Origin of the sequence: Enterocloster sp. OA13, assembly GCF_022440595.1 — a bacterium.
GTDB classification, from domain to species: Bacteria; Bacillota; Clostridia; order Lachnospirales; family Lachnospiraceae; genus Enterocloster; species Enterocloster hominis.
In genome coordinates, this window is the sequence record NZ_JAKNTF010000001.1 from 2,537,548 (window position 1) to 2,652,890 (window position 115,343).

Consider the following 115,343-nt stretch of genomic DNA (forward strand, 5'->3'; position numbering starts at 1 on the left):
TGGGCCTCCCAGTCAAAATTACCGCTGTCCACGATGCAGCCGCCAACGGTCATGGCATGGCCGTCCATGTACTTGGTGGTGCTGTGGATTACAATATCAGCCCCCCACTCAATGGGACGGCAGTTAATGGGAGTTGCAAAGGTATTATCCACCACCAGCGGAACGCCGTGGCTGTGGGCCAGACGGGCAAACTTCTCAATATCCAGCACGGTCAGGGCAGGATTGGCGATTGTCTCAGCAAATACCACCTTTGTATTGGGGCGGAATGCCTTTTTCAGTTCCTCCTCGTCCGCATCCGGGTTCACCAGGGTGCACTCCACTCCCATCTTGGGGAATGTTACCGTGAACAGGTTGCTGGTGCCGCCATATATGGTGGAGGAGCTTACAATATGGTCCCCTGCCTGGCATATGTTCAGGATGGCATAGAAAGATGCCGCCTGCCCTGAGGAGGTCAGCATGGCGCCTGCCCCTCCCTCCAGTTCACAGATTTTGGCTGCAACCGCATCATTGGTGGGGTTGGCAAGACGGGTATAGAAATATCCGTTCTCCTCCAGGTCAAACAGACGCCCCATCTGCTCGCTGGTTGTGTACTTGAATGTGGTACTTTGATAAATAGGCAGCTGTCTTGGCCCGCCGTTTTCCGGCTGCCAGCCTCCCTGGATACAGATTGTGTCTAATGAACGTTTCCTGCTCATGCCCTTTATGTCCTCCTTAAGTTAAATCGTGATTAGATTATATTCCTTATTGCCCAGCCCCAGCTTCACGGCATGGTCGATGCAGCTCTTCCAGTTCGTATCCGGATGGGTGTCCGTAAAATGGTCGTGATGGCAATGCTCCTTCTCGGAAAGCAGGCTTCCCGGCAGCACCGGCTGACGGTTCACGGCATCCGCACAGGCCACATCCAGGGCAACCGGGTCAAAGGAAGCAAACATTCCCACATTCGGCACGATGGGGGCGTCATTTTCCGCATGACAGTCACAGTATGGTGACACGTCCACAACCAGGCTTACATGGAAGTTCGGTCTGTCCTTGAGGACAGCCAGGCTGTACTCTGCTATCTTACAGTTCAGGATGTCGTTGGCCTCATCACCAAGGGTATCCACGGCATCCACTGGACATGCGCCGATACAGCGTCCGCAGCCCACGCACTTCTTCACATCAATGGAAGCCTTGCGGTCCGTGATGGTAATGGCGCTGTGGGCACAGTTCTTCTGACAGGAACCGCAGCCCACGCACATATCCGTATGTACATATGGCTTTCCGGCATTGTGCATCTCCATCTTTCCTGCGCGGGAACCGCAGCCCATTCCCAGGTTCTTTAAGGCACCGCCAAAACCGGTTGCCTCATGCCCCTTAAAATGGCTCAGGGAAATGACAATATCCGCATCCATGATGGCCCGCCCGATTTTGGCTTCCTTAACATATTCCCCGTCAATGGGTACCAGCACGTCATCGGTTCCCTTAAGCCCGTCCGCAATGATCATGTGGCAGCCCGTGGTAAAAGGATTATACCCATTCTCATATGCAGCATCCAGATGGTCCAGGGCATTCTTCCTGCGGCCCACATACAGGGTGTTGCAGTCCGTAAGGAATACCCTGCCGTTTTGTGCCTTAATCAGGTCCACCAGCACCTTGGAATAATTAGGCCGAAGATAAGCCAGGTTGCCCGGCTCGCCAAAATGAATCTTTATGGCCGTATACTTGTTGTTGAAATCAATATCCATCATACCGGCCTTCTTAACCAGTCTCTCCAGCTTCTGCAGGAGATTTTCCTGTAACGTGGTTCTCATATTGGTGTAATATACATTTGAAACTGCCATGATGTCCTCCTTTGGAATCGTTATTTTGTTATTATACTTCAAAGATTCCATATATTCAATCCTGAAACAGCAAAAAAAGCCCCGCGATACCGCAAGGGCTTAAACATCATGAACCGCTGTTTTTCTTTCTGTATAGCAGATAGGAATACACCGAAGGAATCAGGACCATTGTCAGAAATATGGTAAAATACAATTTGGACAGGTTGAAGAAGCCAAGTATCATCATCAGGAAGCCCCCTGCCATCCACACATATCCGGCCAGCCTGTGCGTCCTGTTCCAATTGTCCTCATCTGCCAGTGTCCAGGGAAGCTTAATGCCCAGGGAATAATTCTGTCTGCATTTGGGCAGGTAATTGCCCAGGGCCACAAAAAGGAATGCAATGGGTACGCTGATTACCGTCCCCACATTAAAAGATAGGCCAATGCCTGAGAGGATGGTAATAACCTGCACCAGTACGGCAAGGATTACCACAAACCAGCGTGTTATCTGCTTTAACTCCTTAGAACGGCTGATATTCTCCCGTTTGGGGTCAATCCTGTAGAGGACATTGACCAGAACCGCCATGAAAAACATGAAGGCGGGAATACCGAAGGCGGCCATGTTCCTGCTGGAATATCCGTTCACCACATTGTCTGCTCCCCAATGGGTGGGGACCTGGTCCGGCAGCCTGCGGTAAAAGATAAGTGATATGAGGAATGGCACAACAGCCAGTATCCAGTATAAAATGTCCCAGAATGTCAGTTTTTTATTTGTCTTCTTCATGATTGTCAGCCTCCATTAATGTCTGTATCCAGGAGAGCACTTCCTGAAACACAGTGGTATTCAGTTCATAATAGATATATTTGCCTGATTTGCGGTCCTCTATCAGTCCGGCCTGCCTGAGTATGGTCAGATGATGGGAAACCGTTGCACCGCTTGTGTCAAAATGTCCGCCAATCTCCCCGGCTGTCATGCTCCCCTGCTTTAACAGGGCTAGGATTTCACGGCGTGTAGGGTCTGAAAGGGCTTTAAACGTGTCGCCAAAAGACATAAGACAGGCCTCCTTCCATTATATGTGGTACGCTATAGGCGGTATGTGGTACGCTATAGGCAGTATGTGGTACGCATGGTAACCATGTCAAGGTTATCCGCGGTTATCATTTAGATATTTATCTAAACGTCTAAATGTATTTTAGCAAAAAATATCCCCTATGTCAATAAGAAACATGCTTTTTCCCAGATATTTGCAAAAAGAGGCGGTTTCAGATATGAATGATCCGAAACCGCCTCTTTCACTATGAATTTTATATTCAGGCATCAGCCGCGCCGCCGTCATCAGCCGCACTTACGCGTCCCTTCTTCGCCTCATACATGGCTTCATCCGCCTTGCGCAGCAGGACTGCTGACTCTGTCCCATCCTCAGGATAGAGGGAATATCCGGCCGAAAAACGCACCGGGATAAGGACATGGCTGTCCAGCTCCACCCGGCTTTCCTTCATGGACCCAAGCATCCGGTCCACACATCCAACCAGGCTTTCCCGGGAACTGCCTCCATAGAGGAACAGGGCGAACTCATCGCCGCTGAGCCTGGCCGCAATACCTTTATCCCAGCTGCATGACTTTAATATATCTGCAATGGATGCCAGGTACCGGTCTCCGTTCTCATGTCCGTACCGGTCATTTACCTGCTTCAGGTTGTCCGCATCCGCCATGAGCATCATGGCGTGTTCCAGTCCGTGTGGATCAGCAAACAGCCCCTCAAGCTTACTGTAGAATGCACGCCTGCTGTATAATCCGGTGAGAAGGTCGACATCCCTCTCCTGTTTGATTTTCCTCTTCTCCAGGATGTCGTTCGTCACATCCACAATCATTCCCAGCGTGCTATGTCCCCTCTCGAAAGCTTCAATCCTGATGAACCGTGTTTCCTTCCCCTGCAGTTCATAAACCCCGCCCTCCTGTTCCAGCGGATGCCTGCGGATCTGCTCCAGCTTCTCTTCAAACAGGATATAGTCGGAAAATAGCATTCCGGCCTCTTTTTCTCCCAGCATGAGGATTTCCGCCAGCCTGCTGGTAGCCATGACGCGCTTCATATCACGGTTATATTCATAAACACCCATGGGGATTTTTGTCATTTCCAGGATATGGGATATCTTATTGGTTGTATCGAGCAGGCTTTCCACCATCTGGTTAATCTGGCTGCTCAGCTGCTTAAATTCCGGTGTACTGTCCACCGCCACCCTTGTATCCAGATTTCCCTTGGTAATCCTGGCCAGTTTATCATGGATGGAGGAAATACCGTCCACAACATAACGGTCAATATAATTGGAGATAAAGGCTATCATGATAAGGGATATCCCGGTAAGATACAGGGCCACCAGGAATGTACTGCGGTTCACCTTCTGGTACAGGGCCGCTTCCGACATGGTAATCCCCAGTATGACCGACTGCCTCCGGGCAAAGACCCCGTAGCTTTCCTCCTGGTTCACCGTCATCCGCGCCACCTTATCCGTAATGCCCAGCTGCTCCGGCCGGATACCTATGTCCTGTATCTGCTTTCCCACCAGTGAGTCATCCGTTGACCCCAGTATAAGATGGCTCTCCGGGTCAATGGCATAGATGGTGGAATCCTTTTCCGATGTCACCAGGGAAAAAACATAGGATAACTCCGTTTTTTTCATGGATTCCAGCACGGTGGTGGGTTCCAGCCCCACCTGGACAATCCCCTTATGGTCCTCCCTCCAGACAGCCGCATACTGCATCAGCTTCCCCTCCGCCGTGTTAGGGGTAATATCCTGGCACATCTGAAGGCTGTAATCCTCCAGCATGGGCAGGAAGAACTGCATCTGCTCACCCGAACTGAAATTCAGTCCAAAATACCTGGGTTCCGAACCGGCGTAAAGATTTCCCTCCGGATCAAACAGATGGAATTCATCGACCTGGAGCAGTTTTGTTATCTTTGCGATTTCCTCCTGATTCCCCACAACCTCCGGACGGTCCTGGATGATATAGGCAATGGCCTTGGCCCGTATAAAACACCGTTCCTTCAGGTTTTCCTTTTCTTTTTCCGCCTCTCTCCCGTTCTGGTCAAGGATCTGCCCCACCTGCCAGAACTTGTCCTGGGCATCCCGGTACATATCATTCCTGGCATTCAGCGTCTGGACATAATAATTTATGAAAAGGGAGAACAGCATGGCAGTCAGGATTACAATACATAGACGTTTACGGATCATTTTCTTCATAGCCAGCTATTCCCCCTTTGATTACTCTGTACTATAGAGTATCATATTTTAAGTGGGGGGACAAGAAAATTCTCAGGATTCCTTCATGTTCAAAAGCCCTTTCCCCGGATGGAAATCCCATTACCCGCAGATCTTATCCGCAGGCCAGTACAGTACTCAGGTCAGCCATATATGGGAAACATACGCAGCTTAGGTCAGAAAGGGGCAGCACCTCCTCCGGAAGCTGTATCCCAAGTTCCCGGATGATAAAATCCCTTCTTTTCTGAATCCGTTCCCAGCAGCCCGCAGACAGGGCAGCCACTTCCTTCCTGAGTCCTTCCCCTGCGACTATCAGGCCGTCCTCCACATGGGCGCTCATGAATGGGTCGTGGCACGTAACCGTATAGTCACACTGGAATGCCATACCGGATGCCACCTTAACCTGTCCTCCTCTGACAAAAGGCGAGTTGGTCCATTCATCTGTGTGGGTAAGATGGCCTGGATTCAGTGTACAGCCAAACTTCTCAAGACCTAACTCCCTATCCGTCATCTCATATATATCCCCGCAGGATGTGCCTATCTTCATCATCTCATGCCAGGAAGCCACATTGTCAAAATAGGGGATTAGGAACCCATCTATATATCCGGACCTCTCCACCGGCAGGTCATTTCTGTCCCTTAGATACATTCCACATTTATGTACCAGGCTTCCCCTAAGCCCATAACCGACTCCGACCGGCATCCCGTACTCAAGCTGTTCCCACTCCGTGGGGCTGTTAAGTCCAAGGGCCACATTCCTTTCCCCAAAATTAATGTTGGGATGCATATTGGCCGGACTTCCATCAAACTGGCAGAAGGAGGAGGCCTCCAGTTCCCTCATCCCTGGCTTCAGATGCCTGAGGCAGTTCAGCACACCTCTGGAAATCCTGGTTCCTGCCGCTTCAAAAATCACGATTTCCTTTGCTGATACACAGTGCTTCAGGCCATACCTGCAGTCCGCCATCAGAAGTGTGGCATTTTCCAGGCTATCCCTTGGCACTACCTGACAAAGTGTCTCAATCATATAATGGGGCACATCGGTAATGAATCCCCCTACCGTATGGTTGGATGCATCGTACGCCTTAAAACCAATCACCCCGATCTTACCGCCATCATATACCACCCTTCTCTCCAATATTTCCTTCAGGCGCGGACTTCTGTCACTTGGCTGCCCCATAAGGCTGAAGGTCTGGAAGAACTCAACTTCAATATCCACGGCCACCTTTTTTACATATCCGATTCCTTCATTGCCCACTAATATGCTGGGACGCCCATGGCGCGGCAGGATCAGCAGGGTTTCTTCCCACCTGGCATCATACCCGGTAAAATAATCCACATTGGAAAAATGCTCCCTGTCCCCATATATCACGATTGTGTCATATCCCTCTGCCTGGGGCATTGCCCAGAGCCTGGCCATCCTGCCCTCATAATCTTCTTTTCCGAGAACGGGTATCTCATCCGGATTTACCGGTACCGGGTTGGTCCACAGCTCCGGCTCTACTTTTTTTTCAATTATATCATGTCTCATATTTATCTCCTGATTTTTCTTGATTTTAAATCATGGTATCCTGCCTGCCGGCAATTTTAAAAGCGCATCCCCTGTTTAACAGGTAAGGCCTCATATAACCTGCGATATCCGACATGGGAAGGGCCTCTGGTCCTAATGCAATCCCCAATTCCCTCTCCATGTAGCGCCGCCTTCTCTCAAACCGTTTCCATGTTTCCGGGTAGTCTGCCTGTATTTTCTCCCTCAGGGCCTCATCCGCCAGTACAATGCCGTCCTCTGCGCCAGCTCCTCCATAGCCCGCTTTTCCGGGAATGATATCCATCTGAAGCATCATACCACTCCTAAACTGTATGTCTGACCCAGAATAGATAGGGGAGGACATCCATTCCTCGTCCGCGGTCAGATGACCGGGATTCAGGCTCCAGGCAAATTCATCTCTTGGAAGCACGGAATCAATCCGCTCATACATTTCCCCTCCGGTCATTCCGATTTTTATATTCCCATACCAGCATGCGGCTGCCCTGTAATACGGTTTAGCCATTACATCCACATAATCCTTTACCCCGTCCTCCATGTCCTCCTCTCCAGCCGCCACATAAGCCGCCCTGGATGACAGGCCGCCGCGAAGCCCCATGGTCAGGGAGAATTTATCCCCGACCCTTATCTTCTTATTTCTTGGAAATACCACTGCCCCCTGAAACCGTTCCCCGGTTGCACAGATCGTGGTGACACTGACGGGTTGGCCAAGGCTGCACATATATCCGGCCACCTCCATCTCGGTCATGCCGGGAGCCAGCCTGTCCATAGCCTGGTACACACAGTCTGACGCAAGGGCTGAGCCGAATTCATAATGCGCTGCCTCATTGGCATTCACCGTTGTCCTGGCCCCGTGTCCCGGGTGGATGAACAGATGGGAAGCCGCCTTTAAGGTTCCATGGCCTGCCGCTGTCTTAATCCCATCCACAATAAAACAGGGCACATCAAACAGCTGGCTGTTGTCCTCCAACTGGCTGGTAAACATTTTCCAACCAGCCAATCCCACGGCCATCCCTGCTTCTATGCCGGCATCCGCAAAAAGACCGGCCATGTCCTTATCATTCCCCATGGGCTGGTTAGGCAGGGAAAAATACGGCACATGGACCAGATCCGCCCTGATGGCACTGTGTGCGCGCATCTTCCTGTTTTCATTGCCCAGCATCAGCACTGCCTGTCCATCCTGTTTCAGGACCAGGACCGCCTCCTCAAACCTTGGTTCAAATCCAGTCAGGTATGCGAAGTTCCCTCCATGCTCCCTGTCCCCATAAACCGCCAGTGCATCCAGCCCCTCTTCTTTCATGCGGGAACATATCTTATGGAGCCGTTCGTTCCAGGTATCCGCTGTCAGGTCAACCGGAACCAGACCAACACTGGTTTCTGGCGGGGCCACTGTCCCATATACTACTTCAATATCCTTAGGATCCATCCGCATCTCCTTTATCCTGTCACTTCCGGCGTAATGTGCAGGGGATAGACAGGGGGTATGATTTTGTGGTATTCCATATTCTCAATTATCTGATGGGTGGCTCCCGGTGTGAGGGCCAGGATTGCCAGTTTTGCCAGCTTCCTAAGTTCTGCAAACAGATATCCCTGCTTCACCACAACCACCTGATATTCATCCAGGTCAAGTCCGGCCCCCTCCGTAAAATGCCCCACCGAAATAAAGGAACCTGGACGGTCAATCATCACGAAGTCCATATGTTCTGTGGAAATGGTCACTGCATTTCCCACCGCATCGTGCTCACAGCCCATATATCCAAACAGCCTGCCAATCTTTTTAATGGTACCTGTCACTTCCACGGCTTTTGTATTTTCATCATAATCATGTCCCACTGAAAGGGTGATCCTGTCCCCCTCCTTGTGCTCCAGACACTTTGCCACCGCATTCTCATCCCATATGGAAGTCACCAGAACCTTCCTTCCATTATAATCCTTAAGTTTCAGGAATTCCCTGAGCAGGATGGTATGGTCCCCTACGGCGCCGCCTGTTGTATTATCACCGGAATCAGATATATATACAGGGCTTTCCGGATACTTGACGGAGAATTTCACGCCCTCATGGGGGTCCATCGGAACCTGTTCAAATTCAAACAGTTCCCTGTAGCTGTATACATAGTCTGCCAGTTCCCGGGCTATCTTTGCACATGCCTCGGTATAACGTTCCTCCGATGGGGTGACTATAATATTGGAGGCCATTGTTTCACAGTCGCACCACACCATGCCGATTCCAAGTGTTGCAACAGACACCTCTTCCATTTTTTCTATTTCCCACAGCTTATCATAAATCTCGCACAGGGGCCAGGTTGCCGCTGTGGCCTTCTCCGGATGGATGGCATAAGGCATCCTTACGTACTGGGGAACCGTCTTCTTGTGATGTTTAATGCAGTCCACCATATGCCGCGCCACGGTTTTCTCGGTCACATCCTGGTCCGTATGGGGAACCGTCCGATAGTTGCGGATTACATTGACCAGGGATGCCAGCTTGGGATGGTTGTTGGCATGGGCGTCCAGGGCCAGGCCGATAATCACGTCATCTCCCAGGAGACTGCGGATCCTCTTCACAAGGTCGTATTCGCCGGACCCCAGTCCCTCTACTTCCAGACTGCCATGCAGATGAAGCATGACCCCGTCCACATCCTTGTCCTGACCCAGAAGTTCTATGATCCTGGCTGAATAAAAGTCATATGCTTCCCTGGAGCAGATTCCGTTCGGCAGCGTATTCACATACACCAGAGGAACAATCTCGGCACCCTCCTCCTCAAATACCTGCGTGGCAAACATCCTGTCTATCACATTCTGCCCTTCTTCATATACAAAATCATCCTTATGTACCATTTGCGGATTAAAGGAATTGGCTTCATGATAGAACATACCCTCTGCAATCTTCATAATCATCTACCTCTTTTACATTATTTTTTTAATTTGAATTTAAATTTAGCTTTATTGGTATATAAATCCAGACATACTGCAAACAGAAGGATAATTCCCTTAATGACCATCTGCAGATAAGAAGAAATATTCATAAGGCTCATTACATTGTCTATGGCTGTCAGTATAAGTACGCCACAGATACATCCCACGATACTTCCTGCGCCGCCGCTCATGCTGACGCCGCCTATACAGGCCGCTGCCACCGCATCCAGTTCCAGAAGGTTTCCTCCTGTGGAAGCAGCGCCCCCAAGCCGGGCCGTCAGTACAATCCCCCCTATGCCATACATCAGACCCTCATATAAATATGATTTAAATACAATATCCTCTATATTGATGCCTGCCAGCCGTGAGGCCTCCTTATTGCCGCCGATAAGGAATATCTTCCTTCCGAAGGTGGTCTTTGTGGTTATGATATAGGACATGAATGCAATAAGCCCTGCGATGACCGCTGCCATGGGAATCCCTTTATATCCATAAAATACCCAGATGGCAACCGCTGCAACCATTGCACCAAGCAGCAGGTTCTCCGCCAGATGTCCTTTGGTGCCATACCATTTTCCCATCCTGCGGTAATTGCGAAGATTGATAAATGCAAATGCTGCAAAGATGACAACCACGACCATGACCGATATGACCGGGGGGATGAAGTTCTCACTGATTGCCGTAAACTGTTTCGGCATGGGTCCTATGGTAGCACAGTCGGTCAGGACATAACCCGTCCCACGGAATATCTGCTGTGCTGCCAGGGTTACGATAAAAGCAGGGAGGCCAATCCGGCCAATAAAGAAACCGTTGACAGCCCCCATCAGGATACCCACTGCAATGGTAACTGCAATAGCCGGAAATATGGACCAGCCGCATCTGACCACAAGGAGCGCACAGGTAACGCCGGACAGATACACACCCGCGCCGCCGCTTAAGTCAATGTTTGTCTCAATGAGCAGAAGCATCAGGCTTGAGGTAAGTATCATAAGTACAGAGGCCTGCTTTAACAGCATGGTCAGGTTACGCTGTGAGAAAAAAGCCTGGTTCGTCAGCCGGTTGAACAGGTAAAACATCAGCACCACTGCCACACAGGTCCCTGCCCGCTTTAATATATGTTTTTTTGTCTTATCCATCTTACTCCTCCTTGTTTCCTACCGTGGCCTCCCACAGTATCTGGTCCTTATCCGCCTTTTTACCGTCCGTTATATTGACCACCCTCCCATGTCGCATGGTCAGTATACGGTCCGATATCCCCATAACCTCCGACAGGTCGGAAGAAATAAACAAAATCGACTTTCCCTTCTTTGCAAGTTCATCCATGATATGATAAATCTGCGTCTTGGCCTCCACATCAATGCCCTGGGTTGCCTCATCCAGGATCAGGATCTCCGATTCCGCGGCAATCCATCTTCCCAGCACACATTTCTGTGCATTCCCTCCGCTCATGTTGCGGATTAATGTTTCTGATGAAGGCGTCTTTATGGAAAGCCTGTCAATGACATCACGGATCACATCCCTCTCCCTGTCCTTATTAAGGATTCCATAACAGGCCAGATGGTCCAGGGATGACATGGTGATATTACGTCCGACACTGGCTATATCCACCACTCCCTGCTTTTTCCTGTCCTCAGGCAGATAACCAATCTTGTACCGGTTGGCCTTTCCGGGCGATGTTATGTACACTGTTTTTCCTTTTATTTCCTGTTCACATGTGACTTCCCCATTAAATCCCCCGATAATGGCAAGCGCTGTCTCACTTCTGCCCGCCCCCACCAGACCATACAGGGAAAGGATCTCGCCCCTTCGCAGATCAAAGGACACATGGTCCACAATCTTCTTATCCGGTACCTTCTGGTCCATGATGGTCACATTCTTTACAGACAGGACCACCTCCCCCGGCGTCCTGTCATGGGCAGGGTAGACTTCATCCACCTTGCGCCCCACCATAAGGGAGACAATCCTCTTTTCATCCATATCCACATTCTCGGCCGTCCCCACGATATGGCCGTCCCTCATGACTGTTATGATATCGGATATCTCCTTAACCTCCTCCAGTCTGTGGGAAATATAGATACAGGCAATCCCCCTGTTTTTCAGTTCTTTAATTTTCCCAAAGAGGATTTTACATTCCTTGTCAGACAGCGTGGCCGTAGGCTCATCTAACAGAAGAACCTTCACGTCGTTGTACATTGCCCTTGCTATGACAAGAAGCTGCTTCTGCGCAATCCCGATTTCCTTTACCTTTGTCTGAGGTTCTAAGTCCAGTCCAAAATCATCGATGATTTTCTGGGATTCCCCATACATTTTGTGATAATCAATAAAACCAGCATGTACTGGATATTTATTCATAAAGAGATTTTCCGCCACACTCAGTTCTTCCAGCATATTAAGGTCCTGCGGAATCATGACGATTCCTTTGTTCTGGGCATCCAGTATGGTCTTAAACTCACAGTCTTCCCCGCCAAGTTCAATTGTGCCGGTAAATGTATGATGGGGATATACGCCCGCCAGCATTTTCATAAGAGTTGATTTTCCAGCTCCGTTGCCTCCCACGATGGAATGCACCTCGCCTCCGAACAGTTCCAGGTCAGCTTCCGATACTGCTTTCACACCTGGAAATTCTTTTGTCAGGCAATGTATCTTAAGTATTGGTTCCCGTTTTTCCATATCCCTTACGCTCCTTTTGTAGTAGCCGTTCAGCGGAATGGACTTCCCACCTGGAAGCCCATCCACTTATTAAACCGCGTTTTTACGCCTGCTGTCGTGTTCGCTAAACTGCATTTCAATGCCTGCTGTTATTACTCACTAAGCTGCGTTTTTACACCCGCTGTTACTACCCGATAAACCGCGTCTCAACGCCTGCCCTTACTGTCCGCTCTCAATCTGCTCCATTGTAATCCAACCCTCCGGCGCAATCTGTGTTGCCCATTCCTCAATATTGTCTTTTGTCACACCTACGATAGGAACGTATTTTTTCGGGACCTTGTAATCGCCATTATCAATCATCTCATCGTAATCCACTTCCTCACCCTTAACCAGCGCTATGGCTGCCTTTGCAGCCTCGGATGCACATACATCGATCTGGGTCCAGATATCCACCCCGATGTAGCCCTTATTGACTGCCTGCATGGCTGCCACTTCACAGTCCATGCCGGTAAGGTATACCTGCCCGGCCAGGCCGGCTGATTCCAGTGCCGGCAGGATGCCAAGTGTCAGCACATCTGCCGTACATACAATTGCCTGAATATCGTCGTTGTTGGCGGAAAGCGCATTTTCTGCATATTTAAGGGCCTTTTCCGCACTGTATCCCTCACAGTACTGTTCCAGCACCACTTCCACGTCCGGATAGGAAGCAAGGACCTCATCATATCCCTTCTTCATGCCCAGAACCACACTGGAGGTAGGTTCGCCGTGGATGATGGCAATCTTGCCTTTTCCGCCCATGGACTCCATGGCTGCCTTCATCTGGATGCGGCCGGCTTCCACGTTATCCCTGTCCAGATATGCATCCAGGGGTGCATTCTCAACAAAATTGTCATAGCAGACAACCGGGATTCCCTCTTCCTTTACCTTCTCCACGGTCGCGGACATATTGGAGGAAACAGCAATCAGTATCAGCGCATCAATCCCCTGGGTAATCAGGTTGTCCACCTGGTTTTCCTGCTTTGTCTGGTCATAATTGGCCCACTGTACCAATGCCTTGCCTCCGGCCGCCTCAATGGTCTCCACCATGAACTTCTCATCATAGTGCCATCTGGCACCATTTTCATTGGCAAAGGCAATTCCTATGGTAAACCCTTCATCCTTGCCGCTGGCCTCCTTGGCCGCCTCTGTGGCCTGGGCGGCTGCTTCTGTGGCCTGGGTATCACCAGCCGGTGAGGCGGCGGTTGTACCGGACGTTCCCCCCGTGGAACAGGCGGTAAGGGATACTACCATGGACATGGTTAATAATAAAGCTGTTAATTTCTTCATACTTTTTCCTCCTGGATTTTATATTCTTTATTTTATTTATTACTCCAATGGTGTAATAAATATGTTTGATTGAAAGCATATCTGTTTCTGTCAATCCGCAGATTCAGATATGCTGTTAAACATGTCAGGTTGTAAGCAACCTGTCTATATACTGTTCCTGGGCAACAAATGCAGCGCCCATAGCCTCATTATTCTTAAACTCCCTCTTTTTAATTATAATATCCAGATTAAAATCCTCATTAATCAGATCTAAAAACTTAATCCTTGCCATCTCATACAGTTCAGGGAAATCCACTACCATGTTGCCTCCTACCAGCAGATACTGGGGATTATAGGTATAAATCATATTGCAGAAAGCCATGGCCATATCCTTTGTCAGATTATCAATGATGGATGCTGTCCACTCCTCCCCCCCATGGTAGGCGTCCATCAGCTCCTTCAGCTCACCTATGGGGTGTCCCTGATTGCTGCATTCCCTTACCACGCCCTGTTCCGATATATAGGCGGACAGACATCCATGCTTGCCGCATGCGCAGAGCCTGCCGTTGAGGGAGAACATGGTATGCCCGATTTCTCCTGCCGCATTATTGATTCCGCGGATCATCTTCCCGCCATACATGACGGCCACGCCCACGCCGGATCCGATGGACAGGTATGTAACATCCGCATGGTTCATCTCCGTGGACTGGAAGGTAGCGCCCACCAAAGCCATCTTAATGTCATTATCAACGCATACCGGCATGCCGAATATCTCCTCTGCCTTCTGCCTGATGTCCAGGTTCTTCCATCCCAGCTGGGGCGAGAAACATGACACCCCATTTTTATGATCCACCAGTCCGCAGCAGGAAATCCCCATACATTTAACCAGCGACGGATTAATCCCTTCTCTTTTACAAAGCTGCCAGAACATGTGCTTTCCCTGGCTCATCAGCTTATCAATATCATAGTCCTCTGTCTCCAGACGTAATATATCTTCCGCTGCCACACAGCGTTCGCAGTCAATGAGACTGATTTTAAGATAATCACAGTCAATGGCAAATCCCAGGCTCAAAAATGCGTCCTTATTGATACAGATATTAATTCCATTTCTTCCAACACCTTTTGAGAAGGCTTCCTCCTGTTTAATCAGGTTAAGCTCCATCAGCGAGGTGATGATCCTTGTGATGGAAGTCGGACTCATCTGGAGCACCTTGGCAATGTCCGCCCTTGATATAGGATTGAACTTATTCGTTTGTATCACCCTGATAACAGCCTTACTATTATTGTACCTGAGTACATTTTGGTGTTGTGCTGCTAAATCCTTCATTTAATTTCTCCTGTGGTGTTATTAATAGTAGTATAATTAGTTGCGTTTTATTTGTCAACTACTTTTTGTGCTATTTGTATATTTTTTTAATTTTCTTTCTTTGTCATCATAAATAATGCACAGTTCAATCCCCCCTCTCTTAATATGATACAACTATTTCCAAATTTAGTCATTACATAATTCATTTTTATACAATGCTGCACTACTCCATCTGTCCGGCAATCATGCATCAGGGAGTCACACGCATCATATAACACAAAGAGGACGGCCAAAGCCGTCCTCCTTGAATCTAAACACTTACATCATCCCAATTACTTCATCAGTTTCTTAAACTCATCTGCAACAAACTGTACCTGCGTGCCCACAATGACCTGCACACTGGTCTTGCTGGGACGGATGACACCGGCGATACCGGCAGATTTAATCTTCTTCTCATCCACCTGGGTGTAATCCTTGATTTCCAGTCTCAGTCTGGTAATACAGTTATCAACACTCGTTACATTCTCTTTGCCGCCAAGACCTTCCATGATGATTTTTGCTGCCTGTGTATAGTCATTATTGGCAAGTTTTACAACTGTCTCATCAAGTTCATCATCATCCTCACGTCCCGGGGTCTTTAAGTTAAACTTCGTAATCATGACGCGGAATACCACATAGAATACGATGAACGCCGCGATTCCCAGCGGGATGATCATCCAGGTTTTCGCAGCAGCCGGAAGGGATGCTGAGAACAGGAGATCCGTTGCGCCTGCCGAGAAGGAGAAACCGGCGCGGAAACCAACCAGCACGGTGATGTAGGTGAAGATGCCGTACAGTACGGCATATACCAGATACAGTACAGGTGCAAGGAACATGAAACCGAATTCAAAAGGTTCTGTAACGCCGCAGATAAAGGCACAGAGGGCTGCGGAAGCAACAAGGCCGATAGCAACCTTCTTCTTATTATCCTTTGCACAGTGGATCATGGCTAATGCGGCGCCTGGTACACCGAACATCATACATGGGAAGAATCCTGACATATACATGCCCAGGCTCCAACTTACGTTGGCGGATGTATCTCCGGCCCAGAAGTGGGACAGGTCGCCAAGGCCAATGGTGTCAAACCAGAAAACGTTATTCAATGCATGGTGTAAGCCGAACGGAATCAGCAGACGGTTTAGGAACGCATAGATACCGGCGCCGATTGCTCCCATTTTGGCAATTGACTCACCTAAAGCAGTCAGACCGCCAAATACGATTGGCCATACAAACAACAGGATTGCAGCCGCAACAACGGAAAACAGGGCCGTGACAATTGCAACGCACCGCTTGCCTGAAAAGAATGCCAGCCAGTCAGGAAGCCTTGTGTTCTTGAACTTATTATAGCAGGTTGAACCGATTACACCGGCGATGATACCAATCAGGGCGTTCTGAATCTTAGCGAAAGCCATACCCTGGATGCTGTCCGGTGCAATACCTGCCAGCGTCTGCACAACGCCTGGTGAGAGCAGATGGGTAATCATCAGCCAGGATACCAGACCGGCCAGACCGGCTGTACCATCGTGGTCATCTGACATACCAACGCCAACGCCAACTGCAAACAGGAGTGCGATAATCGTGCCGTCAATCAAGGCAAGGGCTGCCTGTGTCAGGAAATAACCAATCATCGGGATTGCACCCGTGATATCGCCGCCCTGCATGACAGCCGGGCAGAGCCAATAACCAATACCAGACAGGATACCTGCAACCGGTAAAACGGCAACTGGCAGCATTAAAGATTTACCTAGTTTCTGTAGCCACTTCATCATAACATAAATCCCCTTTCTTAATTTGAGCATTCTTATGGTATTATTCCCATAGGAAAACTCTGATTTACTTGTTCATGATTACTTTATCTAAACCTGGACCCAGGCTTAAATCATTCTTACCACTGTCCCGGCCTTTATCCGGCCAGGACAGATTCCACTGCTTTCATGGCCTCTTCTTCATCCGGTCCGTCAATGTAGAAGACAACCTCATCCCCTGCCACCGTGTTCATGGCCATGATGCTCATCACGTCTTTTGCATCCGCTGTGTTCCCATTACAGGAAATCATCACATCGGATCGGACCTTGAGCATCTTCATCATCAGTAAGGCCGCCGGCCTTGCGTGAAGTCCCATCTCATCCTTCAGGATAAAGCTGCGCTCTATCAACCCATCCCCACCTCTGATCATAATTTAATGATTGCTGTCTCCCCGGCCTTTACATCCATTCCGCTGATGCACTCAATCTTCGGGAACTGTGGTGTGTTGCACACAATGACAGGTGTAATCACATCATATCCGGCTGCTTTTATCTTATCCATGTCAAAGTCCAGAAGCAGGTCACCCTTTTTGACCTTATCCCCTGCCTGCACATGGGCTTCAAAATACTGTCCCTTTAACTGTACGGTATCCAGTCCGATATGGATTATCAGCTCCGCACCATTATCCGTCTGAATGCTGAGGGCATGCTTTGTGTCGAACACCATGGTAACCTGGCCGTCTGCCGGTGCGACAATCCTTCCCTCAGAAGGAATGATGGCCGTGCCCTTGCCAAGGATCTCCTGGCTGAATGTAGGGTCATTGACCTGGCTCATGGGAACGGCTTTGCCGCTCACCGGAGCTGCGATGACCTTCCCGTCCTTTTCTTCTCCCCCAAACAGTTTCTTTAATGAACCAAACATCCTTATTACTCCTTTCTCTGTCCCCCTGCCGGGGCCCCTTAACCATAATGCTTTTAATACTACTTTGTTCTGATACGCTTGATGTGCAGGGCCAGGTAAGCCACTTCCTCTTCCGTTACCTGATGCCCGTACTGCAGTTTAATCAGCGCCTGTACTTTCTGGCTGCAGGCATATTCTTCCGGATATAACCTGTCGATGACCTTTTGGAACTCCAGGTTATCCAGTTCCATATGCTCCCCTGTAAATACCCGCTGGGCCAGAAAACGCAGATGTGTGATGAACCGTTCGTAACTCAGGGACTGTTCATCCAGTTTTATATTAAAATACTCCTCTACCACCTCTGATACCTGCTGGATCAGGTTGGTGATTTTTATTGTATCCCCCATGGGCGCATCATATTCCGCGTTGACGATGTGGAGGGCAATGGAGGCGGCCTCATCCACAGGAAGCTTAATCCCCAGGTCCCTGTCAATCATGGCAATGGCATATTCTCCAATCAGGTATTCCGCATGGTAAAAGCTTCGTACCTCCCTGATTAACGGGTTGCTGAACATCATTCTCTGGTTAAAACGCTCCAGCGCAAAATTTATATGATCCGTAAGGGTGATATACACATTCGGGTTAATGGGACGGTTCAGCACTTCTTTTGCATAGCTGATGATCTCAGCGGATATCTGTACATGCTCCATCGGAAGGTTCACAAGCAGTTCCTTGAACTTATCCATGGTGTTCTGGCTGTCCAGGCGGAATACCTTCTCTATCTTCTCCTCATCAATGGTACTGCCTTCCCTGGCCTTGAAGCCAACGCCTCTTCCCATTACAATGACTTCCCTGCCTTCTTCATCGCAGGTGCTTACAACATTATTATTAATTATTTTCGATATTTTCATAATTGCTCCTGATAAAAACAAAAAAACCAACTTTGTTAAAGAGACATACGCCTTTTATGCGAATATCATCCAATCCCCTTAACAAACCTGGTTTTGCCTGCCGAACAGTAACAATCCTTATTAATTATTTAATTATACTTCCAAAGATTTACTTCACTAACTGAATAATAACAAATCTTAAGATAAAAGTCAATAATATTTTAGATATTTTTTATAATTATAATTTTCAGGACTTCACAAATATATAGATTATGCCTGTAACCACCAGATAAAACCAGGTTGCTGGGTTGGAAAACCAGGTTGTGAAAAAGGACAGCATCATGTACATGGCAATCTGTGCGTAAATCACATGGCCTGCCGGACATGTAAGCTTCTTCCTCCCCCGGACCAGGTAATAACAGGCAGCGCCCAGAAGCGCCCCGAAAAGCACCATCCCAATCATCCCAAAGTCATAATAGGCATCATAGAACAGGGTAACCGTGGTCAGCTCCTTCTTTGTCACAAACAAAGGGAAGTCCACCAGTGAGGGCACCAGGAATTTAAGCCCTGTAAATGCCCACAGCGGAAAGAGCATCCTAAGCCCCAATGTATGGGATGGAAGCTGCTCCACCAGACAATTGAAATTATCATAATTGTTGGCAATATACATATAAGGCTGGGTGATGAAAATAGGCATGTTGGCATTCTTCATCTCAAATATGCCGTTCAGGTATTCCACGCTGTGGCTGCGCATCACGGTAAGCAGCAGATAGGCCGGCACCATACAGGCAAACAGGATTCCCACATAAACAGGCTTAATGTTCCCTGCCATGGAAATATAGGTAAAGACCGCCATTCCCACTGCCAGTATTAACTGGAACCTGGATACGCACAGCACAGGGATGGCCAGGGCCAGCACATTAAAGCCCATTGCCAGCCAGAACCCGCCGGACCTTGTCACTCCCCTGCCCCGCCTCATGACCATAAGGCTGTAGACCACGGAAAGGCTGGGCACCAGCACACAGGCAACCGTAAAATAATGGACACCGCTCACATGGAAATAAGAATACGCATGGGGCACACCATAGGAAAAAAGCGGTATGAACCCAAGCTTCCAGGCCTCAAAGGCAAATGCCAGCCAGGAAACCGCCACCAGCCCTGCCATGGCCTGCAAAATACGCCTGACCTGGTATGGTGATTCTGCCGATGCATAGAACCGGTACACGGATTCCATATCATCCTCGCTCCAGCCGTCAAAAAGCCTTGAAAGCACCTCAAACACACCCCAGAAGGCCAATACGGCCAGTCCCAGGCACAGCCAGGTCATATTGTCCCAATCCCCCTGCAGGCGGCTCAGCTTAAAACAGGATATCCCCTGACCGCCCACGAAAAAGAGGCAGAACAGCCCCCTCAGATGGATGATGTTCCCGCTGTCCGCATAATCCCTGTAATACAGCCACAGGGCGGCTATAATTAAAACCAGCCCAGACAGCATATAAAAATGCTGCCGGGCCAATATGAAACTGATAATATAACTAACAAGATAAACTGGCATTATACTGTTCCATTCTCCACAAATTCTTTCATATACTGTTCTGTTTCCGCTGCTGTTGCAAAACCCATGGCCTTGTCAGCAACCGCCTGAAGTTCCCTGGTGCTGTAGGACATGACCATCTTCCTGGCCTTTAGCATGGCAGACGCGCTCATGCTGAATTCATTCAGGCCGAATGCAAGAAGTAACGGGATCATCATCGGGTCGCTGGCAGCTTCGCCGCACATGCCCACCATGATGCCTGCTTCCCGTGCACAGGCAATGATGTGCCTGATGCTCCTTAACACGGCAGGATTAAAGGTGGAATACAGGTAGGACACCTTCTTATTGCCCCTGTCCACCGACATGGTATACTGTGTCAGGTCATTGGTACCGATGCTGAAGAAATCAGCCTCCTTTGCAAAGATATCCGCAATCAGGGATGCGGCGGCCGTCTCCACCATGATACCCACCTGGATGTCCTTGTTATAGGCAATTCCCTTGCTGTCTAACTCCTTCTTAAGTTCCTCCACCAGTGCCTTTGCCTCACGGTATTCCTCAATACAGGTAACAAGGGGAACCATGATGCGGATGTTTCCAAAGGCGCTGGCGCGCAGCAGGGCGCGCAGCTGCGGCTTATAGACATCCTCCCTGCGGTCCAGGCAAAAACGGATTGCACGGTAGCCAAGGAACGGGTTCTCATCCTTCTCCAGGCCCATGTACGGGATTTCCTTGTCGCCGCCGATGTCCAGGGTACGGATGATGACCGGCTTGCCGTTCATGGCCGCCGCGACCTTCTTATATGCCTCAAACTGCTCTTCCTCCGTAGGCATGACAGTCCTGTCCATAAACAGGAACTCCGTGCGGAACAGGCCGATTCCCTCCCCGTCATACTCAAGCACCTTATCCACATCCTCAGGCTTGCCGATATTGGCCACAATCTCAACCCTTACCCCGTCCTTTGTGACCGAAGCCTTGCCGATAAACTGCTCCAGCTCCTTCTTCTCTTCCTGGAACCGGACCTTCTTAGCCTCATAATCAGCCTTAACAGCTGCTTCCGGGTTCACATGTACTTCGCCGGTGCTGCCGTCCAGGACAACGTCATCCCCGTCCTTAACGCCTTCAATAAAACCGTTCACAGCCACCACGGCCGGAATCTCAAGGGCCCTTGCAAGGATTGCGCTGTGGCTTGTCCTGCCGCCCAGCTCCGTCACGATACCCGTTACATTGGCAGGATTGATTCCCGCTGTCATGGACGGTGTAAGGTCCTTTGCAACAAGGATGCTTCCCGCCGGAAGGGAGGAAATATCCACGGACTGGATGCCCATCAGCACACGCTGCATCCGTGTCTTGATATCACGCATGTCCGTGGCCCTCTGCTGCATCAGTTCATCTCCCATGGAGGCGAACATATCCGCATACATATTGCATACATTCTCAATGGCAAATTCACTGTTGACCCCATCATTTTTAATGGAATTCTCAATCTCCCCTGTCAGCATGGGGTCAGACAGCAGCATCATATGCCCCTGCATGATTTCCGCTTCTTTTTCCCCTACCCTGGTAGCCAGGTCCTCTGCCAGACGCTCCGTGTCCTTGATGGTCTGCTCCAGCGCTCCCTTAAAACGCTGTACTTCCGCCTCCCCATCACCCACTGCCTGTCTGGTGATTACCAGCTCTGCTTCTTCCACAATTACTGCTTTTCCAATCCCAATCCCTGCAGAAGCGCTAGTTCCCTTGTACATACTCTTGTACCTCCTTATTGCTTTCATTTATACTCACAACCTTTGGTTGCCGTCACTCTCCAGTTAACCCGCCATCCTGGCGGCCGTTACTCCCCTAAACCATCCTCCACAATCTTTACCATGGCGGCTAATGCTGCTTCCTCATCCGGTCCCTCGCAGACAAATGTAATTTCATCCCCAGACTTCACACAGGCGCCAAGAACACTGAGGACACTTTTGGCATTGGCCGTGGTGGTCCGTATCTTGAAGGATATCTTGGATTTATAGAGCAAGGCCTCCTTGCAGAGGATTCCTGCCGGCCTCAGATGAAGGCCGGACGGGTTCTTAATAACGGTTGTTGCACTTACCATGTTACCTCTCTCCTTTGCGCTGCACCTCTTTGTACAGTGCTGCTATATTCTGATGCATCCGTGGCCAGCTGCCCGGATAAACGGCAGCCAGGACCTAGAGCGTGTTTGAAAATTGCTTTCCGTCAGCTGTGCGTCACACTTTGTGGGAGATTTGGTCCCGATGAGGGAGGCGTAGCGGGCTACGTTGACCGAATTGGGACCAAATATGCCGCGAAGTGGGGCGTGCAGATGGCGGGAATGAATTTTCAAACACGCTCTAGAGCCTGCGGATGGAGGGAATGAATTCCCGGACACTATGCCCCGGTTGTTTCCTTCACAGGATCCCCGGATTCATCGGCCACGGAATGGCTTTCGCCTTCTTCTGTTGTCTCATCTGCCGCAGACGGCCCTTTCTCAGTGACTGTTACCAGAACGCTGTTGCCGCTTACAAGCTCATAGGCATCGCCCAGCAGAAGCGTTACCGTCCCCATGTTATCCCCTGGTTCCATGCTGCTTACATCCAGCTCAGCCTGGATTGCTGCAGCTGTCAGCTGGTCCAGGTCTTCCTTCAGTCCCTTTACTACTATATTGAGTGATTTCCTGTCATATTCATAATCATACTGGCCGGATGCGCCAACCTGCTTAATCTGGCTCACAGGCATCTCATACGTCCTGCTCTCCAGGGCCTCCACCTTGATGACCACCTTAATCTCATTGGCAGCCGGGTCCGCCAGCTCAACCCCCTCCGGCAGGTACTTGTTCAGGTCAATGGTGACTTCCTTATCCCCTGTTGCACCGTCCATGTTCAGCTCAGACTTTGGGACCGTGACCGAATTCGCCCTGGCCAGGTCGGACTTGAGTCCTTTGACCTCCACGTAATTCCTGCTGCTCTCAATGCCCGTAAACCGGTAACCGTCTGCCACTGTCCCTTCTGTCTCAAAGGTCAGGTTCAGGTTCTTCTCCTTCAGTATGGGGAGGGTATAATCAATCTCAGAGCGGCTGAAGGTCACCCTGTCGCCAATCTGATCCGTAAGGTCATTGTTATTGGCGTCAAAGCACCTCACAGGCAATGTGCCTGACAGGTCGCTGTTGGCTCCCTCAACATTAATCACAATCCCCACGGAACTGATCCGTCCAACCACGGACACGGGTCCGCTTACATATATATACGTGGGTGAAACAGTGGCCACGCCGGGATTATATCCATCCTCGGGCACGCCTTCCGTCTTTGTCTCAAGATTAAAGGGCTTGCGCTGTAAATCCTCTGTCTCAATCCGGATGACGCTGGGCTTTGATACCACGGATTCCAGCTTGTTGCTGTTATTCTTCACTTCCAGTTTAACCGGCACCGCGCCTGTGGGTTCATACACATCCGCCAAATCAATATAGGCCCTGAAATCAGACGCCTTTATATTGGCGGAATCCGATGTGGTTACCTTATAGTACACGCTGACCGTGTCCCTGTCGCCTATGACTTCATATGTCTTTCCGCTGGATTCAAGGATACTCTCATTGAGTATTTCCAGGGGCACCTCCTGGCTGCGCGTAACTTTTGGATTCGCAATGTTCATCACCGCCAGCCATACAAAGAATGCCAGGAAGACGGAAAGTACTTTAAGCCCAAGGTTATTAGACAGCTTTTTTTCCATTCTTCAGCCTTCCCTTCCATATTTTAAAACGGTTTAAAGAAACAGATTCCTCCTTAACGGTGGAAAGGATCTTCTTTAAGCCTTCTGCGTCTGCAATTTTAGTCAGCATCCCTTCCTCTGCCACGGAAACCCTTCCTGTTTCCTCAGAAACCACGATTGTCACACTGTCCGTCACCTCGCTGACGCCTACTGCTGCCCTGTGGCGGGTACCCAGGTCCTTGCTGATGGTCATGTTGTCGGACAGCGGCAGATAACAGGTCGCCGCGGTAATGCGGTTTCCACGTATGACAACCGCGCCGTCATGAAGCGGGGTGTTGTGTTCGAATATGTTAATCAGCAGCTGGCTGGTCACCAGGCCGTTAATCTCTATCCCCGTCCTCTCGATTTCCTTCAGGGAGGACCCTCTCTCGATTACCATCAGGGCCCCTGTCTTTACTTTGGCCATCTCAAAGGTGGCCCTGACAAGCTCGTTGATGGTCCTGTCACTGAACGCCTGGCTGTCCTTTCCGTCATCAAAGGAAAGGATGTTGGATATTATGTTGCGGCTTCCCAGCTGTTCCAGGGCTTTGCGCAGTTCAGGCTGGAATATTACCAGCAGGGCTGTCACTGCAATGGTCGTGGTATTTTCCAATATCCATAATATAACGGTCAGGTGGAACACGGCAGCAAATACCACAAACAGCAGGATGACCAGCAGGCCCTTTAACAGGTTCCATGCCCTGGTGTTCTTAATCCATACAAGGATTTCATACACCAGGAAGGAGATGATAACCATCTCCAGAATATTCCCAAGTGATATCCTTGGCAGCAGAGTCAGCCATGATGACATCTGTCCTAACATTTCTGCCATGTCGTCACCTCCTTGCATTTAATCTTTTTCATTAATACACGTTTCTCTCCCTTGTGCTGCGTTTTCTGGAACTTATTTTCTGTACTTTTACATCCGGGGTGCTCACGTTCATCTTGGGCACTGCCTTGACGTAATAATAATAATCGTCATCTTCAAACTGGACATATTCCGTCCTGGTATAATCCACTGTGATGATAAAGAAATTATATACCACCGCAATGAGGGTTGACAATAGTATGCCCAGAATCAGCTGGCCCACTGCCACGGATACGCCAAAAACAAAATCCCCCACAAAGATAACCAGCAGTTCTGCCACGGAACCGGCTACGATGGCAATGATCCATGAATAATCCATGGACAGCCTGCGTATCAGATACACGATGATGATGCCCACAGCACAGGTTGCAATCATGACCATCATGGTCTGGTTGAATATGACGGACTTAAGGATCTGGCTGTACTTCTGCACAATGTCAACAGAGCCTTCATTGGTGAGGACACCTGCATTCTGCTTTACATACATCACAAGATAATACAGGAAAACCCCGCAACCCACCGGAATCACGGATGCAAGGCTGCCTCCCAGTCCCACCAAAAGAGGGATTGCGTAGGGAATCTTAAATAGGAATGCCAGGGGTGTAAGTACAATCAGGTAGCTGTCCCCGGGCTTGAAACCATAGTAAAGGATTGCAACGGTCAATATAAGCACCAGCGTAATCAGAGCCATCTCCAGCGACACCGCATAAACATGGGCCACAAGAAGGCAGGCTGCCAGGAATACGATGGCGCCGTAGGGTAAAAGGGAACTTACCAGGCATACCAGGATGATTACCAGCGGGTTCTTAAGCTTGTTCATATAGCCGATATTGGCGTTCAGGCTCAGGAACGTACACAGTGCAAACAGGAAACGGATGACCGGCTGTACGCCATAACTGTACTTATTATAAAATTGCTTTAATTGCTCTTTCCATAGCAGAAGACTTGTCATCTGGCCCTTCCTCCTCTGTTATCCCTCATTCTGTCAGTCCTGTCCTTATCGTAGCGCTTCAGCAGATGCTTAAGCTTGGAAGCGTACATGGTCTGGGAGCGGGACGCGTAATCATAGCGCTTGGCATACACAATCCAGGTAATGAACAGGTAAACCACCAGGCCTGCCACATAGATGATCCCCCACTGCTTTGCAGAGTGAAGGATTTCGTCAATACTCATATCATTCAGCAGCTCGTCCAGTTTATAGAGAACCCACATCAGAAGCAGCAGACAATAACAGAAGGTATACCCAAAAAATGAGCGGAACATCTGTCCGCCTACATAATCCTTTTTAAAATAGCGGTTGATAGGGAATATCTTCTTGCCTTCATTCTTTTCAAATATGGCCAATTCCGTCATATATTTGACCTTTTCCTCGTTCAGCATAGGCACTCCTTAGGAATCTCATAACATATCAATTTAGTATACCACAAGTTTTTATGTTTTGCGACACCTTAAATTAATTTTTATGTTTTTGTAAGGAACTGGAAGAATTGTTTCCCCAAAAAGAACAGGTGCCGGGAATTCATTCCGGCGCCCGTCCTATTTTCCGCTTTCACCATTCAGGTATCTGGAAAGCAGCGATTCCAATGCATCCAGGTCAATGGGTTTTGAAAAATGTGCATTCATGCCGGCCCTTATGGCCGCCCTCACATCCTCCTCAAAGGCATTGGCAGTCATTGCAATGATCGGCATACAGCTTACATCCCTCCGTTCCAGGCCCCGGATTGCCCTGGCAGCCTGATATCCATCCATGACCGGCATCTGGATATCCATGAATATCAAATCATAATATCCTTCCTCCGACCTCATCACCTTATCCACGGCCTCTCCGCCATCCACGGCCTCCTCAACCATGATTCCCATCTCCCGGATCAGGGTCCCGGCAATCTCCCGGTTGATTTCATTGTCTTCTACCAGCAGGATCCGTTTCCCTTTATAATCCAGCCTCTTTTCCGTCCTTTTATCCTCTCCCGCGCTTCCGTCCAATCCCCTGAGCAGGTAACACATTTTAGAGCGGTAGAAAGGTTTGGAGATAAAGGCAGTAACCCCTGCCTCCCTGGCCTCACACTCTATCTCCGACCAGTCATAAGCGGTCAGGATGATGACCGGCACCGCCTCCCCCACATTTTCCCTGATACGGCGCGCTGTTTCAACCCCGTCCATGCCAGGCATCTTCCAATCAATGATTATGAGTTCATATGGGTCTTTTGTGTCCTTTGCATCCGCCACATATCTTACACCTGTTTCTCCGTCCGTGACAAAGCGGGCCCTGAGTCCCATATCCCGAAGCAGTTCCACTGCATTGAGGCATGTCTGCCTGTCGTCATCCACAATCAGGCTGTTTATCCCAAGCCAGGCCTCCGGCACCTGCTCCTTAGGCGCATCCTGCAGCTTAAGCGGAATGGATATGGTGAAGACGGAACCCTTGCCGGGACTGCTTTCCACATGTATATCCCCATTCATCAGGTCTATGATGTTTTTTGTTATGGCCATTCCAAGACCGGTACCGGCAACCCTCATGCCGGCATGGTCCCGGGCGCGCTCAAAGGGCTGGAAGATATGTTCCAGGAATGACGGTTCCATTCCCACCCCTGTGTCCGTGCAGCGGAACACATAGTTTGCATAACCCAGGACCGGGCTTTCCTCCTGCCATGCCTCAATCCTGACAAATCCTCCTGGCGGGGTATATTTTACCGCATTGCTCAGGATATTGATACATACCTGGCGCATCCGGAGGGGGTCCCCAACAACATTTTCATGCTTCATGGGTGAAAGACAGACATCCATGGCAAGCCGGCCTGCGTTTGCCTGCGAACGTATAAGCTCGGCCGCATCAGCAACCAGTTCAGGGAAATTAAAAGGTTCGTCCCTCATTGAGAGTTTTCCGTTCTCTATCTTTGACATATCCAGGACATCGTTAATCAGGCTTAAGAGATGTTTTCCTGAAAGATTAATCTTTTTCAGGCATTCCAGAACCCTGTCCCGGTCGTCAATGTGTGCGGCTGCTATTGCCGTCATCCCTATGATGGCATTCATAGGGGTACGTATATCATGGCTCATGTTGGAAAGGAAGCGGCTCTTTGCATTGCTTGCCGCCTTGGCGCTGTCCAGGGCGCTCTCAAGAGCCAGGCGCTGCTGTTCCTCTTCATGGCGCTGTTCGTCAATACGGCGTGAAATAAGGATGGCCAGCATATCATCTGAATAAGGATTATCCACATAGATGATCTGGGTGGATATCCAGTGATACTCCCCGTCCGCCAGCAGATGCTTTGATTCCAGGAATACCTCATTCTTATTATGTACCAGGCTTTCACGCAGGGATTCCAGTGAAAAACGGCTTGCGTATTCCTTCCGGTTATCCGGGTGCACGCCGGATGAAAAATCCTCATAAAGCCGGCTGTATGTTTCCTGGCTTCCCAGGTCCGTCATGAGACCCTGTCTGACATAGATGAAATTCAGGGTATCCCTGGTCAGGTTCAGGCGTATGATTACCGGATAGGCATTGGAGATGGCCCCTACCAATGTGATGCGTTCCTGGAGCTTGTCGCGTTCCGCTGCTTCCTCTTCCAGTTTCTCGGCTGTTATGTCATGAAAGGTTGCAATCAGCACAGGGGTTCCATTTTCATCCATCGTCTTCTCCAGAATACCTGCTCCCCAGAAAACTTCCCCGCTGTTTTTCAGCATGCGCTTTTCAAATCCGGCCTTGCCTCCTTCCCTTGATGCATGGTCAAGGAGCCGGTCCATATCCTCATGGTCATCCGGGAGTATGACTTCCCTGATGCTCCTTCCGGATATGGCCTCATTGGAGGTGCCTTCCGGATATCCAAGCAGTTCCATCCCTTCCCTGTTAAGCTGGATGAACCGGTTGGGTTCTTCCACAGTTATCAGGGCAATGCCTTCCGGCACAGCGTTATACAGATGTCCGATGTAGGCGGCCTGGTCCATGAGCCGCTTATTGGTCCTTCTCACATAGCGGATATAAAAGGCGGCCAGGACAGATATCCCCAATATGATGCTGGCCATCAGGGACAGGGCCCGCATGAGGATTTCATTGGTCTGCTCATTCACGGTATGCTGCGGGATGATTGATACCAGATACCAGTCAGACTGCAGCTTTAGCGGTATGAAGCAGAATACGGTCTTTTCCCCCTGGTATGTGAACACAGCCCAGCCATTTCCCGCGTTTTCCAGGGCCTGGCTGAACTCTTCCAGCTGTTCTGGCGCATTCTGCGGCACATCCAGCATATCAAAAAGGTTCCTCACGGTTTTATTGCTGCCCGGATGGGGGGAACGGATCAGTATATCCCCCTTTGTGTTCACAACATAAGAAAAGCCTGCATTATCATAAAAGGAAAGACTGAAGCTGTCCACAATGGTGTCCACTTCATACTCCTTAACCAGATAAGCCTTTGTACCGTCAGCCAGGACAACCTGATTGTAGAGGTTGAACACATTCACCCCTGTCACGCTGCTTATATGCGGGTTGATGATGCCGCTTTCCCCCTGCTGTCCGAATATCTGTTTCCCGGCCTCTTCATCCCATCCCCCATGTCCGGGCAGGCAGGTGCCGTCGGGAAGGTAAAGGCTTACCCCATGGCGTGAGCGGGCGGAGTGCTCCAGTATTTCCCCAATCTCCTGCTTCTGCAGCAAAGAATATCCGCCCAGCTCCACTGCCGCGTCCTCCATATCCTCATACGCTTCCTGAAGCTGTATGCGCAGTGTGGTACAGCCCTGCTTCGTGCTTTCCATGATTGTATGGATGGACTGTTCCCAAAGCTGCGTGCTCACATCCTGCACGAAAAGGAAGGTAAGGAAACTAAGGGCCGCGCCAATCAGGACCGCTGCCAGGATGATTTTTGATTTAATGTTTACACCATTGTGGTCCGTCATGGTGTCCCTCCTTCTGTAATGCCCTGTTTATCCATCCAGTCCATGACAGCTTCAAGCGGCTCCCCTGAAAGAAGCTTCCGGGAAACCTCCGCCGTCAGGTTCCATATTGGAAGTTCGAGAAATCCGTCCGTACCGATCACGGTCCTGCCTTCCTGGTAGCAGGATATCAAAGGTTCAATTTCCTTGACAGATGAAGGCGCCCCGTTTTTCAGCGGGCTTAAGGAAGACTGCTGGTCCGCGAATTTCTGAATATTCTCCGGCCTGGTAAAGTATTCCACAAACCGCGCCGCCGCCTCGGGATATTCACTGTCAGCATTGATGCTCAGACGCGTATCCGCATTAATGACCACAAGATTCCCCTCATCCAGGACCGGGTAAGGGACCACCTGGAACTTAAAATCCGGTTCCATGCCTTTTACCCGACCGGCCGCCCATGCGCCGGTCAGCATGAAGGGGGACTCACCCCTGACAAATTCCTCCAGGTCATCTGAGGTTTTCATTGTTGTAAGGGATTTCCCTGCATCCACATAACCTCTGGTTATCAGTTCCTCTGCCAGGGAAAAGCCAGGCCCCAGATACCTGCTGATGGGTTCCTGTCCTCTGTTCAGGCGTTCAAACACCTCCATCTGACGTTTTTCCTGGTATACGTCATAAAATCCCCTGCCGATTGCCAGTGTTTTTAAGGAAATGTCATTATTGGCAATGACCGGCGTCATGCCCTGTGAAAGAAAATATCCACATGTATCCTCCCACTCCCCAAGGTTTTCCGGTATCTTCTGCTTATGTTCCTTTAACAGGTCCATATTGCAGTAAAGGCCAAACACGGACACGGTTGTAGGCAGCCAGTATATCTTCCCGTCATCCCCCATCTGGCTGAGCATGATATCCGTATAATTAGAAAGCGTACTGACACCGGAAAGGTCCGCCAGCTGTCCCTTATCCCGCAGCTCCAGCACCGTGTCATGGTTCACCATGAAGATATCATCCCCTTTACCAGCCGCCATGCGCCTGCAGAGGGCGTCATAATATTCCGTTCCCTTCAGGCTCTCATAGGATACCCGTACGTCCGGGTTTTCCTTCATGAAACCAGTAATGATTTCCTCAATCACGATCACGTTTTCCGTCTCATATTTATTTCCAAAAAAAGTAATCATCACAGGCTCTTCCTGGGCCTTGCCGTAATTCACCACCCGGTTTCCGGCGCCGCAGCCCGATATCAGGGCCGCAGATAAGGCTACCGTTATGAAAAGTCCTGATTTTATTCCCTTTTTCATTGATATTCCCCTTTAATCTACTTCTCTTAAGACAAACATATATATTATACCACGTTACGGTCAAAGCAAAAAGGACATTTCTAAAATCCCTCTTAGAAATGTCCTCTTACTGCTAATCAGAAATAAATTCCCTGTTCAGGAATGAATCATCAAACAACCTCTTAGTACAGCTTTGCACCAGCCGGGATATGGTCGTCCACCACCAGAAGATGGAGCCCTTCTGCCCCGTCCTCCTCATGTACCGCAGATATCAGCATACCGCAGGAATCAATGCCCATCATCTTGCGCGGAGGCAGGTTTACAATGGCAATGGCCGTCTTCCCAATCAGCTCTTCCGGCTCATAATACTCATGGATCCCGCTTAAGATCGTGCGGTCCGTGCCTGAACCGTCATCTAAGGTAAACTGTAGAAGTTTCTTACTTTTCGGTACTGCGGCACAGTCTTTGATCTTCACAGCACGGTAATCAGATTTTGCAAATGTTTCAAAATCAACCATTTCTTCAAACAATGGCTCAATCTTCACGTTAGAAAAATCAATTTCCACTTCTGCTTTTTCTTCAGCATCCACGGATTTCCCTACTGGCTTTTCAGCCTTCTTAGGCGCGTCAGAACCGCCCAGTGTCTTCATGGTCGGGAACAGCAGCACATCCCTGATTGCCGCTGAATCCGTCAGCAGCATGCACATACGGTCGATTCCAAACCCAATGCCGCCTGTGGGAGGCATACCCACTTCCAGGGCATTGATGAAGTCCTCATCCGTGTGGTTTGCTTCCTCATCCCCCTGGGCCAGCAGTTCCTCCTGGGCCTTGAAACGCTCCCTCTGGTCAATGGGGTCATTGAGTTCAGAATAGGCATTGGCCATCTCCCAGCCGTTCATGAAGAACTCGAAACGTTCCACATACTCCGGATCCTCCGGTTTCTTCTTGGTCAGCGGTGAGATTTCAATGGGATGGTCCATGACAAAGGTCGGCTGGACCAGATGCTCTTCCACAAACTCCTCAAAGAAAAGGTTCAGGATATCGCCCTTCTTATGGCGCTCCTCAAACTCCACATGCTTTTCCCTGGCAGCTGCCCTGGCTTCTTCCAGGGTGTGGATCTGTGAGAAGTCCACGCCGGAATACTTCTTCACCGCATCCACCATGGTAATACGTTCAAATGGCCTGCCTAAATCCATCTGGATCCCGTTATAGGTAATGGTGGTGGTCCCCAGCACCTCCTGTGCCACAAAACGGTACAGGTTCTCTGTCAGGTCCATCATGCCATGGTAATCCGTATATGCCTGGTACAGTTCCATCAGGGTGAACTCCGGGTTATGCCTGGTGTCCAGTCCCTCGTTGCGGAATACGCGTCCAATCTCATAAACCCTTTCAAGGCCGCCTACAATCAGCCTCTTTAAGTAAAGCTCCAGTGAAATACGAAGTTTTAAATCCTCATCCAGTGCATTGAAGTGGGTTTCAAAAGGTCTTGCTGCAGCTCCGCCCGCATTGGCAACCAGCATGGGGGTCTCCACCTCCATGAAGCCTTCCCCGCCCAGATACTTACGGATGGCGGCAAGAATCCTGGAACGCTTGATGAAGGTATCCTTCACCTCCGCGTTCATGATCAAATCCACGTAACGCTGGCGGTAACGCATATCCGTGTCTGTCAGTCCATGGAACTTCTCAGGAAGCACCTGAAGGCTCTTGGAGAGAAGGGTCACCTCTGTGGCATGGATGGAAATCTCGCCTGTCTTGGTGGTGAACACAGTTCCCCTGATGCCAACCACATCGCCGATGTCCATTTTCTTAAAATCCTTATACGGCTCTTCCCCTACGCTGTCGCGGGCAACATAGACCTGGATATTGCCTTTTAAATCCTGGATATTGCAGAAAGAAGCCTTACCCATGACGCGCTTGAACATCATACGGCCTGCTATGGCTGCTTCCTTCCCTTCCCACTGCCCGTAATTGTCTTTCACATCCATGCTGTGGGCAGTCACATCATATTTTGTAATCTGGAAAGGGTCCTTTCCAGCTGCCTGAAGTTCTGCCAGCTTATCCCGCCTGGCCTTCAGCACATGATTCAAATCCTGTTCTGCCTGGTTAACCTTCTGCTGATCTCCCACGTTTCGCACTCCTCCTGCGTTCATCTATTCTATCAATCGGTTTCCTTATGAAACCCTCTGGATTTCCAGCACCTTGTACTGGATATCCCCGGCCTGTGTCTCCACTTCAACACAGTCACCCACAACCTTGCCGATCAGGGCGCGGCCTACCGGCGACTCATTGCTTATCTTATTCTGCAGGCTGTTGGCCTCGGTGGAACCTACGATATAGAATTCCATCTCTTCATCATATTCAACATCCAGAAGCTTAACCTTACATCCAATGTTAATCTTGTCAAGGTCAATCTCATCCTCCACAACAACCTCTGCGTTCTTAAGCAGCTTCTCCAGCTCCTCGATACGCAGCTCGATGTCCCTCTGCTCATCCTTGGCAGCGTCATACTCCGCGTTCTCGGACAGGTCCCCCTGCTCCCTGGCTTCCTTGATTTTCTGTGCTACTTCTTTTCTTTTGACAACCTTCAGATTCTGCAGTTCATCCTCATACTGTTTGAGTCCGGCATATGTCAATATGTGTTTCTTATCCGCCATTTTACCTGCTTCCTTCCTTTTGATTCTTTGATTTATGTTTGTTTTCACTTAAGTATCTGTCTTACTACCTACACATTCAGTGTATTATATAAGAAAATATGGCTATTGTCAAGAATGGTTTCCATCTTTTCACCGTGGATCTGACGGCGGGATTGACGGTGCGGTCCGATTCAGAAGTCCTGCCAGTCCTTTCAGGGTTTCCACCTGGTTGATTTCGTTTCTGAGGGCAGCTGAATGGGGCATCCCCTTGGTGTACCAGGCCACATGCCCCCGCATCTCACGCATGGCGGTCTGTTCGCCCTTGTACTCCGCCAGCATATGCCCATGGCGGAGGATCATTGCCTGTATCTCTTCTATAGAAGGTCCTGGAAGGATTTCCCCTGTGTCCAGGTAATGGCTGATCCGCCTGAAGATCCACGGATTTCCCTTGGCGCCCCTGGCCACCATGATTCCATCGCAGCCGGTCTCCTCCATCATACGCCCGGCATCCTGGGGCGTGAAAATGTCCCCGTTCCCAATCACAGGAATCTTCACTGCCTCCTTCACCTGCCGGATGATATCCCAGTCAGCCTTTCCTGAATAGTACTGTTCCCTTGTCCTGCCATGGACAGCCACTGCCGCCACGCCGCTGGCCTCAGCCATTTTTGCAAACTCCACCGCATTGACGCAGGTGTCATTGAATCCCTTGCGGAACTTGACCGTAACCGGCTTCTTCACCGCCTTCACCATGGCTGAAAGGATTTTTTCAGCCAGTTCAGGATTTTTCATAAGGGCGGAGCCTTCTCCGTTATTCACGATCTTAGGCACTGGACACCCCATGTTCACATCAATGAAATCATATGGACCGTCCTCAATCCTGGCAGCAATCTGAGCCATGATATCCGGGTCCGAGCCAAAGAGCTGGATGGCTGCCGGGCGCTCCTGCGGGTGTATCTGCATCAGCTCCTTTGTGTTCCTGTTATTGTACAGGATGGCCTTTGCACTGACCATCTCCGTCACCACACATCCGGCCCCCTGTTCGCGGCAGAGCAGACGAAATGGCAGGTCCGTCACTCCTGCCATGGGTGCCAGTATCACATTATTGTCAAGAATGGTGTTTCCTATCCGCAGTTCCATCTATTCTTCACCGTCCAGGTCCAGGTCTTCCCCCAGGAAAAATGTCCTATAGTACAGTTCCAGGGATTCAAGCATCTCCCTCTTTTCTTCCTGGTACTGCTTAATCTTAAGGACACTGCCAATCTCATCAAACAGGTAATCCTCCTCAGGAGCCGTGACCTTGAATTCCAGGGCTCCGCTGTCATCAAACTCCAGGGTCAGGATTCCCCCCACATCCTCAGTATAAAGAACGCACATGATGTGCAGCTCATCCTTAATGGACTGGGGCAGTGAACTGAACTCCTGGTTAAAATAATACTTCTGTTCATAGGAATTGGCTCCGCAGAGCACCTTTGTATCCATCATCTCATCTCTCCACAAAAGTCCGCTGCCCCGGAGGAGATAACCTACCGCAGGCGCGGACTTTCCATTCATTCTATATTCGGATGCGGCCAGGGCCTTACATTATTGATACACTGCCGCAGCGCCCCTTACCTTATGAGCAGCTTTGCAACCTCATACTGCTCTTCCGGAATATCCTTTTTCATGTTCAGGGCTTCCTGGATATCATAATCCACGAATTCGCCGTGCTTATAGGCCACCAGACGGTTGCTCTTGCCTTCAGCCAGAAGTTCTGCCGCCTTGGCGCCCATGATGGAAGCGTAAACCCTGTCCTTACAGGTCGGCGTGCCGCCTCTCTGCATGTGTCCCAGGATGGTTGCCCTTGTCTCGATTCCGGTGGCTGCCTCAATACGCTTTGCCATGGAGCCGGAATGTCCGATTCCCTCGGCGTTAATGATGATATTGTGCTTCTTGCCCCGTCTGCGGTTATCGATGATCCGGTTGATCAGCGCCTGCTCATCCCCGTCATACCGCTCCGGGAGAAGGATATCCTCTGCCCCGTTGGCAATGCCGCACCACAGCGCAAGATAGCCCGCGTTCCTTCCCATTACCTCCACGATGCTGCAGCGCTCATGGGAGGTGGAGGTGTCACGGATTTTGTCAATGGCTTCCATGGCGGTGTTGACAGCTGTGTCAAAACCAATGGTATAATCCGTACATGCAATATCCAGGTCAATGGTTCCCGGAAGTCCGATTGTATTGATTCCAAGGGCGGAAAGCTTTCCCGCGCCCCGGAAGGAACCGTCGCCGCCAATGACCACCATTCCGTCGATTCCATGCTTGCGGCAGATTTCAGCGCCCTGCTGCTGGCCTTCCGGTGTGGTAAACTCCTTGCATCTGGCTGTGTAAAGTATGGTACCGCCCTTGTTGATGGTGTCCGATACGCTGGTGGACTCCATATCCACAATCTCTTCTTCCAGAAGTCCTGCGTAGCCACGCATGATTCCCTTCACCTTAAGTCCCTTGTTAATTGCTGCACGAACCACTGCGCGGATTGCCGCGTTCATTCCCGGCGCATCGCCGCCGCTTGTAAGTACTCCAATGGTCTTCACTGCCTTTGCCATAGCAATTTACCTCCTTGTATTAAGCGCCTGCGTCCGCCGCCTGCGCAATGTCACTCTTATTCATTCTCTCATTTTATGCCCAACGCTATTCTAATGCATTTTTCCCAGCTTTTCAAGACCTTTTTCTACCACTTTGACATTTTTTTCACCAAGTTCATGCTGCAGCCCTTGTAAAAGCTGGTCCGTGACATGTACATTCCAGGAGGGGGGGAGCATCTTTTTGGCCCGCTCCTTCTGGAGATAGATGACCACCCGGTCCTTCCCTTCGCTGGACTTCAGCAGGGAAAGCAGCTTCTGTTCCCTTTCCTGGTAGGCCTCCTTATCCGCAAACTGGACCCACAGCTCCTTGGGTGTGTCCTCAAAAGGCACCACCTGTTCACATACCAGCTTCCCCACTGGGTCATCACCTATGGAAACCCTGCCGCGGATAAAGAGCTTGGCGTCCTCGGTAAACAGTTCACGGTTGCCTTCATAGTCCTTGGGGAACACAATCACTTCAACCGAACCCATCAGGTCTTCCAGGGTAATGAACGCCATCAGCTGGTTGGTCCTGGTGGTCTTCACCGTCTTTCCGGCAACCATGCCCCCGATGACGACCCTGCTCCCGTCCTGGACACCTGCTTTTTCCGTTTCCTCATCTACCATGAAATCAGCAGATGTTGCGGTTATGTTCCTGCGCCAGGCCTCCTCATAGTCATCCAGGGGATGGCCGCTGATGTATACGCCCAGGATTTCTTTTTCAAAAGCAAGCAGTTCTTCTTTGGAGTATTCCCCCACATCTGGAAACGTAATCTGAAACTCGTTCCTGGCCTCCTCGCCGGCAATGTCAAACAGGCTCAGCTGGCCTTCAAACATGGATTTGCGTTCCCTGGCCTTCTCCTCCAGCATGGTGGGCGCCACCGCCATCTTCTGCCGCCTGGTTCCGGGCAGCGTGTCCAGGGCGCCGGATTTGATAAAGTTTTCCAGCGTCCTCTTGTTGACCTCCTTCATGGACATGCGGCCCACAAAGTCCTCCATGGAACGGAACGGCCCGCCCTTCCCGCGCTCTGCCAGTATCACATCCACAACCGGCTTGCCCACGCTCTTGATGGCGGAAAGCCCGTAGCGGATGGCCTCCCCTGACACGGAAAAACCGCTCTCCCCCTCATTGATATCCGGGGGCAGCACAGGAATCCCCATCATCCGGCGGCAGGTAAGGATATATTCAGAAAACTTGCCCACATTATCCATGACCGACGTCATAAGGGCAGCCATGAACTCGCGGGGATAGTAATATTTAAGGTAGGCGGTCTGATAGGATACCACGGCGTACGCAGCTGCATGGGACTTGTTGAACGCATACTTTGCAAAGTCAATCATCTCATCGTAGATGTGGTTGGCCGTCTTCTCATCAATCCCGTTCTTCACGCAGCCCTTAACGCCCTCTTCCTCATTGCCGTACACGAAATTATGGCGTTCCTTTTCCATGACAGAGGTCTTCTTCTTACTCATGGCCCTGCGCACCAGGTCGCTGCGGCCCATGGTGTATCCGGCCAGGTCCCGCACGATCTGCATGACCTGCTCCTGGTATACGATACAGCCATAGGTGGGGCTCAGTATGTGTTCCAGCTGGGGGCACTCGTAGGTAATGGATTCCTTGTCATTCTTGCCTTTCAGGTACCTTGGTATGAAATCCATGGGACCCGGGCGGTACAGGGAGATACCTGCGATGATATCCTCCAGGTTCTCTGCCTTCAGCTCCTTCATGAAGCTTTTCATCCCCGCGCTTTCCAGCTGGAACACGCCTTCCGTCCTTCCGGTCCCAATGGACTCCAGCACCTGCTTATCGTCAAAATCAATATGGTCTATGTCAATGCTTATCCCATAATCCTTCTCAGCAAGCCGCACCGCGTTCTGGATGACGGTAAGGGTACGAAGGCCCAGGAAATCCATTTTCAGGAGTCCCAGCTCCTCTATGGTGGTCATGGTGAACTGGGTGGTGATGGTACCGTCGCTTGCCCTGGAAAGTGGTACGAATTCATCAATGGACCGGCTGCCGATCACCACGCCCGCGGCATGCATGGACGTATGCCTTGGCAGGCCTTCCAGACGCTTCGACATGTCAATCAGGTTACGCACCTGCTGGTCTTCATTATACGCCTTTTTTAAATCCGGATTCATCACCAATGCCTTATCAAGGGTCATTCCCAGGTCATTGGGTATCATCTTGGCAATGGTGTCGCACATGGAATAGGGCAGGCCCAGCACCCTTCCCACATCCCTGACCACGCCCTTAGCTGCCAGGGTACCGAAGGTTACGATCTGGACCACCTGGTCCTTGCCGTACTTGCGTACCACATAGTCTATGACCTCCTGGCGCCGTTCATAACAGAAATCAATATCAATATCAGGCATGGACACCCGCTCCGGGTTTAAGAAACGCTCAAACAGGAGGTTATAGCGGACCGGGTCAATATTGGTGATTCCCAGGGTATAGGACACCACGCTTCCGGCCGCGGAGCCGCGCCCCGGTCCCACCATGATGCCCTGGGAACGGGCATAATTGATGAAGTCCCAGACAATCAGGAAATAGTCCACATATCCCATGGTACGGATGGTATCCAGTTCATAATCCAGGCGGCTGCTTAAGGTGCCGTCATCCTCCGGGTATCTTGTCTTAAACCCCTCCCGGCAGAGATGGTTCAGATAGCTCCAGGAATCAAAGCCTTCCGGCACTTCGTATCTGGGAAGCTTGGTAACGCCGAATTCAATCTCCACATTGCAGCGTCCGGCTATCTTGTGGGTGTTCTCCAGGGCCTGGGGCGCATAGGGGAACAGGGCCTTCATCTCCTCCTCGGACTTGCAGTAATACTGCCCGCCCTCATAGCGCATGCGGTCCTCATCCTCCACCTTCTTGCCGGTCTGGATGCACAGCAGGATATCATGGGCCTTCTCATCCTCCGCGAATGTATAGTGGATATCATTGGTTGCCACCAGTTCAAGCCCGGTCTCCCTGCTCATGCGCATCAGGCCCTGGTTGACCAGCTTCTGGTCAGGCAGCCCGTGGTCCTGCAGCTCCAGGAAAAAGTTGTCCTTTCCAAATATGTCCACATAACGTCCGGCTGCCCGCACAGCCTCCTCGTACATGCCCCTGGTAAGATACCTCTGTACCTCGCCGGCCAGGCAGGCGCTCAGGGCAATCACCCCCTGGTGGTACTTTGCAAGCACCTCATAATCCACCCTGGGTTTATAATAAAAGCCGTCCACAAATCCCTTGGACACAATCTTCATCAGATTCTCATACCCCTGGTTGTTCTCTGCCAGAAGCACCAGATGGTAGTACCTGTCCTCGCCGCTGACAGTCTCCCTGTCAAACCGGGAGTTGGGCGCCACATAGACCTCGCAGCCAAGGATGGGCTTAATGCCTGCTTCCTTTGCAGCTTTATAAAAATCAATCACACCATACATCACACCGTGGTCCGTAACAGCCATGCTGTCCATCCCAAGCTCTTTGGCCCTGGCTGTCAGCTCTTTAATCTTGCAGGAGCCGTCTAACAGACTGTATTCTGTATGGACATGTAAGTGGGTAAATGCCATTGGTTCTCTTCTCCTTCCATATGAGTTATAGTTTAGCATAGATCCGGTCAAAAGAAAAGAACCAGGTTAAAGAGCTCCCGGTTCTTAAATCTATGATCATACTCTGTATAAGGCGGTTGTTATTCCTGGTTCTTCAGATACTTCTCAATCTCAGAAACTGCCTGTTCCTCATCATCACCTTCAGCCACCACTGTAATGGCTTCACCGGCAGTGAGGCACAGGGTCATCATTCCCATGATGCTCTTGGCATTCACGCGCTTCGCCTCAGCTTCCAGATAAATCTTGCTTTCGTACTGGCTTGCCACCTGTACAAGCATAGCTGCCGGCCTGGCTTCCAGCCCTGATGACAATTCAACTGTGATCAATTTCTTTACCATAATTATCCTCCTCATTCCTTTGAATGGTACGCAGCCATGTCCGCTGCCCAAGCAGCCCTGTCACGGCTTCCATTCCGGTGCCCATACTGAATTGTACTTAATGAAACAATACTAACTGTCCGGCAACTGCTGCCGCAGGTCATCCGCCATCTGGCCCAGTTTCCTCAGACGGTGGTTTACACCTGATTTGCCCACTGGCGGTTCTAAGGCCTCTCCAAGCTCCTTTAAGGTTGCTTCAGGCCGTTCCAGCCGTATGCGGGCCATGTCCTGAAGACTTTCCGGAAGCCCGTCAAGTCCTATGGTCTCCTGGATAAAACGGATATCCTCCATCTGTTTTACCGCCGCAGACACGGTCTTGTTGATATTGGCTGTTTCACAGTTCACCTGACGGTTCACATTGCCGCGCATCCCTCTGAGTATCCGGATGTTCTCCAGTTCCATAAGGGCCACGGGCGCCTCCATCACGTTAAGGATGTCCACAATCTGGTCCCCTTCTTTGATATAGACCACATAGTACTTTTTCCTCAATACTATCTTGGGTTCCATATCAAACGCGGCTATGATGCCTTTAAGCTGCTCAGCCTTTGCCATGGAAGGGCAGACAATCTCAAAATGGTAGAATTTCTCCGGGTCACTGATTGAACCCGCAGCGAGAAACGCCCCTCTGATAAAAGCCCTTCTGCAACAGGCATTCTGAACCACCACATTGCGTACCAGCGACAGATCCTCCCGGATCTCACCCTGGGCGTCAATGAGCTTGGCCGCCTGAAGTACCTTAAGTGCATCATCATGTTCCCTGACTGCTACAATATATGTCCGGTTCCGCGAAACATTCCCGCCTCTGCGAATTGAAACATCAGTACTTATATTAAATGTTTTTTTCAATAATGTAAAGTACTTTCTTGCAACTGCCACATTTTCTGTATGCATTTCAATGGAAAAATGGTCGGACGCCGATATTTTCACCCGGCCGCAAAGGCTTAATATGGCAGACATCTCCGCTATCCGGCAATGTCTTGCAGCGCTTGCCTGCCTGGAAAGTTCATCTTTTACTCTGGAAGAAAATGACATTTTTATGCTACTTCCTTTTATTATCTTTGTCAATATCCCTGTGTTCAATCTTAATGCCGTAGGTCTTGTGGCCGGACAGGTGCCCGTAAAGCGCATTGGCCATGGCAACCGAACGGTGCTTTCCCCCGGTGCACCCCACCGCAACAACCAGCTGGTTCTTGCCCTCACGGATGTAATTGGGGAGAAGGAAATCAATCAGGTCATACAGTTTATCCAGGAATGCCTGTCCGGTCCCGCCCTGCATCACAAAATCCCGGATGACCTGGTCTTCCCCGGTCAGCGGGCGCAGGTCCTCCACATAATATGGATTGGGCAGGAAACGCACATCAAAGACCAGGTCCGCGTCCTCGGGAATCCCATATTTGAAGCCGAAGGAAAGGATGGTGATGAACATGTTATTGAAATCCTGGTCCTTAAGGAAAATCTTCTCCAGCTCCTGTCTCAGTTCCCTGGTAAGCAGCTGGCTCGTATCAATGATGAAATCGGCATCCTTCTTAAGGAATGCCAGCTTCAGGCGCTCCTTCTCAATCCCCTTGTCCAGACGGCCGGCCCCGGCAAGAGGATGGCTGCGCCGTGTTTCCTTATACCGCTTGATGAGGGTCCCGTCATTGGCATCCAGGAACAGGACCTGGTAATCCAGGCCCGTGTCCTTCCATCCCTTAAGGATGGCCTCCAGCTGGTTCAGTTCCTCGCCGCTTCTAATATCAATCCCAAGGGCTGCCTGCTTAATCTCACCGCCGACCGCCGCCAGCTGTGAGAATTTATCCACCAGTGAAATGGGGAGGTTATCCACACAGTAAAAGCCCAAATCCTCCAGCATCTTGAGCGCTATCGTCTTGCCTGCCCCGGACATTCCGGTTACAATCACAAGCTTCATCCATCCACCTCTGTCCCGTCTGATAATATGCCAGTACTGCGGCCTGTCAGAACCGGCCCCAGCGTTTCACTTCCATCTCCAGTTCCACACCGGAGGTTTCCATGACCTTTTTCCTGACATGGCCGCAAAGCGCCATCACGTCGGATGCCGTTGCGCTGCCGCTGTTGATTACAAACCCACAGTGCTTTTCAGACACCTGGGCTCCCCCCACCTGATATCCCCGAAGGCCCGCGTCCTCAATCAGCTTGCCAGCAAAATACCCCTGGGGGCGTTTGAAGGTGCTGCCTGCGCTGGGATATTCCAGGGGCTGCTTCTCCCGGCGCCGGTCTGACAGTTCCTTCATCCTGGCTTCGATTGCAGCCCTGTCGCCGGGTTCCAGGCCAAATACGGCTTCCAGTACGATATACCCCTTGGATGGGATACAGCTGGTGCGGTACCCCAGGTCCAGCCGGTCCGCATCCAGCACAAGGACCTCGCCTTCCGGGGTCATGACCCTGGCTTCCCTGAGGATATCCTTCATCTCAAAACCATAGGCGCCTGCGTTCATGACCAGTGCGCCGCCTGCGCTGCCCGGGATCCCTGCGGCAAATTCCATGCCTGTCAGGGAATGCTTAAGGGCCAGATGGGCCGCCCGGCTTAACAGCTGGCCGCCTCCCACGCGAAGGAATCTGCCGCATGCCTCCATATGGCAGATTCCCTCCATGGCAATCACCGCTCCCTCGCAGCCGCTGTCGCTGACCAGAAGGTTGCTGCCATTCCCAAGAATCCTCCAGGGCACATGGTAGGTCCTTAACACACGCAGCACGGCCGCCAGTTCCTCCTCGCCGGAAGGACTTATAAAGACCTCTGCCGGTCCTCCGATCCGAAAGGACGTATGTCTGCTCATGGGTTCCATGAACCTGCATCCTGGCAGTTCTGATTCAAGGATATCTTTTAATGTGTGTTCCAAATTCAACTTGCAATCCTCACTCAATATTCATTTTCTTAATCATCGCTGGCTTTCCCAAGGTTGGCCTGCACTCTGTTGTACAGCTCCTGGGCAGCATTATAGCCCATCTTCTTCTGGCGGTAATTGACTGCGGCGGATTCCACGATGATGGCCAGGTTACGGCCGGGACGGATGGGTATTGTATGGCATACCACCTGGTTGCCCAGGAATTCCGTGTAGCTGTCTTCCAGTCCAAGCCTGTCGTATTCCTTATCCCTGCTCCAGTCCTCCAGCTTTATGACCATGTCGATGTTCTGGGTATCCTTCACGCTCTCCACGCCGTACAGGGTCTTGACATCAATGATGCCGATTCCCCGCAGCTCAATAAAGTGCTTGGTGATATCCGGCGCACTGCCCACCAGGGTGTCATGACTGACCTTGCGGATTTCCACCACATCATCGGTGATAAGACGGTGTCCCCTCTTAATCAGTTCAAGGGCAGCCTCACTTTTGCCAATCCCGCTCTCTCCCATGATCAGCACGCCTTCACCAAATACATCGATGAGCACTCCATGAATGCTTATGCAGGGGGCCAGCTTGACATTCAGCCAGCGGATCACTTCCGCCATAAGGGCAGACGTGGTCTTATCGGACACAAGGCAGGGCACGCCGTAATAATTACAGAACTCCAGCAGGTCCTCATCCGGTTCCTGGCTGCGGCTGAATACAAGGCAGGGAATCTGGCTGGATGTAAGTTTATCATACATCAGGCGCTTGCGCTCCTGGTCCATGGTATTAATATATGCCTGCTCAACGTATCCGATGATCTGAACCCGTTCCCTGTCAAAATGGTCGAAAAATCCGGTGAGCTGCAGGGCAGGACGGTTCACGTCCGGGTGTGTCAGCACGATCTTGTCCGTGTCAATATCCGGAGTGGTGTTGCGAAGCTTCATTTTCTCAATTAATTCCGATATGGTTACTCCATGCATGGTAATACCCCCTTAAGCTGCTTATGCTTCTATTTTAACTCTTATCATACTATCATACTTTAAACTTCTTGTCATGTGTTTTCTCCCAAGTCAGCTTCCAGAATCTGGAACCCAATCACTGGCTTTCCTGTGCGCTGCCGCCCATGTCATCCTGCGTCTTAACCTGCGGGCCATCCTGGACGCCCTCCGGCCTGTCTTCATGGAAAAACCCATAAACCGCAAGGGCCGCCCGCTTATTCATCTGGGGCGCCTGCTCCAGTTCCTCCACCGAAGCGGCCCGCACTGACTCGATATCCTTAAAGTGGCGCATCAATGCCTTCCTCCTGGCCGGTCCGATTCCCGGTATATCGTCCAGGATGGATTTCACCTGTCCTTTCCCCCTGAGGCTTCTGTGGTACTCGATGGCAAAACGGTGCGCCTCGTCCTGTATCCTTGTAATCAGGCGGAACCCCTCGCTGTGCCTGTCAATGGGCACTTCTATATTATTGTAATACAGCCCCCTGGTCCTGTGGCTGTCATCCTTGACCATGCCGCACACGGGAATAGAAAGTCCCAGCTTATCAAGGACCTCCAGGGCGATGTTCACCTGTCCCCTTCCGCCGTCCATCATGATCAGGTCAGGGAACCGTGTAAAGCTTCCAAGATTTAAATCCCCGCCCTTTTCCTCCAGCTCCCTTACCTCGCGCATGCCATGGGAAAAGCGTCTTGTGAGCACTTCCTCCATGGACGCATAGTCATTGGGACCCTGGACTGTTTTTATCTTGAATTTCCTGTAATCACTGCGCTTGGGCTTGCCGTCCTCGTACACCACCATGGAGCCAACGGACTCAATACCGCTGGTATTGGATATATCAAATGCCTCCATCCGCCGGATACCGCCGATACCGATCAGCTCCCCAATCTGGTTCATGGCCCCGATGGTACGCAGCTCCTCCTTCTTAATCCGTTCCTTGTCCTGGGACAGCACAAGGGCGGCGTTCCTGGCAGCCAGTTCCACCAGACGTTCCTTCTCCCCCTTTTTCGGCACAACGATGCGCACCTTCTGGCCCCGTTTCGCGCTCAGCCACTGGCTGATGACCTCCTCGTCCGCCAGTGGATGCTGAAGCCACAGTTCCCTGGGGATAAAGGGCGTCCCTGCATAAAACTGCTTCACGAAGCTGTCCAGGATTTCACCTTCGTTCTCCGCCATTGCAGCCGACACATGGAAATGGTCCCTGCCGATGAGCTTGCCTTCACGGATAAAGAACACCTGTACCACCGCGTCCTTCTCATCCCTTGCCATGGCCACGATGTCCCTGTCCTCCATACTGCTGCTGGTAATCTTCTGCTTCTGTGCAACCTGCTTCACACTGTTTAACAGTTCCCTGTACTCAATGGCCCGTTCAAAATCCAGGTTTTCCGAAGCATTCTCCATCTTTTCCTGCAGTGTCTTCAGAAGCGGGTCATATCTGCCATTGAGGAAATCCAGGGCCTGGCTGAAATTGGCCTGGTACTCCTGGGCCGTGATGTATCCCTGGCAGGGGGCGTCACACTGCTTGATATGATAGTTAAGGCAGGGCCTGTCCCTGCCGATATCCTTTGGAAGGCTTCTGCTGCAGGTCCGGATACGGTACAGCTTATGGATCAGGTCCAGCGTGTCCTTGACCGCGCCCGCACTTGTATAAGGCCCGAAGTATTTGCTCCTCCCGTCCTTTTTCATATCCCGGGCAAACAGCAGCCTTGGGAACTCCTCGCCCATGGTCGCTTTAATGTAAGGATAGCTTTTATCATCCTTTAACATGGTATTATAGCGGGGCCTGTGCTCCTTGATCAGGTTGCACTCCAGCACAAGGGCTTCCAGCTCCGAATCCGTAAGTATATATTCAAACCATGCGATATGGGAAACCATCTGTTCAATCTTGGCCGTCTTGTTGCGGCTGCTCTGAAAATATTGGCGCACCCTGTTCTTCAAACTGATGGCCTTGCCGATATAGATGATCTCATCCCTGTTGTTATGCATAAGATAAACTCCCGGGCTGGCCGGGAGTTTCTTCAGTTCTTCCTCTAAATCAAACAATGCTGTCATTCCTCCATGTCAATCTGTTCAAACCGCCAGCGCTGTTCCACATCCGGATACTTCCCATGGTCCACCTCGCCCATAAACATACTGAGGGGCCGCACATACGTCTTATAGTCCCCGTAAAGCGCCTGGTAGACCACCATCTTCTCGCCTGTCTCAGAATGTATGGCCACTGTCACTATCTGATACAGCTTATTTTTAAAGTGCCTGTAAAATTCACCAGGCTTTGGTATTCTGTCCATATCTGTCCCTGCCTCCTGTGCGGCAGTGCCCCTGCTCAAGGCACAGCCCCTATTCACGGCCCAGTCCCAGTCCCCGCCGGGGCCTCTGTCTCCGATGGCGGCGCAGCCTCTGTTTCCGGCGGCAATGCAGCCCTGGACTCAGCAATCTCCTGTTCCTCTGCAGCAGCCTCCTCCGGCGTCAGAAGACCGCCATAATGGTAGGATACCCCTGCATCCCACAATATCCACTCATCATATCCCGAATCATAGACAGCCTGGATCTGCTGGCGCACCTGCTCATCCCCATAATCAATATAATCCTTGAGATAAGAAGCTGTAAAATCCTGCAGCCACGGACGCACGACCGCCTGTCCCGCATCTTCCTTCCTGGAAGCCTTCAGCAATGTCGCGGAATCCTTCAAGGCATGCCTGATAGTATCATACGGCTGCGCGTCCGGATTTGCAATACCAAAATTACCCGGGCCGTAATGGGAAGGATAAATCATGGGACAGATATAGTCAAGATGCTCAGCCATATCCCCATATTCCTGGCCCACGGCCGCCGCATCCTCTTCGCTTCTCATGATGGTCCCAAACACATCCGCGGACACCAAAAGCCCTTCCTCTGCCAGTTCATCATATGCATAGCTGACGAATTCCGTAATGGCCTGGGTCTTGTCACGCCCCCCGGTATCAGCCTCATCAAACACCACGTCCTTCATGGTCTTATCCACGGCAAACCGGATATAATCGAACTGGATTTCCTTAAAGCCCATCTCCCCGGCCTTCTTAGACACCTCTACCAGATAATCCCATACTTCCTTCTTATATGGGTTTACCCAGGCCAGTCCCTTATTATCCCGGTAAATGCTGCCATCCGCCACATGCAGGCTCCACTCCGGCTTCTGCTCCGCCAGATACGGATCCCTGAATGCCACCACCCTGGCAATGGGATAAATCCCATGCTCCTCCAGCTTGCGGATCAGCCCCGGCAGATCCCCGATAAATGCCTGGCAGGCCCCAATCTCATTCACAGTAGGTGAATCCATATCAAACGTAATACGGCCCTGGTCATCCTTCACGTCGATAACCACCGCATTCAGTTCCGTCCGGTCAATCTCCTCAATGATCTTATCCATCATATCACCGGTTCCCGCCACATAAGCAGACACATAGATGCCCTTCACCTTCACCCGGTCCCTGGGGGGATACTTGGAAATAGTGATGGCCTCTGCAGGCTCCGCCGCCTCCTGAGCCTGCCCTGTCTCCGGTTCCGTCCGGCTTTCCTCTGCCATCGTCATCTCCTCAGACGGCTCATACCGGGTACATCCGGTTAAAATCAATGCAATGATACCTGCTGCTATCCACCTTTTCATACGTAACCTCTGTCTTCCTCATTCTTATGCTATCTATCCTCAAAAGGCAAATGCCTGTAAGTCCGGTGAATCCGGTAATTTCTTCCATTCGTTCCCACTATAATAGCATAATCCTGTGGATTTGTACATAAAATATGACATTTTTGTTACGATTTCATTAATTTCTCCCACTTTCTGTAAAATACTAAATAGTTCCCCAGGTTCTGGCAGCATAAAAGACGGGGTGGATTCTGCCGTCAAAACCAGAAACCTCCCCGTCTTTTATATTGTCAGGCCTTAGAAGCTATCCCTGCAAAGCCCAGGGTCCCGGCCCCGCCGTCCGTCCTGGCCCGCTTCGCAGACGCGGCCCCGCGCAGTCTGCCCTCACGCTTCCTGCAGATGTTTCCTAAGCGCCTTCCTGACAGCGCCCTTCCCCGCAATCAGTTCAGCAAAGATATCCTCAGTATATCCGCCCAGCCCTGCTTCATACAGATCCACGCCAAATATGGCGGCGTTGCTCAAAATCGGCTGGAGAACGGCATGGACATCGCAGGGCTCCCCTACTTTGACGCCCTTCAGTTTTTCTGCCAGCTCCCCGTACATCGGGTCAGGGCTGACTGTAAATGAATTGCCTTCATCATCCACGCCCAGAAGATAACGGCACCATCCAGCCTGCACCATGGGAATGAACTTAAGGGACCTGACATCCAGTTCCGGTCTTGCAAGATACTCCTTAATGGTTTCCCCGAAGCGGATGGACAGCTTCTGGGACGTATCGCATGCAATCCTCTGCGGCGTATCCGGCATGAATGGATTGGGGACACGGATTTTAAGCACCTCGTCAATGAATTTCCTGGGTGACAGGATGCCCGGGTCGGTCACTACCGGCAGACCTTCCTTATAGCCAATCAGCTCCACCAGTTTAACCAGGTCCCCGTCCTTCATCTCTTCGCTGATCTTCGTGTATCCCAACAGGCATCCATACACTGCCAGCGTTGTGTGAAGGGGGTTCAGGCAGGTGCAGACCTTCATGCGCTCCACTTTCTCCACCGTATCCCTGGTCGTGAACATGACGCCTGCCTGTTCCAGGGCCGGGCGTCCATTGGGGAACGCGTCCTCAATCACCAGGTACTCCGCCTCTTCCGCGTTGACAAAGGGCGCCACGTAAGTGTTCCTGCTTGTGACAATGCTTTCTGTGTCGGTAAAACCTGCAGCTTCCAGCATTTCCTTAACACTGTCATCCGGGCGTGGGGTGATTTTATCTATCATGCTCCATGGGAAGGACACACGGGCAGGATCCTCAATGTACTCCAGGAATCCCCGGGCCGCCTTTCCGTTTTCCGTCCAGGCTTTTGCATAGGCATCCACTGCCGCAAACAGCTTATCGCCGTTGTGTGAGCAGTTATCCATGCTTACCAGGGCCAGAGGCGCTGCACCATGGGTATATCTCCAGTGGCACAGGGATACCAGTTTTCCGATATAGCTGTCCGCCATATCCGGGCCAGCCTCAAAATCCCCAGCTACATCCTGACGGTAAGAGCCGTCGGGGGATGTGATGCCGTATCCCTTTTCCGTGATGGTGAAGCTGGCCATCTGAAGGGTGCTGCTTGCGAAAATATCCTTCAGGCGGTTCCAGTCAGCCTCATCCTGACGGTCCACGGCCAGCGACTCCGCAAGGCTGCCGATTACTGTTTTCTCAATGGTCCCGTTGGCTTTCAGGGTTACAAGCAGGCTTAAATCATCCTGGGGTCTGTATGCCTTCTTAATGATTTCATAATCATAGCCCTCTGCCACGATGATCCCGGTTTTCTCCACGCCCTCATCTAAAAGCTTCTGCTGAAGCGCCGCCGGAAATGCGCGGAAGATATTGCCCGCACCGAAATGTACCCACCGGGGGCATTCCTTCGTGGCTTCCTTCATGGCATCCCTGTCAAATCCAGGCAGCCTGATTCCTGCCTTTTCCCACTGCTCCCTGTCCTTCAGTTCACTGTCTAATAAATGCATAGCCTTTCCCTCCTGAATGAATGATACTGACCAATATTGTTATTTGCGCGTTCCTGAAACTCATGGTTTTATCTTATCACCCTGAAAAGGAATAAGCCATGTCCCTTTTTGCCGACTATATTGCAAAACTTACGGTACCATTCCCGCCGGGAAATATAGGGTGGGACCCAGGAGCATATCATGGAAGGAGGTAACAAAAAAAGACCTGGCCGCCTGGTCTTTTCCTGTTATATTGCCTTGCCTTACTTTTACTGAATCATCGAAGTTGATACATTGGTATTTTCTTTCTGGTTAAACATACCGTCCGAACTGGCTGCTGTGGCATTAACCATAATCAGCAGCGCTGCAAGCAGGACCCATGCAAAACTGCCCAGTACCTTCCTGATTTTCATCTTACTCCGCCTCCTGGATTCGATTCATAAGCATATACTTCACCTTTTTGCTGCTTAGTCTAAGTCCGTTATCTTATTATACAAACTTTTTCAAAAAAAGCAAGTCCTATTCCTCTTACGCTGTCTTACTTTTTCCTTAAAACACTGGAAAATACATATATTTTTTTAATATAAAGGGGAATAGGAATCAATCCTTCGTTCTTTAAATAGATGTTTGACCTGCAAGATCAGGCCATGGCCTGAAAACGCTGTTTTTATCCCCTCAAGGAAATATCCCTGTGAAAATTTTCACCATTTTGAACGGTAAATTCTGCGTTATTTCAATACGGGAGCCTGGTTTTAAGTTAAACTTTAAATACTTATATCACAAGAAAAGAGGAAACACCGTGATTACATACGAACCTTTTTGGAACACCCTAAAACAGTCTGAGGAATCTACCTATACTCTGATTTATAATCATAACCTGTCAAGTTCCACCATTGACCGCCTGCGCAAGAATAAACCTCTGAGCACCACCACCATCAATGACCTCTGCCGGATACTGAACTGTGATATTGATGACATCATCACCTACAGACGTTCCGAAACAGATCAGGCGCTGTAATCCCGCGCCCACTTCAGTATTCCATGGGGAATCACGTCCAAAACAGCCCATTGACAGGAAAAAGGCGGGCTGCCTTGTTTGGGATGCTACCCGTCAGACAACTCCGCCTTTTAATCTGTATACTATCCTATCTGCTTCTCCCTGCTATCTCAACAGCCAGTTTTGCCACCGAATCCACTGCAGACACCGCGTCATCTTCCCACAGCGCAAACAGCGTCCCATTGTACCCCCATGTGGCAAGCACACCGGGTATATCGGAATTTTCTATTGTAACCTCCACCGTGATGATAATTTCAGTCCCATCCTCCGACTTGGCTGTCCATGTCCCTTTCCTGCTGTCATCAAACATATAGTAGAATACGGACGGGTCCCCGTCCTCTTCCCTGGATGCGCGTAGTATGGCGTCTGAATCCGTTATCCCGTCATGGAACATGACCTGCTCCACAGTTCCTTCCTCCGTACTGTAGACCGGGTCCATGCACCAGTTTTCATTTTGCGGAAGTCCTATTATTATCCCGTCCTCTTTCCCTGCCTCAGATTCCTCTAAATCCTCATGGGATTCTGCCGTTCCATCCGTCCCGTCCGTTCCATCCTCCCCGTCATCAGCCGCCGCGCCGTGATACCCATCCGTACTTTCTGCTTCTGTCCGGGCAGATGTCACAGCCGTACTGTCCTTTGCCGCACCGCTGCCTGGTCCGCAGGCCGTAACCAGCATGGCAGCTGACAGTGCCACCGGCAGCACCGCCGGCGCCAGGGCTGACCTTATCCAAGATTTCATCCGTTCTCCTCCTTCCGTATGATGCACCGCAGCCATATGTTTTTTGTAAATGCAGTCCATACAGTACCAGTTTAATGCCTGTACTTTCCGGTGTCAAATAAAAGCGGATGACTGATTGAATTCTTTCATGGGTGTCTGTCATTCATATCTTCCGATATATTCTACTGATATATAAAACCCGACAGGTCATATAGTACCGCCGTCCCTGTACATTCCCCCTCCAGCCGGATCTTGCCCTCAAGGCCGTATACCCTGGTGGTAAAGACTTCCCTGCCTTGATTTACAAATATCTCCAGCGAAGACGTATCAGAGAATATCTGCAGTTCCCGCAGTTCCTCAAGACGGACACAACGTTTTGTCCTGCCGGAGCCTGCATTTCCCATATCCAGGGTCAGAAGGCCGTCCTCATACGTCAGGGTAACCCCCTGGCGGAGTGTCAGGCGCATGTGTCCGCAGGATTCAAAACGGAAGCAGCCCTCGAACACAATCCCATCCTCCCCGGCCGCATTCAACTGTCCCAGGGCAAATGTCCTCTCATTGCAGCGCATCTGCTGCAGTTCCCGGACCGGCTCCTGGACAAGGCGTCCTTCTTTCCAATGCAGGACACGCGGAATGGTCAATGCATGCTGCCATCCGGCCTGCGTGGTCGGGTTTGTATAATCCGCATCCGGGATTCCCATCCAGCCAATGAGTATACGTCTGCCGCTTTCATCCAAAAAGCTTTGGGGCGCATAGAAATCGAATCCCCGGTCAACCATGGCAGCGGCATCCAGAGGGATATTCCGGCATATATCATCATCCAGGCCATGGTCCAGGCCCATGACCGTGCACTGATGTACATTCCAGTAATCCACGCCGCTGGGTTCAACCCCCTGGGGACAGCAGATGAGGCACAGCTGGCCGTCCAGCTCGAACAGGTCCGGGCACTCCCACATATATCCAAATGTTTCCTTGGTGGTAATCCTGCCATGATATTTCCAGGACCTTAAATCCGGGGACTCATATAACAGCACCAGACCCTTACCATGTGCATCCCTGGCTCCCAGCGCCATATAATACATCCGTCCCCTCTTAAATATCTTCGGGTCCCGTATATGGCAGCTCATATCCCCGGGATAATCCTCATTGCCCAGCAATAATTTCTTTTCAGTGAACCGGAAGCCGTCCCTGCTGTCAAAGCTGATTGTATTGCTTTCCCTGCCATCCATAATATAGTCATAATCATCCCGGTCAAACCGTTTCACATTGCCTGTATAGAAATAGTGGATGGTACCGTCCTCCACAAAAGCAGAGCCTGAATACACGCCATGGGCGTCCAAATCCGTATCCGGGAACAGGACAGGTTCCTCATTGGTATAACGGACAAAATCCGTTGTGGTATAATGCCCCCACAGTTTAATCCCGCCCGTAGGCTCAAAGGGCGTATATTGATAATAGATATGGTACAGTCCGTCCATCTGGCACAGGCCGTTGGGGTCATTAAGCCAGCCCGTTTCCGGCATCAGATGGAATCTCAGCCGTCTTGGGTCGGACGCCACCCGTTCCCTGTATTCCTGATTCTCCTGATACCATTTCTCATAATCTTTCCTGAATACCTTACGATACTTTTCCACCTGCGTCCTCCTGATGTCTTATTTTATCTGCGCACCGCCATTGCCCTGGTCCCTGCATCCGCCCCGGCCAAAGGATATACCTCTGTCTTCAGTCCCCCGCCCTCCGGCAGGATCATCATGGTCTGGGGATTCAGGCCCTTTTCTTTTATCAGCTTTAAATCAGCCAGAATCAGCTTATCCCCGCGCTTTACTTTATCTCCCTGGGCCACATATGCCTCAAATCCGGCTCCGTCCAGCTGCACGGTATTGATACCGATATGGATCAGCACCTCAACTCCCGTATCGGATGTAATCCCCACCGCGTGTTTTGTGGGGAACAGAAGGCTTATGGTCCCATCGCAGGGCGCATGAACCATACCGTCCTCAGGATTCAGTGCGATTCCATCGCCCAATGCCCTGGAAGCAAATACCTCATCCATGGACTGGTCCACGGGAAGGATTTCGCCCTTCATGGGAGAATACAGGATAGTGGTGGTTTCTGCATCTCCCGTATGTTCCGCACCTCCCGCGCTTTCCACATCTTCCGCTGTTTCTATGCCCTCTGCTCTGTTTACTTCTGCCTTCACCGCTGTTTCTGCCTTCACTGCTTTTTTTCCCTCTGGTTTCTCCAGCCCGAACCTCTTCCAGAACACAATGGTCAGTATAAAGGATACGCCCATGGAAAGCAGGATGCCGATTGCAAAGTTCAGGTAATGGTCAGGTTTCATGGAAATGAATCCCGGAAGCCCCGCTGCCCCCAATGCCTGGGCCAGGGTCCTGGTTCCCGCCAGGTATGCGCTTCCCACCGCGGAACCTGTCATGGCTGCGTAGAATGGATATTTTAATTTAAGTGTGACGCCAAACATAGCTGGTTCGGTAATCCCAAGAAGCGCGGATATACCGGAAGCGGAACAGATGGATTTAATCTTGTCGTTCTTTGTCATCAGAAGCACGGCCAGGACAGCTGCTCCCTGGGCCACATTATTCATGCTTGCAGTGGAAAAGATGAAGCTGCCTCCTGTATGGGCGCTGTCAGCCAGGAGCTGTGTCTCAATTGCAATGAAGCTGTGATGCATACCGGTCATGGTAATAGGCGCATACGCAAAACCGAACAGCGCGCCCCCCACCGGCCCAAGGGTATTATAAAGCCATGTAATGCCTGCCGCCAGAAGGTTTCCCGCCTCCCTTAAAACAGGGCCTACAAATATGAAGGTGAGGAAGGATGTCACAAGGATGGACAGCAGGGGCGTGGTCAGGTTATCCAGCCAGGACGGCGTGATCCTGCGAAGCCTCTTCTCAATATTGGCAAGGATCCATGACACGGCCAGTACCGGAAGCACGGTTCCCTGATAACCGATGGCTGCAATCTGGAATCCGAAAATATTCCACATTGGCGGGTCTGCAATACCGATCTGATATGCATTCAGCAGATCCGGATGGACCATTATCATGCCCATGGCCGCGCCCAGGAACGGATTGCCGCCGAATTTCTTCGTGGCGCTGAATCCAATGAGCACGGGCAGGAATGTAAACGGCGCATTGGCAAAGGTATTCACGGCCGTTGCCAGGCCCTGCCACTGGGGAAACAGTTCAATGACGGCCTGCCCATTAAACAGGGGCGAGGTAAGCAGGTTATTAAGTCCCATCAGCAGACCGCCTGCAACAATGGCCGGGATGATTGGCACGAAAATGTCGCTGAGCATCTTAATGAACCGCTGGATCGGGTTGCCTTTTTCCTCCCTGGCCTCCTTATCCTCCGGTCCCTCCTCCATATTACCCAGCTGCTTCTGTACTTCGGCGCAGACCAGGTTCACGGTACCTGAGCCAAAGATGATCTGGAACTGGGACTGTGTTAAAAATACCCCCTTCACCCCTTCCAGGTCACTGATTGCCTCCTCATCGCGCAGTTCGTTGTCCTTCAGCTGAAAGCGCAGCCTTGTCGCACAATGGGCCACTGATTTAATATTGCTTTTTCCACCAACATACTTAATTACCAGACTTGCGGTTTTTGCATAATCCATAACCTTACCTCTTTCTTCTCCTGTTTTTTTGGCATCGGTTCCATAACTAAATATTAATACTTTTACCCATTTATGTCAATACTTTATGGCACCGGTTCCTCTTTTTGAACGTAAAAAAATACTGCGGTTTTTTATGCATTTTTCACAAAAACACAAGAAAACCGCAGCCACTATTCTTATTTTCCTATTTTCTTACACTCTTTCCCTCAATCATCCGGTAACCCACAATCTGTTTTTTCGGCACCGGTTCCTCCCTTATCATCTTAAGCAGGGTCTCTGCCCCCAGATACCCCAGACCATAGGCATCGAATTTAAGGGTTGTCAGTTCCGGTTTCAGGAGGGTGCTTTCATCATAACCGCCAAAGCCCGCCACTGACACGTCCTCCGGAATCCTAAGCCCATGCCCTTCCAATACCCGGTACGCCCCAAAGGCCAGACGGTCCGTGGCACATATGAGGGCATCCAGCGGTCCCTGGTCCAGCAGCTCCCTGGCCATGCCGATCCCGCTTTCATAGCTGTAATCCCCGGACACCTCCCTGATGCAGTCCACGCCGCATTCCCTCAGCCCGTCAATCACTCCTCTTTTCCTGGCAATACCCACCGCCTCGTCGGATTCATCCACCCCCATGTACCCGACCCTGTCAGGATGACTCCTGCCAATGCAGGCCCCCATGGCCTTTCCCGCCCCGTAATCATCATATACGACGCATATCCCTTCGTCATAATCCTGGGCAAGCACCACCACGGGAACCGGACTGTTCCTGATGAGTTCCCTGTGTTCATCCGTGATATTGATGGCGCTCAGCAGGATTCCGTCCACCTTCAAGGTAATCAGCCTCTGTATATTCTTAAGTTCCAAATCAATGCTGTGGTCCGAATCCTTGATAATGGCCTCATACCCCTGCTCCCGCAGATAGCGCCCGATACTGGTGACCACCCGGCTGGTAATCTTGGAATTCAGGGTAGGGAGGACCACTCCGACCACGTTGCTCTCCCTTGCCTTCAGCCTTGCAAATGCATTGGGCTGGTAGTTATACTCCCTGGTAATCTCCTGAATCCTCTGCTTTGTGGATTCCTTAACGCTTCCCCCGTTAAAATACCTGGACACCGTGCTCTTGGTAACGCCCGCCATGGCGGCAATATCATCCATCGTAATGTTTCTGGGCATATACACATCCTTCTTCCTGATATCATATAGGGAACCGGGCAGATATGGCCGCATTTGCCCGGTTCCTGCTTTTGTTCTAGTATAGCAGAAATCCTTCTGTATGTCCCGCCTTTTTTGCCGGTCATGACGTGCTGCCGGACCGCCCTATCTTATCTCACTGCCAAAGGGCATCAGCGCCAGCTTTGCCAGTTTGAACTGCTGCAGCCCGAAGGGGATGCCCACGACCGTCATGCAGAGCAGTGCGCCGATGATGGCTGATTCAATTGCAAGGGGCAGGCCCGAGACAACAAGCCAGATGATATTCAGCAGCAGGGAACCCGCGCCGCCGCCATACACAACCTCTTTCCCAAAGGGAAAAAAGCTCAGGCTTGCAAATTTGAAGCACTGCAGACCCACCGGAATCCCGATGATCGTGATACACCACAGACAGCCTGTCAGGAGCCAGCTAAGCCCGCTGATGCAGCCTCCGAATATAAACCATAAAACATTCCCAAGACAACCCATTACACAGTCCCTCCTTCTTCCGGCGGCAATTCCGCCCTTAATTCATACAGACGGCTGCGGATACGCATCACACGCTGCTTTGCCTCCTCCACCTGTGCCTCTGCATCCTTAATCCTGGTCTGTACCATCCAGTCGGCTATGATGCCGTCAAAAAAGTAGTCCGCAAATGTGAGGAAATCCCCCACATCCAGCTTGAACTCGCCCGGAAGCTCCACATCCAGAAGTTCCCGTTTCAGCCTCCTCAGGTGTGACTTGGCTGTTTCCATGGCATGGCTTGCATCATCCATCCTGGAATGCTTCATGAAGGTACCCAACATACCGCCGCCAAGCAGATCCCATACGCCCCATCCGGCTGCTTTGGACAGATATCCCGCTGCCTCCTCCAGGCTCTGCAGCGCCCTGTCCGCCGCCGTGACAGCCTCTGCAATTTCTTTCCTCATGTCCTTTTTCTCCATAACAATCTCCTTTCTGTCATCCGACACTCATATGGTTAAAGCATGTGCGCGGCAGATGAATGGGGACCGGCTGCGATATTTAAAAAGACTTCTATCGTGGTCGGCAATCTGCCACAATAAAAGTCTTGCACATTTCATTTTATACGGGTGCTTGTTAAAAAGCACCAAGAAGACGATTTAAAATCCACCGATGGTGGTTCGCTACTCCCTTTTATTGGAATGTATTATATCACCGCCCTGATTCCATGTCAAATAAGAATTGCTAAAGATTATATTAAGATTTCTTTCGTTTCAGCTGATATAAAGCACGGGCACATCTCCCAGTATCCGTTTAATCCCGGACCGCAGGAAAGCCTCGGCTTCCTCCCTGGAATCCGCCCTGTAACAGTACCTTCCCCTCCCCCGTCCCGTCATCTGCTCCTTGTCATAAAGGTCCGGCGCAGCCGGAAATGCCTCACTGTTGATTGCCCGGTGGACATAGGAATAGGTCATCAGGATGACCTCCAGGAACATCTGTCCCTTCATCTTCCGGCTAAGTCCGGCTTCCAGTTCCTCCAAAAGGCCGGTATACATCTCCCTCCACCCTTCCATCAGGATGACCGGGGCAATAAGAAGCCCGCATGGATAACCGGCATCACACATCTGATTGACTGCCTGGATCCTCTGTTTCAGGCTGGAGGTCCCCAGCTCAATCCTGCTGATGATGGCCTGGGGATTGACGCTCATGCGGAAAATCACCTTTCCCCTGTGTTCCAGATTCAGTAACGGCCCCACCATATGGAACTTGGTTGGAAATGTAAGCTTCCCCTCCCCCTCTTCCGCAAATCTTGGTATGGTATAAAGCAGGTTATCCGTAATTGTATTCTCCAGCACCAGGTCGCTGTTGCTCCCAATCTCGAATGTCAGCGGATTCCCGCCCTCCCTGCCCTTCTTTATGATGCGGTCCAGCATCTGCTCCCTGTTCACAAAAAGCCTCAGATATGCGCACTTATTATAATTACAGACCAGATAGCAATACAGGCACATGGCCGTACACCCTGAGGACGTATAGGGAACCAGGTAATCGGAAACCTTATGGTTCTCCACATATTTATGCGTTTTCCGAACACCTATGATCAGGTTCCGTTTCATATGCCCAAATTCCGAGTTGGGCTTTTCCTGCATTTCCTTGATGGAATTGTGGCTCTCAATGGGAATCCATGTAATGTCCCTAAAATCTTCCCTGAGCTTCTCTCCCAGGGGATAGGACATGATTCCCGGTTCATAATATACCGCGTCGAATTTCATGCTCCTGCCTTTCACCGTATGGATGGTTTTAGATTAGTCTGTACGGTTTTCAGTGGAATCATGCACGGCGGAACATACACATTAAGGGCTCATTATAGCTTACAGCTATAATATGAAAAAAACACTTGATTTTTGGAAAAATTTATGATATATTCTTCTAGTCGGGGCATTAGCGCAGCTGGGAGCGCGCCACACTGGCAGTGTGGAGGTCACGGGTTCGAATCCCGTATGCTCCATTTGATAAGTTTAAATCCGGACTCTTGTTAAAGGGTCCGGATTTTGTTTTGTCTGAACAACTCAGCTTTTTACATTTTCCCCTGCGCCCTCTCACACAGTTCCATGATATATCCGCGCCTTGCAACCACATCCAGCCATGCTTCTGGTATACCGCGGGCGCCATAATATATCCCGGCCAGACCTCCGGCCACGGCCCCCACCGTATCCGTATCATCCCCTAAATTCACTGCCTTTAATACACACTGTTCATATGTATCTGTATTCAGCAGACACCATAAAGCCGCCTCCAGCGTATGGACCACATACCCGCTGCTGGATATATCTTTTTCCGGCAGCTTCATGAATCCATCCAACCGCCTTAACCGGTCATAACTGCTGATTTCAGACTCCTCTATACTGTCTAATAGCGCAAGTGTCATGCTGGTATCATCCGACCATGTACCAGCCGGCTGGCTATGGGTCCCATATCCCCTCATGGAGACGGCCGGATCATCTGCAATCTCCGCCCTGGATTTAAACTCTGCCGGCACTCCTAACGCATCACCTGCCGTCAGGCCAATCACGCCGTCATAAATCTGTTTTCAAAGTCCCGCCTCCTGCACCGAATTCAAAACTTCCTTAAGCCTTCCCGCCTCCTCCGCGGACAAGGTAATCCCTTTTCCCATCTTCTCATGGTCCGGCGCCCAATCGCGGATATCGTACTTGGGAGCCGCGCCATTCCAGCTGATAAGGTTCACTTCCTTGCGCCATCCTTTGGCGTTCTCAGACAATACGCCTAATTCTTCTTTTATCTCAAATTTAATATCGCTCATTCCCTATCTCCTCCCAAAATCTTAAATCATTAACAACAAAAACTTCAAGAAACTTTCACATTATCTTCAATACCTTTTTGCTCCAATCAGTTATATTATTATCAGAGGGGACTTCCGGTCCCCGCCGCCGCAGCATAAACCACACCTGAATGAAAGGAGCATTCCATGGATAAAAAAAGAGTTTCCATACCCGTCCTATTATTTGCTGTAATCTGCACAGCCCTATGTACCGTAATCGCATCACGATGGTATTTCATGAACCAGCATGGGGATGGGTACAAAACCCAGCTGGCAGGAACGGTTGTCTCCAATGATGGCAGCCAATTGACCATAAAAGGCCAGGTAACCAATCCCAAAGGACGGAATGGTACGTATGCAGTTAAATATCATTCCGGTTTGACCGTGTATGATGCAGCCAGAAATGAAATAGCGTTTTCTGATTTACAGCCAGGCAGCCCCATATCCGTTTACTATCAATGGAACATTCCTAAATATGTATCGCCACGCACGGAATTTAATGAGTTATTAGCCCTGGAAGAAAGCCAGGAAATACCGGGCGTATTGGCCATTGCCCTTCTTGAGGATGGCGAATCGGGTAAATCACTTGACTTTTTCGAGCCGGGTCTTACCACGCCCTGATTGGAAGCTTACCGCTTTTCACTTTGTCAGGTCATAGCTTTCCCCTATCATCCGCTTGACGTCCTTATCCGGCACGGTCCCATCCATTACCACGGTATTCCAATGCTTTTTATTCAGATGATAGCCGGGACGCACGCCTTCGTATGTCCTGCGCCAGAATTCAATCCATTCCGGGGAGCATTTCAGATTAATGCATACTTCCTGGTTCCTGGCGTATATCCAGGCAAAGACCTTTTTATTGTTCCGGTGGCGTATGACTGCCCACTCATGGTCGCGGAAGGGATAGTCCTCGTAGACATCCTTGTAGGTCAGGCAGTATTTAATTAAATCCTGTTTTGTCTTCATGTAATTCCGTCCTTCCCTTTTCTTTACATGGTTTTATCATTATACCAGATTTTTACCCATAAAGCCATCCAACTCCATAAGAAAGGCATGCCAGCCCCTGATTTTAATACCGGGCGGCATGCCTTTGCTTTACTGTCAGTACCAGCGGACCATGGGCAGTTCATTGTTCACGCCCTTGCTCACCAGGATCTGGTGCAGGTCAATCACCCCGTTGTGGAAGGTGGCTGCGCAGGAACACAGATACAGATCCCACATGCGGACAAATTCCCCGTCAAACATTTCCCTGACCTCATCCTCATGTTCCTTAAAGTTCTTCTCCCAGCAGAGTAATGTCCTGTTGTAATGGTTCCTCAGGTTTTCCACGTCCAGCACATGGAAATCATGGTCCGCCATCAGGGATATGATTTCCCTTAAGCTGGGGATGACGCCTCCGGGAAAAATATATTTTTTTATCCATGGGTCCCCTGCATGCTCCTTCTGGCTGCTGATATAATGCAAAAGGAAGACTCCGCGCGGTTTCAGCACCTTATCCATGCAATCCATGAACCTGCCGTAATTCTCCCTGCCCACATGCTCCAGCATGCCCACGCTGACAATACGGTCAAACTTCATACCGGATTCCGGCAGGTCCCTGTAATCCATCAGTTTTACACTGACAAGCTCCTTTAGCCCTTCCTCTTCTATCCTCTTTGTAAACCCCTCGTACTGCTCACGGCTCAGGGTGATTCCGGTCCCCCTTACCCCATATTCCTTTGCGGCCCTGATTAGCAGGAAGCCCCAGCCGCAGCCCACATCCAGAAGGTCCATCCCTTTCTCCAGGGCCAGCTTCTTTAATATATAATCCGTCTTATTGACCTGGGCCTCGTAAAGGGTGTCTCTATCCGTCTTAAAGTAACCGCAGGAATAATTCATGGTTTCATCCAGCCACAGGCGGTAGAAATCATTTCCAATATCATAATGGGAGGAAACCTCCATCTGCTGGTTCTTCCTGGAATTGGAAGGATGAAGCAGCTTTTTCAGCCGGGTCTGGTTAACGGAAAACCGGTCCATCTGTCCAAGGAAGTGGTCCAGGGCCTCGTACAGATTCCCCTCCACGTCCAGCCTTCCCTTCATGTACGCTTCCCCAAGGGCCAGGGAAGTACTGTCTGTCAGTTCCTTTACAGGAATGCTTTCCTTGATATTCACTGCAAAGATTGGATTGCCATGCCCAATCCGGTCCTCATGTCCCTCCCACCTTACCAGAAAGGGATAATCCGTAAAGCGGTTCAAAAAATGCACCATTGCTTTTTCTTCTAACATACTGGTATCACACATCCTCTCCGCCAGCCCATTTTCCTGCCTTTTAGCAGCCTGGTCCGGCATATGTCTTCTTCCAGTATTATCCCCTTTTGGAAACAGATTATACAGGGATGCCCCTGGCGGGCATCTCTGCACACCAGGGGCATCTTTAAAACAATTCACTATTCAGGATTAGTCATTACCGTATAAAGTAACCAGCTTCTCTAAGTAAGCGTAACGCTCCTTAGCCTCAGCCTCGTTACGTGCGAACAGCTCAGCTGCCCTCTCAGGATTCTTCATGGCCAGGGACATGTAACGTACCTCACCCTTTAAGAAGTCCTGATAGGTCTCCAGCTTAGGAGCCTTGGAATCCAGGGAGAACTTCTTCTCAGCAGCAGGATTGTAACGGAAGTTATTCCAGTAACCGCACTCTACAGCCAGCTTCTCCTCTGTCTGGGCCTTGTCCATGCCCTTCTTGATACCATGGTTGATACATGGAGCGTAAGCAATGATCAGGGATGGTCCCGGATAAGCCTCTGCCTCGGCAATTGCCTTAACAGTCTGGGCCATATCAGCACCCATACAAATCTGTGCCACGTATACGTAACCATAGCTCATTGCGATACTTGCAAGGTCTTTCTTCTTAACGTCCTTACCACCGGCAGCGAACTGTGCAACAGCACCTGTCTTGGTAGCCTTGGAAGACTGACCGCCTGTGTTGGAGTAAACCTCGGTATCATATACCATGATGTTGATATCCTTGCCGGATGCCAGAACATGGTCCACGCCGCCGAAGCCGATATCGTAAGCCCATCCGTCACCGCCGAATACCCACTGGGACTTCTTAGCCAGGAAATCTTTATTCTTAACAATGTCCCTGCAGATGTCGCAGTCAACGCCATCCAGGGCAGCAACCAGCTTATCGGTAGCAGTCCCGTTCAGTGCGCCGACGCCGAATGTATCAAGCCATTCCTTGCAGGCTGCCTTCATCTCTTCCGTAGCCTTCTCATTGGCCATGACGCTCTCAACCTTGGCCTTTAAGCCGTCCCTGATAGCGTTCTGTGCCAGCAGCATACCATAACCGAACTCAGCGTTATCCTCGAACAGGGAGTTGTCCCATGCAGGTCCCTGGCCCTTGGCATTCACGGTGTATGGTGTGGATGGTGAGGAGTTGCCCCAGATGGATGAGCATCCGGTTGCGTTGGCAATGTACATCCTGTCACCAAACAGCTGTGTGATCAGTTTTGCATAAGGTGTCTCGCCGCATCCTGCGCAGGCGCCTGAGAATTCAAGCAGAGGCTGCTTGAACTGGCTGCCCTTAACAGTGGTTTCCTTAAACTTGGCAAGAACCTCTTCCTTAACCGGCAGTGTCTGACCGAAGTCAAAGATAGCCTGCTCGCCAAGGTTAGCCTCAAGGCCTTCCATAACAAGGGCCTTGTTGCCCTTCATGCCTGGGCATACATTTGCACAGGAACCGCATCCGGTACAATCCAGGGCGGAAACAGTGATGGCAAACTTGTAGCCTGGCATACCTGTCATATCTTTTACCTTCATGTCTGCAGGTGCCTTGGCAGCCTCGTCAGCAGTCATTGCAACCGGACGGATTACAGCATGAGGACATACATATGCACAGAAGTTACACTGGATACAGTTGTCAGGATTCCATACAGGAACCTTAACAGCAATACCGCGCTTCTCGTATGCGGATGAACCGGATGGTGTGGAACCATCAACGTAATCAGAGAAAGCAGATACTGGCAGGGAGTTACCTTCCTGAGCGCTTACCTTGGTCTGGATATTGTTAACAAAGTCAACTACATCCTTTCTTCCCTCGGTTACAACAGCGTAGTCAAGGCCTTCGTCCTCACAGTTCTTCCAGCTGTCCGGAACCTCTACCTTGTGCATGCCCTTAGCGCCTGCATCGATGGCAGCCCAGTTCTTCATGACAACGTCCTCACCCTTACGTCCGTAGGTTGCCTTTGCAGCAGCCTTCATCAGCTCGTTGGCCTTCTCAGCAGGAATGATGCCGGTCAGCTCAAAGAATGCGGACTGAAGGATGGTATTGATACGTGTCGGGCCCATGCCGGTCTCGATACCGATCTTAACACCGTCGATGGTGTAGAAGTTGATGTTGTGGTCAGCAATGTACTTCTTAACCTGGCCTGGCAGATGCTTCTCAAGTCCTTCCATATCCCATGGGCAGTTCAGAAGGAATGTGCCGCCGTCAACCAGCTCCTGAACCATGTTGTACTTACGTACATATGCAGGATTGTGGCAGGCAACGAAGTTAGCTGTACGGATCAGGTAAGTTGACTTAATCGGGCTGTGTCCGAAACGCAGGTGGGACATGGTAACGCCGCCTGACTTCTTGGAGTCATAGTCAAAGTATGCCTGTGCATACATGTCTGTGTTGTCACCAATGATCTTAATGGAGTTCTTGTTGGCACCAACCGTACCGTCAGCGCCCAGACCCCAGAACTTACAGTTGGTTGTTCCCTCTGGTGTGGTAACGAGAGGAGCGCCGACTTCCAGGGACAGGTTGGTAACATCATCCACGATACCTACGGTAAACGGGGACTTTGTCGTGTTCTCATATACAGCAACAATCTGTGCCGGTGTCGTATCCTTGGAACCAAGGCCGTAACGTCCGGTCAATACCTTAACCTGGTCAAACTTGCTTCCCTTCAGGGCTGCAACAACATCCAGGTACAGAGGCTCACCAACGGAACCTGGCTCTTTGGTCCTGTCTAATACGGAGATAACCTTAACGGTATCAGGAATCGCATCGATTAAAGCCTGTGCGTTGAATGGCCTGTACAGACGTACCTTGACAACGCCAACCTTCTGGCCCTGTTTTACCATGTAATCCAGGGTCTCCTCGATTGTATCGTTAACAGAACCCATTGCAACGATTACGTGCTCAGCATCCGGAGCGCCGTAGTAGTTGAACAGCTTATAGTCGGTACCGATCTTGGCATTAACCTTGTCCATGTACTCCTGTACGATTGCAGGAAGTGCATCGTAATATGGGTTGCATGCCTCCCTTGCCTGGAAGAAGATGTCAGGGTTCTGGGCAGATCCCCTCTCGCAGGGATGGTTTGGATTCAGTGCATTCTTACGGAATGCATCAACAGCGTCCATGTCAACCATTTCCTTCAGGTCATCGTAATCCCAGGTCTCAATCTTCTGGATCTCATGGGAGGTACGGAAACCGTCAAAGAAGTTGATGAACGGAACCTTGCCCTTGATGGATGCCATATGTGCAACAACAGTCAAGTCCATGACTTCCTGGACGCTGGACTCACACAGCATGGCGCATCCTGTCTGACGGCATGCGTAAACATCGGAGTGGTCACCGAAAATAGATAATGCGTGGCTTGCAAGTGCACGTGCAGATACGTTGAACACACCTGGCAGCTGCTCACCGGCAATTTTGTAAAGGTTTGGAATCATCAGTAACAGACCCTGTGACGCTGTGTAGGTGGTAGTCAGCGCACCTGCTGCCAGAGAACCGTGAACAGCACCTGCTGCACCTGCCTCAGACTGCATCTCTGTAATCTGCACTTCACGACCGAAGATATTGGTTCTTCCGTCTGTTGCCCACTCATCCGTGGCTTCAGCCATAGGTGAAGATGGGGTAATCGGATAGATAGCCGCTACATCAGTAAATGCATATGAAGCATGTGCTGCTGCATGGTTACCATCCATGGTTTTCATTTTTCTTGCCATTTTGATTTCCTCCTACAAATAGTGAATATGTATATGTAATGGTATACATGTGAGTCCGCCTCCGGGGCATGAAGCCCTATGCAGACTGACCTGTCTACTATTATAGCAATTATTTAACAAATTGCAAATGCTTAATCGCAATTACTCCAAAAAATACAATGTAATTCATTAAAAAAATATAAACTCTCACAATAAAAGAGGGGCTGCTTTTCACAGTCCCTCCTGATATGGCCATCATCAATTTTCTGATTGTCATCCCATCAATTCTGGTTCAGCGGCGCAATCACAGGATTGCCTCCTCCCGGTCCGTCCGAAGCACCTGGGTCAGTTCCCGGCCCCGGAGCCTGGGTTCCCGGTGCCGAAGGCGCTGTGGGCGCCGTTGTGGCGCTTGGCACGGTAGGTGTGATGCCAGGTCCGCTTTCCTGGGTGGAACCCTCCGGTGACGATATGGTCGGGTCACTGCCCGGAACATAGCCCTCCGGCATCCCGTCCACGGTCGGGATTGGTGTTTCATCCGGAACCGTGGTCTCCTCCGGCGCCAGGACAACGCCTGATGTGTTGCGCAGGATTACAGGCGCATGGCCTTTGTAGGTGGTTTTGTGGTCCAGTTCCCTGGATACTTCCACGCCGTCCTTATAGATGACCTTGTAGGTCTCCCACCTGCTGCCCTTGGTACCCGCGCTCTTTGGTACCTCCACTCCTGGCTGGAGTGTCTGGTCTTCCTGATAGGTCGGTGCAGGCGGGTCCAGTTCTTCCACCTTCTTGGATTCCAGGTCCAGCTTCATCCCTTCCTCCATGATTGGGATTCCGTAAATGGAAACCGTCATCTTCTGGTCCGCGTAGCTGGCCTTGATGCCGATGGATGTGCTGGAGGTATTCTTAAAGCGGAAATCCGGCTGTTCCCAGCTCACGGTCGCATCCTGTCCCGGTGTGATATAGTTCGGCTCAAAGGTGTGGGAACGCCTGAAGGAAATGCTCTCCTCCCCCAGTCCTGACCGGTATACCGCATTATAGAGGGTGGTGGATACCTGGCATACGCCGCCTCCGATTTCCTGGACCACTTCCCCGTTATTGTAAGCAGCCGCACCCTTATAGCCTTTTGCCTCTGTCCTCTGTCCCACTGCCTGGTTAAAGGAGAATTCCTCCCCCGGGTGGACCACGGTGCCGTTTAAGGCCTCGGATGCCAGCCGGATGTTGGTATTACGGTCCTTGTTGGCGGTTGTCTTGGTGGTAAAGGTGCTGATGGTCTTATACTTTTCCTTGGCAGCGGAAGCCGTGATATCAGGAGCGGTCTCGCTTCCCGTTGCCTTAATCTGCGCGTCAAAGTTTTTATCCTTCAGGGCCTTGACGATATCCCCGGCAAGCTTATCCTGGTCAATGGCAAAGCCATTCTCCTCACCCTTGAATACAAATTCTCCCTTTTCCTTATCATAAGAATCGATGGATCCGTTCTTTGCCTTCTTATCCCATCTGGAAGCGCACGCAGCAGCCTCTTTTGCAGCGGCCTCTTCCATCCCATCCATGTTAAGGGTATAGCTTTCTTCCGGATCCCCGCTGTAGATATCGTCTAACAGCGCGTCTACTTTTTCAGCCACAAGGTCGGTCACCGGATAGGAATCATCCCCGTATGTAACCGTCATGCCCCAGGAATACTCCTTCAAAATAGCGTTCCTGGCCTGGTTTTTGGACATACCGGTTATGGTTATCCCATCCACCTTAACCTCTTTCATCATCTCTGGTTCCGAGGTTTCCGTGACCTGCGTCTCATCCGGTTCCCCAAGGCTGCCCTTTGCCTTAATCACAAGGGCAATGCATGTGATAAGCACCAGGAGGATGATTCCGATGACTGCTATCTTCTTATAATCAGGCCCCTTCTTCCTTCTGTGGGTACTGTTACGCCTGGCATTATGGGCCGCGTTCATCCTTCCGGCCTGTCCTGAATGGTAGGAGGATGACCCCCGGGAACCTCCGCCCCCGGAACTGCTGCGCCCGGAACTTCTGTTGGAATAGTTTCCATTGCCTCTATTATTGGTAACCTTGCCGCGGCTTCTGCCTGCAGAAGGGTTTCTACGTTCACGGTTATTCTCTAATTGATTCATTTTCTTCACCCATCATTTCATCTAGCATATTATTCACAGATTGTAGTATAACATACTTTATGTAAAATGGAACCGTCTTTTTTGTTTTTTTCCAGCCAATTTTACTTATTATGAAATTCATGTTACTATATATAAAGTAAGTATTAGGAAGTTATTAAAAATTGGTTACATCTGGAGGTTTTACCATGGATTACGTGGATTTACATGTTCACTCAAACGCGTCTGACGGCACCTGTACCCCGGCCGAAGTGGTGGGGCTTGCCGCGCAGGCAGACTTACGGGCCATTGCACTGACGGACCACGATACGACGGCCGGGATTCCCGAAGCCCTTCTGGCCGGGGCTGCCTGCGGTGTGGAAGTCATCCCGGGCATCGAGGTATCCAGTTCCTATAAGGGCCATGAGATCCATATCCTGGGACTTTTCGTCACGGCCGGCAACCCTGCCCTGGAAGCTGTCTTAAAGCAGTTCCGGCTGCGCAGGGACCAGAGGAATGAGGAAATGTTCCGGCGCTTTGCTGATGACGGCATCACCTTTACACCGGAAGAACTTAACGGCGGCAATCCGGATACCGTCATAACAAGGGCTCACGTTGCAAGGGCACTTCTCTCCAAAGGAATGGGCCCCACCCTGGACCAGATATTCAGAAAATATCTTCAGTATGACGGCCCCTACTGCCCGCCCAAAGCATATGTTGCTCCGGATGAAGTACTGGATGCCCTCTTATCCAGCGGCGCCTTCCCTGCCCTGGCCCACCCCTTCCAGTATAAGCTGGGTGACAAGGGGACCATGGAACTGGTCGGATACCTGACATCCCTTGGCATGAAAGGGCTGGAGGTCTACCACTCCTCCAACAACCGTCTGGAAAGCATGAAGCTTCAGAAAATGGCGGCTGCCTGCCACCTGCTTCCCACTGGCGGTTCCGACTTCCATGGCAGCAATAAACCGGATATTTCCATTGGCCGCGGCCGCGGAGGACTGAGAGTATCCTCCCTGCTGTTAGAAGATATAAAAAAAGCATTGTAATCCCTTATTTTTTATTGAAAATTGTAATTGTTTTGGGGTCTGAATTTTGATATAATCATATATGTTAAAAGATTAACCAGACTTTTCCAGATTTGGAAAAGGACTACTAACAGGAGGAATTGCCGTGAAGATTCAGAACATTACTGATGTAGAAAAGTTTTTTGAAGTAGTAGACCAGTGCAAGGGAACGGTTGAGCTGGTATCACCGGAAGGCGACCGCATTAACCTGAAATCCAAGTTGGCCCAGTATCTGTCAATGGCTACCATCTTCTCCAATGGATATATCAAAGAATTAGACCTGATTGCGCACGAGAAGGAAGACATCGAACGTTTAATTAAATACATGTACCAGGGAGAATAAGTGATATAAGAAACAGGAAACCAGCCCGTGACTGACAGTCAGTCATGGGCTGGTTTTTTGTTTCTTATGGCATCCCTGCCTTTCATGTCTTTCCTGATATCCCCACTATTTGGCGGACTGGTCTTCCGGCCCTGCTCCGGCCTCCCCGGCAGACGCCTGGGTCACAGGCCCTGCTTTTACAGCCTTGCCCTTTGACCGTCTTGTCCGGGCCGCCTTATCCCCGCCGGTCCTGCTTCTGCTTCCCGGCTTCGGCCTGTTAAGCCGTCCGTTCACCTCATCCCTTAAAAGGGCATAAAGCACGGAGCAGAGAGGGATGAATATGAGCATGCCGGCGATTCCCATCATGCTGCCGCCCAGCGTCACCGCCACCAGCACCCAGATGGAGGGAAGCCCCACGGAATTACCTACCACATAGGGGTAAATCAGGTTCCCCTCAATCTGTTGGAGCACAAAGAAGATGATGGTAAAAATAAGCGCATCCATGGGCTCCACCATCAGCATCAGGAACACGCCCACCCCCAGCCCGATGAACGCGCCGAATATGGGAATCAGGGCCGTAAACGCAATCAGCACCCCGATTAACAGGGCATAGGGAAGACGTCCCAGGGTAAGCACCACAAAGAACATGGTTCCAAGGATGACCGCCTCCACACACTGGCCTGTAAGGAAATTTGAGAATGTCCGCTCAGTAAGGGATGCAATCTCCACAATGCGCCCTGTCACGGACTCAGGAAGGAAGGCCGACAGCAGTTTCCTCATCTGCCGTCCCAAGGTCTCCTTCTGAAGCAGGATATAGATGGCAAAGATGAAACCAATCAGGAACGAGGATACACCGCTGACAATGGATACCGCTGCCGAGAATGTATTGTTAAGCATGGTGCCTGCCCCTGTTTTCAGGAATCCCATCATGTCCTGGAACACCTGCTGCCAGTCCACCTCTACATGGTTGACGTAATCCAGTATCTGCGGAAAACTGGCAAAAAGCTGTTCCATCTCATCCTTCAGCCCTGCGAAAAACAGGGGGACGCTGGACTGAAGGGTCAGGAATGTCTTAAGCAGCTGCGGTGTGACCACAAAGGTAACAAGGAACAGGATGCCGGACACCAGCAGAATCGTGACAACCAGGCTGATTGGCCGTCTTAACCGGCTGTCTTCCCGGAACATGATCAGGTGGCGTTCAATGTTGCGCATGGGTACGTTTAAGATAAATGCAATGGCTGCGCCCAGAATAAAGGGCCACGCCATGTGGAACAGCGCTGCCGCCACGTCCAAAAGCCGTCTGTAATTGATTCCTGCGACCACCACAATGACCGTAAACAGGATCAGTCCCCTGAGTTTTTTAATTGTCTCCTGATTTAATTCCATAATACCATCCTTTATGATTTTGTCTCTTCCTGAAACACATCCGCAATTGACTGTCTGGATGCCCGGAAGGTTCCCTGGGCCATCAGGCTGCTGCCTCCGCCCCTTCCATGAAGTTTCCCATTCATGTCCTTACTGAGGGTCCGCATATCCATGGAGCTGCTTCCCAGGGCATACTGATACTCCCCTTCTGTCCCATTGCCTGAACACACCATTACCACACTGCCCTTTTTCTGCTCATAAAGCAGGGTGGACAACCGGCGTATCTGCACCATGTTAAGCCCCTCCTCAAAAATGGCCAGGGGACTGCTGCTTTCCGGATACTGTCCTGCCCTCAGCTCCAACAGCTGACCATACAGGCGGCCAATCTCCATCTCCCTGTCCTGGCAGTCATTTTTCAGTTTTTCAACCGCCTCAGGCACCAGATGCAGTTTGGCGGACAGCAGGTTGGACAGCCGTATCCCATCCTTCAGCCGCTCCCTGTAATCCAGAAGCGCCCTGCGGCCGCACAGCATGGATATGCGGACCCCGCCTTTATAGCGGATCATGCCTCTTATCTTAATGATACCCACTTCTCCGGTATTTTCTACATGTGTCCCGCAGCAGGCGCAGACATCCCCGCCGGGAATCTCTATGATCCTTACCTGTCCGCTCAGTTCCTTCTTGCTCCTGTAATCAATGGATGGAAGTTCCTCTTTGGAGGGATAAAGCGTATGTACCGGCACATTGTCATAAACCACCTGGTTGGCCGCATCCTCCAGTCCGTCCAGTTCTTCCGCTGTCATGACACCGTTGAAATCCACGGTCACTTCCCCGGCGCCCATGTGGAATCCCACATTATCATATCCGTAACGCCTGTGCACCAGGCCGGACAGGATATGCTCCCCTGTGTGCTGCTGCATATTGTCATAGCGTTTCTGCCAGTCAATGACCCCCTCTGCCAATGTTCCCGGCTCAAGGGGGGATGCCAGCTCATGGAGGATTTCATCCCCCTTTTCATGGACAGATAGTACCTTCACCTGGTTCAGGGTCCCTGTATCAGAGGGTTGCCCTCCTCCCTCAGGATAAAACCCGGTCTGGTTGAGTACGGCCAGCCAGGTCCCCTTACCGCTTGCTTCACAGCGCTCCACCGTACACATGAAAGACTTCACATAGGGAGTCTGGTAATATAATCTGCTCTTGTCCATTTTCCATCAACGCCTCATTTCTTCAATGCTTCCATGATTATACTATAGATTGACAGGATGTACCATTTAAAATTTTATAAAAATATTTTCAAAACCAGGAAACATGAGCAAGCAGGGGGTCATATGATAAAGTGTAATTAAACTTTATATGGAGGAACTAACATGAGTGATGTAGCAGCAACAAACTGCGGTTGTGACTGTGGATGTGGATGTGGAACAGGAGGCAGCGGGTGCAATATCATCTGGCTTATCCTGATTCTGTGCTGCTGTGGCGGAGGCGGCGGATGCTTCGACCACAATAACTGCGGCGGCGGTTGTGGATGCGGATGCGGAGGCGGAAGCGGATGTGACTTTATCTGGATCATCCTGCTTCTGTGCTGCTGTGGCGGCGGTGGCGGCTTCTGCTGCTAATGCCTGTCTCTGAGAATCCTTCACCAAAGATTTAAAAACGGGGAGTGGTTTTGCCACTCCCTGTTTTTTATTCATTTAACAGGGTCCGTGCCTGGGGATGGGCTGCCTGACGCGGCGCTTCCCCGGTTTTTCCCACCATACCCCTTCCTTCCCTGCCTTCTCCTGACACACTCATCATCTATTTCATACACTGCATTCCCTTCAATTACTAAACGGTTATACATGGATTTCACTCTCCTTCCATATTAATAATATATGCAGTGTCCAGGCTTTGGCGCATTCATGCTTAAATATATGGAATTGTTTGCCAATCACCTGCATAAGCTTAAAGCAAAGAAAGAAAAAGGCCGGTGGAAAGATATGAACCCATCTGATGACTATAAACTTACTGATCTGGATTATCTCATAGGGGACCACCACCTGCAGATGATAAAAGCCGCCCTCCCGTACCTGGGGGTGTCTGCGCAGAAGACCATATCCCTCTTTGTCAAAGCACAGGAGCTGAGAAAGACCGTGGAACTTTTTGAGACAGAAGAAGTGGCTTCCATGGGCATATGTTCCCTGGAAAGTTCCGAGCGGACCGGTTCTGTCCGGGACCTGCTGCAGGCTGTCCGTCCCTACGGCAACCCCATGGAGCAGGATATGATTGACATGGCCCAGACACTGATGGAAGGCCAGACCCCCATGGAACAGCTTCGCAGGTTCCTTACCCCGGAACAGCAGTCCCGTTTCGAAACCATGGAAATGATAATGACCGCCATGCAGGCCATGTCCTGACAACTTATTCATTCAGAAAGGATACATATTTATGGATACTAACTGGAAACAGGATCCCAGACTAAAGGCCATGAGCAAAGAAAAGCTGGATCTGCTGACAGAATTTGCCGAGCGCATTGAACACACAAACAAAAACAACCTGATGGAGACATTCATGTCCATCAATATGGAAGCCAGACAAAAAGGAATCCAGTTCAATGATAAGGAGACCGCCCTCCTGGTCACTATCTTAAGCTCCGGCATGCCGCCTGCGGAAAAGAAAAAACTGGATATGCTGAAAATGATGTCAAAAAAACTGGCAGGGCCGCGCTGACACAGCGCCCCCTGCCTTCCAAAGCATGTTCCGGACCAAAACCATCCCCGGACCAAAACTATCTCCGGACCAAAACTATCTCCGGACCAAAACTATCTCCGGACCAAAACTATCTGAGACTTTCCAGATTTCCTGCAATCACGATCCTTGTCTGCCCGGTTGCCGACTGCACCAGTTCCTTTGCCCTGGCCTCCGGCAGACGGATACAGCCTGCGGATCCATTGTCCGCTGACGCAGTAAAGCAGTGGAGGAAAATAGCCGATCCCTTCCCAGGCACACAGTCCTGGTTATAATCCAGGGCAAGGGCATAGTCATAATACGGCGATGCAGCCGCCAGGTTCTCCGCTGAATTCCATGTCCTGGGGGTTGTGGACGTATTGACCAGCTTATTGTAATAAGCGCTGGCGGAATCATCCACCCAGTAATCCCCTTTCACAATCTTATGATATGGCAGGACACTGCCCGGGTCATCCTTCAGGCCAAATGCCATGGTGAATCCATAGGTGCCCGCAGGAGTCCTGCCATCCCCTTCCGCTTTTTCAGAGGTAATTCCTCCCCTTCCCACGATGGAAGCTTCCTTCCACACCAGGTTCCAGGTATCATCCCCCTTTTTATAATAGTAGGTATCCGCGTTGCAGCCGCCTGTCCCGACCACCACGATCAGCTGGTCCGCGCCCTCGGCTCCTGTCAGGTTGTGGGGCTGTATCACGCCGTCCACCACCGCAGGCCCTGGTGTAATCCCTGGTTCAAGGGCCGCGCCCATGCCGGATACACCCGGTCCCTTCTCTTCTGCCTGCAGGCGGTATCCCGCCGTACCGCGCAGACCTGCCTTCACCGTACGCAGGTCCGGCTGTGCCGCCCATCCGGTCACTGCCAGGGCCGCCATGATGCCTGCCGCCAGGGCCGTCGCTGCCATCCATCCATGTTGTCTCATATGTAGTCACCTCTGCCTTATTTTACTTCCATCATTATAACCCGCACCCGCCCGTATGGGTATTTCTTTTTTCTTACAATTATCAGAAAAAGCGCACAGCCTGCAGGACTGATGCGCTTTTCCCCTGATATGGAGCTTATTTACAAACAATGTTGATGATCTTGCCGGGAACGTAAATCTCTTTTACAATGCTGCCGGACATCTTATCCCTGACAGCTTCCCTGCCCGCTGCCAGGGCATCTTCCTTGGAAATGTCGGCAGCCACATTGATGATGGCACGTGTCTTTCCGTTTACCTGCACAGCCACTTCAATCTCATCATCCTTCATGGCTTCCTCATCGCACTCCGGCCACTGGGAATGGAACACGCTGTCCGTGCCGCCCAACTGCTGCCACAGTTCCTCGCCGATATGGGGTGCGAATGGTGCCAGGAGGGTAACGAAGGTCCTTAAGGTCTCTTTATCAATGCCGCCCTCTTTCTTAGCCAGGTCAATCAGCTTATTGTTATATTCCATGAAACCGGAAATAACCGTATTCAGGCTGAACTGGTTAAAGCGGTACTCGATATCGTATACCAGTTTGTGGCGCAGCTTGATCATTTCCTTAGATGCCTGGATGTCCTTGTCCTTGTTATCCATCACAAGGTTCCAGAAACGGTTAAGGAACCTGGAAACGCCTTCAATGCCGCGGTCATCCCACTCCGCATCCAGTTCCGGCGGTCCCACGAACAGCTCGTAGAGGCGGAGTGAATCGCATCCGTAATCCCTTACCAGATCGTCCGGGGATACCACATTACCCTTGGACTTACTCATCTTGATACCGTTCTTACCGGTAATCATGCCCTGGTTGAACAGTTTCTTGAAAGGCTCATCAAAATCAATTGCCCCGATGTCGCACAGGAACTTTGTATAGAAACGTGAATATAAAAGGTGGAGCACCGCATGCTCTACGCCGCCGATATACATATCAACCGGAAGATACTTGTCCGCCTTTTCCCTGGAAACCAGTTCCTCGCTGTTGTGGCTGTCCACGTAGCGCAGGAAATACCAGGAGGAACCCGCCCACTGGGGCATGGTGTTCGTCTCGCGCTTCGCGGGAGCGCCGCAGACAGGACATGTGGTATTGACCCACTCGTCAATTCCGGCCAGAGGTGACTCACCGGTTCCGGTGGGCTGGTAACTCTCCACATCAGGAAGCCTTAAGGGAAGCTCTTCCTCCGGGACCGGGACACAGCCGCACTTGGGGCAATGGATGATCGGTATCGGCTCTCCCCAATATCTCTGGCGGGAGAATACCCAGTCACGGAGCTTGTAATTGACCATCTTATGGCCAAAGCCCTTCTCCTCAATCATGTGGGGCGCTTCCTTCTTAAGCACGGAAGATTCCATGCCGTTCCAGTCCCCGGAATTAATCATGATACCGCTTGCCTCAGTATAGGCCTCGGTCATGTCCTCAATCTCAACGCCGTCCTTTGCAATGACCTGTACAATGGGAAGGCCGAACTTCTTAGCAAACTCAAAGTCCCTGTCATCATGGGCAGGCACACACATGATGGCGCCCGTGCCGTAATCAGCCAGCACATAGTCAGACAGCCAGATAGGCGTCTTCTGCCCGTTTAACGGGTTGATGGCGTAACTGCCCGTGAATACGCCTGTCTTTTCCTTTGCCTGCATACGGTCAACATTGGAACGCATGGAGGAATCAAAGATATACTTCTCAACCTCTTCCCTTGTATCGTCCGTGGCCAGGCTCTTAGCCAGCTCATGCTCAGGCGCAAGCACCATGAAGGTGGCGCCGTAAAGGGTGTCAGGCCTGGTGGTGTACACGGTGATTTTCTCATCGCGTCCGTCAACCGGGAAATCCACCTCAGCGCCATAGGACTTGCCAATCCAGTCTGTCTGCATTTTCTTAACCTTCTCAGGCCAGTCCAGCTTATCCAGGTCATTTAACAGGCGCTCGGCATAGGCTGTGATCTTCAACATCCACTGGCGCAGGTTCTTCTTGGTCACAGTGGTGCCGCAGCGCTCGCAGCAGCCGTTTACCACTTCCTCATTGGCCAGTCCTGTCTTACAGGAAGGACACCAGTTAATGGGGAACTCCTTCTCATATGCCAGGCCCTTTTTGAACATCTGGACGAAAATCCACTGGGTCCATTTGTAGAATTCCGGATCCGTGGTATTCACTTCCATGTCCCAGTCATAGATGGCTGCAATCTGCTTGATCTGCTTCTTTATATTGGAAATATTGGCCTCCGTGGACTTGGCAGGATGGACGCCCATCTTGATTGCATAGTTCTCAGCAGGCAGGCCGAACGCATCCCATCCCATTGGATGGATGACATATTTGCCCTTTAACAGCTGGTATCTGCTCCATACATCGGAGATGACATACCCCCTCCAGTGGCCCACATGCAGGCCGCTGCCTGAAGGATATGGGAACATATCCAGACAATAATACTTTTCTTTTTTGCCATCATTGACATTGATGGGCTTCTCTTCCCAGTTCTCCCGCCACTTTTTCTCTATGGCGCTGTGATTGTACTGTGTTGCCATGATTTCATTCCTCCATTGGTTATTCAAGGTTCCTATGAAATAAAAAAGCCCTGCGCCTCTACTGCTAGAGACGTGGGGCTTAAATCCTCACGCGGTACCACTCTGGTTCATGCTCATGCATGCACTTATTCCTCTTATAACGGTAAGGTCTCCGGCCTGCCCTACTGACCCTGACCCCCGTGTGTCCGGCAGTCTTATGTTGGGGCAAGCTACTCCAGGGCCAGTTCAATAACCTTTTGTCACCGGCTCGCACCATCCGCCGGCTCTCTGTATCCATCCAGTTACCTACTACTCCCTATCAGCGTATTTACACTGATTCTTAATTTAGCATATTTCCGAAACAGTGTCAACCATTACCGGTGAAAAAACTGCCCGGACGTCATCCCGGACCATGCCGCCTTATAGGCTGTCTTGGCATGCCTGGCTTCCCTGGAACGCCGGATTGGCCTGGCTTCCCTGGCCCATTTGGCCGGAGTCTCATATCTGGACGGCTGGGCCGGGCCTCCAATCCGGGCTTCCTCCGTAAAAAAAACGCAAAGTCCGTCCAAATCCCTGACCCATCCCTTTTCAAACCAGCCATACTGGGTTCCGTCAAACCCGTACACTGCGTCCCCGTGTATGTAGGCCGCGGGACTGCCGTCAAACAGGTAGATGTGTTCCCCGTCCCTGTCAATATAGGCTGCCGGCACGCCTGTTCTTTCATATAATGTCATGTATCGTTCTCCCCGTATCTATTTTCCGATTCCTTCCCTTCTGATAACAGGTATATTATAGAGGGAATGGGTATATTATACAACTTTACCGTATCTGGTTCAATCCTTGTCCTGCAGTGAATAAAGAAATTTATCAAACGTGCTGATGTCTGATTGTAAAGTGTCTATAAAGCGCCCAACATGGTATCCGTCAGTAGCAGCGTGATGACAGGTTAGATTATCCATGCTTATAGCTCCATATAAAATAATCCATGTTGGTTACAGTACCAAAGTAATCTCCCATGACCAGAAACAGGAATACGCACCTGCAGTCCCCATTCAGGGTATTGTCTCTTAATCAGGATACTGTCCCCTGTCAGCAGTGCCACAAATACGATATAATGTTCACGTTCCATTGCATGGTCAGCCGTGATATAAAAATCATTTTCAATTCTTTCTACATTTAACTTCTCATTCCCATCGGCTTTCTGCGGCTGTAATGCTTTCATTTTTTTACCGCAGCAGGATATGTCGGTTTCCGTCATTGCAGTAACCATGTTTCCGCAATTAGGACACATATAAAAGTGCATTTTCTTCATGTTACCTCCCAGTATCTCGTTAGCGTCCAATTCGCCGGATAGCAGTTTTTCCAAATCAACATTAAAGATTTTTGATAATTCGGGCAGCAGTGATAATTCCGGACAGCCTAGTCCCCTTTCCCACTTACTGACCGTCTTATCACTTATGTTCATCTGATTGGCTAATTGTAACTGTGTCATACGGTTTTCTTTTCTTAGCTGGTAAATTAATTTTCCAATTTTCACATTATCCATTTTTCTCTCTCCTTGTCCATAATTATAAAACTAAAAAACTCATTTACAATAAACGCTCCGTTGAGTTCAAACCATCTTCTGTCCATGGAAGGTGGACGGTAAGATGTAACAGGGCATTCCGGAATAGCCTCTTCCAGCATTATGTGTTATAATCAGAAATACCCTATGCGGAAAAAGGAGATACAAATGGATTTACATACAACAGTAAGATATATGATCATGCTCGGTATCGGAACGCTCTTTTCATTTTTTTTGTTTGTAATCACATCTGCAATGATTTTTGCCTGGATTGATGGTGTGCTTTTTGCCGTCATCATCATTCTTTGTTTTGTATTTTTGAGATGTCCGTATTGCAGCGGAAATCTTATGGGAAAAGTCTGGTGTGAATACTGCCCCCATTGTGGCAAAGAGCTGGATTGGTAATGAATATTTCTGCACGTCAAAATCAAGGAAGGGGTTCCGGCCAATCCACAAATCTTAACGCAACTCTAACACTGCCTCCTATTGCATTTCCGTTTGTCCCTATGTTAAGCTTTAATTGACGTATGCCCTTGATACATAAGTTGTACCAGGCATATCGGACAAAATAACGGACAACAGGAGGTAACTTATTGAATCAGAAGTTAAAAGAAAAAATCACAGAATCCTTATCATCTGTGCTGCCCGTTACCTGTATCGTATTGATTCTTGGGATTACGATTGCACCTATTCCGCTGGATCCGCTGATGCTGTTCCTGGCTGGCGCGGCCTTCCTGATTATAGGTATGGGATTTTTCACCCTTGGTGTGGATATGGCCATGATGCCCATCGGTGAAAAGGTAGGGGCGCAGCTGGCACGGGCAAAGCGCCTTCCAATCATCATCACGGCATGTATCATCATCGGCGCAGTGGTGACGGTAGCGGAACCGGACCTTCAGGTCCTTGCAGGACAGACACCCGCCGTACCTGACATGGTTCTCATACTGGCAGTAGCTGCAGGAGTCGGGTTTTTCCTGGCCCTTGCGTTCCTTCGCTCCCTCTTCGGCTGGAGCCTTTCCCATATCCTTATGGTCTGCTACATCATCCTGTTTATCATGGCTTTTTACATTCCAGGTGACTTCCTCGCAGTGGCATTTGATTCCGGCGGCGTTACCACCGGTCCCATCACGGTCCCCTTCATCATGGCCCTTGGAATGGGTCTTTCTTCCATTGGCCAAGGCAAAAACCAGGACAGTGACAGCTTCGGGCTGGTGGCCCTGTGTTCCATCGGCCCTATCCTCTCCGTAATGATACTTGGACTTGTGTACCAATCCTCTTCCGGTACATATGAACCCATGTCCATTCCCTCCATCAGTAACTCCCAGGACCTGTGGCTGGCATTCCAGCACGAACTGCCGGAGTATGCCCTGGAGGTATTTACGGCCCTTTTCCCCATTCTTGCATTCTATATCCTGTTTCAGATTTTCTTTTTGAAAATGCGCCGCAGGCAGGTGGTGAAAATCCTGGTGGGCATGCTGTACTCCTACATCGGCCTGACCCTGTTCCTCACAGGCGTCAACGTAGGCTTCATGCCTGCGGGAAGCTATCTTGGCAAGCAGCTGGCCTCCCTTCCTTACCGGTGGATCCTTGTTCCCGTGGCAATGCTGATCGGCTACTTCATTGTAAAAGCCGAGCCAGCCGTCCAAGTGCTTAACAAGCAGGTGGCTGACATGACCGGAGGCACCATATCAGAGGCAGCCATGATGAAAGGTCTTTCCGTGGGCATGGCCCTGTCCCTGGGATTTTCACTGTTCAGGGTACTTACCGGCCTTCCCCTTTTAAGCCTGCTCCTTCCAGGTTACGCGATTGCCCTGGGACTGTCCTTCATTGTCCCCCCGGTCTTCACTTCCATTGCCTTTGACTCAGGCGGTGTTGCATCCGGCCCCATGACGGCCACCTTCCTCCTGCCTTTTGCCATGGGGGCATGTGAAGCGCTGGGCGGTGATATTTTAAAAGATGCATTCGGTATCGTGGCCATGGTGGCCATGACCCCTCTTATCATCATACAGCTTATCGGCCTGTCTTATGAGTTTAAGACACGGAGGGAGAAAAGCAGCGCACAGCTGTCCATTATTGATATGGACAGTGAATTTATCGACTTAGGGAAGGAGGACCCCAATGAATCCTAACCATATAAAATGGATGGCCGCCATCGTAGACCGCGGCAAAGGCAACCGGGCCGCTGCCATTTTCCAGGAACATGACCAATCAATCCTCTTGATTGCCAGGGGCCACGGAACTGCCAGCTCCGCCATCATGGACTGCCTTGGTCTGGATGAACCGGAAAAAGACCTGGTCCTGGGTATTGCATCCGCCTCGGACTCCCATCATCTGATGGACGCCCTGAAAAATGAATTGGAATTCCATAAACCAGGCCACGGGATTGCATTTTCCATTCCGCTTTCAGGAATCAGCATTGCGGCTTTGGGCCGCCTGAAGAATCGGGATGCGCGCCAGCATCCCCACCACACTGCCAGTTCCAAGGAGGATACCCCTATGTCAGATCATAAAAACTACGAATTGATAGCAACTGTCATCCATACCGACCTGTCCATCCCTGTGATGGAAGCTGCCCGGAAGGCAGGATGCCACGGCGGCACCCTTGTGAAGGCGCGTGAAATCGGCTCCGATGAGGAAAAGAAGATTTTCGGCCTGACCCTTTCCCAGGAAAAAGCCATCCTCCTGATCCTCACCCCATCCATACAGAAGCAGCCTATCTTAAGGGCTATCTGCGAAACCGTGCTGCGGGAAACCGGCGAACATGCGGTTGCATTCTCCCTTCCAGTGGATGAGGTAGAAGGAATCAGCGGATAAAATCATAAGGCCTCTTCCAGGTCGGAAAAAATCCAGAGTGTTTCTTTTGGGCTGCCGGAATAAGTGCTGAAATTTAAAACCCTCAGCTTTAACCGGCACCCGTCCTTCTTCTCATATATGAGTTCAGGTATGTCTTCTCCATCCAGCAATTGTTCCAGGTACGTGTAATCACAAAACTGTTTGAAATCAGGGATGTACCCGGTTTTCACCATGCGGCCGGCATAGAGCATAAGGGCCTTGCTGAACCGTCCGTTGGACTCTTCCAGCATTTCCTTAAAATAAGTTGGAATGAAAATCTGGCGCAGCGTATCTGTTTCCAGATTGACAAAATATACTCCCTTAAATGCAGGCGCCAGGACCCGCATGAACCGCTCGGCATCCCTTTTTTCAGCTATGATCCGCTCCATCTTCCTGTCTAATATCCTTTGCTGGCGTTCTCCCCCTTTGGAGGAATAATACTCTTCTTTGTTTTTCTGCATATCTGTTTCAGCTGTCTGGATGATTTCATTGATATCCAGATTGGATTCCCTCCAATCCAGACCTATGGAAAGCGAGTATTCTGCCTCCCCGGCCTCCCTGCATACATCCTTTGTCCTTCGGACCGCTTCATGATATGTAATGTTTTTACAAAGCACCACAAACTCATCCCCGCCGATCCTGAAAACCTCATCCGGCCTAAAATGCCGCAGCAGGATACCGGCAACCGTTTTCAGCATGGTATCACCTGCCTCATGTCCCAGATGGTTGTTCAGTTCATGAAGTCCGTTGGCATCCACGTAAATGCAGGTCAGGGATGCGGCCTCCGTGTCAACCAAAGCCTGCACTGCCTTTGTATAGCTGTTCCTGTTCTGAAGTCCGGTGAGTGCATCCAAAAGGGCTTCCTTACTTAAAATCTTATTGGCCGCCTCAATCTGCCGGTACTGCCTGTTGATGGTCATCTCATCCATTTTGGCCTGAATCCTGGAATTGTACAGGCTTGTATTAATCACAATTGCCGCCAGGGACAGGAACAGGCTGTTCATAAGATTGTTATAACCGTGATTCAGTCCTGCCGGATTAGGGAAATATGGCAGCAGCAGATTCAGCAGCAGGAAATTCACAAGGAACAGCAGGGCTGTCTTCCACGGCTTCATCATGGACATTATGGCCATGATTAGTATCACATAATTATAAACCGTCAGCCCGTTCCCACCCAGCTGGTCATTAAGGGTAACGGCAAGTCCCCAGAAACTGAAGAATACCATGTACCCATGCTCTATCCTGAAATAACAGCGGTGGCTGTCCTTTTCCCTGCCGGCCCACGCCTGCCCGGCCATCACACAGGCGGTTGCCAGGATGAGCACCAGATACAGCAGGAAATAGGCGGTCCGCCTGGGTTTCACAAATGGTCCGCCCGGCCGCAGGGATATGGAGATAAGCATGATCAGCTCATATATTATTATGAAAAGATGGAAATAAAAATTCCTGCCCGCCACACTGACGTGAAGTGAGGCAATGATTTCATCAAAATCCCGGGTTCCGGAACCCATGCCCAGAACCCCCTTTAATCGGCTCCACATTAATATCATACTCCTTCAGTCATCGATTACAGGAACCATATATGGATTTCCTGCCATTAAAGTATATCATACCTTATATTCCTGTTTCTGGGAACCTGTTTCCACATTCATCCTCTTCCATTTTTCAGGAAATACATTATAATTATTAATATCAAATGAAAGCAGGTGCAATTGAATGTACATAGGAGATTTACACATCCATTCCCATTATTCCAGAGCCACCAGCAAGGACCTGACACCGGAATATCTGGATCTGTGGGCCAGGAAAAAGGGGATTGACATAGTTGGGACAGGAGATTTTACACATCCCGCCTGGAGGGCCGAACTGGCAGAAAAGCTGGAACCGGCCGAGCCGGGACTCTACATCCTGAAGAGGGAACGGATCATCCGTCATTCTTCCGCCCCAGGAAGCCGCCAGCCACGATTTGTAATCAGCGGGGAAATCAGCTCCATCTATAAGAAAAATGATAAGGTAAGGAAGGTCCACAGCCTGATTCTTCTCCCCAGCCTGGAAGCTGCCGAGATACTTTCCAAACGCCTGGAAGCCATCGGCAACATCCATTCTGACGGGCGTCCCATCCTCGGACTTGACTGTCATGACCTATTGGCCATTACATTGGACGCCTGCCCGGAAGCAATCTATGTGCCTGCCCATATATGGACGCCTCATTTCTCCCTGTTCGGGGCGTTTTCCGGCTTTGACACCATAGAGGAATGCTATGGGGAACTGACTCCCCAGATACATGCGCTGGAAACAGGGCTTTCATCCGACCCCTCCATGAACCGGCGCCTGTCGGCCCTGGATTCCTTTCACCTGATTTCCAATTCTGACGCACACTCGCCGGCCAAGCTTGGAAGGGAGGCCAACCTCTTTGACATCCCCATGTCCTATGACGGGCTTTACGGGGCCATCCAGAGAGGCGAAGGACTGGCGGGAACCATCGAATTCTTCCCCGAGGAGGGCAAGTATCACTTTGACGGCCACCGCAAATGCCATCTCTGCCTGAGTCCGTCCCAGGCCAGGCAATACAACGGCATCTGCCCTGTATGCGGCAAAAAGCTGACAACAGGCGTGCTCCACCGCATTGAGCAGCTGGCAGACCGCCGGGAAGATTTCATCCTTCCGGGCGGACGTCCGTATGAAAACCTTGTCCCGCTGCCAGAGGTAATCGCCGCATGCATGGGCTCCTCTTCTGCCAGCGTCAAGGTAACGCGCCAATATGAGCACATGCTGGAAGAACTGGGCAGCGAATTCCATATTCTCCGAAGCGCCAATCTCGACGACATCAGCCGGATCGGCGGACAGCTTACCGCCCAGGGAATCCGCCACCTGCGGGAAGGCAAGGTGGACTGGCGCCCAGGATACGATGGGGAATACGGCACCATGAAACTGTTTGCAGCATCAGAACTGGACAGTGTGGAAGGCCAGCTGTCATTCCTGCTGGATGACAATGAAATTGAAAGCTTCACCAGCCAGGCCAATCCGGACGGAAACGCTGCTTCTGCTGGCCAGGCCGTCCCGGACGGGCACGCTGCTTCTACTGAATATACGGTTCCAGGCGGGCACACCGCTTCTGCCGGACATACGGTTCCAGGCGGGCACACCGCTTCTGCCGGGCATACGGTTCCGGGCGGACACGCTGCCTCCTGCAAACAGACCCTTCCTGCCTCACAAACCGGCGCAGATGTCCTTGACGGCCTGAACCCGAACCAGCGGCAGGCCGTAGGGTCCATAAGCCCTGTAACAGCAGTCATCGCCGGACCCGGCACCGGAAAAACCAAGACACTGGTATCCAGGCTGTCCTATCTGATAGGTGAGCGCGGTGTCAAACCCGCTGAAATCACGGCAGTCACATTCACCAATAAGGCAGCAGAGGAACTCCGGCAGCGTATCCGCCGCCAGCTGCCCGGCAAGCGCAGCTTAAACCAGATGCAGGTAGGAACCTTCCATTCCCTGTGCTACCGCATGCTGCAAAACCAGGGGACGGGCCTGTCCCTGGCAGATGAAGGACAGCAGCAGGAATGTGCTGCGCAGGTAACCGGACAGTTAAACCTTCCTGTTTCCCCCAGCCAGTTCCTATCCCTGATATCCCTGAAAAAATCCGGTACAGGAACCATACCGGCCCCGGCCGGTCCTTCGGATGAAGACGGGAAAAGACCCCCAACCCTGACGGAAGAAGCATTTTCCAGATACAATGAACTTCTTGCCTCCAGGAACCTGATGGATTTTGACGACCTTCTTCTAAAGGTATTGGAACTTTTAGGATCAGAACAAAAGCTGGAACTGCGCAGACAGCACTTCTTCTACCTGCTGGTAGACGAGTTCCAGGACATCAGCCCGGTACAATACCGTTTAATCAAGGCATGGAACAAAGGCGGAAAAGAATTATTCCTCATCGGTGACCCGGACCAGTCCATCTATGGTTTCCGCGGTTCCCAGAGCAACTGCTTCGACCAGCTGTGCAGTGATTATAGCCAAGCCTGCGTACTGCGTCTGAAGCCCAACTACCGCTCCACCCCCGAGATTCTTTCAGCCGCCCTTCCGCTCATATCCCACAACCCTGGAGAGCCGAGGGAACTGACCCCCATGCTGGGCCACGGCGCGCCGGTCCGCGTTGCAACAGCTGAAAGCAGTCTCTCAGAAGCCATTTTCATTGCCAAGGAAATCGGGCACATGGTCGGCGGCATTGACATGCTGGATGCGCATGCCAACACATCAGCAATGACTGATACGCCAAGAAGCTTCAGCGATATAGCCATCCTATACCGCACCAACCATCAGGCCCGCCTTCTGGAGCAATGCTTAAGAAAAGAAGGAATCCCCTATGTGGTAGCGGGCCGCGAGGATTATCTGGGAGAGCCGTCCGTACAGGGCACCATCTGCTTTTTCCACGGAATTGCATCCTCCTTACCGGACAGCGAAGAAATCTGGTCCCACACAACCAGCCTCTGCCGCAAACTGCTGGGCCCCTGTCATGACTACGAAGCCCTGAAAGCACAATTCACCAAAAGACTGAAGCGTGAGAAGCCATGGAAGCTGCTGGAAGACTGGATGAAAATCCTGAACCTGACAGACAACAGATCCATGGATACCTTTCTGTGCATGTCTTATTTCCACAAGACCATGGAAGACATGCTCACCACCCTGACCTTCGGCCAGGGCAATGACGTAACCAGAAGCGGCCAGGACTCCTGTCCCTCCAGCGCAGTAACCCTCATGACCTTCCACGCATCCAAAGGCCTCGAGTTCCCCACCGTATTCCTGTACGGTCTGAAACAGGGCCTGATGCCCCTAAAATCAGGCAGCGGCCCTGTAAACCTGGAAGAAGAACGCCGTCTCCTATATGTAGCCATGACACGCGCCAAAGAGGAACTGATCATCACCACCTCCGAGTCCCCCTCTTCCTTCCTAAGCGAGATACCTCCCAACGCCTTCCGCCCGGAACAGGCACGCACCCCAGCCAGCGGAATCAAACAGTTAAGCCTGTTCGATTTCATGAATTAACACCCCCATCATCTTATCCATATATCCTTAACCATATGCCCTTAAACACATCTTCTCAATATATGAAAAAGCAGCAGCCGGAAGCCCCAGCAACCTCTTCATACCTCAGCTTCGGAGCCAGGGGCGGGAGTCAGGCGGGCTTGCGGTTCCTTGTGGAGGGTGTATGGTCTGCTTGCTCAAAAAGGCAGCAAAAACAGGGTCGAGTGAGGGCCACCAAGCCCGAACGCAGAGCGCCTACGGAAGAAAAATCATCAAGATTTCTTCTGTAGTTGGCGCGGTGCCCTGATTTTGCTGTCTTTTTGAGTTAGCAGACCATATGCCCGGAACCAGGAACCGCAAGCCCGCCTGACTCCCGCCTCTGGTTCCGGGAACACCAAAAAGCAGAGGTTGCGTAACTCCGCCGCTCCCCCTGCTTTTTCAAAATCCCTACCTATCTTCCATGGCCACATAATCCATATTATCGCCCACATACTTAGTCGCAGGACGCATGATACGGCCATCATACAGCTTATTCTCTATATTATGGGCAACCCAGCCCACTACGCGGCTGCATACAAAGAGCGGCGTATACAAATCCCTTGGAATCCGCAGCATCCCATATGCAAAGCCGCTGTAGAAGTCCACGTTGGTGGGAAGGGCCTTGCCCTTTATCTCCTCCATGACTTCCTTGGCAATGCGCTCGAACCGCATATAATAATCCAGCTCCTTCATATGGTTCTGCTCCTTGGCAACCTCCATGCAGCAGGCCCTTAAGACCTCGGCACGGGGGTCGGATACCGTGTAAACCGCATGACCGAAACCATATACCAGACCAGACCTGTCATAGAGGTCGCCTGACATGAGTTTCCTGACGGCCTGACGGATCCTTGAATCATCCGCGTCATAGCCGCCTGTTTCCTCCAGGACCGCATCCATCATCTCAGCCACCTTGATATTGGCGCCGCCATGGCGCGGTCCCTTCAGGGAACCGATACCGCCGCACACGGTAGAATAGATATCTGTTCCGGTGGAAGCAATCACAACATTGGTGAAGGTGGAATTGTTGCCGCCGCCGTGGTCCGCATGAAGCATGAGTATGGTATCGAGGAGGCTTGCTTCCTTTGATGTGAACTTCTGGTCCTTTCTCAGCAGGCTGAGGAAATTCTCAGCAATGGAGTATTCCGGATTGGCATAGTGGATGAACAGGCTCTCCCTGTCATAATAATGCACCTTGCTCTGGTATGCATAGCATGCAATGGAGGGCAGCTTTGCCAGCAGGTTCACGCCCTTTACCAGGGTCTGGTATACATCTGTATTATCCGGATCGTCATCATAGTTATAGAGGGTCAGGACCGCGTCCATCAGCTTGTTCATCAGGTTCTTGCCGGGAAGGCGCAGCAGGTTCATTTCCACGAATTCATCCGGGATTGTATAACAGCGTCTTACCACGTTACAGAATTTCTCCAGTTCCGCCTTCTTGGGAAGGTATCCGAACAACAACAGGAAACATACTTCCTCATATCCAAAATGGCTGCCCTTCTTACCGTTAACCAGGTCCAGCACATCGATTCCGCGGTAAAGCAGACGGCCAGGAATGGCCTTAATCCCTTCCTCCGTCTCCTCATAGCCGACCACGTCCGCCACCCTGGTAAGGCCAACACGGACACCGGTTCCGTCCTCATTGCGGAGACCCTTTTTTACATTGTATTCCTTATACCACTTATTGGGGATATCTGTATAATTCTGGGACTTCCCATAAAACTGTGCAAGATAGCTTTCCTTAACCATTGTCATTACTCCTCTCTAAGACCAGTACTGGAACACAGTACCACCTACGCCTGCCAAACCAATCCTCTATCAGTGTCTGCCCCGGTTATAATTAATCAGGCAGCCTGCCTTTACAATCTCACGTTCCTCCGCGGTCATATCCGTAATATATAAATCCAGTGTCTTTACCGGAACTTCCTTTTCCCCGTCCCCAAGGACATATGCCTTGATGTTCTTTAAATCCCCGTCAAGGGTAGCACGGACGCCGGGAACATAGATGTAATCCCCTACTTCAAACTCAGGATCTGCCTCCATCTGGAAGGGGACCATTCCCCAGTTCATCACATTGGAACGGTAGCGCTTGGTTGCGAATTCCTTACATATATTGGCAAGGCCTCCGATAACCCGCTGGCAGCTGGCAGCCTGCTCCCTTGCAGAGCCGTCCCCCGGCTTCACTGCATAAATCATGCTGCCAATCTCCGTATCCTTTACCGTCACCTGTTCATTGCCCTCAATCTGGTTGATGGCCTTAAATATATTCTTAAGCCTTGGCTCCAGCTCCAGTTCCCTGTCAGCGCCTTCCTGAACCCTTGCTTTCTCTAACTTATCCACTTCCTTTGTGCGTCCCACATACTCAGGGTCCCTTCTGGAAAGGGTAAACTCTGCCAGTCCCAGCGGATTGGAGCGGTAGGAGGAAGTCTCGCCGGATGGAATCAGTTCATCGGTGGTGGTCACCGGGTCCATGATCTTGGAACATACTTTTAGAAGGATATTGTCTGCCAGGGAACTCATCTCCGGCCAGTCCTTAATGTTCGGACCGTAGATAAGGTCCTTATCCGTATTCCCGCTGCCATACCCCATATACACACGGTTCTTATAGGAAATGTCGTCAAACCCATATTCAGGCACATTGCCCCAGCAGTCCATCTCCCAGGCAGAGGTAAGCCTGCCTCCGTTGGCCGCGGTGGCGGCAATGGAACGTGCATCCATAAGCGCCACTGCCGCCATCTGTCCGTTCCCTGGCTTGGAACCCTCCCGGTTGGGGAAGTTCCTGGTGGTATGGCGGATGCTGAGTCCATTGTTGCAGGGGGTATCCCCGGCGCCAAAGCATGGGCCGCAGAACGCCGTACGGATGATGGCTCCTGCATCCATCAGGTCAGACACAGCCCCCTTCTTCACAAGGTCTGCGAATACAGGCTGTGAGGACGGGTATACTGCCAGTGAAAATTCATCGCAGCCGCAGTTCCTGCCCTTCAGCGCATGGGCTGCTTCTATTACATTGCTGTAGGTTCCGCCTGCACAGCCTGCAATCACTGCCTGCTGTACCATCAGTCCGCCGTCTATCACTTTGTCAAGAAGGGTAAATTCCGCCTTGCCGCCTGATATCCTGGCGGCTTCCTTCTCAACGCCTGCAAGGATATCCTGCATGTTGGCCTTCAGCTCATCAATCTCATATGTATTGCTTGGATGGAAGGGAAGGGCAATCATGGGCTTTACCGTGGACAGGTCCACATAAACACAGCCGTCGTAATATGCCACATCAGCCGGGGATAACTCCTTATAGTCCTCTGCCCGGTTGTGTTTTGCAAGATAATCCCTGGTATCCTCATCCGTCTTCCAGATGGAGCTTAAACAGGTGGTCTCCGTGGTCATTACATCAACGCCGTTGCGGTAATCCGTGGGCATGGAGGCAACGCCCGGTCCCACAAACTCCATTACCTTATTCTTCACATAGCCATTCTTAAACACGGCTCCTATGATGGCCAGGGCAATATCCTGAGGTCCTGTGCCCGGACGCGGCGCCCCGTCAAGATACACGGCAACCACGCCTGGATAGGCCACGTCATATGTATCCCGAAGCAGCTGCTTTACCAGCTCACCGCCGCCCTCACCCACTGCCATGGTTCCCAGCGCGCCGTAGCGAGTGTGGCTGTCAGAGCCAAGGATCATCTTCCCGCAGCCCGCCATCATTTCCCTCATATACTGATGGATGACCGCAATATGGGGAGGCACGTAAATCCCGCCATACTTCTTGGCAGCGGAAAGCCCGAACATGTGGTCATCCTCATTGATGGTGCCGCCCACTGCGCAGAGCGTGTTATGGCAATTGGTCAGTACGTAAGGAATGGGAAACTGCTCCATACCGGATGCCTTGGCCGTCTGCACGATGCCCACAAAGGTGATGTCGTGGCTGGCCATGCTGTCAAAACGGAGCTTCAGATGTTCCATATTATCAGATGTGTTGTGTGCCTCAAGAATGGAATATGCGATGGTTCCCTTCCTGGCAGCTTCCTTATCCGCCTCCCTGCCGGTCAGGGCCTTCACTTTCCCGCTTTCTGCTTCCGGAACAATCTCCGTCCCATTTACCAGGTAAATACCGTTTTCATATAATGATACCATTTCCTTTACCTCCGGTCTTATATATTTTACAAAAAAGGGCCGCACTGTTCATGGCGCATGCCCCTTTGCCTTCATTGTTTAATACTATAAAGCAAAATTTTCGATTTGTCCAGCTTTTTTACTGTAGTTTCCACAGCTTTTATATTGTGGTTCATTTTATTTTTCACATGCCATTTACTGTCACCCATTACAGCTTTATCACTGCAAAGTGGCGGTATAACCTACCAGTTCATGACAAAAAGACTGATGCACACAAGAAAATAAAGAATCATGCCCACATTTAAAACCACTGTCTTGAAACGTGTGCCTTTTTTAATGGGCCATGTCCCAGGTTCAAGGTGAATCTGTCTGCGGTACAGGATCAACAGCACAATACCTCCTACAAGACAGGCCACCATGAACACAAAATACCCTACCATGAGAAAGCCTGATACGGCGGCTATGACAGCGCTAAGGTCCACTGACAGCATCCGTTCCATTCCCTGAACGAACCAGGAGCCGTCAAAGGCCCCGCTGGCGCCTTTGGTCAGTTCAACTGCAATGGCGCCGCCCAAAAGATTAAAAATCATGTGGAACGCAATGGTATAGCCCACCTTTCCCGTCTTGGCATATACATAGGCCCACAGGACGCCGATTCCAAAAGCATAGAAGAACTGGGAGAAATTACCATGGGCCATCCCGAACATAAGGCCCGACATAAGGATGGCCGGTCCTTCCCCATACCCCAGAAGCCGGTCCATGAGCAGTTTCCTGAAAAACAGTTCCTCCACAACCGGGGCCATGAGCACGGTGAACAGCACCGTCATCCACACTCCGGAATTCATCAGCAGTTCGTTCAGCTGGCTGTCATCCACGCCGGAAGGCTTGAACCATTCCACAAACTGCCCCAGCAGGTTCCCTGCCAGCCCGATTCCCACTGAAATCACAAGGCAGGCCGCAAACTTACCGATTCCCCAGGGCTGCCTCTGCGCATGGCCGCATTTAGGAATCAGCTGGATCAGGGCCACGGACACGGGAAATGCCACAAAGTACATGGGTATGGCGGACAGTAGGATGAGTCCCGCCCCGCTGAATAAATCAATGATCCCGCCTAACAGGTAGTTAATGAAACCCGCAAATGCAATCACCGCAATCTGGGCCAGGAATGTCACTATCATAAAAGCGGCAGCCACCAGACCCACATGGGAAAACTGCCTTCTCTGCCTCCTTCCCAGCGCCTTTGCCTCTTCCTCCAATTGCCTTGCCGTGTAGTCCTCTTCCTGCATCATATGTTATGTTATTTTCTCCCTGTGTGAATTTGGTATATTTCTGTTGCAATTGCAACAGAAAAGTATTATGATATTCATTATCATACCATAAATAATAGCAGGGTAAAAGAGATGACAGAATATTTTCAGAAAAACTTATTTAAAGATATATCCATGGAAGAATATAAAAGCCTGCTCACCTGCCTGGACGGCAGGACCAGACAGTTCCGGGCCGGCGATATAATATGTGATTACGACAAGGGCTTTGACGATATCGGTATCATCGGCAAAGGCAGCGCCTCCGTGGTCCGTTATGAATTCAATGGAGCCAGGACCATTCTGGAGCGGCTTGGACCCCAGGACATCTTTGGCCACCTGCTGTCCTGTGACGGAAATGAACACGCAGGAATCAGTGTTATCAGCGACAGCGCCTGCGATGTGCTTTTCATACACTATGCAACCATCAGTTCCCCCTGCACCAAGGCGTGCCGGCACCACCACCAGCTGACCCAGAACCTTCTGGACATGATATCCGAGCGCGCCCTTAACCTGAGCCGCAGGGTGGAGGTCTTATCCCAGCGCACCATCCGCGAAAAGCTCATATGTTATTTCCTCCAGCTGGCCGGGCAGGCAAAAAGTTCCTCCTTCTGCCTTCCCTTTACCATGGTGGATCTGGCCGATTATCTTTCCATTGACAGGAGCGCCATGACCCGGGAACTGGGCCGCATGAAGAAGGAACATCTGATTGAGATGGATAAGCGCAGCGTACGCCTACTCCTTTAGACACTTAAGCCTTCTTTCAAAAACATCAGGGGTCTCGGGGCGCCCAAAATAAAAGCCCTGGATATGTTCCATACCAAGTTCTTTCACTGCCTGGTACTCATCTCCTGACTCCACCCCTTCCAGGCACACCTGCTTGCCCACGTCATGGCACAGTTCCGTGATGGAACGTATGAAAGTGGCGTTAAACAGATCTGACGTAATGCCCTTGACGAACCCGCGGTCAATCTTTACAATGTCCACCGGAATGGTCTTAAGGGAGAACAGGGAAGAATACCCCACGCCAAAATCATCCATGGCTACCCGTATACCGGTTGCCTTCATATCATTCAGCATCTTCAGTGTCTCCCCGTCCGCTGTTGCCAGATAGGTTTCCGTCAGTTCCATGACGACATGGGACGGCAAAAGATCCAGTTCCTTAAGCGTATCTTCCATATACGGTATGATATCATCCTCTGCCAGCTGTACATAGGAAAGATTGATGCTCATCTGAAAATCAGGCATATACCTGCACCACTCCCTGCACTGCGCGGCTGCATGGCAGAAAATCCACCGTCCCAGATTTATGATCATCCCGCTCTGTTCCAGAAGCGGAATGAATTCTCCCGGTGAGATATCCCCATACTTACTGCAATGCCACCTGGCCAGCGCTTCCGCGCCCTGAAGGCTTCCTGTCCGTGTGTCCACCTGGGGCTGATAGTGGATGGAAAAACCAGCGAACCCCCTGTCTATGCTTTCACGCAGAAGTTCAACCAGTTCCAGCCGCCGTTCCCTCCGGTCAAGGATATCCTTGGAAAACACGGTCATACGGTTCTTTCCCATCAGCTTGGAATGTTCCAGGGAGTAGTTGGCGCATTTTAAAAGTTCCAGGTAATTATCCCCATCCTTCGGATACGTGGTATAGCCTGCGGAGATGGTACAGTAATACTTCCTTCCGCTGTATTCCTGCTGTTTGTGGAATACCTGCTGGATTTTGGCAAAAATATCCCAGCCTTCCTCTTCACCGCAGCCCAAGCACAGGACCCCGAACTCATCCCCGTCCAGCCGGTAAAGCTTGGCATTGGCAGGAAGCATGGATGACACCTTCTGGGCCGTGATGCGAAGCACCTCATCCCCAAAGGACCTGTCATAAAGGTCGTTGATGTTCTTAAAGGAATCCAGGTCCAGAATCATGATTCCAATGGTATCCACCTCCGTGTGGTCCACCAGGTACTTCTTTATATCACCTTCGAACTCATATTTATTATAAAGCCCGGTCATATGGTCAATCCGGTTCCGTTTTCCAAGATTGGTAATCATGCCTGCAAACAGTCCCGGGGTCCCATCCTGGTTTTTCACCATCTTCCCCCTGCATCGAAGCCATATCCACTCGCCCTTTACATTCCTGGCCCTGTATTCAATGTTGTGGTAATCCTCCCTGCCATCCGCTATGTTCTGGTTGCTTTCCAGGAAATACGCCTCATCATGGGGATGGATTAACCCGCCCCAGAAAGCGGCTGCATTCTTCACAACCTGGCCGGGCAGGCCGAACTCATCAACCATGGCCTGGGGATAATGGAACACCCCTGTGCCCATATCACCCACAAAAATATAATCCTCCGTGCTGGCAGTAAGGGCCTGGTAAAATGTCTCGTTGTCATAATCAAAGAGACTGCCTGTCCCGCATTCCTTTCCTTCCTTTAACGCCTCCTTGGCGCGGCTGATGTGATAATCCCTTTTCTGTATGTACATCTGCTCATCCGCCCTGGCGATTATCTCATCAATGGAACTGTTTTCCCCCGGATATATCTCCGTAAGGCCATAGCTGAACGGAACCCCGTAGTCCACGTCCAGGCGTTCCCTGTCCTGTCTGGCCCGCAGGAGGATACGCTTCATGCTTTCCTCCACCTCTGCCTTGCTCCGTCCATAGAAAAGCATCACAAACTCATCCCCGCTGAGGCGGAACATGAAGTCCAGCCTGCCAAGGCCTTCTTTGGTAATGGATGCAACATAACGCAAAAGCGCATCCCCTGCGCTGTGCCCATACTGGTCATTCACACGCTTCAGTTCATTTATATCATACAGGACAAGGGTAAGGATCTGGTTTTCCCGTTCCGCCTGTTCAATGGTCTGTACCAGACGCTCGTTGCCGCCTCTCCGGTTAAGCATCTGGGTCAGTTCGTCCATACGCGCAGAATAAAACATCTTATCATATTCAGTCACATCCACGGAATTCTGTATATGATAAATCCTTCCGTTCCACCGGAGCAGGCTGTCATAGTTCTGATAACTGCGCCCGGTCAGTGCATTATTCTCACGCCAGGAGCTTTCATTGCCCTCCTCCCCCTTTTTCAGAAGGTCTATGTGGCAGAATTCGCACCGCCGTTCCATCCCCTTCTCCAGGACCTTCCAGCAGCACTTCCCCTCCGGGTCCTCAAGTCCAAAGGCCTTTTTCATCGTTTGATTCATATACAGGATCTCATCTGTCTCCGTATCTGATATATAGATATTGGAGTGCATCTGGTCCAGGATCATGGCCAGAAACGTATCCTTAAACAGTTTTATCTGCTCCTCAGTCATAAAAGTACCCTCTCTACCACGTAATGAAGTCTACTTTATATTGTAAACTCTTCCCAGTTCATACTCAAGGGGAATTTCACAAAAAAACACCTCTTTCCAGTAAATCTGCCTGAAAGAGGTGTTTTGCCCTGTCTTAACCTTACAAATCCATATTACTCTTCAACTTCAGAGAACATATCCTTCCCAACGCCGCAGAGCGGACATACCCAATCATCCGGAATATCCTCAAATGCTGTTCCAGGCGCAATACCGCCGTCCGGATCGCCAACCTCAGGGTCATATATCCATCCACATGGATCGCATACATATTTCTTCATTATTATTTCCTCCTGTATTTAAAATTTATTTTAATTCGTATTTCCTTTTGATGTGATTAATATATCATATTCATTCCTGTTTTTCTGTGACATTTGCAACACATATTGAAATTTTTTATATTTTATCACAATACCTTTATTATATGCAGTTCCAGCCCGGCCCATGCAGGCAGGATGTCATTCCGTACTTATATTTTCATGTTGCCCTGTCTGCCATTCCATGCTGCTGTTCCGCATGAACCGGAAAAAACACTGCCCGCAAAATCTGCGGGCAGCATGCTTTCATCACAACATACCATTCCATCTATGGACCGTACAGGTATACGGCTGCTGCTTATTCCCCATCCTTTGCCGCGGCCCTGGCCTCAACCTCACGCTTCTGCACATCTCCAGGCGCCTGCTCGTAACGGCTGAACTCATAGGAGAACACGCCGATACCGCCGGTCATGGAACGCAGGTCCGTATTGTATCCGAAAAGCTCTGACATAGGAATATCAGCCTCAATGACCTGCTTGCCATTGTGGTTGGAATTCATTCCAAGCACACGGCCTCTCCTGCGGTTCAGGTCGCCCATGACATCTCCTGTGAACTTATCTGGAACCGTAACCTTAAGGGAGGCAATGGGCTCTAAGAGCACAGGGCCAGCGTCCATGAAGCCCTGCTTGAACGCCAGGATGGTCGCCATCTTAAACGCCATCTCAGAAGAATCAACAGGATGGTAGGAACCATCCAACAGGGTTGCCTTCAGGCCAACCACCGGATATCCTGCCAGCGGTCCTTTTAAGACGCATTCCTGCAGTCCCTTTTCAACAGCCGGGAAGTAGTTCTTCGGCACGGAACCGCCAAATACCTTTTCCTCGAATACATAGGGTGTCTCTAAGTCGCCGGACGGCTCAAATTCCATGATGACATCGCCGTACTGTCCGTGTCCGCCGGACTGCTTCTTATGTTTGCCCTGTACCTTAACCTTCTTGCGCAGGGTTTCACGGAATGCAAATTTAGGTTTGGTCAAAGTAATGTCAACCTTATAACGGCTCTGAAGCTTGCTTACCACCACATCCAGCTGCTGGTCGCCAATACCATACAGCAGCGCCTGACGGTTCTCCGCATCATTGACCACCTTAAGGGTCTGGTCTTCTTCCATCATACGTGACAGCGCTGTGGATACCTTATCATCCTCGCCCTTGTTCACTGCCTTATATGCCATATATGTGTACGGAGTGGAAATCTCTGGCTTATGGTAGACAATCGGCGCCGTGCGGACAGCCATGGTATCCCCAGTCTGGGTCACGGTAAGCTTTGCAACCGCGCCGATATCACCGGCCCTTAACTCCTGGACCTCAATCTGGTCCTTGCCGCGCAGGATATATAACTTGCCGATTTTCTCTTCCGTGTCTTTATTCACGTTATAGACAACCGTATCGCCTTTTAACGTACCGGTACAGATCTTCATCAGGGAGTATTTGCCGATGAACGGGTCAACAATGGTCTTGAACACCCTTGCGGACAGGGATACGTCATCATTGTACTTGGCGGTAAAACGTTCGCCTGTGGATACGTCAACACCGATACACTCAAAATGGTCAGGTGACGGGAAATACTTGTCAATGGACTGAAGAAGCACCTTAAAGCCCTGGCAGTTGATACCGGAACCCATCATGACCGGCACGATCTCGCCTTCAATCACATGCTCGCGGAGTGCGGTGGAAATCTCCTCCTGTGTAAACTCCTCTCCCAGGAAATAGCGTTCCATATATTCTTCATTGGTCTCGGCAACAGCCTCAATCAGGGCGTCCCTGGCAATGGTCAGGTTCTTCTCTACATACTCTGGAATCTCACACTCAACATAATCGCTTAATTCCGTGAAACGGCGTCCTGCCATCTTAACCACATTGACGAAACCTACAAATTTTTCATTCTCACGGATTGGCAGCTGGAAGGGTGCAATCTTACGTCCGAAACGTGTCTCCAGCTTTACTACCAGTTCACGGTAACTGGCATGGTCATCATCCATATTGGTCACGAAAATCAGCCTGGGAAGCTTGTACTTTTCACACATCTCCCATGCCTTTTCTGTTCCAGGTTCAATACCTGCCTTACAGTTCACAACTATGATGGCTGCATCAGCAACACTGATGGCCTCCTCTACTTCTCCTACAAAATCAAAAAATCCCGGCGTATCCAGAAGGTTAATCTTAATTGGCCCGCTCTCCCCTTCATATTCCAAAGGAATCAGCGTGGTGGAAATTGAAAACTGTCTCTTGACTTCCTCTTTGTCATAATCGCTGATGGTGTTGCCGTCAGGCACCTTGCCCATACGCTTTGTAACACCAGTCACCAGCGCCAATGCTTCCGCAACTGTCGTCTTACCGGCGCCTCCATGTCCAAGTAATACAACGTTGCGGATTTGTTCAGTACCATATACGTTCATAAATTTCCCTCCTGTATATAAAATTTAAGCCATGCGTATATTTTACTAAATTTTTCTGATTTTTTCAAGCTTTTTATGTGATTTGCACAACATTATTCTAGTCGTACCTGTCCCATTATGAGAAGCATTGTAAAAACAAGGAAAATGGACGCATATGGTTCAAGCTTCGTATCCCAATCATCCAAGTCCCAATGGAACCGCCAGAAGGTTAACCAGGATTCCCGCTGCCAGTCCAAAGAAAGGGTCCGTAAAAACGGTTACGGTCAAGGCAACGCTGCTGGCAAGCGCGGTTCCCGGGGCTGCATCTGCATATGCTGCCTGAAGGTTTGACGGAAGCGTAAGGACAGCCCCCAGAATAAACAGGGTTCCTGCGACGGCTGACGAGGGTATATATCTGACAATCTTCGGCAGCTGGCGCGACAATAAAATGAGTGCCATGATTGCCATCATAATGACTGCCGCCCACTTTGCATTGGGAGCTGCTGCCGTGGGAGATATGACAACGGAAATCGGCGAGCCTCCAAAGAGCGAGGAAGCCGCATCTGCCAGTCCGGAATAGATGGAGATGTGATCAACATTGACATCAACCCCGGAAATAGCCCCGCTCACCTGCCCAAATGCGATATTACCCCCAATGGTAATACACATCAGCGCCAGGGTCCCGCGCAGTATATTGGCGCTGAATGCCGGCATCTGGAAGGAAAACCTATCTTCAATTTCAATATTTTTAACCGCATTCCCTTTTGAAAAATGATATGCGATGGAGGACGCTGCAATCGAAAACAGGCAGGTATATACCAAATCCTTGGTGATGAGATAGGACAGGATCCCTACCCCCATTGAAATGCTTCCCAGCTTATGGTCCCCGCGTACCATGTCCACGGAAATCTTTGCAAGGATCAGCCCTACACCAGCCATCATTGCCGCAGTCACATGTCCACCCGCAAACTTCACGATGCCCTCCAACAGGCCCAATGCACCCAGGACGCTCATGCCGATACCTGCAAGGATTACCATGGAAAGCCTTTCGTTCCTTGTTTTCCCCATGGTTCCAGCCATGGCCATGGTCTCCGCCTGAAATGAGATGGGAACAGCGGAATTAAAAACCACGCAGCCTGCAATTCCGACCAGATAGGCCAATGCGGATGGAAGCATGGCAAAACCAAAGGTCATCGCCATGACTGATTGTGTAGCTCCATTTAATACGCCGCCCAGTGCGGCAAGAAAATCATGTATCGTAATCATATGATTCATATCCTTTCTCAGAAAAGATTGTGGAATGCATCACAAGGCCCTCTTAGCACCTTGTCGCATATCTTCTCTCCCTCTTTTGCCAGTTGTCTTTCATCCACCGTTACAAGCCTGCCGTTTTCATATACGACACGTCCGTTTATCATGGTCATATGGACATTGCCTGTCAATCCAACCCTTCCGATGATGTTGCGCGGGTCGTGGACCGCTCCCACCAGTTCCAGTGCACCAGCATCAATCATGAACAGGTCTGCTGCCTTTCCAGCCTCCAGTGAACCGATATCATTCCTTCCAAGGGTTTTAGCCCCATTAATGGTCGCCTGCTTTAAAATCTCATAGGCCGGCACACCGCCTCCGCGTTCTTTACTATGATAGCACTGCATCATATATGCGGTGCGGATGGAATCCAGGAGGCTGCTTCCGTCATTTGTGGCAGAGCCATCACAGCCAAGGCTTAAAAGAACGCCATATTCCTTCAGCTTCTTCATCGGAAGGATAGGGAAACCACCAAGAATGGCAGGTGATGGGCAATGTGAGATACCGCATCCGTATTCTCCCAATATTTTATATTCTTCGTCCGTCAGTTCCCAGCAATGGGCAAACCATGTATTCTCATTCATGAATCCAATCCGTTTACACCAGTCTACCGTGCGCATGCCCCAGCGTTGCTGCATGTTCTCATTTTCACCTTCCCCCAGATGTGTATGGAGCCTTACCCCAGTCTCCCTTGCCAGTTCCACGGAACGGATAAACGTATCCTCATAACAGTTCACTGGCTGGCATGGCGCAATGACAATCTGTCTCATGGAAAATGCGCCTGTATCATGATATGTATCAATCAGCCTCCTGGTATCCTGGATGAATTCATCTGTTGTTTCAAGCATGTCATCCGGCATGGTGCTCCCCTCTGTCCGCGGGAGTGTGTTGGTTCCCCTTCCTGCATGATACCGGATTCCAATCTGTGCGGCTGCCTCCATCTGACGGTCAACCGGCTCCTTTTTTGTGTGGACCGTATAGCAGTATTGATGATCAAAAGCGGTTGTACATCCGTGTTTTACCAAATCAGCCATCGCGGTAAGTGATGAGTAATAAATCACATCCGAATCTATCTTCTGAAAAATCCGGTATATATGATCCAGCCATTCCACTACTTTCATATTTGGATAATCAATGGTTACCAGATTCCTGACAAAGGTCTGAAAAAAATGATGATGTGTATTGACCAGGCCTGGGTACACGAATTTATCGGCTGCATCGATTACCTTTGCGTCATCACAGTGGATGCCATGTCCTATTTCAAGAATTTTTTCTCCCTGAATCAGCATATCGGCATTTTGGTAAACATCATCCTTTTCATTGCAGCATACAATGGCTGCCGCATTTTTAATCAATATCTTATCCATATTCATCAATATCCTCCTTGCATTCTGCTCTGTTTTTTACTAATATAGACTATATAGTTAGTATATAGTCAATAGGAATTTTGTATTTTTATGATTATTTTAGATGAGGAGGATTCTTATATGGACTTATTGACGGGAGAACTTGCAAAAATGTTTAATTTAAATAAACAGACCCTGTTTTACTATGACAAGGAGGGGCTTTTGATTCCGGAATACAGGGATGATAAGACAGGGTACCGTAAATACAGATTTGAACAGATTTATAAGCTGGCGCTCATCTGTTACCTCCGAAAAATCGGTTTTTCGATTGACCAGATCCGTGAGTATATCCAGGACAGGAATGTAACCATGCGCATATGCGAACTGAAGAGGCGGTCACAGGAACTTAGGAAAGCCTATGAGGATATACTGAACATCGATGATGTAATCCAGAGAAAGATTGTTTTCGTGGAACATAAGATGCGCAATATGAAACTTGGTGAGGCGGTGGAAAAGTATTACCTGAAGCGGGCCTACCTCCCCCTTGGACTGGAGGAAAACATCTATACAAAGGAAGAATTCTATTTTAATCCCACCATTGCGTTCTATCGGTACAGGGAAGATACGGATGGGTATGAAACAACCTTTGGCGCGTATTTGGAAACCATGGATGACATCGACCCCGTTACCGCAGACAAGATCCGCTACATCGAAGCCCAGAGGTTCTTATGTTACTGCTGGAAAGGGGATTACAAAAGCATCGAACAGAAGATAAAAGAGTTAAGGCAGGAATATGGGCACCTGGGACTTTCCCCAAATACTTATAATTTTAATATCATCGACCAATTCCTTGAAAAGGATATGGAACAGTATATAACAGAAATACAGATTCCCATCATTGGGACAGGAGTGAATGAACAGAATACGTGAAAGCAGGACAAGGCGTCCAATCTGACACCGGTCCTGCTTTCCGAATACACTGCCGCTTATGTCCTGGTTACGGCCTGTATATATATCCCATCATCTGTCCTGCGGGTATTTATTTATCCGTATACTCCTTAAACAGCTTGACAAAGGTCCCGCTCAGCAGCAGGATTGCAATCATGTTCGGAATCACGATAAACCCAACCGCCATGTCGGCCAGCGACCAGATGGCCTCGATGGGCATGGTCACCGCAATGATCGGGGGAATGAAAAAGAACCACTGAAGGACCTTCACGTTCTTCTCCCCAAACAGATACTCCACACTGGTCCTGTACTCCACAAAGAACCCCAGGTAACTGGAATAGGTAAAAAGCACAATTGCAATGCACAGGATATAGGTGCCCCATCTGCCCCAGACCGTCCTGAATGCAGCCAGTGTAAGGACTGCCCCTGTATCGCCGCTGTTCCACACACCGCTGGATAGGATGGCCAGTGCAGTCAGTGTACAGATGATGATTGTATCAATAAATACCTCCATGACCCCGTACATCCCCTGATGGGCCGGATGGTCTGTCTGGGCCGTTGCATGGACCGTTGCGGCGGTTCCTTCACCGGCCTCATTGGAGAAGATACCTCTTGACGCACCGCGTCCCATGGCAAGGGTTATGGTAGATCCTGCAAACCCGCCGGCTGCCGGCATGGGCGCGAACGCATACTTGAAAATCATGCCAAAGGCTTCCGGTACCCTTCCGATATTGGCAATGACCACCACCAGCGCGCCTATGATATATATGACGCACATGGGAGGAACCACCTTGCCGCAGAAGTCACCGATTTTTTCCACACCGCCGCGCACAATGATGAAAATACTCAGGGCCACCAGGAGGATACCGCTGACAATCAGAGGGATGCCAAATGTATCCTGTGCAGATGTGGCAAGGGTGTTGGTCTGCACAAAGCAGGCATCCGTGACCACCAGTATAAAAAGCGCCACCGCATAAAAGCCGCCGAAAAACCGTCCGGCTCCCCCGCCCAGCCCTTCTTTAATATAGTGCATGGGACCGCCGTAATATTCCCCGTTCTCCCCCTTTTTCCGGTAAGCCACGGAAAGGGTCACTTCTGCCATCTTGGTCATCATACCGACCAGGGCAATCACCCACATCCAGAACACGGCTCCAGGCCCGCCGATGGCAATGGCCGCTGCCACGCCTGCAATGTTGCCGCTGCCGATGGTTCCTGCCAGCACCGTGGACAGTGCCTGATATGGCTTTAGCTGTCCTTCTCCCTTTTCACTTTCATTGTCCTTCTTAAAAACTTCCCCCAAGGTCTTTTTCCATACCGTTCCAAAACCGGTAATCTGGAAAAAGCCCGTACGCACGGACAGATATAAGCCCACGCCCACCATCAGGATCATCAGCGGGGTTCCCCATAAAAATTCAGTGATGTTTACCAGTGCATCAAACATACCAATACCTCCACTTTGTTTTGACTGCGGTCAGTATCCAACTGCCGGCCGCTCCCTACAGGAACTGTATTGCCGCACATTCCCCCTGGTGCTTCTCCGTGCGGCAGTTGCCGATATGGCAGTTCATACAATCATCTGCAAACCACCCCCGATATTCACGTTTCTCTTTAAGCCCACTATAGCACCGTTAATGTACCAAGTCAATGAGCCTGTCCTTCCCACTGCATGTGCCTGACTGCATGTGCGCCTATTCCATTTATCCTTATTCCATGCGCTCCCGTCCCCATATGTGCATTCACTAATATACATAAAAGCGTTGAAGTTTAAAGTGATAAAGTATTGACATTTACAAGCAGATGGCGTACACTAGAGCGTGACTGAAACGTGCCTTTAGCAGCTGCAATATGTATGTAAGCCGCATTTGACACGCAGGACATAATAAGGAGTACATATCATGATTATCATAATGAAACCAAATGCTTCAGACGAAGCAGTCCAGAAAGTAACACATATCATTGAATCCAAGGGCCTGCAGGTCCACCTTTCCAAGGGGTCCCAGGTCACAATCGTGGGCGTGGTGGGCGATAAGACCAGGCTCCAGGGCAGCAACATCGAAATCAGCGAAGGTGTTGACAAGGTAGTGGCCGTAACCGAGTCCTACAAACTGGTCAACAAGAAATTCCACCCGGAGGATTCCATCATCCCGGTCGGCAACACCCATATCGGCCCTGGAACCATGACCGTCATGGCAGGCCCATGCGCCATCGAATCCAAGGACCAGCTTTTGGAGACCGCCTTCGCGGTTAAGAAGGCCGGCGCCACCTTCATCCGCGGCGGCGCCTACAAGCCCCGCACCTCACCCTACTCCTTCCAGGGTCTGGAGGAAGAAGGGCTTAAGTATATGAAGGAGGCCAGGGAGGCCACCGGTCTTAATGTAATCTGTGAGGTGACCAGCCTCCATGCCATAGAAGCTGCGTCCAGATATGTGGATATGCTGCAGATTGGCGCAAGGAACATGCAGAACTTTGAACTTTTAAAAGAGGCAGGCAAATCCGGTCTTCCGGTATTGTTAAAGCGTGGGTTAAGCGCCACCATTGACGAGTGGCTCAATGCTGCCGAATATATCATCTCCGAAGGGAATCCCAATATCGTGCTCTGTGAGCGCGGCATCCGCACCTATGAAACATCCACCAGGAATACCCTGGATATCAGCGCGGTTCCCGTCATCCGCCAGAAGAGCCATCTCCCCATCATCGTGGACCCAAGCCACGCCACTGGTGTAAGGGCTTATGTGGAGCCCCTGGCCAAGGCGGCCATTGCGGTGGGTGCAGACGGACTGATGATTGAAGTACACCCCTGCCCGGCCAAGGCGCTGTCCGACGGGCCACAGTCCCTGACCTTCCCTGCTTTTGAACAGCTGATGCAGGACTTAAAGCCATACGCAGACCTGGCCGGCCGTACATTTGAAGCAAGATGACTGCCGCGCGTGTAAAATGTTTTTCCAGCACTCCCTCAATCAGAGAGTGCTTTTCTTTACAGGAGGATTAACCATGGAAAAAATAAGGATGACAGACTCCACCCTGGGCTTCATCGGTCTGGGACTCATCGGCGGCTCCATTGCCAGGGGCATCAAACGTGCCCGGCCGGACATAAAAATCATGGCATACATGCGTTCCAGGAACAGGCTGGAACAGGCAAAAAAAGACGGCGTGGTGGATGTGATATTGGATGGGATTGATGGAAATCTAAGGGAGTGCGACCTGATTTTCCTCTGTACGCCCGTGGAATATAACGCCTCCTACCTCTCTTCCATCCGCCCGTATCTCAAGCCCGGCGCACTGATTACGGACGTTGGAAGCACCAAGTGCGGCATTCACGAAGAAATCATCCGCCAGGGACTTGAGGATTGTTTCGTGGGCGGCCATCCCATGGCCGGTTCGGAAAAAACAGGCTATGAAAACTCCACGGACCATCTCCTGGAAAATGCCTATTACATCGTCACGCCTCCCGAAGGCAGCGCACCCTCTTCTGCCCCGGAACCCAGCGCCAATGCCCGGCGGATCATCGCAGTGGCACAGACCATTGGAGCAATCCCCCTTGTGCTTAACTACCGGGAACATGACAAGGTGGTTGCTGCCATCAGCCATCTCCCGCACCTTGTGGCATCCAGCCTTGTGAATCTGGTAAAAGACAATGATACGGCCCAGGGCACCATGAAGCAGGTGGCTGCCGGCGGTTTCAAGGATATCACCAGGATTGCTTCCTCCTCCCCTGAGATGTGGGAGCAGATCTGCATGACCAATGTGGGTCCGATTGCAGATATACTGGAAAAATACATCGCCTCATTGAATCAGATACTGGCCCAGGTCAGGGGGCACTGCGGGGACTCCATCTACCAGTTGTTTGAGACATCCCGGGACTACCGCAATTCCATCACGGACAGGGCCAAGGGGTCCGTGGAACCGTCCTATGAATTTACCGTGGATGTTGCCGATGAGATCGGTGCTATTTCCACCATATCGGTCATCCTGGCAGCCAAAGGCATCAGCATCAAAAATATCGGCATCAACAATAACCGGGAACGCGGGGAGGGCGCCCTTAAGATTGCATTTTATGACGAGTCCTCCATGGAAGCTGCCTGGAAACGCCTGGACCAGTACAAATACGAAATGTTCCGCATGTAATCATTGAAAGGACAGGATAATCATTATGGAATTCAGAAAATCACATGGACTTCACGGAGAAATCACGGTTCCGGGGGATAAATCCATCTCCCACCGGGCCGTCATGTTCGGCTCCATTGCAAAAGGCACCACGGAAATCCACAACTTCCTTCAGGGGGCGGATTGTCTCTCCACCATTGCCTGTTTCCAGAAAATGGGTATTGACATTGAGAATAACCGTGACCGCGTCATTGTCAGGGGCAATGGGCTGCGCGGCCTTAGGCGGCCCCAGGACGTGCTGGACTGCGGCAACAGCGGCACCACCACCCGCCTCATATCCGGGATCCTCTGTGCCCAGGAATTTGATGTGACACTGACAGGGGACGAATCCATCCGGAAACGTCCCATGAAGCGCATCATGGAACCGCTCTCCCTTATGGGGGCTGACATCACAAGCATGAACGGCAATGGATGTGCGCCCCTGCTCATCAAGGGACGTCCCTTAAAAGGCATCCATTATACCTCAAAGGTTGCGTCCGCCCAGGTCAAATCAGCCATCCTCCTGGCCGGATTATACGCCGGTTCCCCCACCAGCGTGACAGAGCCTTATGTCTCCAGGAACCATTCGGAAATCATGCTGGACCTGTTCGGCGCAGACATTAAGGCTTCCGGGACCACGTGCACCATCCAGCCGGCCAGGGAGCTTCACGGCGCCCAGGTCATGGTTCCCGGGGACATCTCCTCTGCCGCCTATTTCATTGCCGCAGGACTTATGGTTCCCGGCTCACAGCTGCTTATCCGGAACGTGGGCATCAATCCCACCAGGGACGGGATCATCCGTGTATGTCAGGATATGGGCGCTGACCTTGAGCTGTTGAATGTGTCGTCAGGCGCCGGAGAGCCGACTGCCGATATCCTGGTCCGCAGCAGCAGCCTCCACGGAACGGAAATCAAAGGAGCCATCATCCCTACCCTTATTGACGAACTCCCCATGATTGCCGCCATGGCCTGTATGGCTGAGGGTGATACCGTCATACGGGATGCCGCTGAATTAAAGGTCAAGGAATCCAACCGCATTGCCGTGATGGTTGAAAGCCTTAAGGCCATGGGCGCCCATGTGGCCGAAACAGAGGACGGCATGATCATACACGGCAAAAAGCCGCTCCACGGCGCTTCCATTGACAGCAGGAAGGACCACCGCATCGCCATGACCTTTGCCGTCACCGCCCTCTGCGCTGACGGTGTCACAAACATAAAGGACGCTGACTGCGTGAATATCTCTTATCCCGGGTTCTACCATGACCTGGAACAATTAATGAAGTAATCATAAAAAACCCACAAAAAAGCTGCGGCCCTCCCTGCCCCTTTACAGGGAGCATGAAAAACGGACCGCAGCTTTTTATATACCTTAGCTTTTCATTTACCTTAGCTTTTTATTTACCTTAGCTTTTCATTTACCTTAGCATAGCTTCTACCCCAATGCCACGTCTAAAATCATCATGACCACAAATCCGGCGGCAAATCCAATGGTTGCCACATTGGAATGGTCCCCCTGGGCCGACTCCGGAATCAGCTCCTCCACCACCACATAAATCATGGCTCCTGCCGCAAAGGACAGGAAATACGGCAATGCCGGTCCCAGTACTTCCGAAAGGGCCAGCATGAGGAATGCGCCCAACGGCTCCACTATGCCGGACAGCATGCCGTACACAAAAGCCTTGGGCTTTCCCACGGCCTCCTTAAGCGGCAGGGAAATGATAGCCCCTTCAGGAAAATTCTGTATGGCAATACCCACGGATAATGCCAGGGCGCCTGCCATGGTGATGGTGCTGTTCTGGGACATAAGCCCTGCAAAGGCAACCCCCACCGCCATTCCTTCCGGAATATTGTGAAGGGTCACCGCCAGCACCAGCATGGTGCTTTTCTTCCAGCTGCCCTTGGGGCCTTCCGGTTCATCCGAATCCATATGGAGATGGGGAATCACCTCATCCAGGACCAGCAGAAAGCCGATTCCTAACAAAAATCCTATGGATGCCGGTACAAATGCCAGCTTCCCCATGTCCTGGCTCATATTCATGGACGGAATCAGTAGGGACCACACGGATGCAGCCACCATGACCCCGGATGCAAAGCCCAGGAATGCTTTCTGGACCCTGGGCCGTAAGGCATTTTTCAGGAAAAAGACACAGGCCGCTCCGGCTGTGGTCCCTATGAAAGGAATCATGATTCCTGCAAAAATATTCATGTTCATACCTCTGTCCTAATGCTTGGCACTGCGCTGTCCCTACAGGAAACCGCGCAGCTTCAGATAGTCCTTAATCAGCTGGATCATCTGGTCATAGTCAATACGGCTGGCATTGATGGGCAGGTCGTAATTCTCCATATCCATCCATTCCCTGCCTGTAAAGTAGCGGTGGTACTCCGTCCGCTCCTTGTCAATCCGTTTCATGCGGCGCAGTGCTTCCGCCTCATCCACCTTATCCACATCCATGACCCTGCGGATCCTTGTAACCGTGTCCGCATATACAAAGATGCGTATCAGGTTATCCATCTGATCCTGCAGCACATAGTTGCCGCACCGCCCGACAATGATGCAGGGTTCCGATGCAGCCAGGCCGCGGATGACGGATGACTGGAAACGGAACAGGTTTTCCGGGGATGTGATATTATGCCCATCCCTCTCCGGCTCTGTCAGCTCCGGCTTCATGCCGGTCACAATGCGGTACAGCAGGTTATTGCCCGCCTTCTCGTCTGCCAGCCGGAAATACTGCTCCCCGATGGCGCTTGTCTCCGATGTCATCTTAAGTATCTCTTCATCATAAAAATGTATGCCCAGTTCCTCTGCCAGCCGCTTGCCTGTCAGCCGTCCGCCGCTTCCGTACTGGCGTTCAATGGTTATTACAAAATGTTTGTCACTCATCATCATGCCCCCTTATCCTATTATATCAATATGGCACATTTTCATGGCATTTAACGCGTTCTCATGGCTTTGCGGGGTTACCCCTGCGCAGCAGGATGCATCCACCTGGATGGGTGTGTCCGGTATCACTGCCTTAATCAGCATGGCATTGGAGATTACGCAGATGTCCGTACAAAGGCCTACTAACTCCACACTTTCATACCGTCCAAGGGCCGCATAATCAGCCAGTTCACGGCTGCCAAAGGTAGCCTTCTCAAACCGTTTTCCCTCAAACTCCTTAAGCCCTTCAACCAGTTCCCAGCCCGGAGTCCCCTTGACACAATGGATGACCGGAAGCTTCTTACCTTCCATTGTATCCATGTAATCCTCAGAATGCGTATCCAGTGTAAACACGACTTCCTGGCCCGCTTTTCCGTAAGCCTTAATCTTGTCAATCACATGAGGGACAATGGCCTGGGCTTCCTTACTCCCCAGGGATCCGTCCACAAAATCCTTCTGCATATCCACTACTACAAGTAAACGGCTCATGTAACTATCCTCCTTGTTATTAGCACCGGCGCTTCCCAGTGCCAATGCCTCTCAGGTTCCGGCAGCATCCTTGCGGACATTGCCTTTCCTGTCATTTACAGTCTATCACATTTTGACAATCAATTAAAGATATTTTCACAAAATTTAAAAACCCTATTGACAAATTGAATCCGTTGTATTAAGATACGGGTTAATAAATCAAACCGTAGAGAAAGAGGAGTAAGCTTCCAAAGCATTAACACAGAGAGCCGCAGGTGGTGGGATTGCGGTATAAGGCTGGCAGCTGAATGGACTTTTGAGGGCGGTCCTGAAAGATAGTTCCGTAGGGACCGACGGATTCCGCAACCGTTATTCATGCGGCACATATGTTGGTATGTGTAAAGTGGACTTTTCAGTCAATTTGAGTGGCACCGCGGATTTTTATTCGTCTCAATTATGGTATAACCGTAATTGGGACGTTTTTTTGTCCCCTTGCCGGACCTGTTTAAGATGTACGGCCATAAACCAGCCATGGGTCAGATTGACGGCCGGGACCTGCAGGCAGCGCGCAGCCTGTAACCCGGACAGCAACGGTCCTTTCCCAACGCAGTTCATTACTTACCATAGAAAACAGATCATGGAATCAAAACAATCATTCAGGAGGATTTTAATTATGAAAAAAACAATCGCAATGCTTTTAGCCGCAGCCGTAAGCGCATCCCTGTTAGCAGGATGCGGTTCATCTTCACAGGACCAGACCACCGCACAGGTATCTTCCGAGGCAGCCGCCAAGGATACCACAGGAAACCAGGAGACTTCCGCCGGAACGGCTTCTGATAAGGAGACGGCAGGGAGCCAGGCAGACGGGGAGGGTTCCTATACCATCGGCATTGGACAGTTTGCGGAACACGGTTCCCTTGACAACTGCCGCGAGGGCTTCCTGGAAGGCCTTGCCGAGGCCGGAATCGAGGAAGGCAAGAACCTGACCGTCCTCTATGAGAACTCCCAGGCCGACGGCGGGACCGCCAGCCAGATTGCCACCAACTTCGCAGGCAGGGACGTGGACCTGATGTGCGGTATCGCAACCCCCATGGCCCAGGCAGAATACGGTGTTGCCAAGAAATCCGGCACCCCGGTCATCTTTACGGCCGTCACAGACCCGGTTGCAGCCGAACTGGCTGATGCCAGCGGGACCCCGGTAGGCGAGATTACGGGAACCAGCGACAAACTGCCGGTTGAGCAGCAGTTAAAGATGATCCGTGAAATCCTTCCGGACGCAAAGCGTATCGGCATCATGTACACCACCAGCGAGGTAAACTCTGAATCAGCCATTGCGGAATACAAGGAGCTTGCGCCTGACTACGGGTTTGAGATTGTAGACACCGGAATCTCCTCCTCCGCCGACATTTCCCTGGCAGCAGATACCTTAATCAGCAAGGTGGACTGCATCACCAACCTGACTGACAATACCGTGGTCGCCTCCCTTCCTGTCATCCTGGATAAGGCGGAAGCGAAAAAAATCCCGGTATTCGGAAGTGAAATCGAACAGGTCAAAATCGGCTGTCTGGCAGCCATGGGCCTGGACTATATCGAACTTGGAAAACAGACCGGCCATATGGCTGCACAGGTATTGAAGGGCGAGAAGAAAGCCAGCGAAATGAATTACGAAACCATCAAGGAAGCTGCTTTCTACGGCAACACCAAGGTGGCTGAAAATCTTGGGATCACACTGCCGGAAAGCCTTACTGCCGATGCGGCGGGGATTTTTACTGAGATTGCACAGTAAGAAGGGTTCATACTGATTTGGGAGGAACATCATGACAACGATTATTTTCGGTATCTTTGAAGAAGGCCTGGTTTATGCCATCATGGCCCTTGGCGTATATATCACCTATAAAATCCTGGATTTTCCAGATCTTTCCGTGGACGGGACATTTCCCCTGGGCGCTGCCCTTACCGCCATCGGCATTTCCAACGGCCTGCCCATCATCGGGACCATCCATCCGGTCCTGGCCCTCATCCTCTCCTTTGGTGCAGGTGCCCTGGCCGGATGCGTCACTGGCCTGATTCATGTAAAGCTCAAGGTACGCGACCTGCTGTCAGGAATCATTGTCATGACCGCCCTTTACTCCATCAACCTGAGGATTGCAGGAAAGTCCAACCTTCCCATCTTCAGCAAGGACACGATTTTCAGCAATCCATTCCTCACGGAAACCATCCCCAATGCGCTTTCCCCTTATGTGGTGACCATTATCCTGTTTGTGATCGTGCTGGCCTGCAAGCTGCTTCTGGATGCCTATCTTAAGACGCGTTCCGGCTACCTGCTGCGAGCAGTGGGTGATAACGACGTGCTTGTCACTTCCCTGGCCAAGGACAAGGGAATGGTGAAAATCGTGGGCCTTGCCATTGCCAATGGCTTCGCGGCCCTGGCAGGCAGTGTGTACTGCCAGCAGAAAGGATTTTTCGATATCTCCATCGGAACCGGGACCATTGTCATCGGGCTGGCCAATGTAATCATCGGGACCCAGCTGTTTAAACGCTTTGGTTTTGTCAAATCCACCACTGCAGTCATCATCGGTTCCATCATATACAAGGCCTGTGTATCCCTGGCCCTGCTGCTGAACGACATCCCTGTCAATCTTGGTTTCCTCCGTTTTACCATATCCGTCACTGCCTCGGATTTAAAGCTGATTACAGCTATCCTGTTCCTCATCATCCTGGTCTTAAGCTCCTCCAGGGGAAAGAAGGTAAAGAGCCATGCTTGAACTGAAACACATCAATAAATACTACAATGCCGGCACAATCAATGAAATGTGCCTGTTTGAGGATTTCTGCCTTACCATCAAGGACCATCAGTTTGTCTCCGTGGTGGGCAGCAACGGTTCCGGCAAGACTTCCATGCTCAATATCATCTGCGGCAGCATCCCCCTGGACGAGGGCCATATCATCATCGGTAATGAGGACATCACTAAGATGCCGGAATACAAGCGGCAGCGCCGTATCGGGCGGGTATATCAGAACCCGGCCATGGGCACCTGCCCATCCATGACAATCCTGGAAAATATGTCCCTGGCCGATAACAAAGGCAGGTCATTCAACCTCCGCCCGGGCACCAACCGGCAGCGGGTGGAATACTACCGCGAATCCCTCCGCTCCCTTGGCCTTGGCCTGGAGGATAAAATGGATGTAAAGGTCGGGGTGCTCTCCGGCGGCCAGCGCCAGGCCATGGCGCTCCTCATGTCCACCATGACCCCCATCGAGTTCCTTATCCTGGACGAACACACGGCTGCCCTGGACCCCAAGACAGCGGAAACCATCATGGAACTGACGGATAAGATTGTCAAGGAAAAGGAACTGACCACCATCATGGTCACCCATAACCTGCGCTACGCCGTGGAATACGGTGACCGCCTGCTCATGATGCACCAGGGACGCGCCATCATAGACAAGGAAGGCAGGGAAAAACAGGAGATGCAGATTGATGATATCCTGGAACGTTTTAATGAGATAAGTATTGAGTGCGGAAATTAAGGCTGATGGTAACAGACTGATGGTAACATACTGATGGTAACATACTGATGGTAACAGCCTGATAGTATCAGGTTAACTGGAATGGGCTGTTTATAACAGCCGGGCCGGAATATGCATACGCAATGAAAACGGGCGTTGTCCTGAAGGGTACCAGATGGATTCCCTCAGGGCAACGCCCGTTTTTCTTCATTCTCTTATTACTCAGCAAACACCATGATTTTCACTGCCGAGTTCTCATCATCTGCCCAGACCACGCACTTCCTGCCCTGGGTTAAATCGTCAAGGGTAACGATATTCCTTGTAAGGTATGGGAATATGTTGCAGTCGTCTGCAAGTGTGTACTCTGTTCCGTCAATGGCTGTAAGCACTGATTTGGATGTGGATGCGTCTGTTATCATGGACTTGACTTCCACATAATCCGGAACCTTTGCATCAGCCGGTATGTTGGCGAATATCACGGTTGCGTTGGTCATTGGCGGAAGGCTCATGGTCATGGCCGGCCCTATGTAGGCGTAGATGGTATCGCCGTCCTTGATGTCCTCCAGCTTGATAGGAAGGCCGCTGACCGCATCCAGTATGTAAGTCTCATCTGCAACGTTAAGGATGATCTCACCGCTGCTGCTTACGCCTGACTGATTGTCAATGGAAAGCCTGCCGTCCTCTGTCCTGGTCACTGGTCCGAATATACGGATGGCCTGGGGCGCTTCGGGCTCGCTCTCTTCCATGCTCTCAATGGCTCCTGTCACTGACTCCACAACGGTGTCTGCCACCGTTGTCTCTTCCTTTGTGGCTTCTTTACTCTCCTGTGTTGCTGTGGTAGTGCCTGCGTTTGCATTGGAAGCACACCCTCCTACGCCAAGTACCACTGCTGCACAGATTCCTGCTGCATATAATCGATATTTTCTCAATATTATCTTCTCCTTTTCATAAGTAATGCCCTGCTTTAGGGCATTATTGATGTCTGTATGAGAAGTATATATCATTTCCTCCCTATATCCAATAAAGGATTTCTTAATAATTCTGAAATAAGGATTAACGTTATGACGATTGTTGCAAATTTTTTACAAAAGAAGGAACCCTATCTTAAGATATCACGGAAAGCCCCTTAATCCTTATCGCGCCATCTCCAGCTGCGGTCCCTTCTGGTTATGGGCTTTGATGATGGTTTCTATCTCGTCCAGGTTGGAGGAGGGAAGGTCGCCGGGGATGGTATTCTTAACTGCAGCGGTTGCATTGCCGTAGGCAATGGCCTTTTGGCAGTCGCCGCCGCTGCTGAGCAGTCCGTACAGGGCGCCGGAAATATAGGCGTCCCCGCTTCCGATGCGGTCAACCACCTCGATGTCGCGGTAAGGCTCCTCCTCGTAATATTCATTCCTGGCAGCATCGTAAATCACGGAACCGAATGTGTGGCGCTTGGGGCTGTGGACAATCCTCTGGGTGGAGGCCACGATGGAAATGGGGAACTCTTCCGTAAAGCTCTTCATCATTTCCCGGGCAGTGCCTGTTTTTAGGAATGTAAGCCGCGCCGTGTCCTCTGAACAGAAGAAGATGTCCACATAGGGCAGGATGCGCAGGATACATTCCCTGGCCTCGTCCCCGGTCCACAGATTGCCGCGGAAGTTCACATCAAAGGACACCAGGGTTCCGGCTGCCTTGAAACGCTTAATCATCTCGATGGTAGTCTCACGTATATCCCCGTTCAGGGCCAGGGTAATTCCGGTTGTATGGAAGCACTTGGATGCCGTGTAAACTTCCTCCGGGATTTCATTAATGTCCAGGGAGAAAAAGGAACTGTTGTTGCGGTCATAAATCACCTTTGGTTTTCTGGGGTATGCGCCGTTCTCATAATAGTAAATTCCCACACGGGCAGATGAGGACTGGTCATACATGAAGAAATCATCGCTGACCCCGAAGGAACGGATCTTACCTTTCATGAAGCTTCCTATATCATGGGCCGGAAGCTTGGAAATGACGCCTGTGTGGAGTCCTAACAGGGCCGCACCCACGGCCACGTTCAGTTCTGCCCCGCCTACCTGCTTCACAAATGTATCCCCTCTGGACAGACGCTCATTATCAGGCGGTGAAAGCCTGAGCAATACCTGACCCAGGGTCAGAAGATCAAAATTCCTGCTGTTATTCATTCCCATCATAACTCTCCTTTTTCTTTATATAAGAAACGGCTAATTCCCATAGAGGATTAGCCGCTTCCAAATTGTCTGGTGATTACATATAAAAGTGATTATCTCTGAACACGTCCTGAACCGTCGCCGCCAGCCAGGTTATCTACGTCAGCGCGTGTAACCAGGTTGAAGTCGCCAGGGATGGTGTGCTTTAATGCAGATGCTGCTACTGCGAATTCCAGGGCAGCCTTCATGTCCTTGCCGTCTGCCAGACCGCAGATTAAGCCGCCTGCAAAGGAGTCGCCCCCGCCAACACGGTCAACGATTGGGGTAACACGGTACTTTTTGGAGTGATAGAACTCACGTGTCTTACCGTCCATGATGCATGCGGACCAGCCGTTATCGGATGCGCTGAAGCTCTCACGCAGGGAGCTGATGATGTACTTAAATCCAAACTTATCAGCCATCTGGTTGAAGATGTCAACGTATCCAGCCAGTTCCAGTTCCCCGGAGGTAACGTCCGTGTTGCCTGGCTTAAAGCCCAGGACCTTCTCAGCGTCCTCTTCGTTGCCGATGCACACGTCAACATACTGCATCAGGTTAGTCATGACCTTCTGTGCCTTCTCGGAAGACCACAGTTTCTTACGGAAGTTCAGGTCAACGGATACGGTTACGCCGTGAGCCTTGGCTGCCTTTAAGGCTGCCTCTGTCAGTTCGATTGCAGCATCGCTGACAGCTGGTGTGATACCGGTAAAGTGGAACCAGTCAGCATCAGCAAAAATCTCATCAAAGTTAAACTCGTCCGGGGTAGCTGTTGCAATGGCGCTGTTTGCACGGTCATAAACAACATTGGAAGCCCTCATGGCAGAGCCTGTCTCTAAGAAATAGATTCCCAGTCTCTCGCCGCTTCTTGCGATGTGCTTGGTTCCTACATTGTATTTCCTCAGGGCTGCTACTGCGCAGTCACCGATTGGGTTCTTCGGGATAGCTGTCACGAACTGAACGTCATGTCCGTAGTTTGCAAGGGATACTGCCACGTTGGCCTCTCCGCCGCCGTAATTGATATCGAACTCGTCTGCCTGGATGAATTTCTCATTGTTCGGGGTAGATAATCTTAACATGATTTCGCCCATGGTAACTATTTTTGCCATTGTATGATTCTCCTTTTATTTACCTGATTATGATTCAAATTGAATGGGTTGGTTATTTTGCCCTTGCTGCTGCCACGGCCTGTACGAATTCCTGGGCCTTAGCTGTAACTGCTGCGAAATCGCCGGTCTTAGCGCCCTTGGTCAGGCTGGAGCCGGTTCCAACTGCATATGCGCCTGCCTTGATCCACTTGTCCACATTGTCAACGTCAACGCCGCCGGATGGCATGAACTCGCCCTGTGGAAGAGGTCCTTTGAAGGAGCTGATGGCTGCCGGTCCCACAATATTGCCAGGGAATACCTTGATGATATCGCATCCGGCTTCCAGTGCGGTGATTGCCTCGGTTGGGGTCATGACGCCCGGGAGCA

96 protein-coding genes, 1 tRNA gene, 3 pseudogenes and 2 other annotated features (2 of these 102 only partly in view) are annotated in these 115,343 nt (G+C 50.7%); of the genes and pseudogenes, 21 read left to right on the forward strand and 79 right to left on the reverse strand.

Going from position 1 to position 115,343, the window contains the following annotated elements; genetic code table 11:
* From MCJ35_RS11310 to MCJ35_RS32040, 20 genes are all read right to left on the reverse strand, one after another.
* Window positions 1–695: the 5' portion of an O-acetylhomoserine aminocarboxypropyltransferase/cysteine synthase family protein gene (locus MCJ35_RS11310; RefSeq protein ID WP_008716524.1), read on the reverse strand. Its footprint begins 586 nt before the window's first position; the window shows 695 of its 1,281 coding nt (coding positions 1–695); its start codon is at window positions 693–695; its stop codon lies beyond the left edge, outside the window.
* A 21-nt stretch (window positions 696–716) separates the two neighbouring features.
* On the reverse strand, window positions 717–1,820 hold the full coding sequence (locus tag MCJ35_RS11315) for a DUF362 domain-containing protein (protein WP_008716526.1): 1,104 nt from the start codon (window positions 1,818–1,820) through the stop codon (window positions 717–719).
* 106 nt (window positions 1,821–1,926) lie between these two features.
* Window positions 1,927–2,583, reverse strand: a complete 657-nt coding sequence (locus MCJ35_RS11320) for an SdpI family protein (RefSeq protein WP_025487082.1) — start codon at window positions 2,581–2,583, stop codon at window positions 1,927–1,929.
* Window positions 2,567–2,851, reverse strand: a complete 285-nt coding sequence (locus tag MCJ35_RS11325) for an autorepressor SdpR family transcription factor (RefSeq protein ID WP_008716531.1) — start codon at window positions 2,849–2,851, stop codon at window positions 2,567–2,569. The genes MCJ35_RS11320 and MCJ35_RS11325 overlap by 17 nt, the downstream gene beginning before the upstream one ends.
* A 259-nt stretch (window positions 2,852–3,110) precedes the next feature.
* Complete coding sequence (locus MCJ35_RS11330) at window positions 3,111–5,039, reverse strand: sensor domain-containing diguanylate cyclase (protein WP_025487081.1); 1,929 nt, start codon at window positions 5,037–5,039, stop codon at window positions 3,111–3,113.
* Between the two features lie 133 nt (window positions 5,040–5,172).
* The gene (locus MCJ35_RS11335) at window positions 5,173–6,585 is read right to left on the reverse strand and encodes a hypothetical protein (RefSeq protein ID WP_240299484.1); all 1,413 of its coding nucleotides are present in this window, start codon (window positions 6,583–6,585) and stop codon (window positions 5,173–5,175) included.
* Between the two features lie 25 nt (window positions 6,586–6,610).
* Window positions 6,611–8,026: a M24 family metallopeptidase gene (locus tag MCJ35_RS11340; protein WP_034578381.1), complete on the reverse strand. Its 1,416-nt coding sequence runs from the start codon at window positions 8,024–8,026 to the stop codon at window positions 6,611–6,613.
* 11 nt (window positions 8,027–8,037) lie between these two features.
* Window positions 8,038–9,489 (reverse strand): M81 family metallopeptidase, encoded by a 1,452-nt coding sequence (locus MCJ35_RS11345; protein ID WP_025487078.1) that lies wholly within the window; start codon window positions 9,487–9,489, stop codon window positions 8,038–8,040.
* Between the two features lie 20 nt (window positions 9,490–9,509).
* Complete coding sequence (locus tag MCJ35_RS11350) at window positions 9,510–10,649, reverse strand: sugar ABC transporter permease (RefSeq protein ID WP_025487077.1); 1,140 nt, start codon at window positions 10,647–10,649, stop codon at window positions 9,510–9,512.
* Between the two features lies 1 nt (window position 10,650).
* Window positions 10,651–12,183, reverse strand: a complete 1,533-nt coding sequence (locus MCJ35_RS11355; protein ID WP_034578385.1) for a sugar ABC transporter ATP-binding protein — start codon at window positions 12,181–12,183, stop codon at window positions 10,651–10,653.
* A 198-nt stretch (window positions 12,184–12,381) separates the two neighbouring features.
* The gene (locus MCJ35_RS11360; RefSeq protein WP_025487075.1) at window positions 12,382–13,488 is read right to left on the reverse strand and encodes a substrate-binding domain-containing protein; all 1,107 of its coding nucleotides are present in this window, start codon (window positions 13,486–13,488) and stop codon (window positions 12,382–12,384) included.
* 124 nt (window positions 13,489–13,612) lie between these two features.
* Window positions 13,613–14,794: an ROK family transcriptional regulator gene (locus tag MCJ35_RS11365; RefSeq protein WP_240299485.1), complete on the reverse strand. Its 1,182-nt coding sequence runs from the start codon at window positions 14,792–14,794 to the stop codon at window positions 13,613–13,615.
* A 311-nt stretch (window positions 14,795–15,105) separates the two neighbouring features.
* A complete protein-coding gene (locus tag MCJ35_RS11370) occupies window positions 15,106–16,581 on the reverse strand; it encodes a PTS transporter subunit EIIC (RefSeq protein ID WP_331472258.1) in 1,476 nt (491 codons plus the stop codon).
* A 134-nt stretch (window positions 16,582–16,715) separates the two neighbouring features.
* Window positions 16,716–16,967: an HPr family phosphocarrier protein gene (locus MCJ35_RS11375; protein ID WP_025487072.1), complete on the reverse strand. Its 252-nt coding sequence runs from the start codon at window positions 16,965–16,967 to the stop codon at window positions 16,716–16,718.
* 17 nt (window positions 16,968–16,984) lie between these two features.
* Window positions 16,985–17,479, reverse strand: coding sequence for a PTS sugar transporter subunit IIA (locus MCJ35_RS11380; RefSeq protein WP_008716539.1), 495 nt, complete (start codon window positions 17,477–17,479; stop codon window positions 16,985–16,987).
* A gap of 59 nt (window positions 17,480–17,538) precedes the next feature.
* Window positions 17,539–18,369, reverse strand: coding sequence for a BglG family transcription antiterminator LicT (licT, locus tag MCJ35_RS11385; RefSeq protein WP_008716541.1), 831 nt, complete (start codon window positions 18,367–18,369; stop codon window positions 17,539–17,541).
* 226 nt (window positions 18,370–18,595) lie between these two features.
* Entirely contained in the window at window positions 18,596–19,903 is a 1,308-nt protein-coding gene (locus MCJ35_RS11390) for an O-antigen polymerase (protein ID WP_008716545.1), read from the reverse strand.
* A complete protein-coding gene (gene ptsP / locus MCJ35_RS11395) occupies window positions 19,903–21,624 on the reverse strand; it encodes a phosphoenolpyruvate--protein phosphotransferase (RefSeq protein WP_025487071.1) in 1,722 nt (573 codons plus the stop codon). The genes MCJ35_RS11390 and ptsP overlap by 1 nt, the downstream gene beginning before the upstream one ends.
* Before the next feature lie 86 nt (window positions 21,625–21,710).
* Window positions 21,711–21,974, reverse strand: a complete 264-nt coding sequence (locus MCJ35_RS11400) for an HPr family phosphocarrier protein (protein ID WP_008716550.1) — start codon at window positions 21,972–21,974, stop codon at window positions 21,711–21,713.
* A 42-nt stretch (window positions 21,975–22,016) separates the two neighbouring features.
* On the reverse strand, window positions 22,017–22,181 hold the full coding sequence (locus MCJ35_RS32040; RefSeq protein ID WP_329602266.1) for a DUF6783 domain-containing protein: 165 nt from the start codon (window positions 22,179–22,181) through the stop codon (window positions 22,017–22,019).
* Between MCJ35_RS32040 and MCJ35_RS32045 the strand changes: the two are divergent.
* A pseudogene (locus tag MCJ35_RS32045) lies at window positions 22,140–22,256 on the forward strand (DUF6783 domain-containing protein); the annotation flags it as partial. The gene MCJ35_RS32040 and the pseudogene MCJ35_RS32045 sit on opposite strands and share 42 nt — an antisense overlap.
* A gap of 11 nt (window positions 22,257–22,267) precedes the next feature.
* Here the strand turns inward: MCJ35_RS32045 and MCJ35_RS11405 are convergent.
* The 22 genes and pseudogenes from MCJ35_RS11405 to MCJ35_RS11510 form a co-directional block, all read right to left on the reverse strand.
* Complete coding sequence (locus tag MCJ35_RS11405; RefSeq protein ID WP_008716552.1) at window positions 22,268–23,602, reverse strand: CdaR family protein; 1,335 nt, start codon at window positions 23,600–23,602, stop codon at window positions 22,268–22,270.
* A complete protein-coding gene (gene cdaA, locus MCJ35_RS11410; RefSeq protein ID WP_008716553.1) occupies window positions 23,583–24,452 on the reverse strand; it encodes a diadenylate cyclase CdaA in 870 nt (289 codons plus the stop codon). Before cdaA ends, MCJ35_RS11405 begins: the two co-directional genes overlap by 20 nt.
* A gap of 31 nt (window positions 24,453–24,483) precedes the next feature.
* Window positions 24,484–25,440, reverse strand: coding sequence for a hypothetical protein (locus MCJ35_RS11415; RefSeq protein WP_008716555.1), 957 nt, complete (start codon window positions 25,438–25,440; stop codon window positions 24,484–24,486).
* Window positions 25,437–25,868, reverse strand: coding sequence for a hypothetical protein (locus MCJ35_RS11420; RefSeq protein WP_025487070.1), 432 nt, complete (start codon window positions 25,866–25,868; stop codon window positions 25,437–25,439). The genes MCJ35_RS11415 and MCJ35_RS11420 overlap by 4 nt, the downstream gene beginning before the upstream one ends.
* 156 nt (window positions 25,869–26,024) lie before the next feature.
* A complete protein-coding gene (locus tag MCJ35_RS11425; protein WP_240299486.1) occupies window positions 26,025–29,375 on the reverse strand; it encodes a response regulator in 3,351 nt (1,116 codons plus the stop codon).
* Window positions 29,372–30,649 carry an ABC transporter substrate-binding protein gene (locus MCJ35_RS11430; RefSeq protein WP_008716561.1) on the reverse strand — a complete coding sequence of 426 codons (1,278 nt, stop codon included), beginning with the start codon at window positions 30,647–30,649 and terminating at the stop codon, window positions 29,372–29,374. Before MCJ35_RS11430 ends, MCJ35_RS11425 begins: the two co-directional genes overlap by 4 nt.
* Before the next feature lie 161 nt (window positions 30,650–30,810).
* Window positions 30,811–32,754, reverse strand: a complete 1,944-nt coding sequence (lysS, locus tag MCJ35_RS11435; RefSeq protein WP_025487069.1) for a lysine--tRNA ligase — start codon at window positions 32,752–32,754, stop codon at window positions 30,811–30,813.
* Between the two features lie 45 nt (window positions 32,755–32,799).
* Window positions 32,800–33,282 (reverse strand): transcription elongation factor GreA, encoded by a 483-nt coding sequence (gene greA, locus MCJ35_RS11440; protein WP_008716565.1) that lies wholly within the window; start codon window positions 33,280–33,282, stop codon window positions 32,800–32,802.
* A 129-nt stretch (window positions 33,283–33,411) separates the two neighbouring features.
* Window positions 33,412–34,398, reverse strand: a complete 987-nt coding sequence (gene dusB / locus MCJ35_RS11445; RefSeq protein WP_008716566.1) for a tRNA dihydrouridine synthase DusB — start codon at window positions 34,396–34,398, stop codon at window positions 33,412–33,414.
* The gene (locus MCJ35_RS11450; protein WP_008716567.1) at window positions 34,399–34,743 is read right to left on the reverse strand and encodes a DUF6145 family protein; all 345 of its coding nucleotides are present in this window, start codon (window positions 34,741–34,743) and stop codon (window positions 34,399–34,401) included.
* 125 nt (window positions 34,744–34,868) lie between these two features.
* Window positions 34,869–35,843 carry a 6-phosphofructokinase gene (pfkA, locus tag MCJ35_RS11455; protein ID WP_008716569.1) on the reverse strand — a complete coding sequence of 325 codons (975 nt, stop codon included), beginning with the start codon at window positions 35,841–35,843 and terminating at the stop codon, window positions 34,869–34,871.
* Between the two features lie 90 nt (window positions 35,844–35,933).
* Complete coding sequence (locus tag MCJ35_RS11460; RefSeq protein ID WP_025487068.1) at window positions 35,934–39,419, reverse strand: DNA polymerase III subunit alpha; 3,486 nt, start codon at window positions 39,417–39,419, stop codon at window positions 35,934–35,936.
* Window positions 39,420–39,538: 119 nt separating this feature from the next.
* The gene (locus MCJ35_RS11465; protein ID WP_008716573.1) at window positions 39,539–39,796 is read right to left on the reverse strand and encodes an HPr family phosphocarrier protein; all 258 of its coding nucleotides are present in this window, start codon (window positions 39,794–39,796) and stop codon (window positions 39,539–39,541) included.
* A 111-nt stretch (window positions 39,797–39,907) separates the two neighbouring features.
* Window positions 39,908–40,867, reverse strand: coding sequence for a DNA-binding protein WhiA (gene whiA, locus MCJ35_RS11470; RefSeq protein WP_008716578.1), 960 nt, complete (start codon window positions 40,865–40,867; stop codon window positions 39,908–39,910).
* 7 nt (window positions 40,868–40,874) lie between these two features.
* Window positions 40,875–41,744, reverse strand: coding sequence for an RNase adapter RapZ (gene rapZ, locus MCJ35_RS11475; protein WP_008716580.1), 870 nt, complete (start codon window positions 41,742–41,744; stop codon window positions 40,875–40,877).
* A gap of 46 nt (window positions 41,745–41,790) precedes the next feature.
* A complete protein-coding gene (gene murB / locus MCJ35_RS11480; RefSeq protein ID WP_227796771.1) occupies window positions 41,791–42,699 on the reverse strand; it encodes a UDP-N-acetylmuramate dehydrogenase in 909 nt (302 codons plus the stop codon).
* 29 nt (window positions 42,700–42,728) lie between these two features.
* On the reverse strand, window positions 42,729–43,661 hold the full coding sequence (gene hprK, locus MCJ35_RS11485) for an HPr(Ser) kinase/phosphatase (RefSeq protein ID WP_240299487.1): 933 nt from the start codon (window positions 43,659–43,661) through the stop codon (window positions 42,729–42,731).
* Window positions 43,662–43,776: 115 nt separating this feature from the next.
* Entirely contained in the window at window positions 43,777–45,717 is a 1,941-nt protein-coding gene (uvrC, locus tag MCJ35_RS11490; protein WP_025487067.1) for an excinuclease ABC subunit UvrC, read from the reverse strand.
* Between the two features lie 11 nt (window positions 45,718–45,728).
* Window positions 45,729–45,962, reverse strand: a pseudogene (locus MCJ35_RS11495) (DUF1653 domain-containing protein); the annotation flags it as partial.
* Between the two features lie 53 nt (window positions 45,963–46,015).
* Window positions 46,016–47,317 (reverse strand): putative glycoside hydrolase, encoded by a 1,302-nt coding sequence (locus MCJ35_RS11500; protein WP_025487065.1) that lies wholly within the window; start codon window positions 47,315–47,317, stop codon window positions 46,016–46,018.
* A gap of 363 nt (window positions 47,318–47,680) precedes the next feature.
* A complete protein-coding gene (locus tag MCJ35_RS11505) occupies window positions 47,681–49,300 on the reverse strand; it encodes a mannitol dehydrogenase family protein (RefSeq protein WP_025487063.1) in 1,620 nt (539 codons plus the stop codon).
* A 248-nt stretch (window positions 49,301–49,548) separates the two neighbouring features.
* The gene (locus MCJ35_RS11510; RefSeq protein ID WP_168164703.1) at window positions 49,549–49,692 is read right to left on the reverse strand and encodes a hypothetical protein; all 144 of its coding nucleotides are present in this window, start codon (window positions 49,690–49,692) and stop codon (window positions 49,549–49,551) included.
* 386 nt (window positions 49,693–50,078) lie between these two features.
* Here MCJ35_RS11510 and MCJ35_RS11515 point away from each other — a divergent pair, with 386 nt between their 5' ends.
* Entirely contained in the window at window positions 50,079–50,297 is a 219-nt protein-coding gene (locus MCJ35_RS11515) for a helix-turn-helix domain-containing protein (RefSeq protein WP_025487062.1), read from the forward strand.
* 127 nt (window positions 50,298–50,424) lie between these two features.
* Here the strand turns inward: MCJ35_RS11515 and MCJ35_RS11520 are convergent, their stop codons facing one another.
* From MCJ35_RS11520 to MCJ35_RS11550, 7 genes are all read right to left on the reverse strand, one after another.
* The gene (locus MCJ35_RS11520; protein ID WP_025487061.1) at window positions 50,425–51,075 is read right to left on the reverse strand and encodes a hypothetical protein; all 651 of its coding nucleotides are present in this window, start codon (window positions 51,073–51,075) and stop codon (window positions 50,425–50,427) included.
* Window positions 51,076–51,236: 161 nt separating this feature from the next.
* On the reverse strand, window positions 51,237–52,688 hold the full coding sequence (locus MCJ35_RS11525; RefSeq protein ID WP_008716599.1) for a glycoside hydrolase family 32 protein: 1,452 nt from the start codon (window positions 52,686–52,688) through the stop codon (window positions 51,237–51,239).
* 23 nt (window positions 52,689–52,711) lie between these two features.
* Complete coding sequence (locus MCJ35_RS11530) at window positions 52,712–54,688, reverse strand: sucrose-specific PTS transporter subunit IIBC (protein ID WP_025487060.1); 1,977 nt, start codon at window positions 54,686–54,688, stop codon at window positions 52,712–52,714.
* A 184-nt stretch (window positions 54,689–54,872) separates the two neighbouring features.
* Entirely contained in the window at window positions 54,873–55,856 is a 984-nt protein-coding gene (locus tag MCJ35_RS11535) for a LacI family DNA-binding transcriptional regulator (RefSeq protein WP_025487059.1), read from the reverse strand.
* A 144-nt stretch (window positions 55,857–56,000) separates the two neighbouring features.
* Window positions 56,001–56,360 carry a YccF domain-containing protein gene (locus tag MCJ35_RS11540; protein ID WP_008716602.1) on the reverse strand — a complete coding sequence of 120 codons (360 nt, stop codon included), beginning with the start codon at window positions 56,358–56,360 and terminating at the stop codon, window positions 56,001–56,003.
* Complete coding sequence (locus MCJ35_RS11545; protein ID WP_025487058.1) at window positions 56,360–56,815, reverse strand: hypothetical protein; 456 nt, start codon at window positions 56,813–56,815, stop codon at window positions 56,360–56,362. The genes MCJ35_RS11540 and MCJ35_RS11545 overlap by 1 nt, the downstream gene beginning before the upstream one ends.
* A 291-nt stretch (window positions 56,816–57,106) precedes the next feature.
* A complete protein-coding gene (locus MCJ35_RS11550) occupies window positions 57,107–58,102 on the reverse strand; it encodes an SPL family radical SAM protein (protein ID WP_240299488.1) in 996 nt (331 codons plus the stop codon).
* A gap of 163 nt (window positions 58,103–58,265) precedes the next feature.
* Between MCJ35_RS11550 and MCJ35_RS11555 the strand changes: the two genes are divergently transcribed.
* Window positions 58,266–58,338: transfer RNA gene (locus tag MCJ35_RS11555), tRNA-Ala, on the forward strand.
* 69 nt (window positions 58,339–58,407) lie between these two features.
* On the opposite strand, the gene MCJ35_RS11560 is transcribed toward MCJ35_RS11555, so the two are convergent.
* Together MCJ35_RS11560 and MCJ35_RS11565 are read right to left on the reverse strand one after the other, a co-directional pair.
* Window positions 58,408–58,914 (reverse strand): ADP-ribosylglycohydrolase family protein, encoded by a 507-nt coding sequence (locus tag MCJ35_RS11560; protein WP_081739279.1) that lies wholly within the window; start codon window positions 58,912–58,914, stop codon window positions 58,408–58,410.
* Window positions 58,915–58,920: 6 nt separating this feature from the next.
* A complete protein-coding gene (locus MCJ35_RS11565; RefSeq protein ID WP_008716609.1) occupies window positions 58,921–59,151 on the reverse strand; it encodes a YdbC family protein in 231 nt (76 codons plus the stop codon).
* A 165-nt stretch (window positions 59,152–59,316) separates the two neighbouring features.
* Here MCJ35_RS11565 and MCJ35_RS11570 point away from each other — a divergent pair, with 165 nt between their 5' ends.
* Entirely contained in the window at window positions 59,317–59,790 is a 474-nt protein-coding gene (locus MCJ35_RS11570; protein WP_025487056.1) for a hypothetical protein, read from the forward strand.
* 18 nt (window positions 59,791–59,808) lie between these two features.
* On the opposite strand, the gene MCJ35_RS11575 is transcribed toward MCJ35_RS11570, so the two are convergent.
* The 4 genes from MCJ35_RS11575 to MCJ35_RS11590 form a co-directional block, all read right to left on the reverse strand.
* Window positions 59,809–60,135: an MmcQ/YjbR family DNA-binding protein gene (locus tag MCJ35_RS11575; RefSeq protein ID WP_008716613.1), complete on the reverse strand. Its 327-nt coding sequence runs from the start codon at window positions 60,133–60,135 to the stop codon at window positions 59,809–59,811.
* Between the two features lie 135 nt (window positions 60,136–60,270).
* Window positions 60,271–61,434 carry a class I SAM-dependent methyltransferase gene (locus tag MCJ35_RS11580; RefSeq protein WP_474913353.1) on the reverse strand — a complete coding sequence of 388 codons (1,164 nt, stop codon included), beginning with the start codon at window positions 61,432–61,434 and terminating at the stop codon, window positions 60,271–60,273.
* 171 nt (window positions 61,435–61,605) lie between these two features.
* Complete coding sequence (gene nifJ / locus MCJ35_RS11585; protein WP_240299490.1) at window positions 61,606–65,142, reverse strand: pyruvate:ferredoxin (flavodoxin) oxidoreductase; 3,537 nt, start codon at window positions 65,140–65,142, stop codon at window positions 61,606–61,608.
* A gap of 260 nt (window positions 65,143–65,402) precedes the next feature.
* A complete protein-coding gene (locus MCJ35_RS11590; protein WP_025487055.1) occupies window positions 65,403–67,241 on the reverse strand; it encodes a VanW family protein in 1,839 nt (612 codons plus the stop codon).
* A gap of 185 nt (window positions 67,242–67,426) precedes the next feature.
* Here MCJ35_RS11590 and MCJ35_RS11595 point away from each other — a divergent pair, with 185 nt between their 5' ends.
* Both MCJ35_RS11595 and MCJ35_RS11600 read left to right on the forward strand, forming a co-directional pair.
* Window positions 67,427–68,266: a PHP domain-containing protein gene (locus MCJ35_RS11595; RefSeq protein ID WP_025487054.1), complete on the forward strand. Its 840-nt coding sequence runs from the start codon at window positions 67,427–67,429 to the stop codon at window positions 68,264–68,266.
* A gap of 124 nt (window positions 68,267–68,390) precedes the next feature.
* Window positions 68,391–68,627 carry a hypothetical protein gene (locus tag MCJ35_RS11600; protein WP_007858574.1) on the forward strand — a complete coding sequence of 79 codons (237 nt, stop codon included), beginning with the start codon at window positions 68,391–68,393 and terminating at the stop codon, window positions 68,625–68,627.
* Between the two features lie 237 nt (window positions 68,628–68,864).
* Here MCJ35_RS11600 and MCJ35_RS11605 read toward each other — a convergent pair.
* Together MCJ35_RS11605 and MCJ35_RS11610 are read right to left on the reverse strand one after the other, a co-directional pair.
* Window positions 68,865–69,992, reverse strand: a pseudogene (locus MCJ35_RS11605) (AI-2E family transporter); the annotation flags it as partial.
* An 11-nt stretch (window positions 69,993–70,003) separates the two neighbouring features.
* On the reverse strand, window positions 70,004–71,176 hold the full coding sequence (locus MCJ35_RS11610) for an alanyl-tRNA editing protein (RefSeq protein ID WP_025487052.1): 1,173 nt from the start codon (window positions 71,174–71,176) through the stop codon (window positions 70,004–70,006).
* A gap of 162 nt (window positions 71,177–71,338) precedes the next feature.
* Here MCJ35_RS11610 and MCJ35_RS11615 point away from each other — a divergent pair, with 162 nt between their 5' ends.
* The gene (locus MCJ35_RS11615) at window positions 71,339–71,587 is read left to right on the forward strand and encodes a hypothetical protein (protein WP_025487051.1); all 249 of its coding nucleotides are present in this window, start codon (window positions 71,339–71,341) and stop codon (window positions 71,585–71,587) included.
* 71 nt (window positions 71,588–71,658) lie between these two features.
* On the opposite strand, the gene MCJ35_RS11620 is transcribed toward MCJ35_RS11615, so the two are convergent.
* Window positions 71,659–71,811 carry a hypothetical protein gene (locus MCJ35_RS11620; RefSeq protein WP_168164704.1) on the reverse strand — a complete coding sequence of 51 codons (153 nt, stop codon included), beginning with the start codon at window positions 71,809–71,811 and terminating at the stop codon, window positions 71,659–71,661.
* Window positions 71,812–71,947: 136 nt separating this feature from the next.
* Here MCJ35_RS11620 and MCJ35_RS11625 point away from each other — a divergent pair, with 136 nt between their 5' ends.
* Together MCJ35_RS11625 and MCJ35_RS11630 are read left to right on the forward strand one after the other, a co-directional pair.
* Window positions 71,948–72,364 (forward strand): hypothetical protein, encoded by a 417-nt coding sequence (locus tag MCJ35_RS11625; protein ID WP_008716633.1) that lies wholly within the window; start codon window positions 71,948–71,950, stop codon window positions 72,362–72,364.
* Between the two features lie 31 nt (window positions 72,365–72,395).
* Window positions 72,396–72,677, forward strand: a complete 282-nt coding sequence (locus tag MCJ35_RS11630) for a hypothetical protein (RefSeq protein WP_025487050.1) — start codon at window positions 72,396–72,398, stop codon at window positions 72,675–72,677.
* 109 nt (window positions 72,678–72,786) lie between these two features.
* Here MCJ35_RS11630 and MCJ35_RS11635 read toward each other — a convergent pair whose 3' ends face one another.
* From MCJ35_RS11635 to MCJ35_RS11650, 4 genes are all read right to left on the reverse strand, one after another.
* Window positions 72,787–73,611, reverse strand: a complete 825-nt coding sequence (locus tag MCJ35_RS11635) for a L,D-transpeptidase family protein (RefSeq protein WP_240299491.1) — start codon at window positions 73,609–73,611, stop codon at window positions 72,787–72,789.
* Between the two features lie 136 nt (window positions 73,612–73,747).
* The gene (gene leuS, locus MCJ35_RS11640) at window positions 73,748–76,162 is read right to left on the reverse strand and encodes a leucine--tRNA ligase (RefSeq protein ID WP_008716639.1); all 2,415 of its coding nucleotides are present in this window, start codon (window positions 76,160–76,162) and stop codon (window positions 73,748–73,750) included.
* Between the two features lie 63 nt (window positions 76,163–76,225).
* Window positions 76,226–76,473, reverse strand: a binding site (T-box leader).
* A gap of 42 nt (window positions 76,474–76,515) precedes the next feature.
* Complete coding sequence (locus tag MCJ35_RS11645; protein ID WP_240299492.1) at window positions 76,516–76,875, reverse strand: 4-fold beta flower protein; 360 nt, start codon at window positions 76,873–76,875, stop codon at window positions 76,516–76,518.
* Between the two features lie 227 nt (window positions 76,876–77,102).
* Window positions 77,103–77,687, reverse strand: a complete 585-nt coding sequence (locus tag MCJ35_RS11650; RefSeq protein WP_025487049.1) for a helix-turn-helix domain-containing protein — start codon at window positions 77,685–77,687, stop codon at window positions 77,103–77,105.
* 186 nt (window positions 77,688–77,873) lie between these two features.
* On the opposite strand from MCJ35_RS11650, the gene MCJ35_RS11655 reads away from it, so the two are divergent.
* From MCJ35_RS11655 to MCJ35_RS11665, 3 genes are all read left to right on the forward strand, one after another.
* Window positions 77,874–78,110 (forward strand): hypothetical protein, encoded by a 237-nt coding sequence (locus MCJ35_RS11655; RefSeq protein WP_025487048.1) that lies wholly within the window; start codon window positions 77,874–77,876, stop codon window positions 78,108–78,110.
* 188 nt (window positions 78,111–78,298) lie between these two features.
* The gene (locus tag MCJ35_RS11660) at window positions 78,299–79,834 is read left to right on the forward strand and encodes a DUF1538 domain-containing protein (protein ID WP_025487047.1); all 1,536 of its coding nucleotides are present in this window, start codon (window positions 78,299–78,301) and stop codon (window positions 79,832–79,834) included.
* Window positions 79,824–80,519, forward strand: a complete 696-nt coding sequence (locus MCJ35_RS11665) for a hypothetical protein (protein WP_025487046.1) — start codon at window positions 79,824–79,826, stop codon at window positions 80,517–80,519. Before MCJ35_RS11660 ends, MCJ35_RS11665 begins: the two co-directional genes overlap by 11 nt.
* Window positions 80,520–80,521: 2 nt before the next feature.
* Here the strand turns inward: MCJ35_RS11665 and MCJ35_RS11670 are convergent, their stop codons facing one another.
* Window positions 80,522–82,078: a sensor domain-containing diguanylate cyclase gene (locus MCJ35_RS11670; RefSeq protein WP_025487045.1), complete on the reverse strand. Its 1,557-nt coding sequence runs from the start codon at window positions 82,076–82,078 to the stop codon at window positions 80,522–80,524.
* A gap of 175 nt (window positions 82,079–82,253) precedes the next feature.
* Between MCJ35_RS11670 and MCJ35_RS11675 the strand changes: the two genes are divergently transcribed.
* Window positions 82,254–85,583, forward strand: coding sequence for a UvrD-helicase domain-containing protein (locus MCJ35_RS11675; protein ID WP_240299493.1), 3,330 nt, complete (start codon window positions 82,254–82,256; stop codon window positions 85,581–85,583).
* Between the two features lie 426 nt (window positions 85,584–86,009).
* Here the strand turns inward: MCJ35_RS11675 and MCJ35_RS11680 are convergent, their stop codons facing one another.
* From MCJ35_RS11680 to MCJ35_RS11690, 3 genes are all read right to left on the reverse strand, one after another.
* On the reverse strand, window positions 86,010–87,350 hold the full coding sequence (locus tag MCJ35_RS11680; RefSeq protein ID WP_025487043.1) for a citrate synthase: 1,341 nt from the start codon (window positions 87,348–87,350) through the stop codon (window positions 86,010–86,012).
* Window positions 87,351–87,419: 69 nt separating this feature from the next.
* Entirely contained in the window at window positions 87,420–89,729 is a 2,310-nt protein-coding gene (locus MCJ35_RS11685) for a hydratase (RefSeq protein ID WP_025487042.1), read from the reverse strand.
* Window positions 89,730–89,950: 221 nt separating this feature from the next.
* The gene (locus MCJ35_RS11690; protein WP_025487041.1) at window positions 89,951–90,997 is read right to left on the reverse strand and encodes a CPBP family intramembrane glutamic endopeptidase; all 1,047 of its coding nucleotides are present in this window, start codon (window positions 90,995–90,997) and stop codon (window positions 89,951–89,953) included.
* 111 nt (window positions 90,998–91,108) lie between these two features.
* Here MCJ35_RS11690 and MCJ35_RS11695 point away from each other — a divergent pair, with 111 nt between their 5' ends.
* Window positions 91,109–91,759: a Crp/Fnr family transcriptional regulator gene (locus tag MCJ35_RS11695; protein ID WP_025487040.1), complete on the forward strand. Its 651-nt coding sequence runs from the start codon at window positions 91,109–91,111 to the stop codon at window positions 91,757–91,759.
* On the opposite strand, the gene MCJ35_RS11700 is transcribed toward MCJ35_RS11695, so the two are convergent.
* The 5 genes from MCJ35_RS11700 to MCJ35_RS11720 form a co-directional block, all read right to left on the reverse strand.
* Complete coding sequence (locus MCJ35_RS11700; RefSeq protein ID WP_025487039.1) at window positions 91,748–94,315, reverse strand: diguanylate cyclase domain-containing protein; 2,568 nt, start codon at window positions 94,313–94,315, stop codon at window positions 91,748–91,750. The genes MCJ35_RS11695 and MCJ35_RS11700 overlap by 12 nt on opposite strands.
* A gap of 152 nt (window positions 94,316–94,467) precedes the next feature.
* A complete protein-coding gene (rd, locus tag MCJ35_RS11705) occupies window positions 94,468–94,632 on the reverse strand; it encodes a rubredoxin (protein ID WP_008716663.1) in 165 nt (54 codons plus the stop codon).
* Window positions 94,633–94,966: 334 nt separating this feature from the next.
* Window positions 94,967–97,063 (reverse strand): elongation factor G, encoded by a 2,097-nt coding sequence (locus MCJ35_RS11710; protein ID WP_120058094.1) that lies wholly within the window; start codon window positions 97,061–97,063, stop codon window positions 94,967–94,969.
* A gap of 177 nt (window positions 97,064–97,240) precedes the next feature.
* Window positions 97,241–98,308: a guanine permease gene (locus MCJ35_RS11715; protein ID WP_025487038.1), complete on the reverse strand. Its 1,068-nt coding sequence runs from the start codon at window positions 98,306–98,308 to the stop codon at window positions 97,241–97,243.
* A 17-nt stretch (window positions 98,309–98,325) separates the two neighbouring features.
* Window positions 98,326–99,717 carry an amidohydrolase gene (locus MCJ35_RS11720; protein WP_008716670.1) on the reverse strand — a complete coding sequence of 464 codons (1,392 nt, stop codon included), beginning with the start codon at window positions 99,715–99,717 and terminating at the stop codon, window positions 98,326–98,328.
* Between the two features lie 120 nt (window positions 99,718–99,837).
* On the opposite strand from MCJ35_RS11720, the gene MCJ35_RS11725 reads away from it, so the two are divergent.
* Complete coding sequence (locus tag MCJ35_RS11725) at window positions 99,838–100,626, forward strand: MerR family transcriptional regulator (protein ID WP_025487037.1); 789 nt, start codon at window positions 99,838–99,840, stop codon at window positions 100,624–100,626.
* 109 nt (window positions 100,627–100,735) lie between these two features.
* Here MCJ35_RS11725 and MCJ35_RS11730 read toward each other — a convergent pair whose 3' ends face one another.
* On the reverse strand, window positions 100,736–102,085 hold the full coding sequence (locus MCJ35_RS11730; protein ID WP_008716674.1) for an alanine/glycine:cation symporter family protein: 1,350 nt from the start codon (window positions 102,083–102,085) through the stop codon (window positions 100,736–100,738).
* Window positions 102,086–102,539: 454 nt separating this feature from the next.
* Between MCJ35_RS11730 and aroF the strand changes: the two genes are divergently transcribed.
* The 3 genes from aroF (at window position 102,540) to aroA (ending at window position 106,072) form a co-directional block, all read left to right on the forward strand.
* Entirely contained in the window at window positions 102,540–103,562 is a 1,023-nt protein-coding gene (gene aroF, locus MCJ35_RS11735) for a 3-deoxy-7-phosphoheptulonate synthase (RefSeq protein WP_008716677.1), read from the forward strand.
* 73 nt (window positions 103,563–103,635) lie between these two features.
* Complete coding sequence (locus MCJ35_RS11740; protein ID WP_240299494.1) at window positions 103,636–104,769, forward strand: prephenate dehydrogenase; 1,134 nt, start codon at window positions 103,636–103,638, stop codon at window positions 104,767–104,769.
* Between the two features lie 25 nt (window positions 104,770–104,794).
* Window positions 104,795–106,072: a 3-phosphoshikimate 1-carboxyvinyltransferase gene (gene aroA / locus MCJ35_RS11745; protein WP_025487036.1), complete on the forward strand. Its 1,278-nt coding sequence runs from the start codon at window positions 104,795–104,797 to the stop codon at window positions 106,070–106,072.
* A 147-nt stretch (window positions 106,073–106,219) separates the two neighbouring features.
* On the opposite strand, the gene MCJ35_RS11750 is transcribed toward aroA, so the two are convergent.
* Genes MCJ35_RS11750 through MCJ35_RS11760 form a run of 3 tightly spaced genes read right to left on the reverse strand, consistent with a single transcriptional unit; the run spans window position 106,220 to window position 108,196 of the window.
* Entirely contained in the window at window positions 106,220–106,993 is a 774-nt protein-coding gene (locus MCJ35_RS11750; RefSeq protein ID WP_008716683.1) for a ZIP family metal transporter, read from the reverse strand.
* 39 nt (window positions 106,994–107,032) lie between these two features.
* A complete protein-coding gene (locus tag MCJ35_RS11755; RefSeq protein ID WP_008716685.1) occupies window positions 107,033–107,668 on the reverse strand; it encodes a cytidylate kinase-like family protein in 636 nt (211 codons plus the stop codon).
* Between the two features lie 12 nt (window positions 107,669–107,680).
* Window positions 107,681–108,196 (reverse strand): cysteine hydrolase family protein, encoded by a 516-nt coding sequence (locus MCJ35_RS11760; RefSeq protein WP_025487035.1) that lies wholly within the window; start codon window positions 108,194–108,196, stop codon window positions 107,681–107,683.
* 197 nt (window positions 108,197–108,393) lie between these two features.
* Window positions 108,394–108,631 (forward strand) — a binding site (T-box leader).
* A gap of 217 nt (window positions 108,632–108,848) precedes the next feature.
* Here MCJ35_RS11760 and MCJ35_RS11765 point away from each other — a divergent pair.
* Genes MCJ35_RS11765 through MCJ35_RS11775 form a run of 3 tightly spaced genes read left to right on the forward strand, consistent with a single transcriptional unit; the run spans window position 108,849 to window position 111,706 of the window.
* Window positions 108,849–109,961, forward strand: a complete 1,113-nt coding sequence (locus tag MCJ35_RS11765) for an ABC transporter substrate-binding protein (RefSeq protein WP_025487034.1) — start codon at window positions 108,849–108,851, stop codon at window positions 109,959–109,961.
* A gap of 31 nt (window positions 109,962–109,992) precedes the next feature.
* Window positions 109,993–110,940, forward strand: a complete 948-nt coding sequence (locus tag MCJ35_RS11770) for an ABC transporter permease (protein ID WP_025487033.1) — start codon at window positions 109,993–109,995, stop codon at window positions 110,938–110,940.
* On the forward strand, window positions 110,933–111,706 hold the full coding sequence (locus tag MCJ35_RS11775; RefSeq protein WP_008716694.1) for an ABC transporter ATP-binding protein: 774 nt from the start codon (window positions 110,933–110,935) through the stop codon (window positions 111,704–111,706). Before MCJ35_RS11770 ends, MCJ35_RS11775 begins: the two co-directional genes overlap by 8 nt.
* Window positions 111,707–111,903: 197 nt before the next feature.
* Here the strand turns inward: MCJ35_RS11775 and MCJ35_RS11780 are convergent, their stop codons facing one another.
* The 4 genes from MCJ35_RS11780 to MCJ35_RS11795 form a co-directional block, all read right to left on the reverse strand.
* Complete coding sequence (locus MCJ35_RS11780) at window positions 111,904–112,617, reverse strand: hypothetical protein (RefSeq protein ID WP_081739278.1); 714 nt, start codon at window positions 112,615–112,617, stop codon at window positions 111,904–111,906.
* A 201-nt stretch (window positions 112,618–112,818) separates the two neighbouring features.
* Complete coding sequence (locus MCJ35_RS11785; protein ID WP_085952075.1) at window positions 112,819–113,847, reverse strand: sugar kinase; 1,029 nt, start codon at window positions 113,845–113,847, stop codon at window positions 112,819–112,821.
* A 98-nt stretch (window positions 113,848–113,945) separates the two neighbouring features.
* Window positions 113,946–114,977, reverse strand: coding sequence for a sugar kinase (locus MCJ35_RS11790; RefSeq protein ID WP_008716699.1), 1,032 nt, complete (start codon window positions 114,975–114,977; stop codon window positions 113,946–113,948).
* Window positions 114,978–115,029: 52 nt separating this feature from the next.
* Window positions 115,030–115,343: the end of a bifunctional 2-keto-4-hydroxyglutarate aldolase/2-keto-3-deoxy-6-phosphogluconate aldolase gene (locus tag MCJ35_RS11795; protein WP_008716701.1), read on the reverse strand. The gene runs 340 nt beyond the window's last position; 314 of the gene's 654 nt are visible here — the last part of the coding sequence; its start codon lies beyond the right edge, outside the window; it ends in the stop codon at window positions 115,030–115,032.

Coding starts and splice junctions, on each gene's coding strand:
- MCJ35_RS11315 (WP_008716526.1), bottom strand. CDS start 1,820: ATGGCAGTTTCAAATGTATATTACACCAATATGAGAACCACGTTACAG.
- MCJ35_RS11320 (WP_025487082.1), bottom strand. CDS start 2,583: ATGAAGAAGACAAATAAAAAACTGACATTCTGGGACATTTTATACTGG.
- MCJ35_RS11325 (WP_008716531.1), bottom strand. CDS start 2,851: ATGTCTTTTGGCGACACGTTTAAAGCCCTTTCAGACCCTACACGCCGT.
- MCJ35_RS11330 (WP_025487081.1), bottom strand. CDS start 5,039: ATGAAGAAAATGATCCGTAAACGTCTATGTATTGTAATCCTGACTGCC.
- MCJ35_RS11335 (WP_240299484.1), bottom strand. CDS start 6,585: ATGAGACATGATATAATTGAAAAAAAAGTAGAGCCGGAGCTGTGGACC.
- MCJ35_RS11340 (WP_034578381.1), bottom strand. CDS start 8,026: ATGGATCCTAAGGATATTGAAGTAGTATATGGGACAGTGGCCCCGCCA.
- MCJ35_RS11345 (WP_025487078.1), bottom strand. CDS start 9,489: ATGAAGATTGCAGAGGGTATGTTCTATCATGAAGCCAATTCCTTTAAT.
- MCJ35_RS11350 (WP_025487077.1), bottom strand. CDS start 10,649: ATGGATAAGACAAAAAAACATATATTAAAGCGGGCAGGGACCTGTGTG.
- MCJ35_RS11355 (WP_034578385.1), bottom strand. CDS start 12,183: ATGGAAAAACGGGAACCAATACTTAAGATACATTGCCTGACAAAAGAA.
- MCJ35_RS11360 (WP_025487075.1), bottom strand. CDS start 13,488: ATGAAGAAATTAACAGCTTTATTATTAACCATGTCCATGGTAGTATCC.
- MCJ35_RS11365 (WP_240299485.1), bottom strand. CDS start 14,794: ATGAAGGATTTAGCAGCACAACACCAAAATGTACTCAGGTACAATAAT.
- MCJ35_RS11370 (WP_331472258.1), bottom strand. CDS start 16,581: ATGATGAAGTGGCTACAGAAACTAGGTAAATCTTTAATGCTGCCAGTT.
- MCJ35_RS11380 (WP_008716539.1), bottom strand. CDS start 17,479: ATGTTTGGTTCATTAAAGAAACTGTTTGGGGGAGAAGAAAAGGACGGG.
- licT (WP_008716541.1), bottom strand. CDS start 18,369: ATGAAAATATCGAAAATAATTAATAATAATGTTGTAAGCACCTGCGAT.
- MCJ35_RS11390 (WP_008716545.1), bottom strand. CDS start 19,903: ATGCCAGTTTATCTTGTTAGTTATATTATCAGTTTCATATTGGCCCGG.
- ptsP (WP_025487071.1), bottom strand. CDS start 21,624: ATGTACAAGGGAACTAGCGCTTCTGCAGGGATTGGGATTGGAAAAGCA.
- MCJ35_RS11400 (WP_008716550.1), bottom strand. CDS start 21,974: ATGGTAAGTGCAACAACCGTTATTAAGAACCCGTCCGGCCTTCATCTG.
- MCJ35_RS11405 (WP_008716552.1), bottom strand. CDS start 23,602: ATGGAAAAAAAGCTGTCTAATAACCTTGGGCTTAAAGTACTTTCCGTC.
- cdaA (WP_008716553.1), bottom strand. CDS start 24,452: ATGGCAGAAATGTTAGGACAGATGTCATCATGGCTGACTCTGCTGCCA.
- MCJ35_RS11415 (WP_008716555.1), bottom strand. CDS start 25,440: ATGACAAGTCTTCTGCTATGGAAAGAGCAATTAAAGCAATTTTATAAT.
- MCJ35_RS11420 (WP_025487070.1), bottom strand. CDS start 25,868: ATGCTGAACGAGGAAAAGGTCAAATATATGACGGAATTGGCCATATTT.
- MCJ35_RS11425 (WP_240299486.1), bottom strand. CDS start 29,375: ATGACGGACCACAATGGTGTAAACATTAAATCAAAAATCATCCTGGCA.
- MCJ35_RS11430 (WP_008716561.1), bottom strand. CDS start 30,649: ATGAAAAAGGGAATAAAATCAGGACTTTTCATAACGGTAGCCTTATCT.
- greA (WP_008716565.1), bottom strand. CDS start 33,282: ATGGCGGATAAGAAACACATATTGACATATGCCGGACTCAAACAGTAT.
- dusB (WP_008716566.1), bottom strand. CDS start 34,398: ATGGAACTGCGGATAGGAAACACCATTCTTGACAATAATGTGATACTG.
- MCJ35_RS11450 (WP_008716567.1), bottom strand. CDS start 34,743: ATGATGGATACAAAGGTGCTCTGCGGAGCCAATTCCTATGAACAGAAG.
- pfkA (WP_008716569.1), bottom strand. CDS start 35,843: ATGGCAAAGGCAGTGAAGACCATTGGAGTACTTACAAGCGGCGGCGAT.
- MCJ35_RS11460 (WP_025487068.1), bottom strand. CDS start 39,419: ATGGCATTTACCCACTTACATGTCCATACAGAATACAGTCTGTTAGAC.
- MCJ35_RS11465 (WP_008716573.1), bottom strand. CDS start 39,796: ATGGTAAAGAAATTGATCACAGTTGAATTGTCATCAGGGCTGGAAGCC.
- whiA (WP_008716578.1), bottom strand. CDS start 40,867: ATGTCATTTTCTTCCAGAGTAAAAGATGAACTTTCCAGGCAGGCAAGC.
- rapZ (WP_008716580.1), bottom strand. CDS start 41,744: ATGAAGCTTGTGATTGTAACCGGAATGTCCGGGGCAGGCAAGACGATA.
- hprK (WP_240299487.1), bottom strand. CDS start 43,661: ATGCATGGAGTAACCATATCGGAATTAATTGAGAAAATGAAGCTTCGC.
- MCJ35_RS11500 (WP_025487065.1), bottom strand. CDS start 47,317: ATGAAAAGGTGGATAGCAGCAGGTATCATTGCATTGATTTTAACCGGA.
- MCJ35_RS11505 (WP_025487063.1), bottom strand. CDS start 49,300: ATGCATTTATTAGACAGTGAACTGAAGGACAGGGAGCAGTGGGAAAAG.
- MCJ35_RS11510 (WP_168164703.1), bottom strand. CDS start 49,692: ATGAAAATCAGGAAGGTACTGGGCAGTTTTGCATGGGTCCTGCTTGCA.
- MCJ35_RS11520 (WP_025487061.1), bottom strand. CDS start 51,075: ATGAAATCTTGGATAAGGTCAGCCCTGGCGCCGGCGGTGCTGCCGGTG.
- MCJ35_RS11530 (WP_025487060.1), bottom strand. CDS start 54,688: ATGGATTATGCAAAAACCGCAAGTCTGGTAATTAAGTATGTTGGTGGA.
- MCJ35_RS11535 (WP_025487059.1), bottom strand. CDS start 55,856: ATGCCCAGAAACATTACGATGGATGATATTGCCGCCATGGCGGGCGTT.
- MCJ35_RS11540 (WP_008716602.1), bottom strand. CDS start 56,360: ATGGGTTGTCTTGGGAATGTTTTATGGTTTATATTCGGAGGCTGCATC.
- MCJ35_RS11545 (WP_025487058.1), bottom strand. CDS start 56,815: ATGGAGAAAAAGGACATGAGGAAAGAAATTGCAGAGGCTGTCACGGCG.
- MCJ35_RS11550 (WP_240299488.1), bottom strand. CDS start 58,102: ATGAAATTCGACGCGGTATATTATGAACCGGGAATCATGTCCTATCCC.
- MCJ35_RS11565 (WP_008716609.1), bottom strand. CDS start 59,151: ATGAGCGATATTAAATTTGAGATAAAAGAAGAATTAGGCGTATTGTCT.
- MCJ35_RS11570 (WP_025487056.1), top strand. CDS start 59,317: ATGGATAAAAAAAGAGTTTCCATACCCGTCCTATTATTTGCTGTAATC.
- MCJ35_RS11575 (WP_008716613.1), bottom strand. CDS start 60,135: ATGAAGACAAAACAGGATTTAATTAAATACTGCCTGACCTACAAGGAT.
- MCJ35_RS11580 (WP_474913353.1), bottom strand. CDS start 61,434: ATGTTAGAAGAAAAAGCAATGGTGCATTTTTTGAACCGCTTTACGGAT.
- nifJ (WP_240299490.1), bottom strand. CDS start 65,142: ATGGCAAGAAAAATGAAAACCATGGATGGTAACCATGCAGCAGCACAT.
- MCJ35_RS11590 (WP_025487055.1), bottom strand. CDS start 67,241: ATGAATCAATTAGAGAATAACCGTGAACGTAGAAACCCTTCTGCAGGC.
- MCJ35_RS11595 (WP_025487054.1), top strand. CDS start 67,427: ATGGATTACGTGGATTTACATGTTCACTCAAACGCGTCTGACGGCACC.
- MCJ35_RS11610 (WP_025487052.1), bottom strand. CDS start 71,176: ATGGACAAGAGCAGATTATATTACCAGACTCCCTATGTGAAGTCTTTC.
- MCJ35_RS11615 (WP_025487051.1), top strand. CDS start 71,339: ATGAGTGATGTAGCAGCAACAAACTGCGGTTGTGACTGTGGATGTGGA.
- MCJ35_RS11620 (WP_168164704.1), bottom strand. CDS start 71,811: ATGTATAACCGTTTAGTAATTGAAGGGAATGCAGTGTATGAAATAGAT.
- MCJ35_RS11625 (WP_008716633.1), top strand. CDS start 71,948: ATGAACCCATCTGATGACTATAAACTTACTGATCTGGATTATCTCATA.
- MCJ35_RS11630 (WP_025487050.1), top strand. CDS start 72,396: ATGGATACTAACTGGAAACAGGATCCCAGACTAAAGGCCATGAGCAAA.
- MCJ35_RS11635 (WP_240299491.1), bottom strand. CDS start 73,611: ATGAGACAACATGGATGGATGGCAGCGACGGCCCTGGCGGCAGGCATC.
- leuS (WP_008716639.1), bottom strand. CDS start 76,162: ATGGCAACACAGTACAATCACAGCGCCATAGAGAAAAAGTGGCGGGAG.
- MCJ35_RS11645 (WP_240299492.1), bottom strand. CDS start 76,875: ATGACATTATATGAAAGAACAGGCGTGCCGGCAGCCTATATTGACAGG.
- MCJ35_RS11650 (WP_025487049.1), bottom strand. CDS start 77,687: ATGGATAATGTGAAAATTGGAAAATTAATTTACCAGCTAAGAAAAGAA.
- MCJ35_RS11655 (WP_025487048.1), top strand. CDS start 77,874: ATGGATTTACATACAACAGTAAGATATATGATCATGCTCGGTATCGGA.
- MCJ35_RS11665 (WP_025487046.1), top strand. CDS start 79,824: ATGAATCCTAACCATATAAAATGGATGGCCGCCATCGTAGACCGCGGC.
- MCJ35_RS11670 (WP_025487045.1), bottom strand. CDS start 82,078: ATGTGGAGCCGATTAAAGGGGGTTCTGGGCATGGGTTCCGGAACCCGG.
- MCJ35_RS11675 (WP_240299493.1), top strand. CDS start 82,254: ATGTACATAGGAGATTTACACATCCATTCCCATTATTCCAGAGCCACC.
- MCJ35_RS11680 (WP_025487043.1), bottom strand. CDS start 87,350: ATGGTTAAGGAAAGCTATCTTGCACAGTTTTATGGGAAGTCCCAGAAT.
- MCJ35_RS11685 (WP_025487042.1), bottom strand. CDS start 89,729: ATGGTATCATTATATGAAAACGGTATTTACCTGGTAAATGGGACGGAG.
- MCJ35_RS11690 (WP_025487041.1), bottom strand. CDS start 90,997: ATGATGCAGGAAGAGGACTACACGGCAAGGCAATTGGAGGAAGAGGCA.
- MCJ35_RS11695 (WP_025487040.1), top strand. CDS start 91,109: ATGACAGAATATTTTCAGAAAAACTTATTTAAAGATATATCCATGGAA.
- MCJ35_RS11700 (WP_025487039.1), bottom strand. CDS start 94,315: ATGACTGAGGAGCAGATAAAACTGTTTAAGGATACGTTTCTGGCCATG.
- rd (WP_008716663.1), bottom strand. CDS start 94,632: ATGAAGAAATATGTATGCGATCCATGTGGATGGATATATGACCCTGAG.
- MCJ35_RS11710 (WP_120058094.1), bottom strand. CDS start 97,063: ATGAACGTATATGGTACTGAACAAATCCGCAACGTTGTATTACTTGGA.
- MCJ35_RS11715 (WP_025487038.1), bottom strand. CDS start 98,308: ATGATTACGATACATGATTTTCTTGCCGCACTGGGCGGCGTATTAAAT.
- MCJ35_RS11720 (WP_008716670.1), bottom strand. CDS start 99,717: ATGGATAAGATATTGATTAAAAATGCGGCAGCCATTGTATGCTGCAAT.
- MCJ35_RS11725 (WP_025487037.1), top strand. CDS start 99,838: ATGGACTTATTGACGGGAGAACTTGCAAAAATGTTTAATTTAAATAAA.
- MCJ35_RS11730 (WP_008716674.1), bottom strand. CDS start 102,085: ATGTTTGATGCACTGGTAAACATCACTGAATTTTTATGGGGAACCCCG.
- aroF (WP_008716677.1), top strand. CDS start 102,540: ATGATTATCATAATGAAACCAAATGCTTCAGACGAAGCAGTCCAGAAA.
- MCJ35_RS11740 (WP_240299494.1), top strand. CDS start 103,636: ATGGAAAAAATAAGGATGACAGACTCCACCCTGGGCTTCATCGGTCTG.
- aroA (WP_025487036.1), top strand. CDS start 104,795: ATGGAATTCAGAAAATCACATGGACTTCACGGAGAAATCACGGTTCCG.
- MCJ35_RS11750 (WP_008716683.1), bottom strand. CDS start 106,993: ATGAATATTTTTGCAGGAATCATGATTCCTTTCATAGGGACCACAGCC.
- MCJ35_RS11755 (WP_008716685.1), bottom strand. CDS start 107,668: ATGAGTGACAAACATTTTGTAATAACCATTGAACGCCAGTACGGAAGC.
- MCJ35_RS11760 (WP_025487035.1), bottom strand. CDS start 108,196: ATGAGCCGTTTACTTGTAGTAGTGGATATGCAGAAGGATTTTGTGGAC.
- MCJ35_RS11765 (WP_025487034.1), top strand. CDS start 108,849: ATGAAAAAAACAATCGCAATGCTTTTAGCCGCAGCCGTAAGCGCATCC.
- MCJ35_RS11770 (WP_025487033.1), top strand. CDS start 109,993: ATGACAACGATTATTTTCGGTATCTTTGAAGAAGGCCTGGTTTATGCC.
- MCJ35_RS11775 (WP_008716694.1), top strand. CDS start 110,933: ATGCTTGAACTGAAACACATCAATAAATACTACAATGCCGGCACAATC.
- MCJ35_RS11785 (WP_085952075.1), bottom strand. CDS start 113,847: ATGAATAACAGCAGGAATTTTGATCTTCTGACCCTGGGTCAGGTATTG.
- MCJ35_RS11790 (WP_008716699.1), bottom strand. CDS start 114,977: ATGGCAAAAATAGTTACCATGGGCGAAATCATGTTAAGATTATCTACC.